At 59.7% G+C, this 115,343-nt stretch carries 100 protein-coding genes and 1 pseudogene (1 of these 101 cut by a window edge); 42 read left to right on the forward strand and 59 right to left on the reverse strand.

Annotated elements, in window-relative coordinates; all coding sequences use genetic code 11:
• The 8 genes in view from RHP74_RS30305 to RHP74_RS30340 are tightly spaced (at most 57 nt apart) and all read left to right on the forward strand, a layout consistent with a single transcriptional unit that may run on beyond the window.
• Window positions 1–417, forward strand: the 3' portion of a protein-coding gene (locus tag RHP74_RS30305) for a hypothetical protein (RefSeq protein WP_083375472.1). 600 nt of this gene lie to the left of the window's left edge; 417 of the gene's 1,017 nt are visible here — the last part of the coding sequence; its start codon lies beyond the left edge, outside the window; the stop codon is at window positions 415–417.
• Window positions 417–2,408: a vWA domain-containing protein gene (locus RHP74_RS30310; protein ID WP_311096875.1), complete on the forward strand. Its 1,992-nt coding sequence runs from the start codon at window positions 417–419 to the stop codon at window positions 2,406–2,408. Before RHP74_RS30305 ends, RHP74_RS30310 begins: the two co-directional genes overlap by 1 nt.
• A gap of 10 nt (window positions 2,409–2,418) precedes the next feature.
• The gene (locus tag RHP74_RS30315) at window positions 2,419–3,120 is read left to right on the forward strand and encodes an ABC transporter ATP-binding protein (protein ID WP_010465137.1); all 702 of its coding nucleotides are present in this window, start codon (window positions 2,419–2,421) and stop codon (window positions 3,118–3,120) included.
• A complete protein-coding gene (locus tag RHP74_RS30320; protein WP_145306572.1) occupies window positions 3,104–4,327 on the forward strand; it encodes an ABC transporter permease in 1,224 nt (407 codons plus the stop codon). Before RHP74_RS30315 ends, RHP74_RS30320 begins: the two co-directional genes overlap by 17 nt.
• A complete protein-coding gene (locus RHP74_RS30325; RefSeq protein WP_311096876.1) occupies window positions 4,317–5,861 on the forward strand; it encodes an SUMF1/EgtB/PvdO family nonheme iron enzyme in 1,545 nt (514 codons plus the stop codon). Before RHP74_RS30320 ends, RHP74_RS30325 begins: the two co-directional genes overlap by 11 nt.
• Before the next feature lie 45 nt (window positions 5,862–5,906).
• A complete protein-coding gene (locus RHP74_RS30330) occupies window positions 5,907–6,638 on the forward strand; it encodes a hypothetical protein (protein WP_010465143.1) in 732 nt (243 codons plus the stop codon).
• Window positions 6,639–6,642: 4 nt separating this feature from the next.
• On the forward strand, window positions 6,643–7,149 hold the full coding sequence (locus RHP74_RS30335) for a hypothetical protein (RefSeq protein WP_154502212.1): 507 nt from the start codon (window positions 6,643–6,645) through the stop codon (window positions 7,147–7,149).
• 57 nt (window positions 7,150–7,206) lie between these two features.
• Window positions 7,207–8,616 carry a VWA domain-containing protein gene (locus RHP74_RS30340; RefSeq protein WP_077748588.1) on the forward strand — a complete coding sequence of 470 codons (1,410 nt, stop codon included), beginning with the start codon at window positions 7,207–7,209 and terminating at the stop codon, window positions 8,614–8,616.
• A gap of 139 nt (window positions 8,617–8,755) precedes the next feature.
• On the opposite strand, the gene RHP74_RS30345 is transcribed toward RHP74_RS30340, so the two are convergent.
• Window positions 8,756–10,732, reverse strand: coding sequence for a methyl-accepting chemotaxis protein (locus RHP74_RS30345; protein WP_311096877.1), 1,977 nt, complete (start codon window positions 10,730–10,732; stop codon window positions 8,756–8,758).
• A 184-nt stretch (window positions 10,733–10,916) separates the two neighbouring features.
• Window positions 10,917–11,837 carry a LysR substrate-binding domain-containing protein gene (locus tag RHP74_RS30350; protein ID WP_010465151.1) on the reverse strand — a complete coding sequence of 307 codons (921 nt, stop codon included), beginning with the start codon at window positions 11,835–11,837 and terminating at the stop codon, window positions 10,917–10,919.
• A gap of 159 nt (window positions 11,838–11,996) precedes the next feature.
• Between RHP74_RS30350 and RHP74_RS30355 the strand changes: the two genes are divergently transcribed.
• Window positions 11,997–13,391 carry a NorM family multidrug efflux MATE transporter gene (locus RHP74_RS30355; protein WP_304816819.1) on the forward strand — a complete coding sequence of 465 codons (1,395 nt, stop codon included), beginning with the start codon at window positions 11,997–11,999 and terminating at the stop codon, window positions 13,389–13,391.
• A gap of 108 nt (window positions 13,392–13,499) precedes the next feature.
• Here the strand turns inward: RHP74_RS30355 and RHP74_RS30360 are convergent, their stop codons facing one another.
• Entirely contained in the window at window positions 13,500–15,173 is a 1,674-nt protein-coding gene (locus RHP74_RS30360; RefSeq protein ID WP_010465155.1) for a bifunctional diguanylate cyclase/phosphodiesterase, read from the reverse strand.
• 262 nt (window positions 15,174–15,435) lie between these two features.
• On the opposite strand from RHP74_RS30360, the gene rep reads away from it, so the two are divergent.
• Together rep and RHP74_RS30370 are read left to right on the forward strand one after the other, a co-directional pair.
• Window positions 15,436–17,445, forward strand: a complete 2,010-nt coding sequence (gene rep, locus RHP74_RS30365; protein ID WP_010465157.1) for a DNA helicase Rep — start codon at window positions 15,436–15,438, stop codon at window positions 17,443–17,445.
• Window positions 17,446–17,529: 84 nt separating this feature from the next.
• Entirely contained in the window at window positions 17,530–18,102 is a 573-nt protein-coding gene (locus RHP74_RS30370; RefSeq protein ID WP_109626693.1) for a xanthine phosphoribosyltransferase, read from the forward strand.
• 127 nt (window positions 18,103–18,229) lie between these two features.
• Here RHP74_RS30370 and RHP74_RS30375 read toward each other — a convergent pair whose 3' ends face one another.
• The 6 genes from RHP74_RS30375 to dadA form a co-directional block, all read right to left on the reverse strand.
• Entirely contained in the window at window positions 18,230–20,152 is a 1,923-nt protein-coding gene (locus RHP74_RS30375) for an acetyl-CoA hydrolase/transferase C-terminal domain-containing protein (RefSeq protein WP_311096878.1), read from the reverse strand.
• 138 nt (window positions 20,153–20,290) lie between these two features.
• The gene (locus RHP74_RS30380; RefSeq protein ID WP_311096879.1) at window positions 20,291–20,701 is read right to left on the reverse strand and encodes a c-type cytochrome; all 411 of its coding nucleotides are present in this window, start codon (window positions 20,699–20,701) and stop codon (window positions 20,291–20,293) included.
• Window positions 20,702–20,883: 182 nt separating this feature from the next.
• Entirely contained in the window at window positions 20,884–21,432 is a 549-nt protein-coding gene (locus RHP74_RS30385) for a cupin domain-containing protein (protein ID WP_007947433.1), read from the reverse strand.
• A gap of 126 nt (window positions 21,433–21,558) precedes the next feature.
• Complete coding sequence (alr, locus tag RHP74_RS30390) at window positions 21,559–22,632, reverse strand: alanine racemase (protein WP_311096880.1); 1,074 nt, start codon at window positions 22,630–22,632, stop codon at window positions 21,559–21,561.
• A gap of 104 nt (window positions 22,633–22,736) precedes the next feature.
• Complete coding sequence (locus tag RHP74_RS30395) at window positions 22,737–23,090, reverse strand: RidA family protein (protein ID WP_010465169.1); 354 nt, start codon at window positions 23,088–23,090, stop codon at window positions 22,737–22,739.
• The gene (dadA, locus tag RHP74_RS30400; RefSeq protein WP_010465171.1) at window positions 23,062–24,366 is read right to left on the reverse strand and encodes a D-amino acid dehydrogenase; all 1,305 of its coding nucleotides are present in this window, start codon (window positions 24,364–24,366) and stop codon (window positions 23,062–23,064) included. Before dadA ends, RHP74_RS30395 begins: the two co-directional genes overlap by 29 nt.
• A gap of 157 nt (window positions 24,367–24,523) precedes the next feature.
• Here dadA and RHP74_RS30405 point away from each other — a divergent pair, with 157 nt between their 5' ends.
• A complete protein-coding gene (locus tag RHP74_RS30405; RefSeq protein ID WP_010465173.1) occupies window positions 24,524–25,012 on the forward strand; it encodes an Lrp/AsnC ligand binding domain-containing protein in 489 nt (162 codons plus the stop codon).
• A gap of 129 nt (window positions 25,013–25,141) precedes the next feature.
• Here the strand turns inward: RHP74_RS30405 and RHP74_RS30410 are convergent, their stop codons facing one another.
• Complete coding sequence (locus RHP74_RS30410) at window positions 25,142–25,495, reverse strand: YkgJ family cysteine cluster protein (protein WP_007947437.1); 354 nt, start codon at window positions 25,493–25,495, stop codon at window positions 25,142–25,144.
• A gap of 147 nt (window positions 25,496–25,642) precedes the next feature.
• Here RHP74_RS30410 and RHP74_RS30415 point away from each other — a divergent pair, with 147 nt between their 5' ends.
• Window positions 25,643–26,935, forward strand: coding sequence for an FAD-binding oxidoreductase (locus RHP74_RS30415; protein ID WP_311096881.1), 1,293 nt, complete (start codon window positions 25,643–25,645; stop codon window positions 26,933–26,935).
• Between the two features lie 136 nt (window positions 26,936–27,071).
• On the opposite strand, the gene RHP74_RS30420 is transcribed toward RHP74_RS30415, so the two are convergent.
• Window positions 27,072–27,317 carry a DUF1127 domain-containing protein gene (locus RHP74_RS30420; RefSeq protein ID WP_010465178.1) on the reverse strand — a complete coding sequence of 82 codons (246 nt, stop codon included), beginning with the start codon at window positions 27,315–27,317 and terminating at the stop codon, window positions 27,072–27,074.
• 179 nt (window positions 27,318–27,496) lie between these two features.
• On the opposite strand from RHP74_RS30420, the gene RHP74_RS30425 reads away from it, so the two are divergent.
• Both RHP74_RS30425 and RHP74_RS30430 read left to right on the forward strand, forming a co-directional pair.
• Window positions 27,497–28,930, forward strand: coding sequence for a PLP-dependent aminotransferase family protein (locus RHP74_RS30425; protein WP_010465180.1), 1,434 nt, complete (start codon window positions 27,497–27,499; stop codon window positions 28,928–28,930).
• 60 nt (window positions 28,931–28,990) lie between these two features.
• Entirely contained in the window at window positions 28,991–30,559 is a 1,569-nt protein-coding gene (locus tag RHP74_RS30430) for a phospholipase D family protein (RefSeq protein ID WP_042932478.1), read from the forward strand.
• A 167-nt stretch (window positions 30,560–30,726) separates the two neighbouring features.
• On the opposite strand, the gene RHP74_RS30435 is transcribed toward RHP74_RS30430, so the two are convergent.
• Together RHP74_RS30435 and RHP74_RS30440 are read right to left on the reverse strand one after the other, a co-directional pair.
• A complete protein-coding gene (locus tag RHP74_RS30435; protein ID WP_010465183.1) occupies window positions 30,727–31,872 on the reverse strand; it encodes an MFS transporter in 1,146 nt (381 codons plus the stop codon).
• A 155-nt stretch (window positions 31,873–32,027) separates the two neighbouring features.
• Window positions 32,028–33,521 carry an aldehyde dehydrogenase gene (locus tag RHP74_RS30440; protein WP_077748583.1) on the reverse strand — a complete coding sequence of 498 codons (1,494 nt, stop codon included), beginning with the start codon at window positions 33,519–33,521 and terminating at the stop codon, window positions 32,028–32,030.
• Window positions 33,522–33,759: 238 nt separating this feature from the next.
• On the opposite strand from RHP74_RS30440, the gene RHP74_RS30445 reads away from it, so the two are divergent.
• Entirely contained in the window at window positions 33,760–34,122 is a 363-nt protein-coding gene (locus tag RHP74_RS30445; protein ID WP_010465187.1) for a cupin domain-containing protein, read from the forward strand.
• A 110-nt stretch (window positions 34,123–34,232) separates the two neighbouring features.
• On the opposite strand, the gene rpmG is transcribed toward RHP74_RS30445, so the two are convergent.
• Complete coding sequence (gene rpmG, locus RHP74_RS30450; protein ID WP_008150173.1) at window positions 34,233–34,388, reverse strand: 50S ribosomal protein L33; 156 nt, start codon at window positions 34,386–34,388, stop codon at window positions 34,233–34,235.
• Window positions 34,389–34,399: 11 nt separating this feature from the next.
• The gene (gene rpmB / locus RHP74_RS30455; protein WP_007894701.1) at window positions 34,400–34,633 is read right to left on the reverse strand and encodes a 50S ribosomal protein L28; all 234 of its coding nucleotides are present in this window, start codon (window positions 34,631–34,633) and stop codon (window positions 34,400–34,402) included.
• Between the two features lie 446 nt (window positions 34,634–35,079).
• On the opposite strand from rpmB, the gene RHP74_RS30460 reads away from it, so the two are divergent.
• Both RHP74_RS30460 and RHP74_RS30465 read left to right on the forward strand, forming a co-directional pair.
• The gene (locus RHP74_RS30460) at window positions 35,080–36,666 is read left to right on the forward strand and encodes an ABC transporter substrate-binding protein (protein ID WP_311096882.1); all 1,587 of its coding nucleotides are present in this window, start codon (window positions 35,080–35,082) and stop codon (window positions 36,664–36,666) included.
• Window positions 36,667–36,955: 289 nt separating this feature from the next.
• Entirely contained in the window at window positions 36,956–38,287 is a 1,332-nt protein-coding gene (locus RHP74_RS30465; RefSeq protein ID WP_304875483.1) for an IS110 family transposase, read from the forward strand.
• Between the two features lie 145 nt (window positions 38,288–38,432).
• Here RHP74_RS30465 and radC read toward each other — a convergent pair whose 3' ends face one another.
• Window positions 38,433–39,107 (reverse strand): RadC family protein, encoded by a 675-nt coding sequence (gene radC, locus RHP74_RS30470; RefSeq protein ID WP_311096883.1) that lies wholly within the window; start codon window positions 39,105–39,107, stop codon window positions 38,433–38,435.
• A gap of 136 nt (window positions 39,108–39,243) precedes the next feature.
• Here radC and coaBC point away from each other — a divergent pair, with 136 nt between their 5' ends.
• The 4 genes and pseudogenes from coaBC (at window position 39,244) to argB (ending at window position 43,550) form a co-directional block, all read left to right on the forward strand.
• Window positions 39,244–40,452, forward strand: a complete 1,209-nt coding sequence (gene coaBC, locus RHP74_RS30475) for a bifunctional phosphopantothenoylcysteine decarboxylase/phosphopantothenate--cysteine ligase CoaBC (RefSeq protein ID WP_010465198.1) — start codon at window positions 39,244–39,246, stop codon at window positions 40,450–40,452.
• A 5-nt stretch (window positions 40,453–40,457) separates the two neighbouring features.
• Window positions 40,458–40,913, forward strand: coding sequence for a dUTP diphosphatase (gene dut / locus RHP74_RS30480; protein WP_010465200.1), 456 nt, complete (start codon window positions 40,458–40,460; stop codon window positions 40,911–40,913).
• Between the two features lie 302 nt (window positions 40,914–41,215).
• Window positions 41,216–42,619 (forward strand): annotated as a pseudogene (locus RHP74_RS30485) (phosphomannomutase/phosphoglucomutase); the annotation flags it as partial.
• Window positions 42,620–42,644: 25 nt separating this feature from the next.
• Window positions 42,645–43,550 (forward strand): acetylglutamate kinase, encoded by a 906-nt coding sequence (gene argB, locus RHP74_RS30490; protein WP_010465204.1) that lies wholly within the window; start codon window positions 42,645–42,647, stop codon window positions 43,548–43,550.
• Between the two features lie 166 nt (window positions 43,551–43,716).
• Here argB and pyrE read toward each other — a convergent pair whose 3' ends face one another.
• Window positions 43,717–44,361, reverse strand: coding sequence for an orotate phosphoribosyltransferase (gene pyrE / locus RHP74_RS30495; protein ID WP_311096885.1), 645 nt, complete (start codon window positions 44,359–44,361; stop codon window positions 43,717–43,719).
• Between the two features lie 82 nt (window positions 44,362–44,443).
• On the opposite strand from pyrE, the gene RHP74_RS30500 reads away from it, so the two are divergent.
• Complete coding sequence (locus tag RHP74_RS30500) at window positions 44,444–45,223, forward strand: exodeoxyribonuclease III (RefSeq protein ID WP_007934608.1); 780 nt, start codon at window positions 44,444–44,446, stop codon at window positions 45,221–45,223.
• A 166-nt stretch (window positions 45,224–45,389) separates the two neighbouring features.
• On the opposite strand, the gene RHP74_RS30505 is transcribed toward RHP74_RS30500, so the two are convergent.
• Complete coding sequence (locus RHP74_RS30505; RefSeq protein WP_102594927.1) at window positions 45,390–45,758, reverse strand: DUF4870 domain-containing protein; 369 nt, start codon at window positions 45,756–45,758, stop codon at window positions 45,390–45,392.
• Window positions 45,759–45,785: 27 nt separating this feature from the next.
• Entirely contained in the window at window positions 45,786–46,508 is a 723-nt protein-coding gene (gene rph / locus RHP74_RS30510; protein WP_010465211.1) for a ribonuclease PH, read from the reverse strand.
• A gap of 280 nt (window positions 46,509–46,788) precedes the next feature.
• Here rph and RHP74_RS30515 point away from each other — a divergent pair, with 280 nt between their 5' ends.
• The 6 genes from RHP74_RS30515 to RHP74_RS30540 all read left to right on the forward strand — a co-directional run bounded on the left by RHP74_RS30515 (window position 46,789) and on the right by RHP74_RS30540 (window position 52,083).
• Window positions 46,789–47,652, forward strand: coding sequence for a YicC/YloC family endoribonuclease (locus RHP74_RS30515; protein WP_077748577.1), 864 nt, complete (start codon window positions 46,789–46,791; stop codon window positions 47,650–47,652).
• Window positions 47,653–47,664: 12 nt separating this feature from the next.
• On the forward strand, window positions 47,665–48,285 hold the full coding sequence (gene gmk / locus RHP74_RS30520) for a guanylate kinase (RefSeq protein WP_010465215.1): 621 nt from the start codon (window positions 47,665–47,667) through the stop codon (window positions 48,283–48,285).
• Between the two features lie 167 nt (window positions 48,286–48,452).
• The gene (rpoZ, locus tag RHP74_RS30525; protein ID WP_007894670.1) at window positions 48,453–48,716 is read left to right on the forward strand and encodes a DNA-directed RNA polymerase subunit omega; all 264 of its coding nucleotides are present in this window, start codon (window positions 48,453–48,455) and stop codon (window positions 48,714–48,716) included.
• 57 nt (window positions 48,717–48,773) lie between these two features.
• Window positions 48,774–50,879: a bifunctional GTP diphosphokinase/guanosine-3',5'-bis pyrophosphate 3'-pyrophosphohydrolase gene (gene spoT / locus RHP74_RS30530; protein WP_282411879.1), complete on the forward strand. Its 2,106-nt coding sequence runs from the start codon at window positions 48,774–48,776 to the stop codon at window positions 50,877–50,879.
• Between the two features lie 24 nt (window positions 50,880–50,903).
• Window positions 50,904–51,284, forward strand: a complete 381-nt coding sequence (locus RHP74_RS30535; RefSeq protein WP_003229509.1) for a RidA family protein — start codon at window positions 50,904–50,906, stop codon at window positions 51,282–51,284.
• A gap of 58 nt (window positions 51,285–51,342) precedes the next feature.
• Window positions 51,343–52,083, forward strand: a complete 741-nt coding sequence (locus RHP74_RS30540) for a hypothetical protein (RefSeq protein WP_010465226.1) — start codon at window positions 51,343–51,345, stop codon at window positions 52,081–52,083.
• A gap of 141 nt (window positions 52,084–52,224) precedes the next feature.
• On the opposite strand, the gene RHP74_RS30545 is transcribed toward RHP74_RS30540, so the two are convergent.
• Complete coding sequence (locus RHP74_RS30545; protein WP_311096894.1) at window positions 52,225–53,082, reverse strand: SDR family oxidoreductase; 858 nt, start codon at window positions 53,080–53,082, stop codon at window positions 52,225–52,227.
• Between the two features lie 189 nt (window positions 53,083–53,271).
• Here RHP74_RS30545 and exbB point away from each other — a divergent pair, with 189 nt between their 5' ends.
• The 6 genes from exbB to RHP74_RS30575 all read left to right on the forward strand — a co-directional run bounded on the left by exbB (window position 53,272) and on the right by RHP74_RS30575 (window position 60,207).
• The gene (gene exbB / locus RHP74_RS30550) at window positions 53,272–54,240 is read left to right on the forward strand and encodes a tonB-system energizer ExbB (protein ID WP_102594929.1); all 969 of its coding nucleotides are present in this window, start codon (window positions 53,272–53,274) and stop codon (window positions 54,238–54,240) included.
• Between the two features lie 6 nt (window positions 54,241–54,246).
• A complete protein-coding gene (exbD, locus tag RHP74_RS30555) occupies window positions 54,247–54,675 on the forward strand; it encodes a TonB system transport protein ExbD (RefSeq protein ID WP_010465232.1) in 429 nt (142 codons plus the stop codon).
• On the forward strand, window positions 54,672–55,427 hold the full coding sequence (locus RHP74_RS30560; protein ID WP_010465234.1) for an energy transducer TonB: 756 nt from the start codon (window positions 54,672–54,674) through the stop codon (window positions 55,425–55,427). Before exbD ends, RHP74_RS30560 begins: the two co-directional genes overlap by 4 nt.
• 286 nt (window positions 55,428–55,713) lie before the next feature.
• Complete coding sequence (locus RHP74_RS30565; protein WP_010465236.1) at window positions 55,714–56,643, forward strand: hydrogen peroxide-inducible genes activator; 930 nt, start codon at window positions 55,714–55,716, stop codon at window positions 56,641–56,643.
• Between the two features lie 9 nt (window positions 56,644–56,652).
• Window positions 56,653–58,728 (forward strand): ATP-dependent DNA helicase RecG, encoded by a 2,076-nt coding sequence (gene recG, locus RHP74_RS30570; RefSeq protein ID WP_010465238.1) that lies wholly within the window; start codon window positions 56,653–56,655, stop codon window positions 58,726–58,728.
• A gap of 78 nt (window positions 58,729–58,806) precedes the next feature.
• The gene (locus RHP74_RS30575) at window positions 58,807–60,207 is read left to right on the forward strand and encodes an aminoacyl-tRNA deacylase and HDOD domain-containing protein (protein WP_077748573.1); all 1,401 of its coding nucleotides are present in this window, start codon (window positions 58,807–58,809) and stop codon (window positions 60,205–60,207) included.
• Window positions 60,208–60,303: 96 nt separating this feature from the next.
• Here the strand turns inward: RHP74_RS30575 and RHP74_RS30580 are convergent, their stop codons facing one another.
• The 3 genes from RHP74_RS30580 to RHP74_RS30590 form a co-directional block, all read right to left on the reverse strand.
• Window positions 60,304–61,668 (reverse strand): hypothetical protein, encoded by a 1,365-nt coding sequence (locus tag RHP74_RS30580; RefSeq protein ID WP_304816990.1) that lies wholly within the window; start codon window positions 61,666–61,668, stop codon window positions 60,304–60,306.
• A gap of 262 nt (window positions 61,669–61,930) precedes the next feature.
• Complete coding sequence (locus RHP74_RS30585; protein ID WP_311096899.1) at window positions 61,931–63,283, reverse strand: delta-60 repeat domain-containing protein; 1,353 nt, start codon at window positions 63,281–63,283, stop codon at window positions 61,931–61,933.
• A gap of 150 nt (window positions 63,284–63,433) precedes the next feature.
• Complete coding sequence (locus RHP74_RS30590; protein WP_010465245.1) at window positions 63,434–63,820, reverse strand: hypothetical protein; 387 nt, start codon at window positions 63,818–63,820, stop codon at window positions 63,434–63,436.
• A gap of 502 nt (window positions 63,821–64,322) precedes the next feature.
• Between RHP74_RS30590 and RHP74_RS30595 the strand changes: the two genes are divergently transcribed.
• Window positions 64,323–64,706: a DUF6124 family protein gene (locus RHP74_RS30595; protein ID WP_311096901.1), complete on the forward strand. Its 384-nt coding sequence runs from the start codon at window positions 64,323–64,325 to the stop codon at window positions 64,704–64,706.
• A 172-nt stretch (window positions 64,707–64,878) separates the two neighbouring features.
• Entirely contained in the window at window positions 64,879–65,898 is a 1,020-nt protein-coding gene (locus RHP74_RS30600) for a lysozyme inhibitor LprI family protein (RefSeq protein WP_304816994.1), read from the forward strand.
• A 50-nt stretch (window positions 65,899–65,948) separates the two neighbouring features.
• Here the strand turns inward: RHP74_RS30600 and RHP74_RS30605 are convergent, their stop codons facing one another.
• From RHP74_RS30605 to RHP74_RS30735, 27 genes are all read right to left on the reverse strand, one after another.
• Window positions 65,949–66,692: a hypothetical protein gene (locus RHP74_RS30605; RefSeq protein ID WP_311096903.1), complete on the reverse strand. Its 744-nt coding sequence runs from the start codon at window positions 66,690–66,692 to the stop codon at window positions 65,949–65,951.
• A gap of 2 nt (window positions 66,693–66,694) precedes the next feature.
• Window positions 66,695–69,736 (reverse strand): hypothetical protein, encoded by a 3,042-nt coding sequence (locus RHP74_RS30610; RefSeq protein ID WP_311096906.1) that lies wholly within the window; start codon window positions 69,734–69,736, stop codon window positions 66,695–66,697.
• Window positions 69,733–70,764 carry a sel1 repeat family protein gene (locus tag RHP74_RS30615; protein WP_311096908.1) on the reverse strand — a complete coding sequence of 344 codons (1,032 nt, stop codon included), beginning with the start codon at window positions 70,762–70,764 and terminating at the stop codon, window positions 69,733–69,735. Before RHP74_RS30615 ends, RHP74_RS30610 begins: the two co-directional genes overlap by 4 nt.
• An 11-nt stretch (window positions 70,765–70,775) precedes the next feature.
• Window positions 70,776–72,812 carry a type VI secretion system tip protein VgrG gene (locus tag RHP74_RS30620; RefSeq protein ID WP_311096910.1) on the reverse strand — a complete coding sequence of 679 codons (2,037 nt, stop codon included), beginning with the start codon at window positions 72,810–72,812 and terminating at the stop codon, window positions 70,776–70,778.
• A 28-nt stretch (window positions 72,813–72,840) separates the two neighbouring features.
• Window positions 72,841–73,842 carry a serine/threonine-protein kinase gene (locus tag RHP74_RS30625; protein WP_311096912.1) on the reverse strand — a complete coding sequence of 334 codons (1,002 nt, stop codon included), beginning with the start codon at window positions 73,840–73,842 and terminating at the stop codon, window positions 72,841–72,843.
• A complete protein-coding gene (locus RHP74_RS30630; protein WP_311096914.1) occupies window positions 73,839–74,567 on the reverse strand; it encodes a serine/threonine-protein phosphatase in 729 nt (242 codons plus the stop codon). Before RHP74_RS30630 ends, RHP74_RS30625 begins: the two co-directional genes overlap by 4 nt.
• A complete protein-coding gene (gene tssM / locus RHP74_RS30635) occupies window positions 74,567–78,106 on the reverse strand; it encodes a type VI secretion system membrane subunit TssM (protein WP_311096916.1) in 3,540 nt (1,179 codons plus the stop codon). Before tssM ends, RHP74_RS30630 begins: the two co-directional genes overlap by 1 nt.
• Window positions 78,107–78,119: 13 nt before the next feature.
• Window positions 78,120–78,995, reverse strand: a complete 876-nt coding sequence (icmH, locus tag RHP74_RS30640; RefSeq protein ID WP_010465262.1) for a type IVB secretion system protein IcmH/DotU — start codon at window positions 78,993–78,995, stop codon at window positions 78,120–78,122.
• Window positions 78,996–79,000: 5 nt separating this feature from the next.
• On the reverse strand, window positions 79,001–80,332 hold the full coding sequence (gene tssK / locus RHP74_RS30645) for a type VI secretion system baseplate subunit TssK (RefSeq protein ID WP_077748563.1): 1,332 nt from the start codon (window positions 80,330–80,332) through the stop codon (window positions 79,001–79,003).
• A gap of 2 nt (window positions 80,333–80,334) precedes the next feature.
• Window positions 80,335–80,835, reverse strand: coding sequence for a type VI secretion system lipoprotein TssJ (tssJ, locus tag RHP74_RS30650; RefSeq protein ID WP_010465266.1), 501 nt, complete (start codon window positions 80,833–80,835; stop codon window positions 80,335–80,337).
• A 5-nt stretch (window positions 80,836–80,840) separates the two neighbouring features.
• Window positions 80,841–82,037: a type VI secretion system-associated FHA domain protein TagH gene (gene tagH, locus RHP74_RS30655; protein WP_077748562.1), complete on the reverse strand. Its 1,197-nt coding sequence runs from the start codon at window positions 82,035–82,037 to the stop codon at window positions 80,841–80,843.
• A 17-nt stretch (window positions 82,038–82,054) separates the two neighbouring features.
• Entirely contained in the window at window positions 82,055–82,195 is a 141-nt protein-coding gene (locus RHP74_RS30660; protein ID WP_007894589.1) for a hypothetical protein, read from the reverse strand.
• Window positions 82,196–82,465: 270 nt separating this feature from the next.
• Window positions 82,466–83,983, reverse strand: coding sequence for a sigma 54-interacting transcriptional regulator (locus RHP74_RS30665; protein WP_311096924.1), 1,518 nt, complete (start codon window positions 83,981–83,983; stop codon window positions 82,466–82,468).
• Window positions 83,984–83,993: 10 nt separating this feature from the next.
• Window positions 83,994–86,642, reverse strand: a complete 2,649-nt coding sequence (gene tssH, locus RHP74_RS30670) for a type VI secretion system ATPase TssH (RefSeq protein WP_311096925.1) — start codon at window positions 86,640–86,642, stop codon at window positions 83,994–83,996.
• A 13-nt stretch (window positions 86,643–86,655) separates the two neighbouring features.
• Window positions 86,656–87,663, reverse strand: a complete 1,008-nt coding sequence (gene tssG, locus RHP74_RS30675) for a type VI secretion system baseplate subunit TssG (protein ID WP_010465275.1) — start codon at window positions 87,661–87,663, stop codon at window positions 86,656–86,658.
• Window positions 87,627–89,414 carry a type VI secretion system baseplate subunit TssF gene (gene tssF / locus RHP74_RS30680; protein ID WP_145306534.1) on the reverse strand — a complete coding sequence of 596 codons (1,788 nt, stop codon included), beginning with the start codon at window positions 89,412–89,414 and terminating at the stop codon, window positions 87,627–87,629. The genes tssG and tssF overlap by 37 nt, the downstream gene beginning before the upstream one ends.
• A gap of 24 nt (window positions 89,415–89,438) precedes the next feature.
• Window positions 89,439–89,906 carry a hypothetical protein gene (locus RHP74_RS30685; RefSeq protein WP_042932470.1) on the reverse strand — a complete coding sequence of 156 codons (468 nt, stop codon included), beginning with the start codon at window positions 89,904–89,906 and terminating at the stop codon, window positions 89,439–89,441.
• Between the two features lie 363 nt (window positions 89,907–90,269).
• On the reverse strand, window positions 90,270–90,548 hold the full coding sequence (locus tag RHP74_RS30690; RefSeq protein WP_256664396.1) for a hypothetical protein: 279 nt from the start codon (window positions 90,546–90,548) through the stop codon (window positions 90,270–90,272).
• Window positions 90,549–90,574: 26 nt separating this feature from the next.
• Window positions 90,575–91,327: a hypothetical protein gene (locus tag RHP74_RS30695; protein WP_311096929.1), complete on the reverse strand. Its 753-nt coding sequence runs from the start codon at window positions 91,325–91,327 to the stop codon at window positions 90,575–90,577.
• Between the two features lie 5 nt (window positions 91,328–91,332).
• A complete protein-coding gene (locus tag RHP74_RS30700; protein WP_077748559.1) occupies window positions 91,333–91,839 on the reverse strand; it encodes a PAAR domain-containing protein in 507 nt (168 codons plus the stop codon).
• A 10-nt stretch (window positions 91,840–91,849) separates the two neighbouring features.
• Window positions 91,850–92,257, reverse strand: coding sequence for a type VI secretion system baseplate subunit TssE (gene tssE, locus RHP74_RS30705; protein WP_008150080.1), 408 nt, complete (start codon window positions 92,255–92,257; stop codon window positions 91,850–91,852).
• A 14-nt stretch (window positions 92,258–92,271) separates the two neighbouring features.
• Window positions 92,272–93,747, reverse strand: a complete 1,476-nt coding sequence (gene tssC, locus RHP74_RS30710) for a type VI secretion system contractile sheath large subunit (RefSeq protein WP_010465290.1) — start codon at window positions 93,745–93,747, stop codon at window positions 92,272–92,274.
• A gap of 29 nt (window positions 93,748–93,776) precedes the next feature.
• Entirely contained in the window at window positions 93,777–94,280 is a 504-nt protein-coding gene (gene tssB / locus RHP74_RS30715) for a type VI secretion system contractile sheath small subunit (RefSeq protein ID WP_010465292.1), read from the reverse strand.
• A 32-nt stretch (window positions 94,281–94,312) separates the two neighbouring features.
• Complete coding sequence (tssA, locus tag RHP74_RS30720) at window positions 94,313–95,869, reverse strand: type VI secretion system protein TssA (protein ID WP_102594561.1); 1,557 nt, start codon at window positions 95,867–95,869, stop codon at window positions 94,313–94,315.
• Between the two features lie 649 nt (window positions 95,870–96,518).
• The gene (locus tag RHP74_RS30725; protein ID WP_003213368.1) at window positions 96,519–96,794 is read right to left on the reverse strand and encodes an HU family DNA-binding protein; all 276 of its coding nucleotides are present in this window, start codon (window positions 96,792–96,794) and stop codon (window positions 96,519–96,521) included.
• Between the two features lie 192 nt (window positions 96,795–96,986).
• Window positions 96,987–98,135 (reverse strand): FAD-dependent oxidoreductase, encoded by a 1,149-nt coding sequence (locus RHP74_RS30730; protein WP_311096933.1) that lies wholly within the window; start codon window positions 98,133–98,135, stop codon window positions 96,987–96,989.
• A 22-nt stretch (window positions 98,136–98,157) separates the two neighbouring features.
• Window positions 98,158–98,325 (reverse strand): rubredoxin, encoded by a 168-nt coding sequence (locus RHP74_RS30735; protein ID WP_010465298.1) that lies wholly within the window; start codon window positions 98,323–98,325, stop codon window positions 98,158–98,160.
• 202 nt (window positions 98,326–98,527) lie between these two features.
• Here RHP74_RS30735 and RHP74_RS30740 point away from each other — a divergent pair, with 202 nt between their 5' ends.
• Both RHP74_RS30740 and ubiA read left to right on the forward strand, forming a co-directional pair.
• Window positions 98,528–99,091: a chorismate lyase gene (locus RHP74_RS30740; RefSeq protein WP_311096935.1), complete on the forward strand. Its 564-nt coding sequence runs from the start codon at window positions 98,528–98,530 to the stop codon at window positions 99,089–99,091.
• Entirely contained in the window at window positions 99,091–99,981 is an 891-nt protein-coding gene (ubiA, locus tag RHP74_RS30745; protein WP_010465303.1) for a 4-hydroxybenzoate octaprenyltransferase, read from the forward strand. The genes RHP74_RS30740 and ubiA overlap by 1 nt, the downstream gene beginning before the upstream one ends.
• 56 nt (window positions 99,982–100,037) lie before the next feature.
• Here ubiA and RHP74_RS30750 read toward each other — a convergent pair whose 3' ends face one another.
• Entirely contained in the window at window positions 100,038–100,424 is a 387-nt protein-coding gene (locus tag RHP74_RS30750; RefSeq protein ID WP_145306524.1) for a hypothetical protein, read from the reverse strand.
• Between the two features lie 152 nt (window positions 100,425–100,576).
• Here RHP74_RS30750 and phoB point away from each other — a divergent pair, with 152 nt between their 5' ends.
• The 3 genes from phoB to RHP74_RS30765 all read left to right on the forward strand — a co-directional run bounded on the left by phoB (window position 100,577) and on the right by RHP74_RS30765 (window position 104,098).
• Window positions 100,577–101,266 carry a phosphate regulon transcriptional regulator PhoB gene (gene phoB, locus RHP74_RS30755; RefSeq protein ID WP_008150066.1) on the forward strand — a complete coding sequence of 230 codons (690 nt, stop codon included), beginning with the start codon at window positions 100,577–100,579 and terminating at the stop codon, window positions 101,264–101,266.
• An 81-nt stretch (window positions 101,267–101,347) separates the two neighbouring features.
• Window positions 101,348–102,634 (forward strand): phosphate regulon sensor histidine kinase PhoR, encoded by a 1,287-nt coding sequence (phoR, locus tag RHP74_RS30760; RefSeq protein WP_231990966.1) that lies wholly within the window; start codon window positions 101,348–101,350, stop codon window positions 102,632–102,634.
• Window positions 102,635–102,757: 123 nt separating this feature from the next.
• Complete coding sequence (locus tag RHP74_RS30765) at window positions 102,758–104,098, forward strand: hemolysin family protein (protein WP_010465310.1); 1,341 nt, start codon at window positions 102,758–102,760, stop codon at window positions 104,096–104,098.
• Window positions 104,099–104,275: 177 nt separating this feature from the next.
• Here the strand turns inward: RHP74_RS30765 and RHP74_RS30770 are convergent, their stop codons facing one another.
• From RHP74_RS30770 to RHP74_RS30805, 8 genes are all read right to left on the reverse strand, one after another.
• Entirely contained in the window at window positions 104,276–105,172 is an 897-nt protein-coding gene (locus RHP74_RS30770) for a peptidoglycan DD-metalloendopeptidase family protein (RefSeq protein WP_077748554.1), read from the reverse strand.
• A gap of 205 nt (window positions 105,173–105,377) precedes the next feature.
• Window positions 105,378–106,328: a response regulator gene (locus RHP74_RS30775; RefSeq protein WP_010465313.1), complete on the reverse strand. Its 951-nt coding sequence runs from the start codon at window positions 106,326–106,328 to the stop codon at window positions 105,378–105,380.
• 167 nt (window positions 106,329–106,495) lie between these two features.
• Window positions 106,496–107,257 carry a phosphate signaling complex protein PhoU gene (gene phoU, locus RHP74_RS30780; protein WP_008150055.1) on the reverse strand — a complete coding sequence of 254 codons (762 nt, stop codon included), beginning with the start codon at window positions 107,255–107,257 and terminating at the stop codon, window positions 106,496–106,498.
• A 120-nt stretch (window positions 107,258–107,377) separates the two neighbouring features.
• A complete protein-coding gene (gene pstB / locus RHP74_RS30785; RefSeq protein WP_010465315.1) occupies window positions 107,378–108,211 on the reverse strand; it encodes a phosphate ABC transporter ATP-binding protein PstB in 834 nt (277 codons plus the stop codon).
• 95 nt (window positions 108,212–108,306) lie between these two features.
• Entirely contained in the window at window positions 108,307–109,977 is a 1,671-nt protein-coding gene (gene pstA, locus RHP74_RS30790; protein WP_077748552.1) for a phosphate ABC transporter permease PstA, read from the reverse strand.
• Window positions 109,978–109,992: 15 nt separating this feature from the next.
• Complete coding sequence (locus RHP74_RS30795; RefSeq protein WP_311100609.1) at window positions 109,993–112,026, reverse strand: ABC transporter permease subunit; 2,034 nt, start codon at window positions 112,024–112,026, stop codon at window positions 109,993–109,995.
• A gap of 485 nt (window positions 112,027–112,511) precedes the next feature.
• Window positions 112,512–113,510 (reverse strand): phosphate ABC transporter substrate-binding protein PstS family protein, encoded by a 999-nt coding sequence (locus RHP74_RS30800; RefSeq protein WP_145306516.1) that lies wholly within the window; start codon window positions 113,508–113,510, stop codon window positions 112,512–112,514.
• A 230-nt stretch (window positions 113,511–113,740) separates the two neighbouring features.
• The gene (locus tag RHP74_RS30805) at window positions 113,741–115,039 is read right to left on the reverse strand and encodes an MFS transporter (protein ID WP_010465323.1); all 1,299 of its coding nucleotides are present in this window, start codon (window positions 115,037–115,039) and stop codon (window positions 113,741–113,743) included.
• Window positions 115,040–115,343: the final 304 nt, after the last annotated feature.

Here is a 115,343-nt window from a genome sequence, read left to right on the forward strand (position 1 = left end):
TTCTGGTTCTACAAACGTACTCCGGTCCCCGCCCCGGCCATCGCTGCCGCCGTACCAGCCGGTGCCGATGCGCAAGCCTGCACCCTCGACAGCATGAACAGCCTGCCCGAGCTGACCTTCGTCCAGACCTGCATCAAGGCCGCGCCCGACAGTGCCAAGTTGCTGGAGATCATCAACGAAGCCAAGGCCGGCAAACACTGCGGTGTTGCCCAGCGTCTGTACGCTAACCGTGCCCAGGCCGGTGACGCGCTGATCGCCAATGCCTATGCCCGCGAGTACGACCCTAAATACCTGAAAGCCAGCGAGTGCTTCCCAGCCGCGGACAACGCCACCGCCGCCTACTGGTATGAAACGATCCTGACCCAGGACCCGAACAACGCCGAAGCCAAACAGCGTTTCGAGGAGTTGCAGAAGTGATGCGTTCTCCCCTGAGTCGTTTCCTGCTGAGCGGCGCCGCGCTGTTGGCACTGTGCATCAGCCCGTTGTCCCAGGCCGAAGACAAACCGCTGATCCAGGCCGGTAAAAAGACCTTGTTCCAGCGCGTACTGACCACCCCGGGCTGCAAACTCAGCCCGACGGCAGGCGGCGCGGCAGGCGATGCGCAACCAGTCTTCAGCCGCTTCTACGTTTATGAGCGTGCTCAAGCGGCCAACGCCGAGTGGCTCAAAGTCGGCCCCGACAGTTACGGCAAAACCATTGGCTGGTTGCCCGCCAGCTGCACCACCGACTGGAAAATGCAGCTGACACTGGCGTTCACCAACCCGGCCAACCGCGACCGGCTGCTGTTCTTCAAGGACCGCGCCATTGTCGAGGGCATCCTTGATGCACCGGACCCGGTGAGCAAAGTCGCCCCGCTGCGGGCCACGCTGAAAAAGGGCAAGCAAGCACCGGGCGTGCTCGCCGAAGAACCTGAATATTTCGTCGATCTGCAAAAGCAGTTCTACCTGCTACCGGTCCTCAGCGGCGAAGAAGTGATGACCGAGGGCGGTTTCCGCACGCGGCTGCTGAACGTCGCATCGGTCAGCAAGCCCGATGACCAGAACACCAAGGGTGGTGCGGCCAACAGCGCGGCCGGTGGCAAGGAAGCCGAGGACAAGGCGGCCAACCAACTGAAGGAATTCACTGCAGCGGTAGTGTTTGTCATCGACTCGACGATCTCGATGGACCCGTACATCGACCGCACCCGCGAGGCGATCCGCAAGGTCTATCAGCAGATCGAATCGCAGAACCTCGGCAAGCAGGTCAAGTTCGGCCTGGTGGCGTTCCGCTCCAACACCCAGGCGGTGCCAGGCCTGGAATACACCACCAAAATGTATGCCGACCCGACTCAGGTGAAGGACAGTTCCGACTTCCTCGCCAAGGTCGCCGACCTCAAACAAGCCAAAGTATCGAGCAGCAGTTTCGACGAAGACGCCTTTGCCGGTGTCATGGAGAGCATCGACAAGGTCGACTGGAGCCAGTTCGGTGCGCGCTACGTGGTGTTGATCACCGACGCGGGCGCCATCGAAGGCGACGACAAGCTGTCGAAAACCGGTTTGAGCGCCTCGCAGGTTCGCCTCGAAGCCGCCAACCCGGGCGTGGCGATTTACACCCTGCACCTGAAAACCCCGGCCGGAATCAAGGACCACGCCAAGGCCGAGGCGCAGTATCAGAATCTGTCGACCTACCCGGGCACCAACACCTCGCTGTATTACCCGGTGAACGCGGGCGACATTCAGGAGTTCGGGCGCAAGGTGGATTCGCTGGCCACCGCGATCACCTCGCAAGTGAAAGCCGCCTACATGGGCGAAGACGCCATCGGCAGCGCGGTGAACGCCAAGCAGGACCCGGCCGAGAAGAAAATGCTCGAAGACGCGGCGCTGATCGGCCACGCCATGCAACTTGCCTATCTGGGCGAGAAGACCAACAGCAAGGCACCGCCAGTGTTCAAGGCGTGGATCACTGACCGTGACCTGATCAAGCAGAACGTCCCGACCACGGATGTGCGGGTACTGCTGACCAAATCCCAGCTCAGCGACTTGAGCGACGTGATGAAGCAGATCCTCGATGCGGCCAACGAAGGCCTGATCTCGCCGACGGAAATGTTCGAGCGCCTGCGCTCGGTGGCCGCCACCATGGGCGCCGATCCCAATCAGCTCAAGCAGAACGGCAACACCAAACTGGCGGACATGGGCGTGCTCGGCGAGTACCTCGAAGACCTGCCGTATCAGAGCGAAGTACTGAACCTGGACGAAGAAACCTGGAAGAGCTGGGATGGCCTGGCGCAGGAGAAATTCATCCGCACGCTCAATACCAAACTGCGGCACTACCAGCGTTACAACGCTGACGTCGACCGTTGGGTGGCTTTAGCCAAGGACAGCGATGCACGGGACAACGTGTACCCCGTGCCACTGGAAATGATGCCTTAACGAGACGCCGATGCTCGATATCAAGAACCTGCTGGTGCGCCGAGGAGAAGGTGCGCTGGCTCATCATGTGCGCCTGCCGCACCTGCACGTCGGTGCCGGGGAAATACTCGCCATCACCGGCGAGAGCGGCAGCGGCAAAAGCACGTTGCTCGAAGCCATCGGCCTGTTGCTGGCACCGATAGAGCTCGAGCGTTTTCGGCTGGGCGCAACGCAGGATCAAGACATCGCACAATTGCTGGCCAGCGATGACCAGCCGGCCCTGGCGGCGGTGCGTTCGCGGCACTTGGGATTCATTTTGCAGAGCGGCGGTTTGCTGCCGTTTTTGAGCGTGCGCGACAACATCAGCCTGCCCCGTCGTTTGCTCGGCATGCCGGTCAAGAGCGCGCACATCGATCACGCGGTTGAGGTGCTGCGCCTGCAAGGCTTGCTGGATAAACACCCTCAAGCATTGTCGATCGGTGAACGCCAACGCGTGGCCTGCGTGCGGGCGATTGCCCATGAGCCGCTGCTGCTGTTGGCCGACGAGCCGACAGCGGCACTCGATCCGCACAGCGCCCGGCGCTTGTTTGAATTGTTGATGAGCCTGGTATCGAGCATGGGCCTGAGTGCGCTCGTTGTGTCCCATGACTGGGCCTTGCTGAAGGATTTCGGCTTGCCGCGACTCGGCGCTATCAGCCGTCAGGGAGAGACTCTGTTTGAACCGATGGACTGACCGCTTGCGCCTGCTCGCAACGCTGGCCCTGCAAGACCTCTGGCACGACCGCAAGGTGTCGTTGTGCATCGCCGCCTCGCTGGTGGCGGTGATCGCGCCGCTGTTGCTGCTGTTCGGCCTCAAGCACGGCGTGGTCAGCCAGTTGCAGGACGAACTGCTGCGCGACCCGCGCAACCTTGAAGTAAAGATGCTCAGCAACGGCAACTACGACAGCGCCTGGATCGAACGGGTGCGCCAGCGTCCCGAGACCGGATTTGCCCTCGGCCAGACCCGCTCGCTCAACACCCAGGCAGACTTGCTGATGGGCATGCAACGGTTTGTCGAAGGCGCGGAAATCATCGCCACCGAACCCGGCGACCCGCAGTTGAACCTGCCACACCTCAACCCGACCGGCGACCAAGTGATCCTCAGCGCCCGCGCCGCGCAACGCTTGCAGGCCAAGGTCGGCGACCGCGTGCAACTGCGCGTGTTGCGCCGACTGGAAGGCGTCAACGAGCGCGGCGAGATGACGCTGACTGTGCTGGCAGTGCTCGACGGCGCTCGTTTCGGCCGCGCAGCCGGGTTTGTTGCCCCTCCGTTGTTGCTGGACCTGGAGCGCTTTCGCGACGGTTATCAGGTCAGCGCATTCGGCATCGAAACCGGCAAGCCGTTGGGCGATCTGCAACCGCTGTATGCCCGCGCCCGCCTTTATGCCCGCGACATCGATCAAGTGGCGCCGCTGGAACGCTGGCTCAACGAACAACACATCGAAACTTCAAGCCGACTGGCCGACATCGACAACGTCAAAGCCATCAACCATGTGCTGGGGCTGATCTTCGGGGTTATCGCCCTCGCCGCGCTGATCGGCTGTGTAGCGTCGATGGTCGGGGCGTTCCTGGCCAACATCGACCGCAAGCGCAAAAGCCTCGCGGTGCTGCGCCTACTGGGTTTCAAACGCACGGCGGTCGCCGGTTTCGTGGTCTTGCAAGCGCTGGTGCTGAGCCTGGCCGGCTACCTCGGTGGATTGGGCTTTTACGCTGTCGGCAGCCATTTGTTCGACTACCTGCTCGGCAGCAGCCAGGCCACCGGCACTTTTGTTTGCCACATCACACTCTGGCACGGCCTCGCCGCCCTGCTCCTGACCTTTCTGGTCGCTGCACTGGTGGCCGTGATCGGCGCCGTGCGAGCGATCAACATCCAACCTGCGGAGAGTCTGCGTGAGCTATAAACGTTTTGGCTTGCTGTTGCCCCTGAGCCTCGGCTACCTGATCGACGCTTCGGCGGCGGGCTGGGAAGAGAAGTATTACAACCCGATGCCCGAGGCCAGCGACGTCGTGCTGCCGATGCCGTGCGAAGGCTCGATGGTGTTTCGCAAGGTGTTCATTCCGGTCGCCGGACCGCTTGACGACTACCCGATCAACATCGGTCAGGACGGCGCGGAATACGGCTACGTCGAACAGACCCGGCCGACCTTCATCGCCGGCAGTTTCACCGGCGCCAAGAATGACAAATCCCGCTACTACCTGATGGCCAAGTACGAGATGAGTCAGCTCCAATACGCCGCGCTGACCGAAGAAACCTGCCCCACCGCCGCCACCAAAATGCGCCTGCCGCAAGTGTCCGTGAGCTGGGTGCAAGCCGTCGAAGCGGCCGACAAATACAACCTGTGGCTGCGCAAAAACGCGGCCGGCAAATTGCCGAAAGAAGACGGCGCACTGGGCTTCCTGCGCCTGCCGACGGAAGTCGAGTGGGAGTTCGCGGCGCGCGGTGGCCTGGAAGTCGGCGCAGCGGAATTCCGCGATACGCGCTACCCGATGCCCGACGGTATCAACGCCTACGAGTGGTTCGCCGGGTCGCAATCATCCAACGGCAAACTGCAATTGTCCGGCCTGCAAAAGCCTAATCCATTGGGCTTGCACGACATGCTCGGCAACGTCGACGAGATGATGTTCGAGCCGTTCCGCCTGAACAAACTCGACCGCCAGCACGGACAGGCCGGTGGCTATGTGGTCCGTGGCGGCAACTACCTGACCGCCCAGGCCGACCTGCGCACCGGCTTGCGCAAGGAAGAGCCGTACTACAACGCCGAAGGCCAGGTGAAAAACAAAACCACCGGTATGCGACTGGTGCTGGTCTCGCCGACCCTGACGTCCCGCGAGCGTGTCGCCAGCATTGAAAGCAGCTGGAGGAAACTCGGCACCGGCAGCAAGGAAACCGAGTCGGCTGATAAAGGCACCGTTCAGTCACTGAACACCCTGGCCTCGGGCGTCGAAGACAAGGCGCTCAAGGAAAAGCTTCAGGCGCTGGAAAACCAATTGCGTGCCAGCAACCAGCAGCAGGAAGAAACCCGCGACCAGGCGATCCGCGCCAGCCTCAACCTCGGTGCGTTCCTGTGCACCAAGATGCTCGACGACGGCCAGTACGTGGACTTCTTGCAGAAGAACTACAAGCTGAACTGCGAATCCGCCGATAAAGACGCCAGTTGCGACATGCGCAAAGGCAAGCTCGACGAGCAGAAGGATCGCCTGCACAAACTCAGCCGTTACTACGCTAGCAGCCTGGTGGAATCGGCAACCTTGTATGGCCAGCCGCTGCTGGAAGCGCAGGTGCCGGTGATGGAAGAAATCATCACCCGCAACAAGCAGCTGCAAGAACTCAAACCCTATTTGCGCACCCACTGGGCCAATCAGAAGACCTTCCTGCAAAAGCAGAAGATCGACACTGATGCCTGGCTGACCAGTTGCAAAACCGTCACTCAATAACTTACTCAACAACAACAGCCAACACCGTCACCAAGGAGTTTCACCATGTCGCGCAGCCTCTGGACTCGCTTCAAGCTACAGATCGCTTTTGTCATCACTGGCAGCCTGTTGCTGACAGGTTGTGCCAACACCGGCAGCTCGATGCTCGGTGGCAGCGAGGGGGCCGACCCGCGTCTGACCCAAGGCAATGACGCAGAGTTTTTCAGCAAATCCGGTTACCAGGCCTGTGCGGTCGGCGCCGGTGTCGGCATCCTCGGTTGCGCACTGTCCAATAGCAGCAACAAGGCGGTCTGCGCCATCGCCGCCGGTATTACCGCGTGTGGCGTGGCCATGGGCGCGAACTATTACCTGGATCAACGTCGCAGCGAATACTCCGACACCACCACCCGCCTGGCGAAGATGAACAGCGACGTCGAGCAAGACACCCAGAACGTGATCGCCCGTACCGCGACCGCTCAGCAAGTCATCAATGATGACCAGGCGCAAATCGCCCAGATCAAAAAGGACATCGCCAACAAGAAAGTCGACAAGGCCAAGGCCCAAGTGCAAATCGCCGAGATCGATTCGAACATCGCGCGCCTGCGTAAAGACCTCGGCAACATGCGCACCAAGGTCACCGAGTACACCAAAGTGGCGGATGCCGAGCGTGCACAAGGCGCCGGTGCCGAGATCAAGCAGGTGGACATGAACATTTTGAAAATGAACCAGAAAGTCGCCGCCCTGCAAAAGGAAGTCGACGGTCTGTACAACCAGCGTTCCGCGATCACCCTGGGCTAAGCACATGACTCTACGACAGCTGGCGGTCCTCACCGCCGTCCTGGCCCTGAGCGGTTGCGCGACGAAGCCGGGCGAATGCGATGCGACCAATCGCGACAGCAGCATGCTGACCAAGATGAACTGCGACTACTCTGGTGGTTATAGCGACCAGGTCAAACAGAAGGAACTGGCCCTGACCGCGTCCCGCCAGGAAAACGCGATGTTCCGCCAAGTGTACGAGAACATTCAGGCCCAGCAGCTCAGCACCAAGACCGACCTGGCCAGCCAGCAGAAGTCCCAGGCAGCGCTGAACCAGTCGCTGGGCCAGTTGCTGACCTCGCTCAAGGCCCGGCATGGCAATGAAAGCCAGGTGCAGAAGCAGATTGCCGGGCTCGAGCAGCAGCTCAAGGCCTCCCAGGCAGCGCCCGTGACCAAGACCTCACCCGCGACGCTGGCTGCCAAGCAGGAACAACTGAAGGCCTTGCAGAAGAAAGTGAATCAGCTGCAATTCAGCCTCGGTTACGAAAAGTAACTTTTCACCCCGCAGGCCTGCCGATGGCGGCCTGCACCCTTTTCAGGAATCGTCGTCATGCAGCGGGTCATCAGGGATGCGCAAGCCACACCAGAGGGGATGAGTGCGCTGCAAGCCAAAGTCGCCCTCATCCAGAAACACTTTCCGCCGACCGTCGCCAGCCTCTTCGCCATCCCGCGAATGGGCAGCGGTGACGTGCTGGAATGGTGGACCGAACTGGGTGGCCAACCCACGCCCTATGCCGACCTCAACGAGGACGCGCAACGACGTTTGCTGGAAACCTATGAAGTGCGTCAGACGTCCCTTGGACAGTTGGCGGACGAACTGCAAAAACGCGGTCAGCCCACCGTAGCGGATGACCTGCGCAGCCTGCTCGGCACGCCCGAGCTGGATAAACTCTACAGCCTCAACGGCGAGCCGCTGGTGGTGCGCTGGAACCAGCGCCCGCCCAAACCGATCGTGCCGCCGGTTGTTCCAGTGGTGCCGGTAGTGCCGCCGTCGCGTCGCGGCTGGTGGATCGCGGCGGCCTTGCTGGCGCTGCTGTTGCTGCTTCTGGCGCTGTGGCTTTGGTGGTTCTTGCACCGTGAACCCGTTGTCGTGGTTCCACCTGTAGCGCCAGTGGTGACGCCGGTCGAGAAACCGGTTGAGCCTGTTCCCGAGCCTGTCGTGGAACCCGAGCCGGTTCCAGAACCGGAACCCGTGCCAGAACCTGTGCCGGTGCCGGTGCCGGAACCCAAGCCCGTCCCGCCACCAAAACCGGTCGTGGCCGCCCCGCCACCGGCCCCGACGCTGGACAACTTCGCCTGCCGCAAAAAAGCGCCCAACGCAGAGATCCCGCAATTTGTGGTGGTGCTCGACACTTCGGGTTCGATGGATTTGAACATCAAGTCTGTGAAAGCCGACGAGGACTGGTTCTTCGGCAACGAGCTCAACAAGTACCTGGATGTGAACCGCACCACGCAGATCTTCGCCAAACCGAGCCGCATGGACGTCGCCAAGGACTCGCTGGCCGGCATGATCAACGGGCTGGACCCGAAGATCGACACGCGCCTGATCACCTTCGCCGGCTGCGAAAGAACGCCGGACCAGGGCGTGTTCAAGTTCGGCGACCGTCAGCGGCTGATCAACGGGATTCGAGGCCTGGTGCCCAACGACGGCACACCGCTGGCCGACAGCCTGGCCCACGCGGCAAGCACCGTCGACGGGCGCAATAACGATGCCGTGATCGTGATGTTCGTCGACGGTGAGGACGGTTGCCAGAAAGACGTGTGCGCCGTGTCCCGCCAAATCGCCAGGGATCAACCGCGGCTGCGGGTCAACGTAGTGAAAATCGGTGCCGGCGGCCCGTCACGTTGCATCGCTGAAAACACCGGCGGCCGGGTTTACAGCAGCACCAATGCGGCGGAGCTGGGCAAGCAGTTGAAACTGGCGAGCAAGGAAGTGTCGAGCAATGCCAAGTGTGATTGATCGTCTGATCTGAACATTGAGGTGAGCCCTTCGCGGGCAAGCCTCGCTCCCACAGGTGATATGCCGTTCACACAAGAGTGGAACGCCACATGCCCCTGTAGGAGCGCGGCTTGCCCGCGAAGACTATTTCAGCGACGCCTCAACGAAACCGATCAACCTCTTGGCGCAAGTCCGCCGCCAGCTTCTCCAGCTCTTTGGCGGTCACGGCCAGGTTCGACACCACTTCGCGCTGCTCGCTGTTTGCCAGCGCAATGCTTTGCAGGTTGCTGCTGAGCAAGGTCGCGGTGCTGCTCTGCTCCTGGGTCGCGGTGGTGATCGCCGCAAATTGCTGGCCCGCCGAGCGGCTTTGCTCATCGATCCGCGCCAGGGCCGAGGCCACGTTGGCGTTGCGTGACAAACCTTCCTGCATCAGCACATTGCCTTGTTCCATGGTGCTGATCGCATTGCCGGTTTCCTGCTGGATGCTTTGAATCATCCCGGAAATTTCGTCAGTGGCCTGACGTGTACGCGAAGCCAGGTTACGCACCTCGTCGGCCACCACCGCAAAACCACGACCTTGCTCACCGGCGCGGGCCGCTTCGATGGCCGCGTTCAGCGCCAGCAGGTTGGTTTGATCGGCGATCGAGGTAATCACCCCGACGATGCCGCCGATTTCCTGGGAGCGCTGCCCCAAGGTATTGATCACGATGGCGGTGCTGTTCAACGCGCCAGCGATTTGCTCCAGCGACGAGGACGCCTCGTCCATCGAGGTACGACCGATCTGGGTTTGCTGTGCGTTTTCCTGCGCCAGACGCTGGGTGCTGCCCATGTTGTCGGCAATGTTCAGCGAGGTTGCGCTGAATTCTTCCACGGCACCGGCCATGCTGGTGATTTCGCCCGACTGCTGCTCCATCCCTTCATAGGCACCGCCGGACAGACCGGACAACGCCTGTGCACGGCTGTTGACCTCGACCGAGGCCTTGCGAATGTGCTCGACCATGGTCGACAAGGCCTGGCTCATCTGGTTGAAGGCACGGGCCAGCTGACCGATTTCGTCGTTGCTCGACACGCTCAGGCGCACGCTCAAATCACCGGCGCCCAGGGCTTCTGCCTGACGCACCAGATCACCCAGCGGCGCAAGTTTGCTGCGCAGCAGCCAGACCGCCGAGCCGACGGCGATCAACGTCGCCAGCAGACTGCCGATCGCCAGTTGAATGCCGACGCTCCAGGTCACGGCGCTGATTTCGGCTTTCGGCATGCTTGCCACCACCGACCATGGGCCGCCTTCAAACGGCACGGCCACGCTGTAGAAGTCTTCGGACTTGTCGCTCCAGAAATCACCCTTGCCCGGGGTTTCCGCCAGATCGACGATGGCCGGGACTGCTTGATCCAGCGCTTGCACACCCGCAATCGGCACCAACCACTTCTTCTGCTCATCGAGCAGCGCCAGCGAGCCGGTCTGGCCGATGCGGAAGCGTTTGAGGTTCTCAAACTGTGCGTTCTGCGCGTCGGTGTAATCGAATCCTACGAACAGCACGGCAATCACCTTACCGCTGCTGTCGCGTACAGGCGTGTACTGCGTCATGTAGGAACGGTCGAACAGCAAGGCGCGGCCGACATAACTCTGCCCCGCCATCAAGCGTGCATAGGCCGGGTGAGCGTGGTCCAGCAGGGTGCCGATGGCCCGGTTGCCGTCCTGCTTGGTCAAGGACGTGCTGACGCGGATGAAATCTTCACCGCTGCGCACAAACACCGTCGCAACGCCCGCGGTCATCTGCTTGAACTCGTCGACTTCCTTGAAGTTGTTGTTCAACACTTCGCTGCCCAGGTGCAGGCCCGGGGTCTGCGTACCCGCCACGGCCACCGGTTCGTCCGGGTGCACGCTCACGCCGGCGCTGAAGCGCTTCTCGAACAGACCGGCCAGACGCTGAGTGCTTTCACGCAACGTGCCGTGAAAGGTACTCAACTGATCGGCCAGCAACCGGGCTTCACTGGCCAGGTGCTCTTCGCGGGTGGCGAGGTTGGCGGAGTCCAGCGAACGCAGGGCGAACACGGTACTGCCAGTGATGACGATCGCCAGTATCACGGCAAGCGCAAGACCAAGCTGTGAGGCGATCCGAGCACGAGGTTGAGACATGACAGCTCCTGGCCAAGTGACCGGATCATCCTGATCACGATGCACACTCAGCAAAATTCTAATTAGAGGAATTACAGGGGACCTGCACGAAGGTCCCACCTGCAGATTTTCGGCGGCAAACCTGAATACTTGAGTAAATAGCCAGGATATGGCTCAAGGCCTCTATTGCTGGGGCTTCATCGATTCAGCTCAAGCGCTCGACATCCGGTAAATCCATGGCCCGGACCTCGCCTTGCAGAAAGTCGCTGAGGCGGCGCAAACGTTCACCTCCCGGGCGGGTTTTCGGCCAGACGAGGTAATAATGCTCACCGCTGGCGACAGCCGTCGGCCACGGCAAACTCAGACGACCCTGCGCGACATCTTCCGCCACCATCAGCAAATCCCCCATGGACACGCCATAGCCTCGGGCCGCCGCGATCATGCCCAACTCCAGCGTGTCGAAAACTTGCCCGCCCTTGAGCGAGACCTGATCCGACAGCCCCATGCGCTCCAGCCAACTGCGCCAGTCACGACGATCTGGCGTTGGGTGCAGCAGCTCTGCGCTGGCCAGGCGTGCGACGTCCCAGGGCTGGTCCTTCAGCAGGTTCGGCGCGCCGACCGGGATCAGTTCTTCCGGGAACAGCAACGTCGCCTCCCAGTCCGGAGGGAAACGCCCGTTACTGAGGATGACGGCGCAGTCGAAGGGTTCGTGGTTGAAGTCCACGGTGTCGATGTCCATCCAGGCACTGGTCAATTGCACTTCGTTGCCCGGTTGCAGGTGCCGGAAGCGACTCAGGCGCGCCAGCAGCCAACGCATGGTCAACGTCGACGGGGCTTTCATGCGCAAGATGTCGTCTTCGGCGCGCAAGGTATTGCAGGCGCGTTCGAGCGCGGTGAAACCTTCACGGATGCCAGGCAGGATCAACCGCGCCGACTCGGTCAGTTGCAGGTTGCGCCCGCTGCGGTGAAACAGCCGGCAGGCGAAATGATCTTCGAGGGTACGAATGTGTCGACTGACCGCACTTTGGGTGATCGACAATTCTTCAGCGGCGCGGGTAAACGAGCTATGCCGCGCCGCCGCTTCGAATGCGCGCAGGGCATACAAGGGAGGAAGACGACGGGACATTGGGAAAGCTCCTATAGCGCTGTTCCGCCACGTTAGCAGAAACTTGCCAGCATGAGTCTGACTCATGCCACCCATCCTTTTTATCCCTTTGTGAAAACCCCGCAGAGCGCCGAGAATCGGCTCTCTCCTGTTTACTCCGATAACCGAGGCGTGATGACCATGCAGCATCCAGCACGTACCGAACTCCGGGCCATCCTGCGGCTGGCGGGGCCGTTGATTGCCTCGCAGTTGGCGCACATGCTGATGGTCCTCACCGACACCTTGATGATGGCGCGCCTGAGTCCCGAAGCGCTGGCCGGTGGCGGCCTGGGCGCGGCAACGTATTCGTTCGTGTCGATCTTCTGCATCGGCGTGATCGCAGCGGTCGGCACCCTGGTGGCGATCCGTCAGGGCGCAGGCGATATCGTCGGTGCCGCGCGCCTGACCCAGGCCGGCTTGTGGCTGGCGTGGTTGATGGCGCTGGTGGCCGGCCTGCTGCTGTGGAATCTGAAACCGGTGCTGCTGCTGTTTGGCCAGACCGAAACCAACGTCCAGGCTGCCGGGCAGTTCCTGCTGATCCTGCCGTTCGCCCTGCCCGGCTACCTGAGCTTCATGGCCCTGCGCGGTTTCACCAGCGCCATCGGCCGGGCGACCCCGGTGATGGTCATCAGCCTCGGCGGCACCGTGGCCAACTTCTTGCTCAACTACGCGTTGATCACCGGGATGTTCGGCTTGCCGAAAATGGGCCTGGTGGGCATCGGGCTGGTCACGGCGATCGTCGCCAACCTGATGGCCTTGGCGCTGGCGCTGCACATCCGTCGGCATCCGGCTTACGATGCGTATCCGCTGCGCCAGGGTCTGTCGCGGCCTAACCGCCAGTACCTGAAAGAGCTGTGGCGTCTCGGCCTGCCCATCGGCGGCACCTACGCAGTGGAAGTCGGGTTGTTTGCATTCGCTGCGCTGTGCATGGGCACCATGGGCAGTACGCAACTGGCGGCGCACCAGATCGCCCTGCAGATTGTTTCGGTGGCGTTCATGATTCCGGCGGGGCTTTCTTACGCGATCACCATGCGCATCGGTCAGCACTATGGCGCCGGGCAATTACTGGATGCACGGTTGGCTGGACGGGTCGGCATTGCCTTCGGCGCGGCGGCGATGCTGGGTTTTGCCATGGTCTTCTGGTTCCTGCCGAATCAGTTGATCGGCTTGTTCCTGGACCACAACGACCCGGCCTTTCGAGACGTCTTCAACCTGGCTGTGAGCCTGCTGGCGGTGGCGGCATGGTTCGAGCTGTTCGACGGCACCCAAACCATCGCCATGGGCTGCATCCGCGGGCTCAAGGATGCCAAGACCACGTTCCTGGTCGGACTGGGTTGCTATTGGCTGATCGGTGCGCCGGCGGCGTGGTGGATGGCGTTCAACTTGAACTGGGGGCCGACAGGCGTCTGGTGGGGATTGGCGCTGGGCCTGGCGTGCGCGGCGGTGAGCCTGACGCTGGCGTTTGAGTGGAAGATGAAAGGGATGATTCGGCGCGAGCCGTCAGTACAGCGTTTCGAAGTCCCTCAGACAGACTGAGATCCCCTGTAGGAGCGAGGCTTGCCCGCGAAGGCGTCACATCAGTCGACATCTTTGTTAACTGACACGACGCCTTCGCGGGCAAGCCTCGCTCCTACAGGGGCGGGGTTAGCTCACGATTTCGAGGGCAGGCTGCTGGCTGCTGCCAAACGTCAGATACTCAACCAACTCCGCCAACGGCAGCGGCTTGCTGATCAGATACCCCTGCACCTGATCGCAACCAAACCCGCGCAACAACTCCAGCTGCTCCGCCGTCTCCACGCCTTCGGCCACCACTTCAAGGTTGAGGTTGTGCGCCAGGTTGATCATCGCGTGGACCAGTTTGCGATTCTCTTCCCGCTCTTCCATGCCGCCGACAAAGCTCTTGTCGACCTTGAGCAAGGCAATCGGCAGGCTGTTGAGGTGCACGAAGGACGAGAACCCGGTGCCGAAATCATCCAGTGAGAAGCGCACGCCCAGGCGCCCGAGGGCGTCCATGGTCTGTTTGACCAAGTCGCTGCGGCGCATGACCGCAGTTTCGGTCAGTTCGAATTCCAGCCATTGCGCCTCGACGCCGCGCTCGGCGATCAACCGGCTCAGGGTCGACAACAACTGGCTGTCCTGAAACTGCCGGAACGACAGGTTGATCGCCATGTGCAGCGCCGGCAAACCACGCTCGCGCAATGCCTGCATGTCCCGCAGGGCCCGGGAAATCACCCAGTAACCGAGCGGTACGATCAAACCGCTTTGCTCGGCCAGCGGCACGAACTCGCTGGGCGCCAGCAAACCGCGCTCGGCATGCCGCCAGCGCACCAGGGCTTCGAGGCCGACGATCTGGCCGTCCTCAAGGTTCAGGCGCGGCTGGTAATGCAACTCCAGTTCGTCACGGCGCAACGCCCTACGCAGCTCGCTTTCGAGGTCGGCCATGCTTCGGGCATTGCGGTTGATGCGTTCGTTGAAGATATGAAAGGTGCAGCCCTGAGTGCTCTTGGCTTGCTGCATGGCGATGTGCGCGTGCCACATCAGCGGGTCGGCGCCGGCCTGGGCCCGGGCGTGGGCGATGCCCAGGCTGGAACCGATCAACAGGCTTTCGCCGTCGACCCAGTAAGGTTCGGCCAGGGCTTCGGTGATGCGCTCGGCCATCCATTCGGCGCGCTGAGGCGCGCGGCGGGTGTCGATCAGCAAGGCGAATTCATCGCTGCCAAGGCGCGCCAGTTGATCGCCGGCCTCAAGCTGGCTTTTCAGCCGCGCAACCACTTGCAGGATCAACCGGTCGCCGGCCTGGTGGCCGAGGGCATCGTTGGCGTGACGGAAGTTGTCGAGATCAAGGTGACCGAGGGCCAGGCCACGGCCGTCGTTTTCCGCCAGACGCGCGGCCAGCAAGGTCTGGAAGCCCTGACGGTTGGCGATGCCAGTCAGCGGGTCTTGCTCGGCCAGGCGTTGCAGGGTGTTTTCCAGCAAGCCACGTTCGCGCACATGCCGCAGGCACCGGCGCAGCATGCCGGCATCGAGATGGTCGCGCACCAGCCAGTCGCTCACACCATCGGGCGACGTCAGGGGCTCGTGCTCGAGCAGCAACACTGTCGGCAAGCTGCATCGGCCTGGCAGAGGCTGAAGTGCTGGAATGGTCAACAACACCGCGTTGCGGTTGTCATCGAACAGACTGCTGACCGACTCCCAGCTCGGCGCGCTGATAAGCACGGCCGAGCTCCCCATCGGAGCCAGACACTCGCGCAACAACGCTGCCCACACCGGCTCTTCGGCCAGTAGCAGCAAACGCAAGGGTTCGACAGGCGTAGACAAGCTAGCTCCCTAGACTCTGCAAAGATGTAGGCGACGGGCATTATGCCGCGCCTGTAACCAATGACCAAATGACATCAGTTATCAAACGTGAGTTTGTGTCTGGAATACGAACATTAGCCGCTAATTCACCGCGCATCCTGCTTGAAAGTATCAAAACCGGCAAATAGAGATAGCGTGGTGCGTCACAAGTCGGAGAGAGCAGCACAATTCGCTGAGCCTGTTAAAATGCCGGCCCATTTCACAAACGACTCCCTGATTTCGTATGTCCCGACTCAATCCCCGGCAGCAAGAAGCCGTGAGCTACGTCGGCGGCCCTCTTTTGGTGCTCGCCGGCGCCGGCTCCGGCAAGACCAGCGTGATCACCCGCAAAATTGCGCATCTGATCCAGAACTGCGGCATCCGCGCCCAGTACATCGTCGCCATGACCTTCACCAACAAGGCCGCGCGCGAGATGAAGGAACGGGTCGGCACCCTGCTCAAGGGCGGCGAAGGCCGTGGTCTGACGGTGTGCACCTTCCACAACCTGGGCTTGAACATCATCCGCAAGGAACATGTTCGCCTGGGCTACAAGCCGGGCTTCTCGATCTTTGACGAAACCGACGTCAAAGCCTTGATGACCGACATCATGCAGAAGGAATACTCGGGCGACGACGGCGTCGACGAGATCAAGAACATGATCGGCTCGTGGAAAAACGACCTGATCCTGCCGCCCGAAGCCCTGGAAAACGCGCGCAATCCCAAGGAACAGACCGCCGCCATCGTCTACACCCACTATCAGCGTACGCTCAAGGCGTTCAACGCGGTGGACTTCGACGACTTGATCCTGCTGCCGGTGAAGCTGTTCCAGGAACACGCCGACATCCTCGAAAAATGGCAGAACAAAGTCCGCTACCTGCTGGTGGACGAATACCAGGACACCAACGCCAGCCAGTATTTGCTGGTGAAACTGCTGATCGGTACGCGTAACCAGTTCACCGTGGTCGGCGACGATGACCAGTCGATCTACGCCTGGCGCGGCGCCCGTCCGGAAAACCTGATGCTGCTCAAGGACGATTACCCGTCCCTGAAAGTCGTCATGCTCGAGCAAAACTACCGCTCCACCAGCCGCATCCTGCGCTGCGCCAACGTGCTGATCTCGAACAACCCGCACGAATTCGAAAAGCAGCTGTGGAGCGAGATGGGCCACGGCGACGAAATCCGCGTGATCCGCTGCCGCAACGAAGACGCCGAAGCCGAGCGCGTGGCCGTGGAACTGCTGACCCTGCACCTGCGCACGGACCGGCCTTACAGCGATTTCGCGATCCTGTATCGCGGTAACTACCAGGCCAAGCTGATCGAACTGAAGCTGCAGCACCACCAGATTCCGTATCGTTTGTCCGGCGGCAACAGCTTCTTCGGTCGCCAGGAAGTGAAAGACCTGATGGCCTACTTCCGCCTGATCGTGAACCCGGACGACGACAACGCCTTCCTGCGGGTGATCAACGTCCCGCGCCGGGAGATCGGTTCGACCACGCTGGAGAAGCTGGGCAACTACGCCACCGAGCGCAAAATCTCGATGTATGCCGCCACCGACGAAATCGGCCTGGGCGAGCACCTGGATGCGCGTTTCACCGATCGTCTGTCACGCTTTAAGCGCTTCATGGACAAGGTCCGCGAGCAATGCGCCGGCGAAGACCCGATCTCGGCGCTGCGCAGCATGGTCATGGACATCGACTACGAGAACTGGCTGCGCACTAACAGCTCCAGCGACAAGGCCGCCGATTACCGCATGGGTAACGTCTGGTTCCTGATCGAGGCGTTGAAAAACACCTTGGAGAAAGACGAAGAAGGCGAGATGACCGTCGAAGACGCCATCGGCAAACTCGTCCTGCGCGACATGCTGGAACGTCAGCAGGAAGAGGAAGACGGCGCTGAAGGTGTGCAGATGATGACCTTGCACGCTTCCAAGGGCCTGGAATTCCCTTACGTGTTCATCATGGGCATGGAAGAGGAAATCCTCCCGCACCGCTCCAGCATCGAAGCCGACACCATCGAAGAAGAACGCCGCCTGGCCTACGTTGGGATTACTCGCGCGCGTCAGACCCTGGCCTTCACTTTCGCCGCCAAGCGCAAGCAATACGGCGAGATCATCGACTGCGCGCCGAGCCGCTTCCTGGATGAGCTGCCGCCGGACGACCTGGCGTGGGAAGGCAACGACGACACACCTGTTGAAGTCAAAGCCGTTCGCGGCAATACCGCATTGGCGGATATACGGGCGATGTTAAAGCGCTAGAATTGAGCACTTTTTAACCGAACACTTTTTAACCAGGCATTTTTGACAAGCTAGGCGCACATGGCGCCAGTAGAGGAACGCTTCATGGAAGCACTGCACCAGAAAATCCGCGAACAAGGCATCGTGCTTTCCGATCAGGTCTTGAAGGTCGATGCCTTTTTGAACCACCAGATCGACCCGGCCCTGATGAAGCTGATCGGCGATGAATTCGCTGCGCTGTTCAAGGACTCGGGCATCACCAAGATCGTCACGATCGAAGCTTCGGGCATCGCCCCGGCGATCATGACCGGCCTGAACCTCGGCGTGCCGGTGATTTTTGCCCGCAAGCATCAGTCACTGACCCTGACTGAAAACCTTCTGTCGGCGACCGTTTACTCGTTCACCAAGCAGACCGAAAGCACCGTGGCCATCTCCCCGCGCCACCTGACCAGCAGCGACCGCGTGCTGATCATCGATGACTTCCTGGCCAACGGCAAGGCGTCCCAGGCGCTGATCTCGATCATCAAACAGGCCGGCGCCACCGTGGCGGGTTTGGGGATCGTGATCGAGAAGTCGTTCCAGGGTGGGCGTGCGGAACTGGATGCCCAAGGTTATCGGGTTGAGTCGCTGGCTCGGGTGCAGTCGCTGAAAGATGGCGTGGTTACCTTCATCGAATAAAGCCACACCGCATATCCCTTGTGGGAGCGAGCCGGCTCGCGAAAGCGCTGGATCAGTCAACGATGATGTCGACTGATACTCAGCATTCGCGAGCAGGCTCGCTCCCACAGTGGTTTTGGAGTGGCTGTTATGGCGCGGTGGCCTTGAGGCCGGCGAGTAGCAGCCGCTGAAACAGGTCCTCTTTCAGCCCTTCCGGGTTGGTCAGCTGCATCCGCTCCAGATGCTCGGGAAACGCCGCAGGCTCCGGCGCGTCCAGCGCAGCCTTGCCCAACTCCAGAATCTCCGAGAGCTTGAACTTGCTCTTCAACCAGTTCAGCGACCGCAACAAATCCCTCTCCACCGCAGTGAAATCACACCCCAGCGGATACTCCGGAAACAAATTCGGATGCAACGCCTGAATCGCCTGCAAACGCTCCGGGCTGTTGTCGGCAAAACGCGGATCGATGCGGAAATTCTTCGGCAATTTGCCAACGTTCTGCGCCTGCTCGATCAACCCCGGCTGGAAGCGAGAGTCGCTGATATTCAGCAATGCCTCGATCACCGCCGCATCGGTCTTGCCGCGCAGATCGGCGATGCCGTACTCGGTGACCACGATGTCCCGCAGATGCCGTGGGATCGTGCAGTGGCCGTATTCCCAGACGATGTTCGAACTGACCTCACCGCCCGCCTCGCGCCAGCTGCGCAACAGCAGCACGGACCGCGCGCCCTCCAGCGCATGGCCCTGAGCAACAAAGTTGTATTGCCCGCCAACGCCGCTCAGCACTCGCCCGCTTTCGAGCTGATCGGCCACGCCCGCGCCGAGCAGGGTCATGGTGAACACGGTGTTGATGAAGCGCGCGTCCAGGCGCTGCAAGCGTTTGAGTTCTTCCTGACCGTAGAGCTCGTTGATGTAGCTGATGCGGGTCATGTTGAATTCGAGTCGCTTGCTTTGCGGAAGCTCGCGCAGGCGCTCGTAGAAACTGCGCGGCCCGAGGAAGAACCCGCCATGCACCGAGATGCCATCGGTTTGCGCGGCTTCGTCGAGAGTGCCGGCATTGGCTTGTTGCTGGGTCGGCACGTCCGGGTAGACCTTGCGCCGTACGATTCCGGCATCGGCCAGTACCAGCAAGCCGTTCACGAACATTTCGCTGCAACCGTAAAGGCCCTTCACGAACGGATCGATGCCGCCTTCGCGGTCGATCAACTGCGCCCACTGGCTGAGATTGATATCCGCCAGCAACGCCTTGTAACCGGCATTGTCGGCCTGACGCGCCAGCAACGCTGCGGTCAGGGCATCGCCCATGGCACCGATGCCGATCTGCAAGGTGCCGCCATCGCGCACCAGCGTACTGGCGTGCAAGCCGATGAAGTGATCCTGGAAACCCACGGGCATGTTCGGCGTGGAGAACAGTGTGGTGTTGTCCTTCTCGTCGATCAGCAGGTCGAAGGTGTCGATACCTATTTCGGCGTCACCGGGCATGTAGGGCAAATCGTTGTGCACCTGGCCCACCAGCAGGATCGTCTCTCCCGCCGCCCGGCGTTTGGCGATCATCGGAAACAGGTCGAGGGTGATGTCAGGGTTGCAGCTCAGGCTCAGACGATCCGGGTGTTCGGCGTGGCTGGCCACCAGTTGCGCCACGAGGTTCAAACCGGCGGCGTTGATGTCCCGCGCGGCGTGGCTGTAGTTGCTGCTGACGTAATCCTGCTGGGCCGATTCGCTATGCAGCAGGCTGCCGGGCTGCATAAAGAATTGATGGACGTGAATGTTGGCCGGCAGGCTGTCCTTGTGCAGTCCGGCGAGAAAATCCAGCTCCGGATAATCGCCAAACACCCGCTCGATGAAGGGTTCGAGAAAGCGCTTTTGCAAACCGTCGCCCAAGGCCGGGCGGCCCAGGCACAGGGCAGTGTAGATCGTCAGCTGCCGGTCGGGCAGTTGCGCGACGCGCTGGAACAACGCGTTGACGAAGTGGTTGGGTTTGCCCAGGCCCAGAGGCAGGCCCATGTGGATATGCGCTGGCAACCGCGCCAATACGTCATCGACCGCCTGCTCGATAGAACACAGCTGCACCATCTGATCCTCCCTTACATTCCGTGAATTGGGGTTGGACCGAGCTTGCCGGGCCTTTACTGCAAAGAATAGTCCCCAAGGAAAATCGCAGGCACAAAAAAGCCGCTCGTAAGCGGCTTTTTCGCTGAAGATGCTGGCGTGTTACAGGCCGGACATTTCTTTGATGGCGCCCTTCAGCTCGTCGTCGGAGCAGTCGGCGCAGGTGCCTTTAGGCGGCATCGCATTGATACCGGTAATGGCTTTGGCCAGGATGCCGTCTAGGCCGCCCTGGTGATCGGCGCGCTCTTTCCAGGCAGCCTTGTCGCCGATTTTCGGCGCACCCAGCAGGCCGGTTCCGTGGCAAGCATTGCAATGTTTTGCAATCACTTCTTTAGGCGTCTTGGCACCGCCACCGCCAGTAGCAGCAGCAACTTCCATCCCCTTGCACTCTTGACCCTGGACGCAAACCTGGCCGACTGGCTCAAGGCGTTTAGCAATATCGTCGTTGGTCGCTGCTTGTACGCTGACTGCCCATAGGGCCAATACGGTTGCTGGTACGGCCAGCATTTTCATAATTAGATTCACGCGTTCACCCTCAATGGTGGCTAGTCACGCCTACGGCCACGGTTCGCAGGCGGGCGCAAGTATAACGGTAACCCCGTCACACTGAAACAACCCCAAAGTCGAAGGGGTCTTGTTGCGCAATGGAAAAACGGTTCGGGTGCCTCCGCCATGCTGGCAGGACGCCTCTTCTCTTAGAAATTCGCGGGCGTGGCTGCGCTGATTAGTCGCGCCGGCGCATCGAACGGATTACGGAAACGGTGTGGCTTGGTACTTTCAAAGTAGTAGCTATCCCCCGCTTCGAGCACAAAAGTTTCGAGCCCTACCACCAGTTCCAGTCGGCCTTCCACCAAAATGCCGGTTTCCTCGCCCTCATGGGTGAGCATCTCGTCACCGGTGTCGGCGCCAGGCGGGTAGATTTCATTGAGGAAGGCGATAGCCCGGCTCGGATGCGCCCGACCGACCAGTTTCATGGTCACTGCACCATCGGAAATATCGATCAGCTCGTTGGCCTTGTAGACGATCTGCGTCGGTTTTTCCTGCAGGATTTCTTCGGAAAAGAACTCGACCATGGACATGGGAATCCCGCCCAGTACCTTCCTCAGCGAACTGATCGAGGGGCTGACGCTGTTCTTCTCGATCATGGAAATCGTGCTGTTGGTGACGCCCGCGCGCTTGGCGAGCTCACGCTGGGAAAGACCTTTGAGCTTACGGATGGATTGCAGTCGTTCACCGACGTCCAAGCTTGCGCCTCCAAGATTCAGGTTGTAGAAGTATTGAGCGTTATCATGGCGACAGCGTTCAGTATTTACAACACTTTGGCCTGAATCCTGTTCAGCGAAGCGACTTCCGGTACGGACTGCTGACCGCTAACCCTCGGAATAGAGCTTTGGCACCCGGCGCAGGTTGCAGAAGATCTGATAGGGAATCGTGTCAGCGGCGGCGGCCACGTCGCTGGCGAGGATGTTTTTACCCCACAACTCAACGGTCGAACCCAGGCCGGCCTGCGGCACATCGGTCAGATCGATGCAGAGCATGTCCATCGACACCCGGCCAATCAACTGGCTGCGCTGCCCGGCGACCAACACTGGCGTGCCGGTCGGTGCCTGACGCGGGTAACCATCGGCATAACCCATGGCCACCACCCCGACGCGCATGGGCTTGGGGGTGATGAATTTGGCGCCATAACCGATCGGCTCGCCGGCCGGCAGTTCACGCACGCAGATCACTTTCGATTCCAGGGTCATCACCGGCTGCAAACGGGAGGCCACGGCATTGGCTTCTTCAAACGGCGTGGCGCCGTAGAGCATGATCCCCGGGCGAACCCAATCGCTCGGAATCTGCGGCCAACCGAGTACCGCCGGCGAGTTGCGCAAGCTGATCTCGGCCGACAAACCTTTACGTGCCGCTTCAAACACAGCGACCTGCTCGGCGCTGGCCTGCTCGTGCAGCTCATCGGCGCGGGCGAAGTGGCTCATCAAGACAATCTTCGCCACCTTGCCGCTGGCCAGCAGCCGTTGATACGCCGCGTGATAATCCTTTGGATGCAAGCCAACCCGGTGCATACCGGAATCGAGCTTGAGCCAGACCGTGATGGGTTTGCTCAACGCGGCGTTCTCGATGGCTTCGAGCTGCCACAACGAATGCACCACGCACCAGAAATCATGCTCGACGATCAGCGACAGCTCATCGGCTTCGAAAAAACCTTCCAGCAACAACACCGGCGCCCGAATGCCAGCCGCGCGCAGCTCCAACGCTTCTTCGATACAAGCCACGGCAAATCCGTCCGCCTCGGCTTCCAGCGCCTGGGCGCAACGCACCGCGCCATGGCCGTAGGCATCCGCCTTGATCACGGCGAGGGCCTTGGCCCCCGTGGTTTCACGGGCGATCCGGTAGTTGTAACGCAGGGCTTGAAGGTCGATCAGGGCACGGGCTGGACGCATGGCGGCAGACTTCTAGGCGGTCATGGGAATAAAAACCGGCGCTGGCTGACGGCGTGAACCGCCAACAGCACCGGAAGAGGGATCTTTCTAACGTCCTGACAGGCTTACGGCAGAGCGGCGACGACCGACAGCTCGATCAGGATTTGCGGTTCGCACAGCTTCGACTCAACGGTCGCACGGGCCGGGGCGACGCCTTTTGGCAGCCACTTGTCCCACACCGCGTTCATGCCTTCGAAATGCGCGTCGATATCTTTCAGGTAAATCGTGACCGAGAGCAAACGGCTCTTGTCGGTGCCTGCCAGATCGAGCAAACGCTCGATATTGGCGAGGGTTTCACGGGTCTGCTGTTCAATCCCGGCATTCATGTCGTCGCCGACCTGCCCTGCCAGATAGACGGTGCCGCTGTGGACAACGATCTGGCTCATGCGCTCATTGGTGAGCTGGCGCTGGATTGACATGTTTTGCGGACTCCTGAAGTTTTGTGCCGTAACGGGAAATATCGAGGCCTTCGGCGCTGATCTGCGGCGTTTTCTTCGCCATCAGGTCAGCCAGCAAACGGCCGGAGCCGCACGCCATGGTCCAGCCGAGCGTGCCGTGACCGGTGTTCAGGAACAGGTTGCTGAACGGGGTGGCACCAACGATGGGCGTGCCGTCCGGAGTGGTCGGACGCAGACCGGTCCAGAAACTCGCCTGGGCCAGATCGCCGCCCTGAGGATAAAGGTCGTTGACGATCATCTCCAGGGTTTCGCGCCGACGCGGGTTCAGCGATAGGTCAAAACCGGCTATTTCAGCCATGCCGCCGACGCGGATGCGGTTGTCGAAACGGGTGATCGCGACCTTGTAGGTCTCGTCGAGAATGGTCGAGGTCGGAGCCATCGCCGGGTTGGTGATCGGCACGGTCAGGGAGTAACCCTTGAGCGGATACACCGGGGCCTTGATGCCCAGTGGCTTGAGCAGTTGCGGCGAGTAGCTGCCGAGTGCCAGCACGTAGCGATCCGCGGTTTCCAGCTTGCCGTCGATCCATACGCCGTTGATGCGATCACCGGCGAAGTCGAGCTTCTGAATGTCCTGGCCGAAACGGAATTCCACGCCCAATTTGACGGCCATTTCGGCCAGGCGAGTGGTGAACATCTGGCAGTCGCCAGTCTGGTCGTTCGGCAGGCGCAAGGCACCGGCGAGGATATCAGTGACGCTGGCCAGGGCCGGCTCAACGCGGGCAATGCCAGCGCGGTCGAGCAGTTCGAACGGCACGCCGGACTCTTTCAGAACAGCGATGTCTTTCGCCGCGCCGTCCAGTTGAGCCTGGGTGCGGAACAGTTGGGTCGTCCCGAGGCTGCGGCCTTCATAGGCTATGCCGGTTTCAGCGCGCAGTTCGTCGAGGCAGTCACGGCTGTACTCGGACAGACGCACCATGCGTTCCTTGTTCACCGCATAACGGCTGGCGGTGCAGTTGCGCAGCATCTGCGCCATCCACAGGTATTGGTCGATGTCGGCGGTGGCCTTGATCGCCAGCGGTGCGTGGCGCTGCAACAGCCACTTGATGGCCTTGAGCGGCACGCCCGGCGCGGCCCACGGCGAGGCATAACCCGGCGATACCTGCCCGGCGTTGGCGAAACTGGTCTCCATGGCAGCGGCCGGCTGACGGTCCACCACCACCACTTCGAACCCGGCACGCGCCAGATAATAAGCACTGGTGGTACCGATGACGCCGCTACCCAAGACCATAACGCGCATTTTCATATCCCTCATCGCGGCTTGCCGCTGACGTTCGTAGTTGTAGAGCATTGATGTGCGCAGTGTAAAAAAGATTAGGCAGTGCTTTTCACTATATAACTGCCTATATTTGGCGAGAATTCTCGGCAAAAACCCTTTTCACGGAGGCGCATCCCCTATGCGTACCAACACTCAGACCAAACGTGAGCTGGACAAGATCGACCGCAACATCCTGCGGATCCTGCAAGCGGACGGACGCATCTCCTTCACCGAGCTTGGGGAAAAGGTCGGGCTCTCGACCACTCCGTGTACCGAGCGGGTCCGGCGCCTGGAGCGCGAAGGGATCATCATGGGCTACAACGCCCGGCTCAATCCGCAGCACCTCAAGGGTAGTCTTCTGGTGTTCGTCGAGATCAGCCTCGACTACAAATCCGGCGACACTTTCGAAGAGTTCCGACGTGCGGTGCTGAAACTGCCCCATGTGCTGGAGTGCCATTTGGTGTCGGGGGATTTCGACTACCTGGTGAAGGCGCGGATTTCCGAGATGGCTTCCTACCGCAAGCTGCTGGGCGACATCCTGCTCAAGCTGCCGCATGTGCGCGAATCCAAGAGCTATATCGTGATGGAAGAGGTGAAAGAGAGTTTGTGCCTGCCGATTCCGGATTGAGACTTTGTGGTGTCTGTTGCCGATCGTTCCCACGCTCTGCGTGGGAATGCAGCCCGGGACGCTCTGCGTCCATCCAGAGCCGAACGCGGAGCGTCCGTTGAGGCATTCCCACGCGGAGCGTGGGAACGATCAGACGAGGACCTGCCGGGTCGACGCCATGTACTCATGAATCTGCTTCTCCACCCGCGGATGAATCAGCTCCACGGGCCCCCGCCCATTCGGGCACGGCAAGGTCTTGGTGGTCCCAAACAATCGGCAGATCAGCGGCCGCTCGTCATACACCGTGCAGCCATTGGGGCCCAGGTGCACGCAGTTGAGCTCATCCATCGCCGCATCCTGCTCGGCCCGGGTCTTGCGCGGCAGGCGGGACATTTCTTCCGGCGAGGTGGTCACCGGTCCACAGCAGTCATGGCAGCCGGGCACACACTCGAACGAGGGAATCTGCTGGCGAAGCGTGCGGATTTTCTGGCTGTTGCAGCTCATCGAAGCGGTGACCCAAAGCGGAATAGACCGGGATTCTGACGCAAAAGCCGCGATCCAGACAGCACGAACCGACCAATGTTGCCCGCGCCGGAACGTCCGGCTTATGCTCCGTCAAATTTTATAGACACACGAATCAGGGACGCTCACATGAATGCCCGTGCCCAGCACACTGCCTCTTACTACGCCGCCAGCAGCCTGCCGCAGCCCGATCATCCGGTGCTGCAAGGCGATCTGGTGGCGGACGTGTGCGTGGTCGGCGGCGGGTTTTCCGGGCTGAACACGGCGCTTGAGCTGGCCGAACGCGGCCTCAGCGTGATCTTGCTGGAAGCGCACAAGATTGGCTGGGGTGCCAGCGGACGCAATGGCGGGCAATTGATTCGCGGCGTCGGTCATGGCCTCGATCAGTTCACCGACGTGATCGGTGCGCAAGGCGTGCGCCAGATGAAACTCATGGGCCTGGAAGCGGTGGAAATCGTCCGCCAGCGTGTCGAGCGTTTCCAGATTCCGTGCGACCTGACCTGGGGTTACTGCGACCTGGCAAACAAACCCCGCGACCTCGAGGGTTTCGCCGAAGATGCCGAAGAGCTGCGCAGCCTCGGCTACCGCTATGAAACCCGGCTGCTGCAAGCCAATGAAATGCACTCGGTGGTGGGTTCGGACCGCTACGTCGGCGGCTTGATCGACATGGGTTCGGGCCATCTTCACCCGCTTAACCTGGCACTGGGCGAAGCGGCCGCCGCGCAGCAGCTGGGCGCAAAGCTGTTCGAACACTCGGCGGTGACCCGCATCGATTACGGCCCCGAAGTAAAGGTCCATACCGCCCAAGGCTCGGTTCGCGCCAAGACGCTGGTGCTGGGCTGCAACGCCTACCTCAACCAACTCAACCCGCAGCTCAGCGGTAAGGTGCTGCCCGCGGGCAGCTACATCATTGCCACCGAGCCGTTGAGTGAAGAGCTGGCGCACTCGCTCCTGCCGCAGAACATGGCGGTCTGCGATCAACGGGTGGCGCTGGATTACTACCGGCTTTCGGCGGATCGACGCCTGCTGTTTGGCGGTGCCTGCCATTATTCGGGCCGCGACCCGAAGGACATTGGCGCGTACATGCGGCCGAAGATGCTGGAAGTCTTCCCGCAACTGGGCGGGGTGAAGATCGACTATCAATGGGGCGGGATGATCGGCATCGGCGCCAACCGACTGCCGCAGATTGGCCAGCTCAAGGATCAGCCGAATGTGTATTACGCCCAGGCGTATTCCGGACATGGGGTGAATGCCACGCACCTGGCGGGCAAGTTGTTGGCCGAGGCGATCAGCGGGCAGCAAGGGGGCGGGTTTGATCTGTTCGCTCGCGTCCCGCATATCACCTTCCCCGGCGGGAAGCATTTACGCTCGCCGCTGTTGGCGCTGGGGATGTTGTGGCATCGGCTTAAAGAGTTGGTCTGAGGAAGTTGTAGCGCTCTTGCGGACGCCTTCGCGGGCAAGCCTCGCTCCTACAGGTTATGCGTCGGTCGGAAGATCGACACTAACCCTGTAGGAGCGAGGCTTGCCCGCGAAGAGGCCCGCCAGAACACCGCAAAACTCAGATCCGCCAGAAAGGCTTAAGCCCCTCCTCCCGCGCCTGCTCCCGACTCAACCCCACATCCCTGAGTTGCTCGGGCGTGAGCGTCAGCAACGCCTTGCGCGTGTGCAGACGATGCCAGAACAGACCCCAGCGACTCAGGCCGGACGGCGCATTGCGCATGACTGCCTCGCGCGCACCGTTTTTCTGCCCTGCCGCCAGTTCCTGACTGTGTAACGTCAGCCGCACATCGCTCAAGCCGTTCATTTTGATTGCTCCTGTTTACTTGGGTAGCCAGAGCTTTCATGATGCGCGGACGGCAAAAAGCATTACAGATTCAACGAGACTGTATTAACCCCATACAGATTCTTCGATTCAGCGTCTGAATCCGATAATTTAGCCCCATCTGTACTGGTTAACCGAATCACCCGCATCGAGACTGCGCCATGACCCTTTACGTCAACCTCGCCGAATTGCTCGGCACCCGTATCGAACAGGGCTTCTATCGCCCCGGTGACCGGCTGCCGTCGGTGCGGGCGTTGAGTGTCGAGCACGGGGTCAGCCTGAGCACGGTGCAGCAGGCCTATCGCGTGCTGGAAGACAGCGGGCTGGCGACACCCAAACCCAAGTCCGGCTACTTCGTACCGGTGGGCCGCGAATTGCCGGAGCTGCCGGCCATCGGCCGTCCGGCCCAGCGTCCGGTGGATATTTCGCAGTGGGATCAGGTGCTGGAATTGATCCGCGCCGTCCCGCGCAAGGACGTCGTGCAACTGGGCCGCGGCATGCCGGACATCACCACGCCGACCATGAAACCGTTGCTGCGCAACCTGGCGCGCATCAGCCGTCGCCAGGACATGCCCGGTCTGTATTACGACAACATCTACGGCACCCTCGAACTGCGCGAGCAGATCGCACGCCTGATGCTCGATTCCGGGTGCCAATTGACCGCCCACGACCTGGTGGTGACCACCGGCTGCCATGAAGCGCTGTCCACCAGCATTCGTGCGATTTGCGAGCCGGGGGACATTGTGGCGGTGGACTCGCCCAGCTTTCACGGCGCCATGCAGACCCTCAAGGGCCTGGGCATGAAAGCCCTGGAAATCCCCACCGACCCGATCACCGGGATCAGCCTCGATGCGCTCGAACTGGCGTTGGAGCAATGGCCGATCAAGGCCATACAGTTGACGCCCAACTGCAACAACCCGCTGGGCTACATCATGCCGGAATCGCGCAAACGCGCCTTGCTGACGCTCGCACAGCGCTTCGACGTAGCGATTATCGAAGACGATGTGTATGGCGAACTCTCCTACAGCTACCCGCGCCCACGCACGATCAAATCCTTCGACGAAGACGGCCGCGTGTTGCTGTGCAGTTCCTTTTCCAAAACACTGGCACCCGGGCTGCGCATTGGCTGGGTCGCGCCCGGACGCTATCTGGAACGGGTGCTGCACATGAAATACATCAGCACCGGCTCTACCGCGCCGCAACCGCAGATTGCGATTGCCGAATTTCTCAAGGCCGGGCATTTCGAACCGCATTTGCGGCGGATGCGCACGCAATACCAACGCAGTCGCGACCTGATGATCGACTGGGTCACGCGCTATTTCCCCGCCGGCACCCGCGCCAGTCGCCCGCAAGGCAGCTTCATGTTGTGGGTTGAACTGCCGGACGGCTTTGACACCCTGAAACTGAATCGCGCCCTGCATGATCAAGGCGTACAGATTGCCGTCGGCAGCATCTTTTCCGCCTCGGGCAAGTACCGCAACTGCCTGCGGATGAACTACGCTGCCAAGCCAACACCGCTGATCGAAGAAGCCGTGCGCAAGGTCGGCGCCGCAGCGATCAAACTGCTGGCAGAAACGGACCACATCACCGACTGACCTTTCTCAGGAATCCAGCGTCCATATACCGACCTTTGCCGCCAATCGGAACGTTCCTACGTGAGAGTCAGACAGCCCCTACTTGCTCTTCTGCTACTCGCCTCGTTTCTGGGCGGTTGCGCCAGCTTCGACGTTCAACGCGAACCGAGCCAAGCTTTACCCGCCAGCGATTCGGCGTTCGGCCGCTCGATCCAGGCCCAGGCCGCGCCCCACGAGGGCAGGTCCGGCTTTCGCTTGCTGTCCAACAGCAGCGAAGCCTTCATGGCCCGTGCCGAGCTGATCCGCAATGCCCAAAGCAGCCTCGACTTGCAGTACTACATCGTGCATGACGGCATCAGCACGCGGATGCTGGCGGACGAATTACTCAAGGCTGCGGATCGCGGCGTGCGGGTGAGAATCCTGCTCGATGACACCACCAGCGACGGCCTGGACTGGATCATCGCGACCCTCGCTGCGCACCCGCAGATCCAGATCCGCCTGTTCAACCCGCTGCACCTGGGCCGCGCCACGGGCGTGACGCGCACCATGGGCCGCTTGTTCAACCTGTCGCTGCAACATCGGCGCATGCACAACAAGTTGTGGCTGGCGGACAACAGTGCGGCCATCGTCGGCGGCCGTAACCTGGGAGACGAATACTTCGATGCCGAGCCCAACCTGAATTTCACCGACATCGACATGCTCGGCGTCGGACCGGTGGCGGAACAGCTTGGCCACAGCTTCGACCAGTACTGGAACAGCGCGCTGAGCAAACCGATCGACGAGTTCCTGTCGAGCAGACCGACGCAGAAGGACCTGCAAAATACCCGCACGCGCCTGGAAGAATCCCTGGAAGAGACCCGCAAGCAGAATCATGCGCTGTATCAGCAGTTGATGACTTACACCACAAAGCCACGCATGGACATCTGGCGCCGGGAGCTGATCTGGGCCTGGAACCAAGCGCTGTGGGATGCACCGAGCAAGGTCTTGTCGGACGGCGAGCCTGACCCCCATTTGTTGCTGACCACGCAACTGGCGCCGGAGCTTACGGGCGTCAGCAAAGAACTGATCATGATCTCGGCTTACTTCGTACCGGGGCAGCCGGGGTTGGTCTACCTCACCGGCCGGGCCGACGCCGGGGTGTCGGTGAGTTTGTTGACCAACTCGCTTGAAGCCACGGACGTGCCGGCCGTGCACGGCGGTTACGCGCCTTATCGCCGGGCGCTGCTGGAACATGGCGTGAAGCTGTACGAACTGCGCCGCCAGCCCGGCGAAGGCGGCGGCAGCGGGCCGCATATTTTCTACAGCAAGTCCTTCCGGGGTTCCGATTCCAGCCTGCACAGCAAGGCGATGATCTTCGACCAGCAGAAATCCTTCATCGGCTCATTCAACTTCGATCCACGCTCGGTGCTGTGGAACACCGAAGTCGGCGTGCTGGTGGACAGCCCCGAACTCGCCGCGCATGTGCGTAGAGCGGCCATGGAGGGTATGGCGCCGCCCTTGAGCTATCAGGTGAAACTGGAGAATGACCGGATCGTCTGGGTGACGGAGGATGACGGCAAAATGCACACGCTGACCAAGGAGCCAGGGAGTCTATGGCGCCGCTTCAATTCCTGGTTCAGCACGGCGGTCGGCCTTGAGCGGATGTTGTAGCGTTGCTTCCATCAATCAAATGTGGCGAGGGAGCTTGCTCCCGCTGGGTCGCGAAGCGGCCCTAAACCAGAAGCCCCCGTTCATTCAGACTGAACGAGGGCTCCGATCGGCGACTGCTGCGCAGTCGAGCGGGAGCAAGCTCCCTCGCCACACGCTTGTGCAGGGTTTCAGGCCGGTTCGGCAACTCCACCGAACGCGCCTTGGCGTGACAGTAAGATCACCAACCCGAACGCCCCCGCGGCCATGAACAGCGGCAACGCATGCCCGCTGATCCACTGGCTGCCGGCACCGGCCGCCAAAGGCCCGATCAGGCAACCGATGCCCCACAGCTGCGCAATGTGCGCGTTGGCTCGCACCAGTGCATCGTCGCGATAGCGTTCGCCGATCAGGATCAGCGACAAGGTGAACAATCCACCGGCACTGGCGCCAAACAGCACCCACAACGGCCAGATCAACAACGTATCGATGAGCAACGGGATCGCCAGACTCGAAAGTAGCAACACCACCGCGCAACCGGTGAACAAAGTGCGGCGTGACAAGCGATCCGCCAGCGCGCCGATCGGCAATTGCAGCAGGGCATCACCCACCACCACGGTGCTGACCATCGCCAAGGCGATTTCCGTGGTGAAACCCTGACGCAGGCAATACACCGGCAACAAGGTCAGGATCATCGCTTCAAACGCCGCGAACAGCGACACCGCCCAGGCAATCGCCGGCAAGCCACGGCAGAAGCCCCACAAGTCGCCAAACGTCACGCTGGCAGCCTCACTGGACGGTGCGCCGCTGCGGCCCAGCAACAGGAGCGGCGCCGCTATGAGCAAGCCGACGCCGACCCAGAAGCCGTAATCGTGTTCGGTGCCCAGAACGCCCAGCAGCAACGGCCCGGCCAGCTGACTCAGCGCGTAGCTGCTGCCGTACAGCGCCACCAATCGTCCGCGCCATTGTTCGATCACCAGTTGGTTGATCCAGCTTTCGCCGAGGATGAAGACCAGGGTCAGGATCACCCCGATCATCAGGCGCATCACCAGCCAGACCGGATAGCTCGGCAACAGCGCCAGCAAGCCGATGGACACTGCCCCGGCCCACAGGCACAGACGCATGAGGTTGGCCGTGCCCAGACGCGAGGCCAGATGGCTGGAAATCTTCGCCCCCAGCAGCACGCCAATGGCCGGCATTGCTGCCATCACACCAATGGCGAACGAGCCGTAGCCCCAGCTTTCCAGGCGAAACGACACCAGCGGCATGCTGACCCCCAGGGCCAGGCCAACACTCAAGACAGACGCCAACACGGCGAAATAAGTCGCCCAACGCATGTTCCACGCTCCTGTGGATATTTTTGGCACCGCACAAAACAATGTGGGAGCGAGCATGCTCGCGATAACGGAACAACATTCAACACTGGATGTTGACTGTCACACCGCCATCGCGAGCAGGCTCGCCCCCACAGGGGATCTTCGTTGCGTGGTGCTTACAACTTGATCCAGGTCGCCTTCAGCTCGGTGTATTTGTCGAACGCGTGCAGCGACTTGTCGCGGCCATTGCCCGATTGCTTGAAGCCGCCAAACGGTGCGGTCATGTCGCCGCCGTCGTATTGGTTGACCCACACGCTACCGGCACGCAGCGCACGAGCGGTCAGGTGCGCCTTGGAAATGTCCTTGGTCCACACCGCAGCAGCCAGGCCGTAAGGCGTGTCGTTGGCAATCGCGATGGCTTCCTCGGCGGTGTCGAACGCGATCACCGACAACACCGGGCCAAAGATTTCTTCCTGAGCGATTTTCATCGCATTGTTTACGCCGTCGAAAATCGTCGGTTCAACGTAAGTGCCACCGCTTTCCTGAAGCGTGCGCTTGCCGCCAGCCACCAGTTTGGCGCCGTCGGCGTGGCCGGATTCGATGTAGGACAGCACGGTATTCATCTGCTGGGTGTCCACCAGCGCGCCGACGTTGGTCGCCGGGTCCAGTGGGTTGCCCGGCTTCCAGGTTTTCAGTGCTTCGATCACCAGCGGCAGGAAGGTGTCCTTGATCGAGCGTTCGACCAGCAGACGCGAACCAGCAGTGCAGACTTCGCCCTGGTTGAAGGCAATGGCACCGGCCGCCGCTTCAGCTGCGGCTTGCAGGTCCGGGGCATCGGCAAACACGATGTTCGGGCTCTTGCCGCCCGCTTCGAGCCAGACGCGCTTCATGTTCGATTCGCCGGAGTAGATCAGCAATTGCTTGGCGATCTTGGTCGAACCGGTGAACACCAGCGTATCGACGTCGTTGTGCAGGGCCAAGGCCTTGCCGACTGTGTGACCGTAACCTGGCAAAACGTTAAGCACGCCTTTCGGAATACCGGCTTCGACGGCCAGCGCAGCAATGCGAATGGCGGTCAGCGGGGATTTTTCCGATGGCTTGAGGATCACCGAGTTACCGGTGGACAGCGCCGGCCCGAGTTTCCAGCAGGCCATCATCAACGGGAAGTTCCACGGCACGATGGCGCCAACCACGCCGACCGGTTCGCGAGTCACCAGACCCAGCTGATCGTGCGGGGTGGCGGCGACTTCGTCGTAGATCTTGTCGATGGCTTCACCGCTCCAGCTCAGGGCTTGCGCCGCGCCGGGAACGTCGATGTACAGGGAATCGCTGATCGGCTTGCCCATGTCCAGGGTTTCAAGCAGCGCCAGCTCTTCGGCGTGCTGTTTGAGCAGGCCGGCGAAACGGATCATGGTGGCTTTGCGCTTGGTCGGTGCCAGGCGCGACCAGACGCCGGAATTGAAGGTGGCGCGGGCATTTTCAACGGCGCGCTGGGCGTCGGCGGCGTCACAGCTGGCAATCTTGCCCAGCAGACGGCCATCGACCGGGCTGATGCACTCGAAGGTCTCGCTGGAGACGGCATCGGTGTATTCGCCATTGATGTAGGCACGGCCTTCGATCTTCAGATCGCGAGCCCGTTGTTCCCAATCGGCACGAGTCAGGGTGGTCATACGAGTGTCCTCCTCTTGTTGAATACGAGCGCCCAACGATCGTCGCGGACGCTGTCAGGAATTCTGCCCAGCCAGCCTGATTTTTCGGCCCAAGGCAACCGCCACCCTAAACCAGCGACAGGTGAAGTTTCAATATATTTGACATAAGGCCGGCAAACGGCCTTGCGATGTTCATTTTAATAAACATAGACTTTGGGCTTTCCAACCAACCGCGCCGCAATCACGGGGGATAACAACAATGAGCATCCAGGACATCGTCGACTTCAGCCAGGCCACCACCCAACCCGATCGCTATCGGCCGGACCCGGCAAAAGTCCTCAAGGGCGACCCCGAGCAAGCGGTCTACAACCACTACAACAGCCCTTGCGGCCAGTTGAATGCGGGCGTGTGGGAAGGCGCTGTTGGCCAGTGGCATGTGAACTTCACCGAGCATGAGTACTGCGAAATCATTCAGGGCGTTTCAGTGCTGCGCGACAACGACGGCAACAGCAAGACCGTGCGTGCGGGTGATCGCTTCGTGATCCCGGCCGGGTTCAGGGGCACCTGGGAAGTGCTGGAGCCGTGCCGCAAGATTTATGTGGCGTTTGAACAGAAGGCCTGAGGATTTGTATTAGCCGGGCCGGCCTCTTCGCAGGCAACCCGTAACCTGCAGGCAACAAAAAAGGCCCGTATCTCGCGATACGGGCCTTTTTTGTAAGAGGGAAAAATCAATTACTTGATTTTGCCTTCTTTGTACATCACGTGCTTGCGAACGCGCGGATCGAACATGCGCTTTTCGAGCTTGTCCGGAGTAGTACGCTTGTTCTTGTCGGTAGTGTAGAAGTGACCAGTACCGGCGCTAGAAATCATTCGAATCAATTCACGCATGATTAGCTCCCTTAGATCTTGCCAGCTTTGCGGATTTCGGCCAGCACGACAGTGATGCCACGCTTGTCGATAATACGCATGCCTTTGGCAGATACGCGCAGACGCACGAAACGTTTCTCTTCTTCAACCCAGAAGCGGTGATGCTGCAGGTTCGGCAGGAAACGACGACGGGTTTTGTTGTTTGCGTGGGAAATGTTATTCCCAGTCACCGGACCCTTACCGGTAACTTGACATACTCTCGACATGCCTCAGCCCTCTAAAACCACATGCCCAACCCGGCATGGGTTGGCCGCTTAATCTCTCAGTCATTTGGCGCCAGGCGCCGCGTTTCTTTAGAGGTCTTACCGGCTACACCTACAGTGAAGGAACCGGGCCCCTAGAAAAGAGCGCTGCTTTATACCAGAAAGACTGGGGTGCAACAACATTCCGTGTGCACGGACATGATAAAAACCCCGTTTTTCTGGCTCCGAGCGCCTTGGATAAAGGCTATCGTCGATAAAGACCGCTCGTCGCAGAAAATCGGCCAACCGGCCTGTTCAGGGTTTTCCTCGGCCGGCATTCACCGAAAACGATCGCATATAGTCCTCTTAAAATGAAAAAGGGGATAGTCATTTGCAAAAGAGCCCACTAGGGTAAGACGTTTCCAGACTGCACTTGCAGATGGGCCTTCGATCTGTAAAGGAATCCGACCATGCGCCTCGCTGCCCTACCGCTGTTGTTCGCCCCGCTCCTGCTGAGCCCGCTGGCCCATGCCGCCGCCCTGAGCGTCTGCACCGAGGCGAGTCCGGAAGGGTTCGACGTGGTGCAATACAACTCGCTGACCACCACCAACGCTTCGGCCGACGTGTTGATGAACCGTCTGGTGGACTTCGACACGGCCAGTGGCAAAGTGGTCGCCGGCCTCGCGGACAGCTGGGAAGTCACCCCCGACGGCCTGACCTACGTGTTCAAGCTGCATCCGCAGGTGAAATTCCACCGCACCGAATACTTCAGCCCGACGCGCGACCTGACCGCCGAAGACGTGAAATTCAGCTTCGACCGCATGCTCGACCCGGCCAACCCTTGGCACAAAGTGGCACAGAGCGGCTTCCCGCACGCGCAATCGATGCAGCTACCGGCGCTGATCAAGAAGATCGACGCGCTCGACCCGCTGACTGTGCGCTTCACCCTTGATCACCCGGACTCAACCTTCCTCGCGACCCTGAGTATGGGCTTCGCCTCGATCTATTCCGCGGAATACGCCGACAAACTGCTGAAGGCCGGCACGCCCGAGAAGCTCAACAGCCAGCCGATCGGCAGCGGCCCATTCGTGTTCACCCGCTTCCAAAAAGATGCCTCGATTCGCTACAAGGCCAACCCGGATTACTTTCGTGGCAAGCCTTCGGTGGACCCGCTGATCTTCGCCATCACCCCGGACGCCAATGTGCGCTTGCAGAAATTGCGTCGCAACGAGTGCCAGATCGCCCTGTCGCCCAAGCCTCTGGACGTACAGGCCGCGCTGAAAGAACCGACACTGAAAGTGGAAAAGACTGACGCCTTCATGACTGCGTTCGTCGGCATCAACAGCCAGCATCCGCCGCTGGACAAACCTGAAGTGCGCCAGGCGATCAACCTCGCCTTCGACAAGGCCAACTACGTCAAAGCCGTGTTCGAAGACACTGCCGAGCCTGCCAACGGCCCGTACCCGCCGAACACCTGGAGCTACGCCAAAGGCCTGCCCGGTTATCCGCATGACGTCGAGAAGGCCAAGACATTGATGGCCAAGGCCGGACTCAAGGACGGCTTCCAGACCACCATCTGGACCCGACCTTCCGGCAGTCTGCTGAACCCGAACCCGAGCCTGAGCGCTCAAATGCTGCAATCGGACCTCGCGGAAATCGGCATCCAGGCCGAAATACGGGTGATCGAATGGGGCGAGCTGATTCGCCGCGCCAAAGCCGGCGAGCACGACCTGCTGTTCATGGGTTGGGCTGGCGACAACGGTGACCCGGACAACTTCCTCACGCCGCAGTTTTCCTGCGCCGCGGTCAAATCCGGCACTAACTTCGCCCGCTACTGCAACCAGGACCTGGACAAGCTGATCAGCGCCGGCAAGACCACCGGCGAGCAAGGTGTGCGTACCAAGCTTTACGAACAGGCCCAGGCGCAGATCCAGCAGCAGGCGCTTTGGCTGCCGTTGGCCCACCCGACGGCATTCGCGTTGACGCGCAAGAACGTCGAGGGTTACTCGGTCAGCCCGTTTGGTCGCCAGGATTACTCCAAGGTCAACCTCAAGTAACGCTCGGAAACGCTGCGCGAATGCTTCTCTGTGGCGAGGGAGGCCCCGCGCCGTCTTCGACGCCGCGCTGTCGCGCAGCAAACAGGTTCATCGTAAAGTTTGAAGAACGCGCGCGGGGCAAAGGCCGTAACCAGCACTGGTGTGACAGCACCCGAGAGGGAGAGTGGCCTGCACGGTATCGGCGTGGAGTCGCTGACGGCATGGCGTAAGCCATGACCTCGTATAAGAGAGTGAATCCGTTCGCCACCGTGTACCCCGCGCGCGTTGTTCAATCCTGCGAGGAATTGTCATGGCGCGCAAGAACCAAAAGCGTTTTGAGATTATCCATCATCACTGTGCCGGCATTGATGTCGGCCTTCGCGAACACTGGGTCGCCGTGGATTCAGGGCGATGTGATTCACCTGTTCGTCAATTCTCCACCTTCACCGACGACTTGATTGCTTTGGCCGACTGGCTCCAGTCACTGAACATCAACGTGGTGGCCATGGAGGCGACGGGGGTCTACTGGATCCCCCTTTTCGAAGTGCTGGATGCACGCGGATTCGAGGTTTACCTCGTCAACTCGCGCGCCACCCGGCAGACCTCAGGTCGCAAGTCCGATGTGCTCGACTGCCAGTGGATTTGGCAGCTCATGACCCATGGTCTGCTCAGCGGTGCGTTTCGCCCTTCGGATGAAATCTGCTCAATGCGCTCTCTGGTCCGTCAGCGAGCCAATAAAGTCTGCGATCAAGCCAAGTCCATCAATCGCATGCAAAAAGCCTTGAGCCAGATGAACATCCAGCTGGCCCAAGTCATCAGCGATATCACCGGGGTGACGGGCCTGAAGATTTTGCGGGCTATTGTCGGCGGCGAGCGTAACCCTGAACAACTCGCAACGATGAAAGACGGGCGCATCAAGGCAGATCAGGCGACCATTGCCCGCAGTTTGCATGGCAACTGGCGAGCCGAGCACTTGCATGCTCTGAGTCAGGAATTGGCCTGCCATGACTTTCTGGAAACCCAGATCGCCGAGTGTGACCGGGCCATCGCCCAGGCACTTGAGCGACTACCTGTTCTTGAGCATGAACCAGTGGCACCCGGCAAGCCGCTGCGCAGCCCGCACCGCTCGACCGACCAACAGCAAGCGTTGCACCGGGCATTGAACAAGGTAATGGGTGTGGACCTGACGGCTATTCCCACCATCGGGATTGATACGGCGCTGGTATTAGCCAGTGAATTGGGGCCGGATTTGTCACGTTTTCCCACCTCTCAGCACTTTTGTTCCTGGCTGGGCGTGGCACCGCCTACGCGGATATCAGGAGGTAAACCGCTTCCAGGGAAAGCACCGAAAATCATTAATCGAGCAGCTCAAGCGCTTAAGCAAGCGGCTTCCAATGGGCGACAGGACAAGAGTTTCATCGGCGCCAGCCACCGCGCCCGCCTGACGCGGATGGACACCCGTTGCGCGATCAAAGCCACCGCACACCAATTGGCGCGGCTGATTTACGCCATGCTGACCAAGGGGCAGCCCTATGTTGAGAAGGGAATTGAAGAGTTTGAAGAAAAAAGCCGCAGCCGACAGCTGCGCGCTCTGGAGCGAAAAGCGCGCAAGCTAGGCATGCAACTGGTCAAAGCAGCATGATTTTTCAAGAGCAAAAACAATGGGTTATTTTTTGTTTGATAAGAGCTTGCTCCCGCCGGGCTGCGCAGCGGCCCTGAAGATCCTGTGAGCGCTGCGCACTCAAGCGGGAGCAAGCTCCCTCGCCACAGACGCCCGTCCCCAAGCCCTACATCCACCCATACTCGGCCATTGAAAGCGGCTCGCCGTCACCAATGATGAAATGGTCAAGCACCCGCACATCAATCAGCTCCAGCGCCTCTTGCAGGCGCTTGGTAAGCGTGCGGTCGGCCTGGCTGGGGTTGGTGTTGCCCGAGGGATGGTTGTGGCAGAGGATCAACGCGGCGGCGTTGTGCGCCAGGGCGCGCTTGACCACCTGCCGTGGATGAACGCTCGTGTTGTCGATCGAGCCGCGAAATAACGCTTCGAAGGCTAGCACCTGATGCTTCGAATCCAGAAACAGGCAGCCAAACACTTCGTGAGGCTCGTGCCGAAGCATCGACTTCAGGTAATCACGAACGGCCTGGGGATTTTCCAGCGCCGGCTTCTGACGCGCGCGCTCGGACAAATGTCGCCGCCCCATTTCCAGAATCGCCTGCAACTGAGCGAATTTCGCCGGACCGAGCCCTAATTGCTTGCTGAATGTTGCTTGATCGGCTTCCAACAGCGAACGCAGACTGCCAAATTGGCTCAACAAGTGTCGCGCCAGATCCACCGCACTTTTACCGGCCACCCCGGTGCGTAAAAAAATCGCCAGCAGTTCGGCATCCGAAAGGCTCGCCGAGCCCAACTCCAGTAATCTCTCCCGCGGCCGCTCCGCCGCCGGCCAATCACGAATACTCATAGCACCTTCCCTGTCTGTGGGCGCCGCTGTTCCATAGCGGTCGCTGTGATATCGTAGCCCATCTTTTTTGCTGGCGATTTCATCCCTGGGGAGGGGGTCTCGCCATGCTGTCATCAACGAAATAAAAGGCAGACCTATGCAGCGGCTGTATCGGAAACGCATCGTTCTGGGCGTCGGCGGCGGTATTGCTGCCTACAAGAGCGCCGACCTGGTTCGCCGCCTGATCGACCAGGGTGCCGAAGTGCGCGTGGTCATGACCCGTGGCGGCAGCGAGTTCATCACTCCGCTGACCATGCAGGCCTTGTCCGGGCACCCGGTTCATCTCGACTTGCTGGACCCCGCGGCAGAAGCTGCCATGGGCCACATCGAGCTGGCCAAGTGGGCCGATATGGTGCTGATCGCCCCTGCTACGGCGGACCTGATTGCCCGTCTGGCCCAAGGCATTGCTGACGATCTGCTGACCACGCTGGTGCTGGCCACCGATGCGGTGGTCGCCATCGCCCCGGCGATGAACCAGGCCATGTGGCGCGACCCGGCAACCCAGGCCAACCTGCAAACCCTCGAAAGCCGCGACATCAAAGCCTTCGGGCCGGCCTCCGGTAGCCAGGCGTGCGGCGACGTCGGCCTGGGCCGCATGCTCGAAGCCGTCGAACTCGCCCAATGCGCGGCGGACTGCTTCAAGCGCCAGGCATTGACCGGCAAACACGTGCTGATCACCGCCGGCCCGACTCAGGAAAACATCGATCCGGTGCGCTACATCACCAACCACAGCTCCGGAAAAATGGGCTTTGCCCTGGCCGAAGCCGCGGTGGAAGCCGGCGCCCGCGTCACGCTGATCACCGGCCCGGTGCACCTGCCGACTCCGGATCGTGTCACCCGCATCGACGTGGTCAGCGCTCGCGACATGCTCGCCGCCTGCGAAGCCGCGATCCCTTGCGACCTGTTTATCGCCTCGGCAGCGGTCGCGGACTACCGTCCTGAAGTCGTCGCCCCACAGAAACTCAAGAAAGACCCTACGAACGGCGACGGCTTGTTGCTACAGATGGTGCGCAACCCGGACATCCTGGCCACCATCGCCACCCGCCCCGACCGTCCGTTCAGTGTCGGCTTCGCTGCCGAAACCGAACACCTGCTCGATTACGCTGCCCGCAAGCTGAAAGACAAGAACCTCGATTTGATCGTCGCCAACGACGTCGCCAACCCGAGCATTGGCTTCAACAGCGAAGAAAACGCCTGCAGCGTGATCGATCGAGAACTGCACGCCACACTTTTCGCCCAGACCAGCAAGAGCAAAATTGCTCGCCAGCTGATCACTTTTATCGCCGAACGTCTGAACCAGGTTTAATTTACATGCACGCTTTGCAAGCCAAGATCCTCGACCCCCGCATCGGTACCGAATTCCCGCTGCCGCAGTACGCCACGCCTGGCTCCGCCGGCCTCGACCTGCGCGCCATGCTGGAAAAAGACACCGTCATCAAGCCGGGCGAAACCCTGCTGATCCCGACCGGCCTGTCCGTCTACATTGGCGATCCGGGTTTGGCCGCGCTGATTCTGCCGCGCTCCGGCCTGGGCCATAAACATGGCATCGTGCTGGGCAATCTGGTCGGTTTGATCGACTCCGATTACCAGGGCCCGCTGATGGTTTCGTGCTGGAACCGTGGCCAGACCGACTTCAACATGGTGGTCGGTGAGCGCCTGGCTCAATTGGTTCTGGTGCCGGTGGTTCAAGCGCACTTCGAGATGGTCGAAGAGTTTGTTGAAACCGAGCGTGGTGCCGGTGGTTTCGGGCATTCCGGCAGCCATTGATCCGATAAAGCATCCTGTGGCGAGGGAGCTTGCTCCCGCTGGGCTGCGAAGCGGCCCCAAGATTTTGTGAGTGCCGCGCACCCAAGCGCAAGCAAGCCTCCTCGCCAAAATTCGCACAACGTTCATCTGGAAGGTTTACCGCCCAAAATCAAGGCATTGACCGATCATTACCCCGCAAACGCAGGTGGCATGGCCTTTTCGCACCACGAACTCTCAGTGGAAAACGCCGTCATACCCTTCAGCTTGAGCCCGCCGACGAGATTTTCGCGGACAGGTCCAGTCACTTTCGAGATGGAGCATTCCCACAGATGAGCACCCCAGCCACAGTCGCACCCAAGTTCCCGGACAGCATCTTCCGCGCCTACGACATTCGCGGCACGGTCCCGGAATTCCTGAACGCTGAGACCGCTTACTGGCTCGGCCGCGCCATCGGTGCCCAGAGCCTGGCCCAGGGCGAACCGAACGTTTCCGTTGGCCGCGACGGCCGCCTGTCCGGCCCTGAACTGGTCGAACAACTGATCAAGGGCCTGGCCGACAGCGGTTGCCACGTCAGCGACGTGGGCCTGGTGCCAACCCCGGCGCTGTACTACGCCGCCAACGTACTGGCCGGCAAATCCGGCGTCATGCTCACCGGCAGCCACAACCCGTCGAACTACAACGGGTTCAAGATCGTGATCGCGGGCGACACCCTGGCCAACGAACAGATCCAGGCACTGCACGACCGCCTCAAGACCAACAACTTGAGCAGCGGCAAGGGCAGCGTCACCCAGGTCGAGATCCTCGACCGCTACAACACCGAAATCGTCCAGGACATCAAACTGGCTCGTCGCCTGAAAGTCGTGGTCGACTGCGGCAATGGCGCGGCCGGCGTGATCGCTCCGCAATTGATCGAAGCGTTGAACTGCGAAGTCATCCCGCTGTTCTGCGAGGTCGACGGTAACTTCCCGAACCACCATCCGGACCCGGGCAAGCCTGAAAACCTCGTTGACCTGATCGCCAAGGTCAAGGAAACCAACGCCGATATCGGCCTGGCTTTCGACGGCGATGGCGACCGCGTCGGTGTGGTGACCAACACCGGCAGTATCGTCTACCCGGACCGCCTGCTGATGCTGTTCGCCCGCGACGTACTGGCGCGCAACGCGGACGCGGAGATCATCTTCGACGTCAAATGCACCCGCCGCCTGACACCGCTGATCAAGGAATACGGCGGCCGTCCGCTCATGTGGAAGACCGGTCACTCGTTGATCAAAAAGAAAATGAAACAAACCGGCGCCCTGTTGGCCGGCGAGATGAGCGGGCATATCTTCTTCAAGGAGCGCTGGTTCGGTTTTGACGACGGCATTTACAGCGCCGCGCGTCTGCTGGAGATCCTCAGCAAGGAAAAATCCACCGCGGAAGAGCTGTTTGCGACCTTCCCGAACGATATTTCTACGCCGGAAATCAATATCCATGTGACCGAAGAGAGCAAATTCAGCATCATTGATGCATTGCACGACGCGAAGTGGGGCGAAGGCGCCGACCTGACCACCATTGACGGCGTGCGAGTCGACTACGCCAAAGGCTGGGGCCTGGTGCGCGCGTCCAACACCACACCGGTGCTGGTGCTGCGCTTCGAGGCCGATGACGAGGCTGAATTGCAGCGCATCAAGGACGTGTTCAAAGTCCAGCTGAAGCGTGTAGCACCTGATCTCCAATTACCGTTTTGATCTTCTGAAGCACCCGGAGCCCTGAATGACCCTCGAACGCGAAGCCGCCGCCAACACCGCCAAGGTCCTGTCCGAAGCGTTGCCTTACATTCGCCGCTATGTCGGCAAGACGCTGGTGATCAAATACGGCGGCAACGCGATGGAAAGCGAGGAGCTGAAAACCGGCTTCGCCCGCGACATCGTGTTGATGAAAGCCGTCGGTATCAACCCGGTGGTGGTTCACGGCGGCGGCCCGCAAATCGGCGACCTGCTCAAGCGCCTGTCGATCGAGAGCCACTTCATCGATGGCATGCGCGTGACTGACGCGCAGACCATGGACGTGGTGGAAATGGTCCTCGGCGGCCAGGTCAACAAGGACATCGTCAACCTGATCAACCGTCATGGCGGCAGCGCCATCGGCCTGACCGGTAAAGACGCCGAGCTGATTCGTGCGAAGAAGCTCACCGTGACCCGCCAGACGCCGGAGATGACCCAGCCGGAAATCATCGACATCGGCCAGGTAGGCGAAGTGGTCGGGATCAACACCGACTTGCTGAACCTGCTGGTCAAAGGTGATTTCATCCCGGTCATCGCGCCAATCGGCGTCGGTGCCAACGGCGAGTCGTACAACATCAACGCTGACTTGGTGGCCGGCAAAGTCGCCGAAGCGCTGAAAGCTGAAAAGCTGATGCTGCTGACCAACATCGCCGGCTTGATGGACAAGTCGGGCACGGTCCTCACCGGCCTGACCACGCAGCAAGTCGACGAGCTGATCGCCGACGGCACGATCTACGGCGGCATGCTGCCGAAGATCCGTTGCGCGCTGGAAGCGGTTCAGGGCGGCGTGGGCAGCTCGCTGATCATTGATGGCCGGGTGCCGAATGCGATTCTGCTTGAGATCTTCACCGATACCGGTGTGGGTACGTTGATCAGCAATCGCAAGCGTCACTAAGCAGCACAAACAAAAAGACCCCGCTCAGCTTGGCTGAGCGGGGTCTTTTTTTGCCTGCGCACTCCCTTGTAGGAGCGAGGCTTGCCCGCGAAAGCGATCTGACAGTCCCATCATTGCTGAATGTGACGACGCCTTCGCGGGCAAGCCTCGCTCCTACAGGTCAGCGTTAGACGCCGTACTGGGCGCGGTACGCTTCTACGGCTGGCAGGTGCTGCTTGAGCAGCGGATCATCCGCCAGGAACTCCAGCACCTGGTTCAGCGACACAATGCTGATCACCGGAATGCCGAAATCACGCTCCACTTCCTGGATCGCCGACAACTCGCCGTTGCCACGCTCCTGACGGTTCAGGGCGATGAGCACGCCCTTGGCCTTGGCGCCGTCCTGGGAAGCGATGATCTGCATCACTTCGCGGATCGCGGTGCCGGCGGTGATCACGTCGTCGATGATCAGCACGTCACCGGTCAACGGCGCGCCAACGAGACTGCCGCCTTCACCGTGGGCCTTGGCCTCTTTGCGGTTGAAGCACCACGGCAAATCACGGCCATGATGTTCGGCCAGCGCCACCGCAGTGGTCGCCGCCAGCGGGATGCCTTTGTACGCCGGGCCAAACAATACATCGAACGAAATACCGCTCTCGACGATGGCTGCCGCGTAGAAACGACCCAGCTGCGCAAGGGCCGAACCGGTATTGAACAGGCCGGCATTGAAGAAGTAAGGACTGGTGCGCCCGGACTTCAGGGTGAACTCGCCGAAGCGCAAAACGCCGCGATCGATGGCAAAACGAATGAAATCGCGCTGATACGCTTGCATGAAAAAAACCCCAAATACCACGGATTTAGCTAATTAGGTTGACGCCGTGTATCATACACGCACGCGATTTTTGGGGCCATTTATGCGGATCATCAGTGTGAACGTCAATGGTATTCAGGCTGCAGTGGAGCGAGGGTTGCTCAGTTGGCTGCAAGCACAGAATGCCGACGTCATCTGCCTGCAGGACACCCGCGCCTCCGCCTTTGAACTGGACGATCCAGCCTTCCAACTGGATGGCTACTTCCTTTATGCCTGCGAAGCCGAAGTTCCCGCCCAGGGTGGCGTGGCTTTGTATTCGCGGTTGCAACCGAAGGCAGTCATCAGCGGTCTCGGTTTCGAGACAGCCGACCGCTACGGGCGCTACCTGCAAGCCGATTTCGACAAGGTCAGCATCGCGACCTTGCTGCTCCCTTCGGGGCAGAACGGCGATGAAGACTTGAACCAGAAGTTCAAGCTAATGGACGATTTCGCCCGTTATCTGGATAAACAGCGACGCAAACGTCGCGAGTACATTTATTGTGGCTCGCTGTATGTGGCGCAACAGAAGCTGGATATCAAGAACTGGCGCGACAGCCAGCAATCCCCGGGCTTCCTGGCACCTGAACGTGCCTGGATGGACGAGATTGTCGGCAACATGGGCTATGTTGATGCCCTGCGTGAAGTCAGCCGTGAAGGCGACCAGTACAGCTGGTGGCCGGACAACGAACAGGCGGAAATGCTCAACCTCGGTTGGCGTTTCGACTACCAGTTGCTGACCCCTGGTCTGCGCCGTTTTGTTCGCAGCGCACGCCTGCCACGCCAGCCACGGTTCTCGCAACACGCACCACTGATCGTGGACTACGACTGGACGCTGACCATTTAAGCGTCTTTTCGCAGACGCAAAAAAGCCGACATCGCCGTCGGCTTTTTTGTGCGCGCCTCATTCCTGTAGGAGCGAGGCTTGCCCGCGAAGAACGATAACGCGTTGTTCCTGACAGACCGAGGCGCCCAATTCGCGGGCAAGCCTCGCTCCTACGGGACAGCGGTGGCTACTTGATCAACCGCCAGGTGAACGGATACCGATACGGCACCCCTTCATTGGCTTTCACACCACCGATGATCGTCAGTACCAACGCACCAATCGCCACCAGGCCGAACAGGAAGAACCCGATGATCACCACCATCAGCAGGAAGCAGATGGCAGAGGCAATGGCGACGGTGATCTGAAAGTTCAGCGCCTCCTTGCCCTGGGCATCGACAAACGGGTCCATCTCGCGCTTCATCTGCCAGAGGATCAGCGGGCCGATCAGCGTACCGAACGGAATCCAGATTCCCAGCAACGCGGACAAGTGACAAAACATCGCCCACTGCCGAACCTCTTTGCTCGGGATGGGAAGTAGCTGCTGCTCGTCACTCATGGTGTCCTCCTTGCGTGGAACATCCGATCAGTCGGCCAGTGCGGCCTTTTGCAGTTCGAAGATCTCGGTCATGCCTTTCTTCGCCAGTTCAAGCATAGCGTTCAGCTCTTCCGGCTGGAACGGCGCGCCTTCGGCAGTGCCCTGGACTTCGATGAAGCCGCCAGTGCTGGTCATCACCACGTTCAGGTCAGTCTCGGCAGCCGAGTCTTCCAGGTAGTCGAGGTCGAGCACAGGCTCGCCCTGGTACATGCCCACCGAAACGGCCGCGATCATTTGCTTGAGCGGGTCGCCGCCTTTCAGGCCGCCGCGCTTCTTGATCACTTTCAAGGCATCGACCAGCGCAACCATGGCGCCGGTGATGGATGCGGTGCGGGTGCCACCGTCGGCCTGGATCACGTCGCAGTCGACGTACAGGGTGACGTCGCCCAGCTTGGACATGTCCAGCGAAGCACGCAGGGAGCGACCGATCAGACGCTGGATTTCCAGGGTGCGGCCGCCTTGCTTGCCACGGCTCGCTTCACGCTGGTTACGCTCGCCAGTGGCGCGCGGCAGCATGCCGTATTCCGCGGTCAACCAGCCTTGGCCCTGGCCCTTGAGGAAACGCGGTACGCCGTTCTCGACGCTGACCGTGCAGATGACTTTGGTATCACCGAATTCGACCAGTACAGATCCCTCGGCGTGTTTGGTGTAGTTGCGGGTAATGCGGATCGAGCGGAGCTGATCGGCAGCGCGACCACTTGGACGTTTCATAGGGAATACCTGTACGGAGGACGGAAAACTGCCGAGCATTATAGAGCCGCGCGCCAAGACTGGGCACTTCTAAAAAATCCGTCCGACGATTGAAGGCGCTGACTAGAGCTTAGAACAGCGCTTTACCGACGGCCTGCAGCCCTTTGTCACACCGTGTGTTTGGGCGCATCCGCCCCACTGCGCTACAATCCTGCGCCTTTGCTGCCTGTCGGCTTTAATTCACAGATATCGGGTCTCGCGAAACCTCTGGTAACGCAAACCTGAATTGCGAGGTACCTCCATGGTGCACAGCATGACCGCCTTCGCCCGCGTTGAAAAAGCCGGCGCCCAAGGCACCCTGAGCTGGGAATTGCGCTCGGTCAACAGCCGCTACCTGGAACCCCATTTGCGCTTGCCGGAGTCGTTTCGCGACCTCGAAGGTGCGGTCCGCGAAGCGCTACGCCAGGGGATATCCCGGGGCAAGCTCGAATGCACTCTGCGCTTCACCGAAGAAAACACCGACAAACCCCTGCAAGTGGACCGCGAGCGCGCCGCGCAATTGGTCGCTGCCGCCGAGACCATCGCCGGGCTGATCAAGAATCCCGCCGCATTGAATCCGCTGGAAGTCCTGGCCTGGCCTGGCGTTCTGGTGGGCGACGCCGCTGACCCGCAAGCCTTGAATGCCGAAGCACTGGCGCTGTTCAATGAAGGTCTGAAAGAACTCAAGGCCGGCCGCGAGCGCGAAGGCGCGGAGCTGGCCCGGTTGATCAATGATCGCCTCACCTCCATCGAAGAAGATGTGGTGACCCTGCGCGAACTGGTCCCGCAGATGCTCGCCACCCAACGCCAGAAAGTCCTCGACCGCTTTGCCGACATGAAAGCCGAGATGGACCCGCAGCGACTCGAGCAGGAAATGGTCATGCTCGCGCAAAAGAGCGACGTCGCCGAAGAACTGGATCGCTTGAGCACTCACATCATTGAAGTTCGCCGGGTACTCAAGTCCGGCGGCGCTGCCGGTCGGCGCCTGGACTTCCTGATGCAGGAGCTCAACCGCGAAGCCAACACACTGGGCTCCAAAGCCTTCGACCCGCGCAGCACCCAAGCGGCGGTCAACCTCAAAGTGTTGATCGAGCAGATGCGCGAACAAGTGCAGAATATTGAGTAAGGCAACCCCGACATGACCCACAGCACCGGCACCCTGTACATCATTTCCGCCCCTTCGGGCGCGGGCAAGAGCAGCCTGGTCAAGGCCCTGACCGACGCTGACCAGGAGATCCGCGTCTCGGTCTCCCACACCACCCGCGCCATGCGCCCCGGTGAAGTGAATGGCGTGAACTATCACTTCGTCGAACGCGGCGAGTTCGTGAAGATGATCGAGCACGGGGATTTCCTCGAGCGCGCCGAAGTGTTCGGCAACCTCTACGGCACTTCGCAAAGCCACCTGCAACAGACCCTGGACGAAGGCCACGACCTGATTCTGGAAATCGACTGGCAGGGTGCCGAGCAAGTGCGCAAGTTGATGCCGCAGGCCCGCTCGATCTTCATTCTGCCGCCCTCTCTCCAGGCCTTGCATCAGCGCCTGAACAATCGCGGCCAGGACAGTGACGAGGTCATTGAAGGCCGGATGCGCGAAGCCGTCAGCGAAATGAGCCACTACGTCGACTACGACTACCTGATCATCAATGACGATTTCGCCCATGCGCTGAAGGATTTGCAGGCGATTTTCCGTGCCAATCAGCTGCATCAGAAGCGTCAGCAGCAGCGCAACGGAAAACTTTTGGCTGAATTGCTCGGCTAAACAGCCCTTCCCAAAACCGCTGCAAGGGCTTTACATTGGCACTTGCAGCGCGTTGAAGGGCTTGGTCAAAAAATCAGCGCTTCCCTAATCGCTGGTGATTTTTTAAACTGTTCAGTCCGCTCGCCCACCCGGGCAGCGCGCATATTGCATTCGCTCCGAGGAATACCATGGCCCGCGTAACCGTTGAAGACTGCCTGAACCACGTGGAAAACCGTTTTGAACTGGTCATGCTGTCCACCAAGCGTGCCCGTCAACTGGCCACCGGCGGCAAAGAGCCACTGGTACAGTGGGAAAACGACAAGCCTACCGTTGTAGCCTTGCGTGAAATCGCCGAAGGCCTGATGAGCTACGAGTTCATCGCCAATGCTGAAATCGTCGAAGACGAACCGCTGTTCGCAGCGTTCGAGGACGAGTCCAACGAGGCCGTCTAAGCCTATGCCTGGTCGACGTAGCACGGCGCGGGGTCACAGCGAACGGCAGGAGTCATCATGCCGAGCATAGACGCCCTCGCCGATCGCTTATCGACCTACCTCGGCAAGGACCAGGTCAACCTGGTCCGCCGAGCGTACTTCTACGCCGAACAAGCCCACGACGGCCAACGCCGCCGCAGCGGTGAGGCGTACGTCACGCATCCTCTTGCGGTGGCGAATATTCTTGCCGACATGCACATGGACCATCAGAGCCTGATGGCGGCGATGCTGCATGACGTGATCGAAGACACCGGTATTGCCAAGGAAGCGCTGCAAGCGCAGTTCGGCGAAACCGTGGCCGAACTGGTAGACGGGGTCAGCAAACTGACCCAGATGAACTTCGAGACCAAGGCCGAAGCACAAGCCGAAAACTTCCAGAAAATGGCCATGGCCATGGCGCGCGACATTCGCGTGATCCTGGTCAAGCTCGCCGACCGCCTGCACAACATGCGCACGCTGGAAGTCCTGTCCGGTGAAAAGCGTCGGCGGATCGCCAAGGAAACCCTGGAAATCTATGCGCCCATCGCCAACCGGCTGGGCATGCACGCCATCCGCATAGAGTTCGAAGACCTCGGTTTCAAGGCCATGCACCCGATGCGTTCCGCACGGATCAACCAGGCCGTCAAACGCGCCCGGGGCAACCGCAAGGAAATCGTCAACAAGATCGAAGAGTCCCTCAGCCACTGCCTGGCCATCGATGGCATCCAGGGCGAGGTCAGCGGTCGTCAGAAACACCTCTACGGCATCTACAAGAAAATGCGCGGCAAGCGTCGGGCCTTCAACGAGATCATGGACGTCTATGCGTTCCGGATCATCGTCGACAAGGTCGACACCTGCTACCGCGTGCTAGGTGCTGTGCATAATTTGTACAAACCGTTGCCGGGACGCTTCAAGGATTACATCGCGATTCCCAAGGCCAACGGCTACCAGTCGCTGCACACCACGCTGTTCGGCATGCACGGTGTTCCGATCGAGATCCAGATCCGCACCCGTGAAATGGAAGAGATGGCCAACAACGGCATCGCCGCCCATTGGCTGTACAAATCCAGCGGCGACGAGCAGCCAAAAGGCACTCACGCCCGCGCCCGCCAGTGGGTCAAAGGCGTGCTGGAAATGCAGCAACGGGCCGGCAACTCGCTGGAATTCATCGAGAGCGTGAAGATCGACCTGTTCCCGGACGAGGTCTACGTCTTCACGCCCAAAGGCCGGATCATGGAGCTGCCCAAAGGCTCCACGGCGGTCGACTTCGCTTACGCGGTGCACACCGACGTGGGCAACAGCTGCATCGCCTGCCGGATCAATCGTCGTCTCGCACCGCTGTCCGAACCGCTGCAAAGCGGCTCCACGGTCGAGATCGTCAGTGCTCCCGGTGCCCGGCCGAACCCGGCGTGGCTCAACTTCGTGGTCACGGGCAAGGCACGGACCCACATCCGCCATGCACTGAAACTGCAACGCCGCTCCGAATCCATCAGCCTCGGCGAACGCCTGCTGAACAAGGTGCTCAACGGCTTCGACAGCACCCTGGACAAGGTCCCGGCCGAGCGCGTCAAGGCGATGCTCACCGAATACCGCCTGGAACTGATCGAAGACCTGCTCGAAGACATCGGCCTGGGCAATCGCATGGCTTATGTGGTCGCCCGCCGCCTGCTGGGCGAAGGCGAACAACTGCCGAGCGCGGAAGGCCCGCTGGCGATTCGCGGCACCGAAGGCCTGGTGCTCAGCTACGCCAAGTGCTGCACACCAATCCCGGGCGACCCGATTGTTGGTCACTTGTCCGCCGGCAAAGGCATGGTCGTGCACCTGGACAACTGCCGCAACATCAGCGAAATCCGTCACAACCCGGAAAAATGCATCCAGCTCTCTTGGGCAAAAGATGTCACCGGCGAATTCAACGTCGAGCTGCGCGTCGAACTGGAACATCAGCGCGGCCTGATCGCCCTGCTGGCCAGCAGCGTCAACGCGGCCGACGGCAATATCGAGAAAATCAGCATGGACGAACGCGATGGTCGCATCAGCGTGGTCCAACTGGTGGTCAGCGTGCACGACCGCGTACACCTGGCCCGTGTGATCAAGAAACTGCGTGCATTGACCGGGGTGATCCGCATCACCCGCATGCGCGCCTAAGCCCACTATTACAAGGAGTCATTCATGACCAAGACTGTTATCACCAGCGACAAGGCCCCGGCTGCCATCGGTACTTACTCCCAGGCGATCAAGGCTGGCAACACCGTCTACATGTCGGGCCAGATTCCTCTGGACCCAAAAACCATGGAACTGGTTGAAGGCTTCGAAGCCCAGACCGTCCAGGTGTTCGAGAACCTCAAAGCCGTGGCCGAAGCCGCTGGCGGTTCGTTCAAGGACATCGTCAAACTGAACATCTTCCTCACCGACCTGAGCCACTTCGCCAAGGTCAACGAGATCATGGGCAAGTACTTTGACCAGCCATACCCTGCCCGCGCCGCCATCGGCGTAGCCGCCCTGCCAAAGGGTTCGCAGGTTGAAATGGATGCCATTCTGGTCATCGAGTAATACATCCGGCGCAGCCTTTTCAAGGTTGCGTCGACTTCGTTTCTGAAAGGATTCCACCATGCGCCATGCGCTAGCTCTCTCGCTGGTCGCCCTACTCTTGGGCGGTTGTGCCAGCAACCCTGCCGATCGTGACATCAGCGGCACCTGGATCAATCAGGTGGCGATCGACGCTGCGTCCAAAGGTGGCCCCCTGCGTGAAGCGCTCCAGGCTTATGGCCCGAACCTGGAATGGGACGTCAACACCAAGGCCGCTCAAGCCCGCTACACCAATGGTTTTGAAAACGTCGACGGCAAGCTGCTGGGCGAAGAGTCCGGCGCCTGGAAAGTCGACTTTTATGGCAGCTCCGCCAGCGAACTGAAGCGTGACGGCAAGCAACTGAGCCAGGCCGCCAGCGAAAACGAGCCGGAGCAGGTCTTCGACCGCGCGTTGATTCCGGTCCCGGATGGCGCACCGATTGGCGCGAGCTTCGAACGCGCGCTGTACACCGCCTACATGGGCGGCAGCTGGAAAATCGTCAACGGTCCGGGCGAAGGCAATACCGTGCAATTCCAGGCCGATGGCCAGGTTGCCGGACTGCCGGGTGCCGATCGATATGCCCTTTGCCTGGCGGGCGATTGCGCGTCGATGAGCGGCGGCAATGACAACATGTGGCTGCAAGTGAACGGCCAGGGCAATACCTGGATCTTTGCGCGCAAGGGCAAGGAACTGGAGATTCTGCAGGCAGTGAACACGGCTCAGGCGGATGAAATGCCTCAGTTCACGCCGGGTGATCGCAAGTGGTTGCTGGAAAAGCAGTAACCCGGCCCTGAAGCCAACGCAAAACCAATGTAGGAGCGAGGCTTGCCCGCGAAGGCGATGTAACAGCCAACATAAATGTTGGAAGTTATGACGCCGTCGCGGGTAAGCCTCGCTCCTACAGGTATTTTGGGCGCATGAAAGTCAGCAACGGCCTTCGAGAATAGCGGCGTAGCCCTCGCGATACGTTGGGTACTTTGGCGCCCAGCCCAAGGCCTTCGCCCTGGCATTGCTGCATTGCTTGCTGCCCGTGCGCCGTACGCTCGCGTCGTCAGCCCACTCGGTCACGCCCAGATATTCACGCAACCAGCCCACCACTTCGGCCAGCGGCGCTGGCGCGTCGTCGACACCGATGTAGACGTCATCCAACGCCACCCCGCGTCGATCCGCTTCAAGCAGAAACGCCATCAAGCCCGCCGCGTCATCGGCGTGGATGCGGTTGCCATACAGCGGCGGGTCAACCGCCACGCGATAGCCACGACGCACTTGAGTCAGCAGCCATTCGCGGCCCGGGCCGTAGATGCCAGTCAAGCGCACGATGCTTGCCGGGATGCCGCTCTGGAGCGCCACTTTCTCGGCCTCCAGCATCAATCGACCCGAGTAGCCTGATGCAAGGGTCGGCGAAGTCTCGTCGACCCACTCGCCCTCCTGCTGCCCATACACACTGCTGCTGGAAACAAACAGCAGGCGATTCGGTACCTGCCCGTAGTCGTCGAGCCACTCCAGCACATGTTTCAACCCCTCGACATACGCGGCGCGATAACCGGCTTCATCGTGATTGGTCGCGGCCGCACAATAAACGAGGTAATCCACGGCACCGATGGGCCACGTCTCAGGACAGTCCTTATCGAACAAGTCGCCGGCAACGCCAATGACTCCCTCGGGCAGGCGCGAGACGTCCCGCCTCAGGCCATGAACCTCCCACCCGGAAGCCATCAATTGCGTGGCCAAACGACCGCCGACATCACCACAGCCGGCGATCAACACAGAAGGCGCAGACATCAGAAAACTCCCATCAGAAAGGCAAAGACTAGCGCCGACAATGGACGAGCGGCTAGCAATGAAGGAAAAAAAGATACTCTATTACTTTTGTTAACAAGAATTACTTGCAATAATGCACGCCACTTTTGTTCTCGGCCTTACGAGGCCTGGAAGAGCATTTACCGTTTTTCTATTTCAGGTCCGGCCAGCATGACACGCAATCAATTCCCCGCTTCGCCAACCAAACGACCTCGCGCCTGGAGCGCAGTGGCCGCCCTGCTGCTCAGCCTGATGCTGGCACCGACCGCCGCTTTCGCTGACGTACAAGCTCCGGCCACTACGGCCGCCGCCGCTGCTCCAGCCCCGGCTGATCATGCCGCCCCCGCCGTTGCACCCGCCGCAACCGACCCGGCTCAGGCAGTAGATGCCGAAGACGTCCCTGAAGTTCTCGAAGCCGACAACACCCTGGGCATGGCCCACGACCTGTCGCCTTGGGGCATGTACCAGAACGCCGACATTATCGTGAAAATCGTGATGATCGGTCTGGCCATCGCCTCGATCATCACCTGGACCATCTGGATCGCCAAGGGCTTCGAGCTGATGGGCGCCAAGCGGCGTCTGCGCACTGAAATCGTCCACCTGAAAAAAGCCACCACCCTTAAAGAAGCCAGCGCCACCGCCACGAAGCAAGGCACCCTCGCCAACCTGCTGGTGCATGACGCCTTGGAAGAGATGCGATTGTCTGTCAACAGCCGCGAGAAAGAAGGCATCAAGGAACGTGTTGCCTTCCGTCTCGAGCGTCTGGTTGCAGCCTGCGGTCGCAACATGAGCAGCGGCACCGGCGTGCTCGCCACCATCGGTTCCACCGCGCCGTTCGTGGGCCTGTTCGGCACCGTGTGGGGCATCATGAACAGCTTCATCGGCATCGCCAAAACCCAGACCACCAACCTCGCCGTCGTCGCCCCCGGCATCGCCGAAGCCCTGCTGGCCACCGCGCTGGGTCTGGTTGCGGCGATTCCTGCTGTTGTGATCTACAACGTCTTCGCCCGTTCCATCGCTGGCTACAAGGCGCAAGTGTCCGATGCCTCGGCTGAAGTCCTGCTGCTGGTCAGCCGCGACCTCGATCACCTGCCGACCGCCGAGCGCTCCGCGCAACCCCACATGGTCAAAGTAGGGTAATCAGCCATGGGCTTGCATTTGAAAGAAGGCGCAGACGACGATCTGGCCGAGAACCATGAAATCAACGTCACGCCGTTCATCGACGTGATGCTGGTGCTGTTGATCATCTTCATGGTGGCCGCTCCGTTGGCCACCGTGGACATCAAGGTCGACCTGCCCGCCTCCAGCGCCAAACCGGCGCCGCGGCCAGAGAAGCCGGTGTTCCTCAGCGTCAAGGCTGACCAGCGCCTGTTCCTCGGTGAAGACGAAGTGAAGGCCGAAGCACTTGGCGCCACCCTCGACGCCAGGACCCAAGGCAAGAAAGACACGACGATCTTCTTCCAGGCCGATAAAGGCGTGGATTACGGCGACCTGATGAGCGTGATGGACAACCTGCGCTCCGCCGGTTACCTGAAGGTAGGTCTGGTCGGGCTCGAGACGGCAGTCAAGAAATGATCACGACGCGCCATAAGCTGACGCGTTACAGCGCGAGCCTGGCCGTGGTGCTGGGCGTCCATGCACTGGCTATTGCGCTGGCGCTGAACTGGACGTCGCGCCCACCCATCGAGCTGCCTCCGCAGGCGATGATGGTCGAGTTGGCGCCGGTTCCGGCCCCACCACCTCCGGCACCGCCGAAGGTGATAACGCCGCCACAGCCACCGGCCCCGGTGGAAGAACTGCCGATCCCGAAACTGGCTGAAGTGCCGAAGGCCGAGATCGTTGTGCCGAAGCCGGTCAAACCCAAGCCGAAGCCGAAGCCGCAACCACCCAAGCCTGTGGAGAAAAAGCCGGAGCCGCCGAAGGAGAAACCGTCCGAGGAGAAGCCTAGCGACGCGCAACCGACCCAGGCACCGACGGAGAAATCCGCGCAACCAGCACCGGGCCCATCGCCTGCACAACAGGCTGCCAAGGCCAGCTGGGAAGGCACTTTGCTCGCGCACTTGGGCAAGTACAAAAAGTACCCGGTGAGTGCACAGAATCGGGGCAAGCAAGGCACCAACCGTCTGCGCTTCATCGTTGATGGCGAAGGTAATGTGTTGTCGTACGAACTGGTGAGCCGTTCAGGCACCGCCGATCTGGACCGCGCTACCCTGGAAATGATCCGTCTCGCCCAACCGCTGCCCAAGCCACCGGCAGACATGCTGACCAATGGCACCATCGAAATCACGGCGCCGTTCCTCTACTCACTGGAAAAACGCCGCCGCTAAACGCAACACAAAACCATTGCAGGAGTGAGCCTGCTCGCGATCAGGCCACCACATTCAACCTTTTCGGTGAATGTAATACCGCTATCGCGAGCAGGCTCACTCCTACAGGGGTCTCCTCCAGCAGGAAAGTCCATGATCATGCAGAGAAGGCACCCAAAGGTGCCTTTTGTGTATCTGCCAGCGGCAAACCGGCATTACCCAGTGTCACTCTGCACACTCTCTCTGATAACGTGCGTCTATCGATTGCAGCCGTTATGCTTGGCGCGCAACTTCATGGACGCTTGCTATGACTCTCACAGAATTACGCTACATCGTTACCCTCGCCCAAGAGCAGCATTTCGGCCACGCGGCCGAGCGTTGCCACGTCAGTCAGCCGACCCTGTCGGTGGGCGTGAAAAAGCTTGAAGACGAACTCGGTGTGCTGATTTTCGAGCGCAGCAAGAGTGCCGTGCGCCTGACTCCGGTCGGTGAAGGCATCGTTGCCCAGGCGCAGAAAGTCCTGGAACAGGCCCAAGGCATTCGCGAACTGGCCCAGGCTGGCAAAAACCAGCTGACCGCTCCGCTGAAAGTCGGCGCGATCTACACCGTCGGCCCGTACCTGTTTCCGCACCTGATTCCACAACTGCACCGGGTCGCCCCGCAGATGCCGCTGTACATCGAAGAAAACTTCACTCACGTACTGCGCGACAAACTGCGCAACGGCGAGCTCGACGCAATCATCATCGCCCTGCCGTTCAACGAAGCCGACGTGCTGACCCTGCAGCTCTACGACGAGCCGTTCTACGTGCTGATGCCGGCCCAGCACCCGTGGACGCAAAAAGAATCCATCGACGCCAGCCTGCTCAACGACAAGAGCCTGCTGCTGCTCGGCGAAGGCCACTGCTTCCGCGATCAAGTGCTGGAAGCCTGCCCGACCCTGGCCAAAGGCAACGACGGTGCCAAGCACACCACGGTGGAATCCAGCTCGCTGGAAACCATCCGCCACATGGTCGCGTCCGGCCTGGGCATTTCGATCCTGCCGCTGTCGGCAGTCGACAGCCATCACTACGCCCCTGGCGTGATCGAAGTGCGCCCACTGACGCCTCCGGTGCCGTTCCGCACCGTGGCCATTGCGTGGCGCGCGAGCTTCCCGCGTCCGAAAGCCATCGAGATCCTCGCTGACTCCATTCGCCTGTGCTCGGTGGCCAAGCCGCAAGCACCGGTGGTTGCGGCCTAAGTCGCTGCCATGACCGAGTTGTCGCAAGTGTCGGTCACGGCACTCAAGGGTGTCGGCGAGGCCATGGCCGAGAAACTGGCCAAGGTCGGCCTGGAGAATCTCCAGGACGTGCTGTTCCACCTGCCGCTGCGTTATCAGGACCGCACTCGCGTGGTCCCGATCGGCCATTTGCGACCGGGCCAGGACGCCGTGATCGAAGGCACCGTCAGCGGCGCCGACGTGGTCATGGGCCGTCGCCGCAGCCTCGTCGTGCGTCTGCAGGACGGCACCGGCGGGCTCAGTCTGCGCTTCTACCATTTCAGCAACGCCCAGAAAGAAGGCCTCAAACGCGGCACGCGGATTCGCTGCTACGGCGAAGCCCGGCCCGGTGCGTCGGGGTTGGAAATCTACCACCCGGAATACCGCGCCATCACCGGCGACGAGCCACCGCCGGTGGATGAAACCCTGACCCCGGTCTACCCGCTCACCGAAGGCCTGACCCAGCAGCGCTTGCGCCAACTGTGCATGCAAACCCTGACCATGCTCGGCCCGACCAGCCTGCCCGACTGGCTGCCGACCGAACTGGCCCGGGACTATCAACTCGCGCCGCTGGCCGATGCAATCCGCTACCTGCATCACCCGCCCGCCGATGCCGATGTCGACGAACTTGCCCTCGGCCATCACTGGGCTCAGCACCGTTTGGCCTTTGAAGAACTGCTGACCCATCAGCTATCCCAGCAACGTCTGCGCGAAAGCATGCGCTCCCTGCGCGCGCCGGCGATGCCGAAAGCCACCAAACTGCCGGCGCAATACCTGGCCAATCTGGGCTTTACGCCAACCGGCGCACAGCAACGAGTCGGCAACGAAATCGCCTACGACCTGAGCCAGCACGAACCGATGCTTCGGCTGATTCAGGGCGACGTCGGCGCGGGTAAAACCGTGGTCGCGGCCCTCGCCGCGCTTCAGGCATTGGAGGCCGGTTATCAGGTCGCGTTGATGGCGCCCACCGAAATCCTCGCCGAGCAGCACTTCATCACCTTCAAGCGCTGGCTCGAACCGCTGGGCATTGAAGTCGCGTGGCTGGCCGGCAAGCTCAAGGGCAAAAACCGCGTGGCCGCGCTGGAGCAGATCGCCAATGGCGCACCCATGGTGGTCGGCACTCACGCGCTGTTCCAGGAGGAAGTGCAGTTCAAGAACCTTGCACTGGCAATCATCGACGAACAGCACCGCTTTGGCGTGCAGCAGCGCTTGGCATTGCGGCAGAAAGGCGTCGGCGGGCGGATGTGTCCGCATCAGCTGATCATGACCGCCACGCCGATTCCACGAACGCTGGCCATGAGCGCCTACGCCGACCTCGACACCTCGATCCTCGACGAACTGCCGCCCGGACGAACCCCGGTCAACACCGTGCTGGTCACCGATACCCGGCGTGTCGAAGTCATTGAGCGCGTGCGCGGCGCCTGCGCCGAAGGGCGTCAGGCCTATTGGGTGTGCACGCTGATTGAAGAATCCGAAGAGCTGACCTGCCAGGCCGCCGAAACCACTTACGAAGACCTCACCGCCGCGCTCGGCGAGCTGAAGGTCGGCCTGATCCACGGCCGCATGAAGCCCGCGGAAAAAGCCGCCGTCATGGCCGAATTCAAGGCCGGCAATCTGCAGCTGCTGGTTGCGACCACCGTGATCGAAGTCGGCGTCGATGTGCCGAACGCCAGCCTGATGATCATTGAAAACCCCGAGCGCCTCGGCCTCGCGCAGTTGCACCAATTGCGCGGCCGCGTCGGTCGAGGCAGCGCCGCCAGCCATTGCGTGCTGCTCTACCATCCGCCGCTGTCACAGATCGGCCGTCAGCGCCTGGGCATCATGCGTGAAACCAACGACGGTTTTGTCATCGCCGAAAAGGACCTCGAACTGCGCGGCCCCGGTGAAATGCTCGGTACGCGCCAGACCGGCCTGCTGCAATTCAAGGTCGCCGACCTGATGCGCGACGCCGATCTATTGCCCGCCGTGCGCGACGCCGCCCAGGCATTGCTGGAGCGCTGGCCGGATCACGTCAGCCCGCTGCTCGACCGCTGGCTGCGCCATGGGCAGCAATACGGCCAAGTGTGAGCACCGTCGCAGTTTGTGGACGATGCTTTTAAACAAGCTGGTTATACTCCTGCAATTGTTTGAATACGGATACAGACCATGACTGAAGCTGCCCTCGCCCCGGAACCCCTGCACGCTCCGTCTGTTATTCGGTTGCTGCTGGGCAAATTGGGCATTGCCTACGAAGAAGTCCTCGATCATCACGGCCTCAACGCCTCGCGCAAAGTGCAGGCGGTTCTGGTGGACGACGCCGTCGGCGCCTTGATGGTGCTGTTCCCGCAAAGCCAGTTGCTTGACCTCAATCGCCTTGCCGAATTGACCGGTCGCCGCCTCACCGCCGTGCCCACCGAACGCCTGGTGAAAATGCTCGGCAAGCACAACCTGAGCCTGCTGCCTGGCCTGCCGGCGCTGACCAGTTCGCCGTGCCTGTACGAAGAAAGCCTGCTGCGCGAACCGAAGTTGCTGATCAACTCGGGCGAGCCGGGCCTCCTGTTGGAAATCACCAGCGAAGATTTCAAAAGCATGCTGACCAAGGCCAGCGCCGCCAACTTCGGCGAGAACCTGACCAGCATCCGCCCCAACCTCGACCGCCCCGACGATGACCGCGAGGAAATCACCCAGGCCGTCCAGGCGTTTACCGCACGACGCATCCAGCAACGCCTGGAAGCCACCATCGAGATTCCGCCGCTGGCCGAGACCGCGCAGAAAATCATCAAGCTGCGTGTCGACCCCAACGCCACCATCGACGACATCACCGGCGTGGTCGAAACCGACCCGGCGCTGGCCGCCCAAGTCGTCAGCTGGGCCGCGTCGCCGTACTACGCCTCGCCGGGCAAAATTCGTTCAGTGGAAGACGCGATCGTGCGCGTCCTGGGTTTCGACCTGGTGATCAACCTGGCGCTGGGCCTGGCCCTGGGCAAAACCCTGAGCCTGCCCAAAGACCACCCGCAACACACCACGCCGTACTGGCAGCAATCGATCTACACCGCCGCCGTCATCGAAGGCCTGACCCGCGCCATGCCCCGCGCCCAGCGCCCGGAAGCCGGCCTGACCTACCTCGCCGGCCTGCTGCACAACTTCGGCTACCTGCTGCTGGCCCACGTGTTCCCGCCGCACTTCTCGCTGATCTGCCGTCACCTGGAAGTTAACCCGCACCTGTGCCACAGCTACGTCGAGCAACACCTGCTCGGCATCAGCCGCGAACAAATTGGTTCGTGGCTGATGCGCTACTGGGACATGCCCGACGAACTGGCCACTGCGTTGCGCTTCCAGCACGACCCAAGCTACGACGGTGCCTACGCTGAATACCCGAACCTCGTCTGCCTGGCCGTACGCCTGCTGCGCAGCCGCGGCATCGGCTCCGGTCCGGACGAAGACATCCCCGACGCATTGCTGGAACGCGTAGGCCTGACTCGCGACAAAGCCAACGACGTCGTCAGCAAAGTGCTTGAGGCCGAAGTGCTGCTGCGCGAACTCGCTTCGCAATTCAGCCAAGCCTAAAAGCATCGCGGGCAAGCCCACTCCCACAGGATTCACGCAATCCCTGTAGGAGCGAGGCTTGCCCGCGAAGAATCCAACTCGGTCTATCTGAGCTTCTCAAACCAAGTAGCGCGCAACAAACCCGCCAAAACGCTTATGCCACGGGGTGGAGTCGCGCCAGAGGTGGCCACACAGTACGATTCGGCCATCCGCCATGATCGCCATGTCCTGTACGGATTCATAAACATACTCAAGGTCGAAAACGACCCAGCCCCGAAGATTAAACGTCGGATCCAGGGTGCCGTCAGAGAGATACCGCGCAGTCACCCCTACCAATTGCTCCCAAACAGAGCCATCACCGCGGTTGCCGGCGACTACAATCGCTCCGTTTGCCTGCCAGGAACATCGATTCCAAGCCAGACCTTCAGGCAGCATGTCCGAATATAACGGCATTCCCCTGTTAAAGACCCGATTGAAAGATCCGCTGGAGTTCAGGACGACGATCATCCCGTATCGCAAACTGCCACGCCGCACATCACCAACCGCAACGATCCCCCCATCACTTTCTCTAACAGAGATTGCATTCATAAAAAACAATCGATAAGCGGGATCAGAAATGGTTACCGGAACACCTTCATTAAAGCTGGCATCCACCTGACCCTCGGCGTCGAACCGCATGACATACCCGCCTCTGGAGTTATCCGAATCATTGGCGTAGTAACCAGAGACCAATACTTTTCCATCTACCTGCACGGCAATAGCGTCGACCTGATTCCGATTATGCGCCACGCCTGGAAGCTCAACGATTGCGGAGCCAACACCATTAAAAGTTTTATCGGTAGTGCCGTCTGAATTAAGTCTTAGTACAAGCCCTTTCGAAATACCGGGGCCAGGCGAAATGCTAGCAGCAAAGAAGATTTTACCGTTTGACTGTGCAACTGCGGAGTAGCCGGAATTGCCCGCCCGCTGAGGTTCCACTTCGGCCCCCTTCTCGCCATCCCGATGCAAAATATCCGCCTTCACCCTCAACTGCTCGGGATTGCCAATTTCGTTGTAAGGAATGAAACGCCCACCACGAGCACCGAACGACTCTTCCAGAGTGCCATCCTGGCGCTGCCGTACAAACGCCAATCCGTCAGAATTTTTTGAGGTGTATTGGCCGTAAGTCACCCATCCCCCATCAGATAAAGGAATGAGCCCGAATATGGGATACACATAGGTATCCTCGAAGATCACGCGCACCACGCCGTTTTGTTCAACGCCAAATGTAGTGTCAAGCGCTCCATTCTCATTTAGACGCGCTACTGTAAACGAGCGCTCTCCCACGTATGGTTCGACGGCAATAAGCAACTTGCCCTCAGGTAGTGCGAGAATGGCCGACGAAATGGCCCCGGTAGTGCCAATCGGCACAGTTATTGAACCTTGATCACCAAACTCCGGGTCTAGACTCCCCGCGCTTTTCTTTACTTGTCGCTGATTCATGATTTTGCCCTACCAATATTTGAGTGAAGGTCCTTAATGGACTTCTCACATCAGTAGAGCAGTCAGTGGCACCCTCAAACACCTGTCATAAATAACAGTATTGCTGTCTTTGAGAGACACTCTTATGACGCACGGAGCCAATGTTTCGCAATTCAGCCAAGCCTAAAAGCATCGCGGGCAAGCCCACTCCCACAGGATTCACGCAATCCCTGTAGGAGCGAGGCTTGCCCGCGAAGAATCCAACTCGGTCTATCTGAGTGAATCAAGCCAGATAGCGCAACATCCATCCGCCCTTAAAGCTCGGCAAAGGTTCACCGTCTCCCCACAAGCTTCCGCAAATAACAATGCGTCCATCAGCCATTAATGCCATGTCCAATGCGTGCTCAAACCCTTTCTCACCGTCAAAAACAGCAAAGCCTTTACCGGCATTGAATGTCATGTCCAATGAGCCGTCAGAAAGATAACGCGCCGTCACCACTGCCATCTCCTCAGAGACGAAGCCTTGCCCGGTGCTTCCGGTGACACTGATTGATCCATTGGCGTGCAACGCACAGCGCACCCAATCCTGCCCCTGCGGCACCAACTCAGAAAAAAGGGCCCGTCCGTTGTTAAAAGGAAGATTGTAGGACCCACTCTTGTTTAAAACGACGATCACCCCGTTTTGAACGTCCTTCCCTCGCGAATTCCCCACCGCAACAATCCTGCCGTCACTTTCTCTAACCGTGATGGCGCTCAACATCATCCAGCGAGGACTCGGAATGGTCACCGCAAGGCCGCCATTAAACGTGCGGTCTACTTGTCCCAGTGAGTTGAAGCAAGTTACGAAGGCTCCCATGGATTCGTCCTGTTTCACGTACATGCCAGTCACCAATATCTGGCCGTCCGCCTGAACCGCAACACCTTCGGCACCGCTCCATTCATGCTCGACACCTGGGAGTTCGACAATCGCGAAGCCAGTCCCGGCAAACGTCAGATCGGGCGAGCCGTCTGAATTACGCCGCAGCACAATTCCCTTCGGTTTTCCGGAAGTGTTGATAACGGAACTGACCAGCACGATCTTGCCATCCGACTGCTCAACCACGGAGACTCCGCTGTTGCCAGAGACCCGGGAGCGTCCTGCCGACGTCTTTTCGCCATGGCAGCCAGCAACCTCCAGCGTCACCCCGCTGTCCTGGGGACTACCCAAATCATCATAAGGAATGAAGAGTTTTCCATCGCCATTCAAGGACGTATCCAGTCGGCCATCCTGAAACTGCCGCACGATGAGCAAACCGCCACCGCTGAACGATATGTATTGGCCAACGATCAGCCACCCACCATTAGCCAGAGGCGTGAGCCCGAATACATAGATGTCACTATCTTCGAAAGGCACTTCAACAAAGCCACGCTGCGCAGAGCCAAATGAGCGATCCAGCGTCCCGTCTTCATTCAGCCGCGCAACTATGACCGGAACGTTGAACGCTGTAGGCCTCATGGCAACAAGCGTTTTGTTGTCATCCAATGGGAGAACCGCATCGGGGAATCCGTACACTTCAGAGAGCGGAAAGTCCAAAACACCAGAACCGTTAAATGTCGGATCGAGGCTTCCTGAGTTGGCTGGTTTCAGCTGGATCATGATCTTGCTCCATCAAGGTGAGTGGAATCCGCTATGGACCTCCCTCCCCGAGTAGAGCATTCACAGTCACCCTATCGCGCCTGTAAAAACTGACAGTTCTATTGTCCTCGTGAGCCTAACTGATGACAGCGCGAGCCAGCACTGGATTTATCAACGAACAGCAGCAGGCTTCTTCTTCGGCTTCAAATACTTGGTCAACCCCTGAAACCAGATCACCAACGCCGGATTGCCCTTGATCTGAATCGACTTGTCCTGAATCCCCGTCATAAACGCCAACTGCTTGTTCTTCGCCTGCATCGTGGCAAAGCCATACGCCGCGTCTTTAAAGGCAATCGCAAACGCCGGCTCGGCATACATGCCCGACTTGCTGGTAATGCGCTGATCCTTCACAAAGAAATGCCGCGCCACTTTCCCGTCCAGGGTCTGTAGCTGGAACACCAATTCCTTGTCACCCAACTGCTGCTGAAACGCAGGATTAGTCCGACTGGCCTTACCCATCAACAAACCCAGCATCCACAGAAGAAAACGAAATTTCATGCGCACAGCCTCAAGAGAAAAGTGAACGGCCGGCGCAGTGTAGCGGCTTCAAGCGAGAACGCCACTGTTGTGCAGCGATAGAAGAAGATGCCGTGCTTTTTGACGCTGATGACTACCAAGTCATTGAGGAAACGAGAGTGTTTAAAAGCGTGAAGATTTTGATCTTTCTACGCTCGACTCCATCGGATATTTCCTTCAACACGTGGTGCTGTTCGTGAACTAGGCAGCCTTTGGCTTCGCCGATAGTCTTTGTTCGTTACCGCAAAATCGGTGACACGGACGTGCAAGTCCGGTACATATCGCCGCACGGTCGCCAAACCGAACATCAAGCGTCTTTCTGCTCGATGTAAATGCTTCATGGCGGCTGTGCGTGGGAGGTCCCTTTGGGGTCTGCCGGGGTCCGATATGCCCGGTCTTGCACACCTGCGCACGGCTGCCACCCTTATTCGAATGCAAGCGAAGAGGAGACAGCTACATCTAAAACACATATCGGAAATTATTAATGATCAAGCCAACACCGAATCCACCAGCAAACGAAGCCACCTCCCCCTACGAATCCCTCGATTCGAAGAAACTCCACGAAGCCGCCGAACGCGCGCTGAACCACCATTTCGCCCCACCACCCGGCGATAAACCCAAGCCTCGTAAAGGCAACCTCTTCGCCGTTTCCCCCGACATCGACACCGAAGCCCTCCTGGCCAACGCCTCGGAAGACCTGCTGTCCATCAGCGCCATCGCCGCCAACCTGGCCGACGACGTGGACGGAGCACGTCGCTCCTTTGCTTTGGCGCTTAGCAGATTGGCGGATGGGGTCCGGTTGTTGGTGGAGCGAGCGCTGGATCACATTGATTCGCCGAATCCGGCGGAGCATCGGGCGAAGGTGTAGCAAAAATATGAAGGGGACTTTACGTCCCCTTCTTCATTCAAATGCATCAATAATATTTGTACTCCGAGATGAAGTGTTGATACTACCGATCACTTCCAAAGGTACAAAACACACTGAAAATCACCATACATCTACGCATACTAGTGCCGCACTTTCAGAATGGACTCTCCAGATGCCCTTTGCCTTACCGCGCTCTACCATTATCCACGCCATGATGCTGGCCAGTATGGCCTTTACCACAGTTGCTGCCGCCAACAGTTTCGACTGCGCCAATGCCGCTACACCTACAGAAAAAGCAATCTGTACTGACCCATACACGCTTGGACTGGATAGTAAATTGGGGCAGGCATGGAAAACGGCAAAGGCGACAGTGAAGGACACGGTGACACTGAAGGCTGATCAACGCGAATGGATTGAACACCGCGACCACTGCGCTACCGACTTTCATTGCTTGCGACACAGTTATTTGACGCGGATTGTAGCGCTCCAACACGCAGGCAAACCTTTCAACTGGAAAGGGACTTGGCGACGTATCCCTGATGGGCGATTCGACAGCGCCGAATGGAAGATAAGCGGGCGCGCGCCAAAATTCGATTTCACAGTAAAAGCGGCTAATAAAATGGGCTCAGGAACGTTGACTGATACGTTCAACCTGGAAGGCTCCCAAGGTATTTATCGCAGCGAAGATTGCACGTTACTGATGACACCAAGCACCGGCCTCCTTTACGTCATCCAAGTGGGTGAATGCCGAGGAACTGACGCATCCTTCGGTGGACGTTATGTCGCATCCGAACAGCCACTAAGTATGAACTATGACCTGCTGTCCCTGGGACTAGTCCGCACGCAAGAAGAAGACGACGCAGCTCGGCAATTGCTTAAGGATGACTATCAAACCATTCTGGATGCCAGTGACTCGTTTTACTACGTAGACGAGTCAGCCGCAGACAACCTGGGGGCTCAAGTCGCCAAAATTCGAGTATTGGGGCTTCCGCCTCCCAACGCTGCACTACTCATGCGTGGGCGCGACGCTCAACTTTGGGTCGCGGTGCTGGTCAGCGATCAGAAGCAGAACTACCGTGTGCGCTACTACACTAACGTGCAGGGCTGGAAAGGACGTTTGCCAGGTCCGATTGAACGCTGGTATGCCGAACAATTCGATTGGCGCAAGGCGCCGCTGGACTACATGCCGTAGGCGCCAAAGGAAAGGGGACGTATTGTCCCCTTTTCCATCTAATGGAAAGGTTACTTTAACAACGCTTTCAAACCCTCATAATCATAGCGTGTAAAAGATTCCTCAATACCTTTTGCCGCCACTTCTAAATACCTAGGAGACTTCAAATCACTAACCTTATAGACAGAAAATATCGTGCCAGAGCTAAACTGATGCCGGATGCTGCCTTGCGTAACAGCAACTGACGGAGATTTGGAAACCAAATCGTCCTTAGATTTATAGGTTCTCACCAAATGGATGTCCTTGTACTGAGCCTCATCCACATTCAAAGCTACCGCTGGAGTCCTGCTCAAAGACTCTATTGAAATTTTTCCAGTATCCTTCTTCCACTCGTCAGAAAACTCGTAGATCGACTCCTCATAATCCTCGACGAGCGGTCTGTTAATATCACAAACAGCTTTGTTGATGAGAACACCGTTTCTGTCATTACGAATATTTGCATAAATACAATCGACAACGACATTGTCTCCTTTCCTGCTCAGCGTAAAGTACGCTTCAAACGGAGTGCTCGATGCCAGGTTCTCAAAGTGCAAAGCTTTAGTGCCATTGAAGTTAACAAAGTCTCTCGTAACTTCTCCTTTATCGCCAATGACACCTTCAACAATTTTGCTTCCGCCTGACCAGCTAACTTTCAGGCTCTGAGTCGTTTCATCTACTTCATAAACATCGCCCGCAGGGACTGTGGCTTTTTCAGCAGCAGACACGGTAAACGAGAGGCCGATGAACAACAACGTAAACAGGTTTTTCTTTTTCATTATTATCGAGTCTCCGGCGCTACGGATGTAGCTCTCAAAATTGCTTCAAATTTAGTGGCATAACTCGCGATCAGAACCTTCTGATCAGAACCGTTGATAACTTTACGAGCGCCTTGATAATCCTTGGTGGTGTTATTTACATAGGCGCCCAATTTTTGATTGGTAAAAATGCCCTCTTTCATGCCCCAAATCATAATAGGAACTGAATTTTTAAACCCAGCGGCCTCTTCAGGACTTCCAACAAAATCTATCCCGAAATAATCTTTGGCTTTTTGATAGTTGTTTTTCCATGTCAAGTGCACCAAGCCACGCCCGCGGTATTTAAAACCATCACCTTGGACGGTGTTTCCGTTACCTATCGCTCTTTCCCTATGCGCAGCACTAGCTGCAAGAACAGGATCATACTTGTCGAAATAACTAACCGAACCGATCTCCGGGGCAGCACTAAAATATTCGGCGATAGTGTAATTATATGCCTCATGCCTAGCCGTTGCGAACATATATGACAATTCATATATCGTCAGCATTTCTCTATTTTTATCAACGTATATATTTATATTTTTTATAATTTCCCTGAGATTGTCTTTCGATTTTGCTGAAAGTGCGGGAGATTCAGCTTGGAAAGACGCGTGCTGTTCGGCATACATTGCAACGAATCGCTCTACATCGATGTATACGGATTGACTCATGAAATTATCAATCAACGCTATCGGATGAAAATGCCAAATCAAGCTAGAGCTGATAGCCGACTTTCCCGTGAGCTCATCCCAAAAAACATACTTGCTAATGCGCTCTTTTTCATGCCTCAACGTCTTCGGGGAGGTATCCAATAACTGATCTAGCTTACTCCACTTTGCAGAGTCCGCTTTGTCCTTCCATTCGGTCGGATGATGAGCGATCAGCTTCGACCACCGTGAACGCGTTTCAGCATTTTTTAACGCATTCGCGAGCTCAGCTGAATCGACTTGACCATCATAGTTTGTGTCAATTTTGGCGAACAAATCTTTGAAGAACTGCGGCATATCTTCGGGATCAAGGAAACCATCCGCGGTAGCGTTTGTTTCTTCAACAATCTGGAACCCCAGTTTTTCCCAGTCGTGCTGCGTGATGATTTTTGCGCCCGCTTTTTTTACCAGTCCGCTGACCGGTTGACCGTCGTCAGTGACGCTAACGTTGTACCAGTCTTCCGTGCCGACCTTGATCACCGGGGCCTTGACGAGGTCGACTGTGTGGTCAAGTTTGAGCGGTGTCGTGCCGGTTGCTGGGGCTACTTTCTTAAGCTCCGTTCCGGTCGGCAATTGAAGGTACTGCTTACCTGTTTTAAGGCCAGCGAGGTTTTTGAGGAAATCTATCACTTCCGCCTCGGCGGTGAATATTTCGACGTGAACCTGAAATTTACTGTCCGACGTGCCTTGCTCGCTGGTGAGATTTTCCGTCTGCCCCAAGTAGCCGATCGGGTCACCCGCCTTGATGCCGGTGCTGGTGGCAACAACACTATCGAATTCGCTGGGCGCGACGGTCTCCCAACTCACGTATTTATTCGGCAGTACGTTCTCCACACAGGCCCAGAACGTCGGCGGCACAACACCATTCCCCCAAAGCGCACCACTCATTAATGTGCAAGCGGCCATGCGCAGCGTTTGATTGCCGACGGTAAGGTTCAACACCGCTTTACTATCGAACTCGATGACGCTGCCAACGTTCAGTTGCAAAGTCCCTTTGGGACTGCCGGCGGGCTGTCCATTAGTGGGGTTTGTAGGCGCGTCGTATAGCGGCAAGCGCTTCACCAACTTCGCTTTAACCTTGCCTTGCCAATAGTTCGGCCGAAGGCGCTCAGGCAGCAACTGTTCCTTCCAGATTTGAGTATTAGCGGTGTTTTTGTAGGGCTCTCCATTTTTCAGGTAAGCGAACCAGACCGCATCTCCAACGCCACGGGTTTTTGCCGAGCCTTTTTTCACGCTTCCGGAAAGAATTTTACCTTTGGCATAAGTCAGCTCGCCGCTGTCGGCCGTTTCGAGAATTTCCAGTTGAGTGCCATTAACCAGTTTTCCGTCGGCCTGCGAGACGACACCGGGCGTGGGCACTGTCGGATAGGCATTGAAGTCACCGACTTTCATGGTGACTTTCTTTGCGGGCGTTTCTTCAGGAGCTAGCGGGTAACGAGCATGAGGCAACAAGTGCATGTAAAGGCTGTAGAATTTCAGCTTGTTTTGCTTGCCCTTGTTCACTCCTTCTTCCGCGTTCGGCGCCGATTTGTATTCGTGACGCACCAGGCAGAAGGAGTTGGAGTACTTCAGTTTTTTCTCATTGTCGCCGAAAGTCGACTCTAGATAATCTTCGTTAAGACGATAAGCAACGACTTCGCCATCTGCCATGCAGCGAACGGGCTCATTCAGTACACATTGGGGGGCACTTGAATTGGTAATGTGGATGCCGCCATGCCAAAACTTGTTACTGCCCAACAGGTAGTGACCCGAGGTTTCACCTTCAAGTACTTTGTAGATCTCCTCGGCGTCAGTGAACTGCTTCCCGTCAGCCTTTCGGAAGGGGTATTGAAAATTCATCAGGGGGGCAGGTCCCGCTGGGGTAGGAGCCGCCGCTGGCGCCGGTTGCGCACCCGTTCTGTATATAGCTTTCGGACGCAAAAACTTTTCTGGCATCGGCCAGTAACCGCTCTGGTTGCCGTACTTAGCGGATTTCGGACCAGAAGAAGTTTGCGAGCCGAAAAAATTCCCCGCGTTACGTACTGAGTTGATGTCCTCGACTACCCCCGTATGCCCATGAAAGTTGATCCACAGTGCAATATCACCAGGCTCGACATTCGCGAGCGGAACGACGTCAAAATGGGTTACGTCAACATTCAGCTGTCCCGTTGTAAGGTATGGAATTGAATATCCCGCGTCCTTCAGCATTCGGTACAACAGACCTGAACAGTCGATTTCCTTTCGACCGTCGCCGTCGGCATCGGCGTAACCTTTCGCTGGACCGTATTCATATTGGGTATGCGGGTAGTTAGCCCGCTGTTCGAGTAGTCCGGTACTCATCGGATGCTCCCTGCTTTAAGACATTGAATTGAGTTATCTGCGACGACGCCTTGGGCCGCCAAGTGGTCAACACCTCGCGTACCGGACTCAGGATCCGTTTTCTGAACCTCCCGGTAACACGCCATTGCTCGGGGCAGGTCAGCAGGGACGACGGTGCCGGCTTCATACACCTCGCCCAGTTGGCTCAGTGCAGCTACTGAGCCCCGACTCGCGGCATTTTCCAACGTATCCATTGACTGTTGCGGGTTGATACAGACGTGCTTGTCGTCGTACTCACCCTCATCGCAGTAAAAATTTGCAAGTGTTACGCCTGCGTTGGGAATGCTTTTTGAAGCAGCAACCAAAAGATCCAAAATTTTGGCGTTATCCAAGCGTGGAGCTTGTCCAGAAAGACTAATTCCTGCAGCAGACAATGCAGCCTGCGGCGAACCTTGTTGCGCTCCGGCTAAATAGCTATCCAGCGCTGCGGCGTACAAATAAACACCGGATTCGGGCGAAGCATGATTAGCCAATCGGTCAAACCACACACCTTTTTTCAGCTCTCTCTCACCGGGCAATAATTTTTCCGTTCGAGCCACACCATCTAATACATTTTCAAGCGACCAATCTTCGACACGGTTCAGAACCCAGCAGTCGTCATGTTTGAAGACGAAAACTTTCAGAAATCCGCCCACTTGGTCACGGACAATCACTTTGTTAGGTAAATCGATATTTATGTTGAGATTCGATTCAGTGGCATTTTCTGGCACAAGTACGCTCAATTCAGCAGCGTCCAGCGCTTTGAGTTTACGTTTGACTACCTTCGGCTTATCGCCATCGAAAACCACTCGAATCTCTTGAACGGGAGAGGCGATAAAGGCCTTCTGTATCTCAGGCTGGGAGGCGAAAACTTTAACGAACTCTGCAAAGTTGTCGCTCGGACATTGAGCATCAATGGACGACGAGGCAAAGGCACCAGTGTGCATACCTAAGGTCAGCAATGCGATGGAGCACCACTTCACCAGCCTTACGTGTTTGTTTGTTGTCATCACGAATCTCATCACTCAGAAAACACAAAAGAAGCCTTCGGTTTAACCTTCTCAGGCGGCGCATTCCCCAACGCCTGATCCATCAAACTCCCCGCCTTATCCTTATCCGCAGCCCCCGGCAGCACCGGCGGCTTAATCCCAATCCCCGTCCCGCTCCCCGCCGAACCACCCGCATTAATCTTCACCACCGGCCCAACAACCGTCACCCCGCCAGCATCCAGCTTGATAAAGCTCCCTCCCCCCAAAATGGTGAGTTCGCTGCCAGCTTCAATAACAATCTTCGCCCCAGCCTTCAGATGAATCTCTTTCCCGACACTCGTCAGCTGCGCAGTCCCGAGCTTCACGTGCTGGTTCTGCCCAATCGTCAGGTGATCATCCAGCCGCGCTTCAACCTTGCGGTCGGCGATGGTGGTGCGGTGTTCTTCGGCTTTCAGCTCGGTGTAGGTGTTCTTCACCACCGTGTCGTGGCGTTCGTTGCCGACGCGAATCTTCTGGTCGTGCTCAATGTTTTCATCCCAATCCCGCTGGGCATGGATGAAGATCTGCTCCGCGCCCTTCTTGTCCTCAATCCGCAGTTCATTGAACCCACCGCCCCCTGGGGAGCTGAGGGTTTTGAACACGGTGCGGGTTTTGTTCGCCGGCAATTCGTAGGGGACCTGGTTTTCCTTGTGGTACAGGCAACCGGTCACCAGCGGCTGATCGGGGTCGCCTTCAAGGAAGGTGACGAGCACTTCCATGCCGATGCGCGGGATGACGATGGCGCCGTAGCGATCCCCGGCCCAGCTCGAAGACACGCGCATCCAGCAACTGGTTTTGTCGTCGGCCTGGCCTTCGCGGTCCCAGTGGAATTGCACTTTGATGCGGCCGTACTGATCGCAGTGGATCTCTTCGCCCTTGGGCCCGGTGACCATGGCGGTCTGGCTGCCGAGGACGCGGGGTTTCGGGTGTTCCAGCGCGGGGCGGTAGAAGACGTTCCATGGGGTGGCGAGGAAGCGGTTGCGGTAGCCCTGGTGGAAGTCGTCTTTGTTGTCGGTGGTGTCGCTGGTCACGGACTCTTCGAGGACTTGCGGTTGTTTGCCTTCGTGGACGATTTCGGTGAGTAGCCAGAGGTCGTTCCACTCGGTGCGCGGGTGGTCGGACATTTCCAGGAAGTGGCCGCTGATCAGCCTGGTCTGGTCGCCGTGGCCTTCGGCTTGTTGGTAGTCGGCGCGGTGGCGTTCGAGGGCGCGTTGGCTGAGGAATTTGCCGCGCGCGCGGTCGAGGAAGCGGCCGGGGTAGTCGTAATCTTCCAGATCCGGCTCGGTGCTTTCGCCGTCGGGTTTGTAGGCGGCTTCGAGTTGCAGGCGTGGTTTTTCGAAATCGTAGTCGCGGCGCGTGACGCGGCCGGTGCGGGTTTCGAGGCGCAGTTTGAAGCCTTTGATGACGGGCTCGTCGGCGACCATGCCGCTGCCTTGCACATACGCGGTTGGCTGCCCGAGCTTCGGGAACACGGTCTGGTCGTCGCCGAACACCAGTAGATGACCTTTCTCGCTGTGCTGGAAGTGGTAGTGAATGCCTTCCTCTTCGCACAGGCGCTGGACGAAGTGCAGGTCGGTTTCATCGTATTGCACGCAGTAGTCGCGGTCCGGGCACGGCTGGCTGAGCTGGAAGCTGTACGCGTTGCCCTTGATGCCGTGCTCGTCGAGGATCAGCGCGATGATTTTCGGCGCGGACATCTGCTGGTAGATGCGCTGGTTGGTGCGGTGATGCAGGTATTGCAGTTGCGGCACCAGGGAGATTTTGTAGCGGGTCAGGCGCTTGCCGGCATCGCCCTGGGCGACGCGGTAGATCTGGCCATGGATGCCGGAACCCTGTGGATCGAACGCCAGGAACGCCTGTTTGTGCAGGAGTTTTTCCAGGTCCAGATCGGGGTTTTCGCTGACCAGTTCGAGGTCGAAGCGATACGGCTGGCTGATGCCTTCAGTGCCGGTGAACGACAGCACTTGCAGGTCGCCCACGTAGTCTTCAACAGTGAGGCTGAAGTGGGTTTCGTTAGCTGAGTTGAACATTGCTTGCTCCCTGTTCGGTAGTCATCCGTTACGCCCGCAGTCGCAAGCGTTGCAGCAAAGACGAAGTGGCGCCCAGGGCGTCACGCAGTTGGGCGGCGGTGATGGTGCGCTTGGCCGCATCGAAAGCCAGCGCCGTTCGCAGGGCTGGCCAGCAGTGTTTCGGTAGATTCCTTGGAGCGTGCAGCTCGCGTTCGAGGTGGCCGTCGCGGGCTTCGGTCGACGGCAAGCGGCGGAACGGGTGTTTGCCGCCCGCCAGTTCGTAGAGCACGCAGGCCACGCCGTAGACATCTGCACTGGCCGACAGCGGTTGGCCTTCAAGCAGTTCGGGGGCGGCGTAGCCCGGGGTCCAGGCGTTGAAGCGGTCGCGGCTCAGGTGTGGCAAGCCAGGCAGGATGCCCTCTTCAGCCTGGCCGAGGCCGAAGTCGAACAGGCGCACGCCTTCTTCGCTGAGCATCACGTTGCTCGGTTTCATGTCACCGTGTAGCACGCCGCGAGCGTGGGCGTAGGCCAGCGCGTCGAGCAGCGGCAGCGCGATGTCGCGCAGTTCTTTCCACGGCAGGCCCAAGGGGCGCTCGCAGAGCAGTTTGTCCAGGGTCAGCCCACGCATGAGTTCCATGGTGATGAAGGCGCGCTGGCAATCGGTGTCCACTTCAAAGCTGTGCAAGCGCAGCACGTTGTCGTGGCGCAGGCGCCGGATCAGGGCGAACTCGCTGTAGAGCAAGGCGCTGGCGTCCGGCGATTCGGCAAATTCTTCGCTGAGGATTTTCAGCGCGATATAAGGGTCGGGATCGCCGAACTGTTCGCTCAGCAAGTCCCGTGCGCGGTAAACCGCGCCCATGCCGCCGGCACCGAGCAGACGCTCGATGCGGTAACGGCCTGCGAGCACGTCGGGCATTTCGCCGATGCTGGCCTTGGTTGGCGCCAGCGCGGGCTCAGCTTTATGCGACTTGGCGAACGCGAAGTAAGTCAGGTTATTGGCTTCCTCGTCGGTCATCAGCAGGTCGTCGAGCGGCGGCATGAGTTGGGTCATTGTCGGATCACCACGGCAGTCAGGTTGTCCCGGGCCGAGCCACGCAAGGCGCCGTCGAACAGACGCTCCAGCGCAACGTGCGGCGCGGTCAGGCTCAGGGCGCTGCCCAAGGCATCGCTGCTGAGCCCTTGGTACAAACCGTCGCTGCACAACAGAAACGTATCGCCGGGGTAGACCTCGAGTTCGAGCACGTCCAGCGTCAGCACATCAGCCGCCCCGACCGCACGGGTCAGGGCATGGGCCGATGGATGCGCACGGGCGTCCTCGACGCTCATGTTTTGCTCGTCGATCAGTTGCTGTTGCAGCGAATGGTCCTTGGACAGCTGATACAAACGCTGGCCGCGCCACAGGTAGCAACGGCTGTCGCCGGCCCAGATACAGGCCGCTCGATTGCCTTCCACCAGCAGCGCCACCACGGTGCTGCCCATGATGCTGTCATGGCGCCCGGCGGTGACGGTCAACTCCTGACCCAAGCGGCGATTCAACCAGTGCAGGCACTGGCGAATACCTTTGAGTCGTTCGTCGAAGTCGTCCTGCACCGGCAATTCCGCCAGGCTGGCGACGATCAATTGGCTGGCGATGTCGCCACCCTGATGACCGCCCATGCCGTCCGCGACCACCCACAGCCCCTGCTGTGGACAGTCGAGGAAAGCATCTTCGTTGCGCGCCCGAACCTTGCCCGGATCGGTACGCGCAGCGCTGCGCCAGGGACTGGCAACCAGCATCAGAGCTGCACCGGCATACGGAAGGTGCGCAGCACGCCCATGTCGAACGGGTTCGGCGTGCGCTGGCTGCTGAGCAGGTAATTGGCGCGCAGGCCACCCACGTCAGCTTTCAGGACCATCACGTCGCGACCGTTCAGGTACTCGGTCTGCATCAGGTCGAACAGACGGAACAGCGACCACGGGCCGGTGTTCTTCTCGATGCCGATCGGGCGGCCAGCCATTTTGTCGAGGACCAGGCTGGTGCGACCGTCTTCAGCGTCGGTCGGCCATTTGAAGGACACCGGCACGATCGGGCCGTGACGGTATTCGATGGTCTTGTCGCCAAACTTGAACTCGGAACGGCTGACAGCCGGGTCGAGGGTGTACGGCTCCAGTTTGAACTGCACTTGCGGCTCGGCCGGGTTGACCGAGAAGAAGCTCTGGCGGATCACTTGGGCCGCGGCCATCTGGTCGAGGTAGACCTTGGAGATCGGCATGCTGTGACCGTCGATGGAACGCAGACGGTAATTGCCTGGATCGCCACTGACGAACGGACGCATGTAGGTCTCGAAGAAGCGATCGTTGATGCCCTGCGCCTTGAAGAACTCGCGGAAATCGCTGATCGCGACGTCGCTGGTGCTGTGGGCGCTGAACGGGTAACGCTTGTTGATCGCCTTGCCGTAGAAGCTGTACAGCTCGCTCTGATAACGCTGGTTCAGGTACTGGTAGGAATCGTTCAGCACCAGACGCCAGGTGTCTTCGGCCAGCACGTTGAACCACACGCTGACCGGACGCGGCAGACGGTTCGAGGCATTGCGCAAGTTGCTCAGCGCATCACGCTGGCCGCTCATGCGAGTCTTGGCCATTTCGAACGCGGCCTGATCCGGGGAACTGGCACGCGCCAGGCTCGCCAGTTGCAGTTGCAGGTCGTTGAGCGCCGTCAGTGCCGGGGTCAAATCAGCGGCCGGGCCGTTGTTGTCATCCAGCAGACGGTGCAACGGTTCGAAGCGGCGTTGCAGGGATTTCTTCGCGGTATCCGGCAGGTTTTTGATCGCCGCCATCTCCGAAGCCTGGTCCGCTGCGGCAGACGCCAGTTTGCCCAGCTTGCCCAATTTGCCTTTCTGATCGGCCAGTGCTCCAGCGGCTTCAGCCGCTTGCTCAGCCGGTTCGGCTTCTGCCGGGAACCGGGTGTTCTCGCGCACTTCCACCAGCAGTTGCAACACCGGGGAATTGGCCGAAGTCAGGCCCGCCAGTTGCTCGGCGCCCTCGCCCGCATCATTGATCGGTGGCAGGGCAACCTGGCCGACCGCTTCACTCCAGAAGTTGGCGTAGTCGCGGAAGTACAATTGCTCCAGTTCGACCATCAGGCGACGCAAGTCCATGCCGCTGATGCCCGCGCCTTCGCCCAGTACCCAGTTGTCACGCAGGATATCGGTGACCAGCGCGCTGCCCTGAACCGAGAAATACTGCTGATAACCCTGCTGGGTGTAGAACCCCGGGATCACGTAATCGGTGCCGACAAACAGCGAAGCCTGCGGACCGATGTGTTGGCTCAGACGGTATTCCGGCAGGTTGCGGGCCTGCTCGCGCAGCATCCGGTAAACCACGTTGGCCAGCGACTCGCTGCGCAATACCTGACGCGCTTGGGCCACCAGTTGATCGTTCAGCGGGTAGATAAACGGCTGCTTGAGCAGACGCTCGAAGTGCGTGTTCAAACCGTTCTGCACCGCGGTGTTGCCGGCGTAACGCTGGGACCAGTCAGTGGCGACCCAATCCTTGAGCCATGCCGCATCGCGACGATCCTTCATGTTCAGCATCAGGTACGCGCGCAGGCTGTTGAGCAAGCGTTCGCGGTCCTTCATGTTGGCGCGGATCTGCCCTTCCAGCAGCGTCGCAACCTTCGGCAGCAATTGCGCTTCGAGCTCACGCTCGTAGGCGTCCTTGACCACCGGGCTGACCTCTTCACCTTGGTACAGTCCGCCACGCTCGTGGTACGACACGTCACCTTTTTTCGGGAAGACCTGGGTCGCCGCATAGCTGGTGTCGAGGGTCTTGAGCACGGCCATGGAATCATCACGCGCGGTCAGGGCCGAGCGCTGCTGAGTCCAGTTGGTCGCCAGGTTGCGCAGGTTTTCCAGACGCTCGTAGTTGGCGGAGAAACCGCCGGCCCAGAGCATGCCGAACAGCGCCAGTGCCGCCAGTGCGCCCACGTAAAGGGCACGTTGCCCCCAATGGATGCGGCTGCGTTCGCGCTTGTCCAGACCCGCCAGATCGGCCTCGGGGAAAATCACCCGGCTGAGCAAATGGTGAATGAACCGCGAACGGCCACTGCGCAAGGTCGGCAGCATGCCGGCGCTCATGCCCAGACTGGCGCCGATGCCGGCGGTGGTCTGGTCCATCTCTTGGGTCAGGTGCGGAGCGCTGGTCAGGTAGAAACCGCGCAACTGGCTGACACGCTGGTAGCGGTTGCCGGTGAACGCCATGTCGACGAACAGGCACAGGCGCTCGCCGATCTGCCCCAGTTGATGCGGGAAGTCGAGGATGCGGCCACGGCGCTGGGTGTCGCGCTCCTGGTGCATGCGCATGATCACCTGGCTGTTCAGGCGACGCAGCAGCTCTTCGAACTCAGCGCGCAGGACGGCGACGTCGGTGCCGCTCTGCTCTTTGCGGAAGCTGGTGCCGAGCACCTGATCGCTTTCTTCACGGGTCAGTTGATCGAAGAACTCGTCGAAACCGAGCAGCTTGTCCGCCTTGCTCAGCACCAGATAAACCGGCACATCGACATGCAGTTTCTGATGCACGTCTTGCAGACGCGCACGCACCTGGCGAGCCAGGGTGTCGAGGTCCTGCTCGGTGTTGCCCAGCAGCAATTCAACCGGGATGGTCACCAGCACGCCGTTCAACGGACGGTTGCGGCGACGCTTGCGCAGCAGGTCGAGCAAGGTGCTCCAGGCACTGCCATCGACTTCGGCATCCGGCTGGGTCAGGTAACGCCCGGCGGTGTCGATCAGCACACCGTGGTCGGCAAAGTACCAGTCGCAATGACGGGTGCCGAGGGTGTCGCGGGTCAGCTTGCGGTCGATCTTGTTGATCGGAAACTCAAGGCCCGAGAAGTCCAGCAGGCTGGTCTTGCCACTGCCCTGCGGGCCGATCAGCAAGTACCACGGCAAGTCACTGCGCCAGCGTTCGCTGCGACCGCGATACAGGCTCGAGGTCTTCAGGGTTTTCAACGCATCCTTGAAGCGCACGCGAAGTTCTTTCTGCTCTTCGTCGATCAGCTCTTCACGGCGGATACGATCCTGGCCGTCTTCGGTGTCTTCGATAGCCTTTTTGCGTACGCCAGCGCGCCAGCTGACGAAGACCATGGTCAGGCCCCAGATCAGGAACAGCACACTGATGGTCAGCAGGCGGGAGGTCGAACCTTCCCAGAACTTGTAGTCATCAACGGCCAGCAGCGGCCCGACAAACCACACCAGCAGCGCGACAAACAGCACCACCAGCAAGGTCCAGACCCAGGTCTTGCGCAAGAATGCGCCGACTTTCTTGAAAAACTTTTTCATCACACGTCCCTGTTTACGGCTGCGACTGCGGCTGGACCGCGGCCGGATCTAGCTGCTGAAAAGGTTGCAGAACGGTTTCGCGTTGCTCGCCCAATACCCAGGCGAAACCCGAATACATCACCACCAGGCAGACCACGGTGAACAGCACCACCATCCACGCCGGCACGATGCGCACCAGGCTGCGGCGCTGATCGTTCAAGCCTTCCCAATGCGGCGACAACTCACGAGGCACGTCGCCGCGCAACTGACGGATCTGGCGATACAAGGCGTCGCGGATGCCTTCGAGCTCGAGCATGCCGCGGGCTTGCACCCGATATTTGCCTTCGAAACCGAGGGACAGGCACAGGTACATCAGCTCCAGCATCGGCAGGTGCTTGACCGGGTTTTTCGACAGGCGATCGAGCAGCTGGAAGAACTTCTCGCCACCGAAGGTTTCGTTGTGGAAGCTGCTGAGCAGGCTCATCTGCGACCACTCGCTTTCGTTGCCCCACGGCGTGGTCACGACGGCTTCGTCGACCACGGTGCAGAGCACGTAACGCGCGGCCATCACCTGGCTGCTTTCGGCGCCGTTGTGCAGGGCGCGCACTTCAAACAGTTTCAGCCCGGCGGTCAGTCGCTCGTTGAGCGCGTACATGTCTTCGCGGGTATCGCTGTGCTTGAGGCGCACCACTTCCGACAACAGATCGGACGCCGCGGCCACCAGCGAATTGAGGCTGATGTTGAAGGATTCCGCCGGGCGCAGGCGCGCGGCATAAATCATCCGTTCTTCAAGCTGTTCGAAGCGCGGCGGTGCAGCGAAGTCTGTCAGCGGACTCGAAGCAGGGCCGTGGCCCTGGCGGTCGAGCAGGACGGTTTTATCGTCCTGGTTATGTTCCATGTCCTTGATCATGTCGGTCAGTTCCTGATGGCCCAGAATTTCAGTTCAAGCTCGGCAAATTCGCCGGACACGTGGAACGCGAAGCCGCCGGAGCGCTCGAGTTGTGCCAGGTCTTCGGAACTGAGTTCGAGAATGAAATAGGTTTTGTTGGAGTGGAACGCGATCTGCCGTGGTGCCACCGGCAACGGTTTGACCTTGATCCCCGGCAGGTGCAGGTTGACCAGTTGGCGGATGCGCTCCACCGGGCCGACCTTGAGGTGCGCCGGCAAACGATGGCGCAACTCTTCAGAGTCGCAGTTGGCACTGGCGGCAAGCACGAACGAGGCCGAGCCCAGCAGTTTGTGGTCGTGCAACGGCGAGACAATGATCCCGTACTGACGCGCTTGCAGCACCAATTCGATGGCGTGCTGTTCGAGCACCATCGACAGCACCTGACGAATCGCTTCCATCAGTTTGCGGAAGCTCGCGCCCTGGTCGCTGTGCTGGTAACGGCTGTCCAGACGCGGGCGTTTGCTGTCGCTGGAGAAGGTTGCCAAGTCGCCGAGCATGGTCAGCAGCGTGCGGTACAACTCTTCCGGGTGAACCTGCTCCAGGCCGAGGTAGTGACGCAGCAGCAGTTCGGTGCGGTTGATCAGTTGCAGCATCATGAAGTCGCCGACTTCCGCGCCACCGACCTTGCCGTTGGAACGGATGCGCTCGGCGATGGTGTCGCCACGGTGACCGAGCATGCTGATCACTTCTTTCAGGCACGACAGCAAGTAGCTGGAGGCATGCGCCTGAATGTAGGTCGGCACGAAATCCGGGTCGAGGCTGATTACGCCGTCGGGCGTGGTGTCGAGCACGTCGCAGATTTTCAGCTTCACGTAAGCCTGGTCGCTCTGTTGCTCACCGAGCAAGAGTTTGAAGTCCGGGCGGCCACAGCTGACCTGGCTGGCTGAGTCATCGCCGGCGTTGGAGTCGGCCACTTCCGCTTCATACGCGGTATAGCGCGCCAGCACGTCGGATTGCTCCGGGCGGCGGGACTCGATGTGATTGCCGGTGACCAACGGGAGTGCCAGGTAGATCGGCGTGTTGCCAGTGTTCGGCGGCACGTCGAGGGCCAACGGCTCGGTGTTGCCGCCGAGCTCGAACAGACTGCCGTCCGGCAGAATCCCCGAGGCCTGGCTGATCACCAGTTTGCCCATGTTGAGGAACTGCAAATCGATTTCCAGATTGAGGAAGCCCCAGGTGTAGCTGCCCAGCAACTGGGTGCGGGTCTTCATCTGGTGCTCGTAATAACGGTCGTTATGCTGGAAGTGCTGCGGACGCAGCAGCATGCCTTCCTGCCAAATGACTTTATGGGAATTCATGTTCAGTCATCCGCCTTGGCGAGCGTTTCGTTGCTGTTGCGAATACCGGCCTGATCGAGGGTCAGGTCTGCGTCGGTGACTTCCACCGGGGTGATTTGCACCGTATAGCGCCATTTGGTTTCCGGCAGGTCGCGGTAGGCGGCGAGAATGCCGACGTAGCGGCTGCCCTCCTCCACGCTGAGCTTGAGTTCGACGGTTTCGCCCGGGCGCAGTTCGAGTTCTTCGCTGGCCACCAGGTCCGGGGCCAGAGATTCCTTGGCGCGCTCGTACAGGCTGAAGAAGTCAGCGTTCTCGAAGGTCACCGGGTGCTTGAGCTCGAACAGGCGCACGACGATCGGCGACGGACGCCCGTTGAGGTCCGGGTTCAGCTGATCGCTGGCGGTGAGCTTCAAGTTGAGCTTGGTGACGTGGGAATACGGCGACAGCGACGAGCAGCCAGCCAGCAGCACCAGGGCCGCGAACGCCGTCAGCGTCTTGAAAAAAGCGGTCGAGCAGCGAGACATGCGCATCATCCTTGGTGGTCGGTGTGAAGGGTGGAAATCAGGCGGATCTGTTCTTCGTAGGCCTGGGCGAAATCGCGAGCCAGCAGGCGCTCGCTCCAGTCATCGTCCTGGCGCAGGGCCTGGTGATAACGACCGTAGGCTCTCCAGCGGCTGCCGGACGTGGCCAGCAACGGCTTGTTGTCGCGCTCGAAACGCAGGGTCAGTTGCTGCGGCGAGAAGTGTTCCAGCGTGCCCCGAACGGCGGCGCGGCTGGCGGTCAGCAATGCCACCTGATGCGCCTGCAAATCACGGAACGCACGGGAGATCGCTTGCTCGGGCGGCATCTGGCCCGGCTTGTTCGGCTGCAACAAAATGCCCAGCGCTTCGCCGGCATCGACGGCGAATTTCAGCGGGTTCTTGTGAGTGCCTTGCACCGTGGTCTGGGCCAGGCGCAGTTCGTTTTTCAGTTCGCTGCGGGTGCGCAGGCTCTGCTGCAACCCGCCGACGCTCTGCTTGAGCAAGCGCGCAGCGTTCAGCGCCATGGCTTCGCGGGCGTCGTGGTCGAGGCCTTTGAGGTCCACACCCAGCGCCGCGCCGAAGTGCTCCCAGAAACCTTCGCTCTGACGCTCGACCGCTTTGGGCGGTGGAGCAGGGGCTGGCTCTGCCGGGGCGTTGATCAGCTCCGGGACCATCAGGCTTTCCATGTCGATGCGGGCGTAGTCGGCGCGCTGACGGGTGTCCTCAATGGTCGTGCTCGGGGAGATCAGTTCGTCGATTTCCGAATACACGCGCTCTTGCTGATCGAGAGCGTTCAGCGGGTCGAGGTCGAGGAACGCATCGTCCGGAATGATGCTGCCGGCCGCTTGCGGACGGCCGACTTCGACGTCGAAGGTCGCCGGATCGCGGACCAGTCGCGCACGGATCTCGAAATCACCCAGCACGTACACGCTGCCGTGCTCGATGCGCATCGCTTCGCCCTTGCGCAGGCGCGCGCCGCTCTCGCTGTCCTGGATACCGTTGCTGCTGGTATCGGTCAGGAAAAACGTGCCTTCGCGGTAGCTGATCAACGCGTGGTGGTTGGACAGATGACGCTTGCGGTCAGGGATGATCCAGTCGCAGTCCTCGCCCCGGCCAATCACGCCACCGGCCTGTTTGAAGGTCTTCTGGCACAAATCCGTGGGCACGAATTGCTTGGTGTTCAGCATTTCGAAAACCAGTTCCATGGTGATACTCCTTGCGGTCACTTGCCGCGATTGACCGCCTGCGGATCACCCAATGGGCGATAGGTGTTGTCGTTGTATTTGTAATTGCCGCTACAGCCGCCGAGGCCGCATAGAACGACGAGGGTCAGCAGGACGGCTTGCCAGTGACGAACAGGCATCAGAGGGTCTCCATGGGTAGACAAAGCACAAAGCGCCGACCCGGTTGGGCGGCGCTGTTAGAAGCGGATGAGGTTAGGCCGAGCGCTCTAGCCAGAGGCCTGGCGCGTCGCCTTTGTGGCGAGGGAGCTTGCTCCCGCTCGACTGCGCAGCAGTCGTAGATCAGCAGATGCGGTTTAACTGATGCACCGCGGCGCATGGGTTTGGGGCTGCTGCGCAGCCCAGCGGGAGCAAGCTCCCTCGCCACAGGTAATTGTTGGCCGCGAAATACGTTAACCATCGAAATCCCCCAGGTTGATATTCAGGCGCCCAAGGCGATAAAGCAGCGTGCGGCGTGGCAGGCCGAGTTCGCGGGCGGCGAGGGTCTGGTTGCCGTCGTTTTTGCGCAGGCAATCGAGCAACAGGCTGCGTTCGACCTGCTCCAGGCGTTCGCGCAGATTCAGGCTGTTGTCTTCGGGCATGGCCTCCATGCGCAGGGAGAAATGCTCGGCCAGCAACTCGCCGCCCTCGCACAGCAAAACGGCACGTTCGACCAGGCCTTTGAGTTCGCGCACGTTGCCGGGGAAGGCATAACCGGACAGGTGATCCAGCGCTGCATCGGACCAACGCACCGCATCGCGCTGCAAGAACGAGCACGCCTTGTCGGCGAAATGCCGGGCCAGGTCGAGGATGTCGCCTTCGCGCTGGCGCAGGGCCGGGAGCTCGATCGGGAATTGCGCGAGGCGGTAGTACAAGTCCTCGCGGAATTTGCCTTCGCTGACCAGCACCGACAAATCCCGGTGCGTCGCGGCAATGATGCGCACGTCGATCTTGTGGGTGTCGTTGGAACCCAGCGGACGAATCTCGCCTTCCTGCAAAACCCGCAACAGCTTGGCTTGCAGGGACAACGGCATGTCGCCGATTTCATCGAGCAGCAAGGTGCCGCCATTGGCCGCGTCGAACAGCCCGGCACGGTCGCGGTCCGCGCCGGTGAACGCGCCTTTGCGGTAGCCGAACAGTTCGCTTTCCAGCAGGTTCTCGGGGAACGCCGCGCAGTTCTGCACGATGAACGCCTGGGAACGGCGCGGGCCACAGTCGTGGATGGCGCGTGCGACCACTTCCTTGCCGGTACCGGTTTCGCCGCGCAGCAGCACGGTGTACGGGCTGTGCAGGACTTTGCTGATCAGCGAATACGTCTCGCGCATGGCCTTGCTCTTGCCGATCAAGCCGTAACCGCTGGCGCTCGGGACACTGACCTTCATCGGTCGTACGTCACCGCTCGGCTGACGCAAACGCTGGAGCAAATGCAGTTGACCCAGCACGAACGAACCCAGTTGCCCGAGGGAATCGGCGAAGCCTTGCAGGTCGATGTGCCGGCGACTGGCGCACAGCAGCAAGCCTTCGACGGCTTTCTGCTGATTGACCAGCGGCACGCACAACAGCGACTGCCAAGGCGTGGCCTGCGGCGGCAGGAAACTGGTTTCGTGCAGGCTGCCGCTCAACTCGCTGAGGCTCACAACGCGGTTCTGACACAGAGCGAATTGCAGCAATTGTTCACCGTTGTAATCCGCCGGCAGGCTCTCTGCCTCCCGTGGTTGCAGGATGCCGTTGAGGCACTCGGCGTTCATCCCCAGGCACGTGTGAGTCGCGTCCAGCAAGTACAGCTGCGTCAGCTCGCAACCACTGAGCTCGGCCAACCCGCGCACGAAGTCACCCAGCAGCGCAGCACCGTCCCCCGCGCGCGACAGGCTGGCGAACTGCGCCAGCAAGGCTTCGGCATAGATCAGCGGTTGCGGTACTTGAGTGAACATCACACCCACCTCAGGCGAACTCGCACGTCACGCTGGCGCCACCGTCGAGCGTCGCGTGGACACGCTTGAGGCTTTCACCGGTGGCCATCGCATCGAGCAAACGGTCGGCCACCAGCGGCAGCACGTGCAAGTCGAGCAAGTGGTCGATCAAACGCGCACCGCTGTCGCTTTGGGTGCAACGTTCGGCCAGGTGATCGACGAGGTCTTGCGAGTAGGTGAAATCCAGCTGGCGACGGTTCAGGCGCTCGCCCAGACGATCGAGTTTGATTTCGATCAGCTCGCGCAGCACCGGGCCACCGACCGGGTAGTAAGGCACCACGCGCATCCGCGCCAGCAGCGCCGGTTTGAAGTGTTTGCTGAGCACCGGGCGGATGGTTTCTTCAAGCACTTCGGCACTCGGCCGCGCACCGTTTTCACAGAGTTCGCTGATGCGGTCGCTGCCCAGGTTCGAGGTCATCAGGATCAACGTGTTGCGGAAGTCGATCTCGCGCCCTTCGCCGTCGTTGGCCACGCCTTTGTCGAAGATTTGGTAGAACAGGTTCAGCACGTCCGGGTCGGCCTTCTCGACTTCATCGAGCAACACGACCGAGTACGGTTTCTGGCGCACGGCTTCGGTGAGCATGCCGCCCTCGCCATAACCGACGTAGCCCGGCGGTGCGCCGATCAGGCGCGAGACCGTGTGTTTCTCCTGGAACTCGGACATGTTGATGGTGGTGATGAAACGATCACCGCCGTACAGCAAGTCGGCCAGGGCCAGCGCGGTTTCGGTCTTGCCGACGCCGCTCGGGCCGACCAGCAGGAACACGCCAACCGGGGCGTCTGGTTTGTTCAGGCCGGCAGCGGTGGCGCGCATCGAGCGGTCCAGCGCGTGAACGGCTTGTTCCTGACCACGAATGCGGGTGCGCAAATCGGTGGCGAAGCTCGCGACTTTGGCGTTGTGCTCGCGGGCCAGTTGCGCCAATGGCACGCCGGTCCAGGCGCTGATCACTTCGGCGACCAGACGCGGGCACACTTCGAAGCTCACCAGACGTTCTTTGACCTGAAGCTCGGTCAGGGCTTTGTGCGTTTCATTGAGTGCGGCTTCCAGGGTTTCAACGCTGTGCGCTTCGTCCACCGGCAGCGTTTCGATCACGGTGCCTTCGGCGTCTTCTTCAACCGTGACGGTTGGCTCGACGGCCGCCGCTTCACGGGCCTTGGCCAGTTGCTGACGCAGATCCAGCAAGCGTTCGGCCAGTTCTTTCTGTTCGGTCCACAGGGTTTCCAGTGCGACCATTTCCTCTTCGGCGGCGGCCAGGCGATCTTCCAACGCGTCCAGCGCTTCGTGATCGATCAGCAAACCGGCCTCGGCATCACGGCGCAGGGCCTGACGCTGACGGCCACCTTCAGCCAGTTCACCACGCAGGCGTTCGAGGCTTTCCGGGGCGGCGGCGAGGCTGATGCGCACACGGGCGCAAGCGGTGTCGAGGACGTCGACGGCTTTGTCCGGCAGCTGACGGCCCGCGAGGTAACGTGCCGACAATTCCGCCGCCGCCACCACCGCGTCATCGCGCAGGTAGATGCCGTGGCTCTTCTCGTACACCTGAGCAAGACCACGAAGGATGGTCACCGCTTCGCTGACGGTCGGTTCGTGCAGTTGCACCGGCTGGAAGCGACGGGCCAGGGCCGGGTCTTTTTCGAAGTATTTTTTGTACTCCGCCCAGGTGGTGGCGGCGATGGTGCGCAATTCGCCTCGGGCCAGGGCTGGCTTGAGCAGGTTGGCTGCGTCGGAACCGCCGGCATTGCCGCCCGCGCCGATCAGCGTGTGCGCTTCGTCGATGAACAGAATGATCGGTTTCGGCGAGGCTTTGACTTCGTCGATCACGCCTTTGAGGCGACGTTCAAATTCACCTTTGACGCTGGCGCCGGCCTGCAACAGGCCCATGTCCAGCGACAGCAACTCCACGCCTTTCAACACTTGCGGCACTTCACCAGCCGCGATGCGCGAGGCCAGGCCTTCGACGATGGCGGTTTTACCGACACCGGCTTCACCGACCACGATCGGGTTGTTTTTGCGGCGGCGGGCGAGGATGTCGACCATTTGGCGAATCGCGCCATCGCGGCAGAGCACCGGGTCGAGTTTGCCGTCGCGGGCTTGTTGAGTGAGGTTGTGCGTGAAGCGCTCCAGCAGCGATTCGCCCGGCACGGCAGGCTTGCCGGTGGCCGGTTGTTCTTTCTGCGACAGGGCGAATTCTTTCAGGCGCTCGATGTTCAGCTTGGCCAGCAACGACTGGTAGCGGCTGCCGGCGTAGCGCATCGGGTTACGCAGCAGCGCGAGGATCAACGCGGCTTGCTCGACCTGGCTCTGGCCCAGTTCAAGGTTGGCCACCAGCAACGCATCTTGCAGCCACTGCACCAGTTCCGGGGCGAACACCGGGTTGCGCGAAGCGCTGTGCTCGACCCGCGATTGCAACGCGGCGCTCAGTTCGCCGGCATCCACTTCGGCGTCTTGCAGCGCGCGTGCGAGCAGGCCTTGCGGGCGCTCCAGCAGGCCGAGCAGCAAGTCTTCGACGAGGATTTTGCTGCCGCCACGGGCGACGCAACGTTCGGCCGAACTTTCCAGGTCACGACGGGTTTCGGCGTCCAGCGCCTGGATAAGTTGTTGCAGGTCTACGTTGATCATGGGTCATCTGTCCTTAATGAATTTTGCTGCCCAGGGTAACCACGCCGTCCGCTTTTTCGCGGCCCAGCCAACTGGTCCATCCCAGGCGACAGGCGTTTTGCTCACCGATGCGCAGTTCGCGGATTTCTTCCTGGCGCAGCACCAGGCGAATGTCGTAATCGAGCGGGTCACGCAGGGTGAACCGCACCAGCGCGCACAGCGGCTGGTAGCCGAAACCGATCGGCAGGAATTCGTGGAAGCGCTGCCAGTCGAGCTCGCGGATGTGGATGCGGAATTTTCCGCTGCGGTCGCGCACGTGTTCGCCCAACACCAGGTCTTCGCCGAGCAGGCTGTTGGCGCGGCCCAAACGATTGCGCTGCTCATCGAGAATCTCCACACGACGCTCGATGCACTGCTCGATGGTCAGTTCAGCGTGCTTGAAGTAGTAACGCAGCACCGCTTCGATCAGCGCCGCCGAGTGCGCCCGCAAACTGAGCAGGCCGAGGTACGGCAGCAGACGCTTCCAGTTCAGTTCCTGGGCCTTGCGGATCTCTTCGCCGCCAAGGCCGATCAGCGCAAAAAGCTGGGAGGAAAACGGATCGAGTGCGCCGCTCTCGAAACTGGCGCGGTAGCGGTACTTGCGCCAGATCGGCAGCATCAGCCGTTGCAGGCGATGGTGGAACAGGTCGAGGAAGTTGCGGGTCGGGTTGCCGTCTTCGCTGTCGCCCAGGGCTTGTTCACCGTAGAACGCCGGCAACGGCGAACCTGAGCCGACCAGGCCGATCAGGTTGAAACGCAGGCGCGCGCGCATCTGCCCGTGCTCGTGGAAAAACTCCACGCGATCGACGTCACTGCCCGGGAAGCCCAGGCTCGGGTTGGCCTGGAATTCGAGCTGGTCGTACAGATCGTCCTGGCTCAGGTGCGGGTGGGCCTCGCGCAGCCGGTCAACCACCAGCAGCACGGCCTGAAACAGCGAGTACTCGCGTATTCCTCGGGTCAGCCCGCTTAAAGAAGCGGCTGAAGGCCCATACGTGGTGTCCATTGGTACACCTCTCCCTGTGTGCTTTTTACTCGCAGCTCGTGGTACGAATTGAGACTGGCGTAAAGCGCGAAAAACTCGTTAAGAACCGAGGCGAAAACGAACAGGTCGCCCTCGCCGATATACCCTTCCGGGTCGATGGTCAGTTCGGTGCGCAACCCGCGAACCGGTAACCCTCGGTGCAACCGGTCGACGTGTTTGTGCTTGATCGACTTGAGCCCGCCGAGCAGGCGTTTGCTGACTTTTTCAGCGTGTTGGTCGTAGTAGCGCGGCAGGTCGTAGGTTTCCAGAATCACCTTCAACGCGTTGACGTCGGCCAGCGACAGATAGTTGAGCGACATGTTGCTGATCAGCTTCCAGAGAAAGTCGCGGTTCAGCGGCGGCGCGTAACTGGGTGTGGCCGGGGTGATGTTGCGGAAGCTCAGGAACTCCGGCGTGTCTTCGCAGGCCATGCTGATGTCGCCGAGCTTGAGCTTTTTGGGCAGGTTCTGGTTGGTGCACATCAGCTCGATCGACAGGGTTTCGTGGGCTTCGGTGTGGCGGATACCGAAGCTCAAATAAGTGTCGAGGCCGTCGTGCAACAGCGACGAACGCTGGCGGATGCTGTAATGCGGACGGCTGTTGGGCACGTCGAAGCTCGGGTCGTGCTCGAACGATTCGAACGGCACGTATTCCTGATACCCGAGGCCACCGGGCTTCCATCCCGTGACCGTTTCCACCGAGAACACGCCGCAGTTTTGCAAATCGAATTCGGCGGGCAGCAGCAGGTATTCGTCTTGCTTGCCGTCGAGGCGAATCGGCAAGGCGTCGTGCTTGAACAGATTCACAATCGGCGTGCAGTAGAGCTTCACGTTGTCCAGCGTCGGACGCATGCGCATGATGCCGCTCTTGCGAATGTCGAAGCGCAATTCGAGGCCGCGCATTTGCTTGAGCGTGTCTTCCGGCAATGCCTTGAGCATGTCGAGACCGTTGACGTCGACGAACAGGAATTTGTCCTGGAAGGCGAAGTATTCCTGCAGATAGCGATAGCCGCGGAAGGTGTTCAGCGGGTACGGGATCAACGCTTCTTCTTCGGCAAACCCCACCGGCTGCACACGGTCGCCAGGCATCTTGAATGCCATCGGCAGGCCGTTGACGCCATTGATGGGTTTACCGGCGCCGTCCAGCGGAATCAGCTCGATGCCTTCCAGATTGCGCAGCAGGCTGAGGTAGAGCATCTGGCTGATGTAACGCTCGCCGGCGAAGTGCAGGCGCAGGCGGCTCAGCTCCAATTCACCGAGATGACCGTCAGCGCTCATCTCCAGACGCAGGCTCAACAGCGAGCCGTCGCCCTTCACCGAGTAATTCAGCGCAGCCAGATCCAGCGGCAAGACTTCGGTCGGGTAGCACGTGCGGAAACGGCAACGCACGTCGTCGATTGGCACACTCTCGACTGGCGTGTCGCGCTCGACCATCAACGCAGGACCCGAACGCTTCAACGGATCGAACTGCAAAATGCTGAACGCCGGCAACGGCCGCATGTAGTTCGGCCACAGCAAGTGCATCAGCGAATGGCTCAGCTCCGGCAACTCGTCATCGAGCTTCTGCCGCAGGCGACCGGTCAGGAAAGCGAAGCCCTCAAGCAACCGCTCCACGTCCGGATCCCGCCCGGCCTGGCCAAGGAAAGGCGCCAACGCCGGGCTACGCTCGGCGAATCGACGACCTAACTGGCGAAGTGCGGTGAGTTCGCTTTGGTAGTAGTGGTTAAAGGACACGGGGTACCTTCCTGGTGGTGGATCTCATGAAAAAACTGTCCTGTAGAGCGCGACTGTCAGACCGGAAACCACGTAGCCCGCAATGAGGAGGTACGGTAAAAAAGCCAGCCAGCCAAACATCATCGGGAACCCGGCAAGGCTCCCCAAAAGCACATGGGCCAACCCATAAATCACCCACGGGACAGCGTAAAAAGGGATGAAGGTCAGTGGTGCGCGCCACACGCTTTTCAAAATCTGCTGTTCGGTTTTTCCGTTCAGTGCTCGCATTGCCCACAGGGCAAATGCGATGTAGGCCGGGATTCCGAATGAGAGAACGTAGATCAACAGCATTTGTTGCCAGTCCAGAACCGCCGCGTATTCGTCGCCCTGCTCGACCAGTGTCAAAGCCAACATCACCAGGAGCGGAGACCAGAGCGCTACTCTGAAAAAATTTGGATTAGCGCAGCATTCGCTTTTTCGAATGTTCTGCGCCGAATCGTTAGTAAATTTCACTGAACACCCAGTGATTGAAACTGTAAAGAGCAACAACACCTACAATGGAGGAAACCAAGAACGAAAAGCCATCGTGCGAGCGTTTATATTTGAAGAAATTCATTAGCGCTCTTACAAAATAGTAAAAAGAAAACGCCATCATCGGAATATAAAAAAACATACAAAAAACAAATAAGCCTCCGTAGACATCAACCCCAGCTATTGACCACTTAGTTTTCGGATCAGTGCACGACATCAACAGAAAAACCGCGGAGGTCAAAAAATAAAAATAGTTGATCATTTTAAGAATTTTCGACACGACCAAATCTTTCGAATGCAGCAGCTCAAGCGCAATCTTTGGAATGGGGTTAGTTTCATAACTAATCACGACATCGGCCCACCTGAAAAAAACTTCGGAAGCACGAACAACACCAGCAAACCGATTATCCAAAGCACGAGCAAATAATAGTTACCGGGCATTCTGCAGGCCATCCACCCTTTAACCACTCCATAACCAATAGCGAACTGTAATAGCAAGAACGAGATAATTCCCAGCGGAACGGAAAGCAAATAACTATAAGGCTCCGCAAACCCGAACCGGATAACCGCATAAATTTCGAACAATGCAAACGGTGCGATCAAAGCGTTTGCGATGATGATCATTGCTCTGACTGTTTTTGCGCTACCCATCAACGCAAGCCCTGTGCATAGAGGAACTTTGCCAGCTCTAGTCGGCGCTGCTCACCTGAAGGACCGTCAATACCGTAGTAAAAATGTCCCACACCTTCTTTACGCTCGCTGGACTCGGTCATCTGCGAGCCGAGCAAAGGAGCATGCTCAGCCAAGTCAAAAAATGACATGCCTGCATGAATAGGGTCGCCATGCTCCTTCAAGTCAAGAATGACTACATGCTCGATCAGGGATTGCTGCCTAACTTCCCCAAGCATTTCTTCAGAAATTGGAGAACCTATCAGTACAAGATAATCAACGGCCTGCCCTTTATCTGCGTAATAAAGAGCAGATTGGGCGGCTACCAGCGATCCAAAGGAATAACCAATAAGATTAAATTGCCCTCCGGTTGGAAAAGATCGGCTAACGCCTAACGACTTCAGACTCCAGTCCGCCTTAACGCTATACGGTCCAGTGTCCGACATGCCGTTAATTTTCTTAAGCCTGTAACGGTGCTTATTGACGCCAGCAACAGCATCAGCATATTGACCCTCAGTATTACGCCCTACTACTGCGCCACTAATACCCACCATACGCAGTGACTTAATCTGGTCATCAATATACCCACCGGTCATCCCAGCACCACCGAGATAAACAGTCAGACCTTCTTCCAGAACGATATGTTTCGGTGTCCTGTCCGCAGTAGCAGTACTGCTGGTCGAAGCAACCTTTTTAAATATCCCTGTTGATGTTTCCAACACGTCTGTCGTCATTTGCATCAATCCTCTGATGCAACGTAGATATCGACTTTTTCCGCACTCGCGTGCCGCGTCACTCGATGAGTCAAACCTGTATCACTAGTAACGCCTTCTTCTTGAAGACCATTTTCTCGGACCAAGAGATATCGACGGTTTGCCATAGGCGCTCCGCTTTTGTCAGTCAGGACAAATTGCTCATCAAAACCAGGCAGAATCAAAGGCAACGGCGCCACAAACGGCACCGGCGAATGCGAATTCCCGATAATCACCGTCCCGGACCCAGCTGTAACCTTGTTGCCATGGGTCCCGACGGAATCCACCGTCGCAGCCGGTTTGCCGTTGATCAAAACCGTCGTCGCCAATCCGCCCGACATCGCACCACCACACGCCGAGGCATCGCCTTGGCGGGCGGCCGCGAGGCCGTCGAAGAAGACGTCGCCGGAACCGGCGGCGATCGGGTTGGTGCCGTGGCCGGGGAGCGGGCAAGCGGTGGGGTCGGTGACACGTGCTGCGGGTTTGCCGGACATACGAATCTCCTTAGTTGACCTTGACTTGACCGCTGCCATCCAGGCGCGCGGCGAAACTGACCTGACGCTTGAAACCATCAACTTCCAGCAGGCCTTCGATGCTGAAGGACAGGCGAAGCTGATCGTGATCACGCGGCAGGGAGATGACACGCACATTGCTCAAGCGTGGCTCGTAGGCTTCGATGAAATTTTCGATGGCCAGACGGGCCTGACTCAGGGAGTCGTGCAGGCTCAGACGCATGTCATTGAGATCGGGTAGCCCGTAATCGGACAGCGTTTGCACGCTGCCCGCACGGGTGCTGAGCATCTTGGCCAGATGGGCAGCCACGGACGCCATGGCGGAGACCTCGCGGCTCCAGCCGACGCGTTTGTCCGCGTCGCCACCCAGGCGTTCGAAAAGGCTGCCGTATCCAGTCATGACTCAGGCTCCTCTTACTCTTTGTCCAGCTTGCCAACCAGCGACAGGGTGAAATCGGCACCCATGTACTTGAAGTGCGGGCGCACGTTCAGGCTGACGCGGTACCAGCCAGGCTCGCCTTCGACATCGCTGACGATGATCTGGGCAGCGCGCAGTGGACGACGGCCACGGACTTCGGCGCTTGGGTTTTCCTGGTCGGCCACGTACTGGCGGATCCACTTGTTCAGTTCCAGCTCGAGATCGGTACGTTCTTTCCACGAACCGAGTTGCTCGCGCTGCAGCACTTTCAAGTAGTGAGCCAGGCGGTTGACGATCATCATGTACGGCAGTTGGGTGCCGAGCTTGTAGTTCAGCTCTGCGGCCTTGCCTTCTGCGCTGATGCCGAAGAACTTCGGCTTCTGCACCGAGCTCGCGGAGAAGAACGCCGCGTTGTCGGAGCCTTTGCGCATGGTCAGGGAAATGAAGCCTTCCTCGGCCAGTTCGTATTCACGACGGTCGCTAACCAGAACTTCCGTAGGAATCTTGGTTTCGATTTCGCCCATGCTTTCGAAATGGTGCAACGGCAGGTCTTCAACCGCGCCACCGCTCTGTGGGCCGATGATGTTCGGGCACCAGCGGAATTTGGCGAAGCTGTCGGTCAGCTTGGTGCCGAACGCGTAGGCGGTGTTGCCCCACAGGTAGTGCTCGTGGCTGTTGGCGACGGTTTCTTTGTACACGAACGATTTGACCGGGTTTTCTTCCGGGTCGTACGGGTTACGCAGCAGGAAACGCGGCACGGTCAGGCCAACGTAACGGGAATCTTCCGACTGGCGGAAGCTCTGCCATTTGGCGAACTGCGGGCCTTCGAAGTGATCTTTCAGATCCTTCAGGTCCGGCAGGCCGGTGAAGCTTTCCAGGCCGAAGAATTTTGGGCCGGCAGCCGCAATGAACGGCGCGTGCGACATGCAGGCAACGCTGGACACGTACTGCATCAGTTTCACGTCCGGCGAGCTTGGGGACATGAAGTAGTTGGCGATGATCGCGCCCACAGGCTGACCACCGAACTGACCGTATTCAGCGGTGTAGATGTGCTTGTACAGGCCCGATTGCATCACTTCCGGCGAATCGTCGAAATCGTCCAGCAGGTCTTCTTTGGAGACGTTGAGGATTTCAATCTTGATGTTTTCGCGGAAGTTGGTGCGGTCGACCAGCAACTGCAGGCCACGCCACGACGATTCCAGGGACTGGAAGTCAGGGTGGTGCAGGATTTCGTCCATCTGACGGCTGAGCTTGGCATCGATCTCGGCGATCATGCGGTCAACCATGGCTTTCTTGACCGGCTCACCGTTGTTCTGCGGCTTGAGCAGCTCTTCGATGAAGGCCGACACACCGCGCTTGGCGATGTCGTAGGCTTCGTCGTCCGGCGTCAGGCGGGTTTCGGCGATGATGCTGTCGAGAATGCTGTATTCGCCACTCTCTTTGTTCTTTTGCTGTGCTGCGCTAGTGCTCATGGTGTTGGCTTCCTTAGGCTGATGGAGACTCAGGCGTCCTGGGCTGCGGCGTTCAGGCCCAGCTCACCCAGTACGCGACCGCGGGATTCGTCGTCGGCGAGAACGCCTTCGATGGCTTTGCGGAACGCAGGCGCGTTACCCAGTGGGCCTTTGAGGGCCACCAGCGCGTCGCGCAGTTCCATCAGTTTTTTCAGCTCAGGCACTTGCTCGACCAGCGAGGCCGGGTTGAAGTCCTTCATCGAATTGACGCGCAGTTTCACGGCCAGTTCTTCAGTGTCACCTTCTTCCTGAAGACGGTTCGGTACGCTCAGTGTCAGGCTCAGCTCTTGCTTGGCCAGCACTTCGTCAAACGTCATCTTGTCGATGCTGATCGGCTTGCGATCTTCGACTTTGCGTTCGTCCTTGCGGTGGGTGTAGTCACCGATTGCCAGTAGTTTCAACGGCAGTTCGATCTCTTCCTGTGCACCACCGGTGGCAGGTTTGAAGGTGACGTTGATGCGTTCCTTGGGGGCTACCGAGCCTTCTTTGGCCATGGCTTTTCTCCTTGCGGTTGTGGCCCTGGGGCCTATTCGAGTACCACTTCGAGATCGAGGTGGCACAGCCTGCGATAAATCTCTTCCTTGCGTTCACGTACGGCATGGTTCTGCGGCAACAACTCGCAGCAGCTATGCAGTAAATGCAGCACTTCCAGCGCAAGATCGGGCTCCCAGGCGTTCAGGCCTGAGTCCTGTAATGTTTGGTCGAGTGTTTCGAGTTGGGTCTTGGCCAGTTCGTATTTCTTGGCCATGAAGCACAGCCGCGCGAGGGCGAACTGCCAGAAAAACCGGACGCGTCCGCCCTGGGCGCTTTGCAGCCCCTGCTTGAGGATCTGCACGGCGGCCTTGAGGCCGTCCTTGCGCAGGATCGGCAGGACTTCTTCGAGGGCCACTTCCCAGGCTGGCTGGCTGTCGGCGACTTCAACCTTGCGCGGCGCACTGGCGCTTTGCAGGTGCGGCATGACGTTGGCGCTGATCCAGGCGCGGGTGGCCGGATCGGCGAACGGCGCGCCGTCGTGGAAACGCAATTCGATGATGCCGGGCAGGCGCTGAATCAAAAGCGCGAAGTGGATTTCCACTTCGCGCATTGCCATCTCGGCGTTCAGGCCCTGGAGGCACTCCCAGACCATTCGCTGGCCATCGAACCAGAACGGCGCCTTCGCCAGGCTCGCCTCCAGTTCCACCAGCAAGTCTGCGTATTTGGCTTGATCGTAGCGGTCCTGATAGGCCTTGAGCTTGTCGGCGGGCAAGCCGCGCAACACGGTGATTTGCTCGGCGTTACGCTCGGGCACTGCGTCGATGGGCAGCCACAGCAGCGTGCGATTGAGGCGCAGGGCGCGCAGATCAGTGGCTTTCTGCTTGAGCCACCAGGCACACAACGGACGGGCACTTTCCTGCTGGGCGCGCAGGGCCTTGTGGGCTTCTTTTTCGTTGTCGATCGGTGCGCCGGGGGTGAACAGCTGCGTCGCGGCCTGTTTGACTTGGGCCACTGCGGCGCCAACCACGCCGGGTTCCGGCTGGTTGTCGGCGGCGCGTTGCACCATGTTTTTCAGACGGCGGGAGATCGGCAGCAGCAGCGGCGCATCGTCACCCAAATGCTCGGTGCAGGCGGCATCGAGGCCTTCCAGATGTTCGACCAGCCGCCGGAACATCGGCAACTGCTCTTTGATCGCGACGTTCTCGGTCAGCACCTGCTCAAGGCGCGGCACCAGCCAACTGATTGCGGCGGAGCGAGTGCGGGCCTTGTTCGGGTGAAGGTCAGCCCAGTGGTTCTCGCACAGGTGGTGCAGCAACCCGAGGCCAGCCAGCAAGCCCTGGAACGATTCGCGCTGGTACAAGGCCCACGTCAGCCAGGCGCCGACCCGCAAATCCTTGGACTGGGTGCGCAGCAGGTTTTCGCTGTTTTCGCGGATTTTCAGCCAGTCGATCTGACCGCTTTCGTGCATGGACGAGGCTTTCGCCAGCTCGCTTTCCAGTGCCTCATATTCGCTCGAAAAGCGAACGTCCTCGCCCGCGAAATTCTCTTTGGAAACAGAGGCTTTTGCGAGTTCGAGGTAATGAGCGGAAAGTTTGCTTGAGTAGGACATCCATGGCCTTTAATTAGGATTACGGTCGAACGCCAATTGCAGTTGCAGCGGCGCGGGACAGTATCAAAGAGCTGCGATGAGTCTCATCCAATTGAGTTCGTGCTCTTTCAAGTGCGCGCATCGTACTCACGATGATGGCCACTAGCAAGCATCCGATTAAACAACAAGACGAAGTGCGCTTTATTGCGTGTAAGAGGTTTCCCTATATGAGACAGGGGATTCCCCGATGCCGATTTAATATTCACGCTCTTACGGCAACCCCTGAAAGCACTGAGCCAGAGCGCCCCGAGAGGGATGCGCCGATTTGTTGGCAACATTTTCCCCTCATAGACGTAGAGCATGCCAACAATAAAAGACAATGAATGTAGGAATCGTCCGAAAGGTTGTGGTCATCATGGAAAAGAATGAGGCGCGACAACGGAGACGCAGAAAAGTGCCATCGCCATGATGGCACTTAATATATCGGGGGATATCAGTGAAGGACTTGAAACAGCGAACAAGTGAGCATTAGTTTTCCAGAGTGTATTAATCAGTCCATCCCGGCATATATACACATTGGAACAGCGCCTATAAAAAATGGGCATCCGAATTAATCGGTATGCCCATTTTTCAATACGGTTCTCCCCATTATTCAGGGAGTTCGCCGCAATTACGGATTAACGCTGTCTTTCAACGATTTGCCTGGCTTGAACGCGACAGTATTGCTGGCCTTGATTTTGACAGGTTCACCGGTTTGCGGGTTTTTGCCGGTGCGGGCACCGCGGTGGCGTTGCAGGAAGGTACCGAAGCCCACCAGCGTGACGCTGTCTTTGCGGTGCAGAGCGCCGGTGATTTCTTCGAGAACGGCGTTGAGAACGCGGTTGGCCTGCTCTTTGGTGAGATCTGCTTTTTCAGCGATTGCAGCGGCGAGTTCTGGTTTACGCATTAGTGAAGCCCCTTTGACGGTTTTTTGTTGTTATGTCCGTGCTGTTCTCGTTGGAACAGCGCCCAAAGCGCCGCAGGTGCTCTACTCTGCGGCAGACGGGAGTGAGAATGGCACGCACGGAAGAGCCGCGCCAGTCTCGGCGCGACCTTTGTAGGAGCAAAAGCGGGGTGATTCCGACAGAACGACCGGTATTTACGCCAGCAGTGCCGGAAGCTCTTTGTTCAGGGCCAGTTTTTCCATCACCGCCGCGCCTGTCAGGGCATAACCGAGCAGTTTTCCGCTGGCATCGCGGCATAAAGCTTTGATGTCCGCGCCCTGCCCTTCAACGGTCCAGACACCCTCGGCACCCCGTGGTGGTGGCGAAACCACCAACGGACAGACCGGGGTTTTCACGGTGATTGGCATCGGGCCATAACTCACGGCGGTGGGGTTGCCGGCGAGGGTTTGCGCCAGCGCTCTCGCACAGCTCATCAGGGGCATGACGTACAACAGATTCAGCCCATCGACCTCGGCGCAATCGCCCAGCGCGTAGATATTGGCGTGGGAGGTTTTCAGATGGCGATCGACCATCACGCCTCGGTTGACCTGCACACCGGCCGCAGCCGCCAGATCGATACGCGGACGCAGGCCGATGGCCGAGACCACCACGTCGCAAGCAATCACCTGACCATCAGACAGATGCGCTTCCACGCCGTCTGCGACGTGCTGCAAGCGGTTGAGCACCGGCCCCAGGTGGAAACGCGCCCCCAGGCTTTCCAGCCCGGCCTGCACCGCAGCAGCCGCCGCCGGGTGCAGCAGGGTCGGCATGACTTGCTCGCACGGTGCAACCAGTTGCACCTCGTAGCCGCCGAGGATCAGGTCATTGGCAAACTCGCAACCGATCAGGCCGACGCCTAGCAGCAACACCCGGTGTTTGCCTGCCGCTGCGGCGCGAAAGCGGGCGTAATCTTCCAGGTCGTTGATCGGGAACACCACATCCGCCGCATCGCCTTCGATGGGCACCCGCACGGTTTCCGCGCCCCAGGCCAGGATCAAGTCGCGATAAATGACCGCTTCCTCACCGATCCACAGGCGCCTGTGGCCCGGATCGATGCCGCTGATGCGTGTGTGGGTGCGCACTTCGGCCCTCAATTGCTCGGCCATGGCACCCGGCTCGGCCATGCTCAGGCCGTCAGCGTCTTTGTTTTTGCCAAAACCGGTGGAGAGCATCGGTTTGGAGTAGGAGCGTCCGTCATCGGCGGTAATCAGCAGCAACGGGGTTTCGCTATCGAGTTTGCGAAACTCCCGGGCCAGGTTGTAACCAGCCAGCCCGGTGCCGACGATCACGACAGGTGCGTTCATTCCTTACTCCTCTGGTGTTTTGTTAGTTGATTTCGATCATTTCGAAATCCATCTTGCCGACGCCGCAGTCCGGGCACAGCCAATCTTCCGGCACGTCCTGCCACAGCGTGCCCGCCGCAATGCCGTCGTCCGGCCAGCCCTCGGCCTCGTTATAGATCAGGCCGCAGACCACACATTGCCACTTTTTCATTCAGGTACTTCCTCAGGATTCAGGCTTATTGCCGGCGCGAACGGTCGATGGTTGGAGCGCTGCCGTCCGGCTCAGGGGCGTTTTGTACTGATCGGGCCCGGCAGATGCAAGCGCGTTCCGCGCAACGGCGGCCCCGATCAATCAAAATCGCTGGCTGACATGTTAAGCTCGCCGCCTCATTTGCTGCCAATAATGACTCACTGTGCCGCACTCAAAATTCCCCTCCGCTACCCCGCTGTGGCTCCCTCAAAGCCAACTGACGCCCCTCCCCGACACGTCTACCCTCGACTGGCTGTTCGACGAAGGCTCCCTGACCCGACGCCTGATCCGCTTGTCGAATGACGGCTTCAGCGTCACGCCGTTGTTTGAAGGCTGGCAAACGCTGCGCGCCGACGAATGTGCTGCGCTGGAGTTGGAGGAAGGCAGTGAAGGCTGGGTGCGCGAGGTGTATTTACGGGGGCACGGCGAAGCCTGGGTGTTTGCCCGTAGCGTGGCGGCGCGCAGCGCCTTGCAGGGCGACGGCTTGCACATGGATGAACTGGGTTGCCGCTCGTTGGGTGAGTTGCTGTTTTGCGATCAGGCGTTCCAGCGTCGCGCCATCGAGGTTTGTCACTATCCTCAGGAATGGCTGCCGCTGGCGTCCCGGGCCCCCGAACTGTGGGGCCGTCGTTCGCGGTTCGACCGTGGCGCCTTGAGCGTGCTGGTGGCTGAAATTTTCCTGCCGACCTTGTGGCTCGCCGCCCGCGCCCACCCGGAGAACTGCTGATGTACCAGAGCCTGCTCAAGTCCCTGAACCGCTTGAACCCTCGGGCCTGGGACTTCATTCAGCTGACGCGCATGGACAAGCCGATCGGCATCTATCTGCTGCTGTGGCCGACCCTGTGGGCGCTGTGGATTGCCGGCAAAGGCTCGCCCTCCCTGGCCAACATTGTGATTTTCGTCCTCGGCGTGGTCCTGACCCGTGCGGGCGGTTGCGTGATCAACGACTGGGCGGATCGCAAGGTCGACGGCCACGTGAAGCGCACCGAGCAGCGCCCTTTGGTCAGCGGCAAGATCAGCTCCAAAGAAGCCCTGGTGTTCTTCGCGGTGCTGATGGGCGTGAGTTTCCTGCTGGTGCTGTGCACCAATGCGGCCACGGTCTGGTTGTCGTTCGGCGGTTTGGCGCTGGCCTTCAGCTACCCGTTCATGAAGCGCTACACCTATTACCCGCAAGTGGTACTGGGCGCGGCGTTCTCTTGGGGCATGCCGATGGCGTTCACCGCCGAAACCGGCGAGCTGCCGGCAGCGGCATGGTTGCTGTGGATCGCCAACCTGCTGTGGACCGTGGGATACGACACTTACTACGCGATGACCGACCGCGACGACGACTTGAAGATTGGCGTGAAATCCACCGCCATTCTGTTTGGCGATGCGGATCGGGTGATCATTCTGACGTTGCAAGGCTTGGCGCTGGGGTGTCTGTTGCTGGCAGGATCGAAATTCGAGCTCGGGGGCTGGTTCCACTTGGGATTGCTGGCGGCGGCGGGCTGTTTCGCGTGGGAATTCTGGTACACCCGCGGCAAGGACCGGATGCGTTGCTTCAAGGCGTTTTTACACAACCACTGGGCCGGGTTGGCGATTTTTGTCGGGATTGTGCTGGATTACGCCACTCGCTGACCGCCCAAGCCGTTGCCGACGCTATGTGTCGGCAACGGCTACAGGCGTTGAGTCGTCTACTTTTGCGACTCGTGAACAACGTGCCAGACGTCTTTCATTTTGTCGCCCACCATGTCGCCAGGTTTTTTGTCCTTCACGAACGTGTAAAGAGGTTTACCGTCGTAGGCATATTGGCTCGTGCCGTCATCGCGCTTGATGACGCTCCACTTGCCAGCGGCCGTGGCACCCGCCGGAGCCATCATGGGTGGCCAGTTTTTGGCGCAATCGTCATTACACATCGACTTGCCGCCGCTGTCCTTGTCAAACGTGTACAAGGTCATGCCCTTGTGGTCGACCATCATCCCGTCCTTCATCATCGCCGGGTCGGCGGCGAAGGCCATGGTCGGCAGCGTTAGAGCTGCAGTCACTAACAATGCCTTCCAGGATTGAGCAATGTGATTCATGGAAACCTTCCTTTTGTGGTTGTCAGGATTCGGACTTAGAGCTTAGTTCAGGATCATGACCACCGCCGACCTGCTAAATTGCTGTCACACGACTGCAATAATTCCGTTATCTAATGCGGCGCAAGACAGTTAAATGACAAGAGGATTAAGGCATGGTTGGCAGGAGCATTCTGATCGTCGACGACGAAGCGCCCATTCGCGAAATGATCGCCGTTGCGTTGGAAATGGCCGGCTATGACTGCCTGGAGGCCGAGAACTCCCAACAGGCCCATGCCATCATCGTCGACCGCAAACCGGACCTGATCCTGCTCGACTGGATGCTGCCCGGCACGTCCGGTATCGAGCTGGCTCGCCGTCTCAAGCGCGATGAGCTGACCGGGGACATCCCGATCATCATGCTCACCGCCAAGGGCGAAGAGGACAACAAGATCCAGGGGCTGGAAGTCGGCGCTGACGATTACATCACCAAACCGTTTTCCCCCCGTGAGCTGGTGGCGCGCCTCAAAGCCGTGCTGCGCCGTGCCGGTCCTACCGATGGCGAGACACCGATCGAAGTCGGCGGCCTGCTGCTGGACCCGATCAGCCACCGTGTGACCATCGACGGCAAACCCGCCGAGATGGGCCCGACCGAATATCGTCTGCTGCAGTTTTTCATGACTCACCAGGAACGGGCCTACACCCGTGGCCAGTTGCTGGATCAGGTCTGGGGCGGCAACGTGTATGTCGAAGAGCGCACCGTCGACGTGCACATCCGCCGTCTGCGCAAAGCCCTCGGTGATGCCTATGAGAATCTGGTACAAACCGTGCGCGGCACCGGTTACCGCTTTTCTACCAAAGCCTGACCAAGAGCTTTCCCGCCCGACAAGCTGACAAGGACGCGTGTTCAATTGAACCAAAACTGGCATGGCACCCTGATCCGCCACATGCTGTTGCTGGTGACCGGGTGTCTGGTGATCGGCCTGATTACCGGCTACTACGGCTGGAGCCTCGCCGCGGGCCTGGGCCTTTACCTGGCCTGGACCCTCAAGCAATTGCTGCGGCTGCACGAATGGCTGCGGCTGCACAAACCCGACGAGGCACCACCCGACGGCTATGGCCTGTGGGGCGAAGTGTTCGACAGCATCTACCACTTGCAACGTCGCGACCAACGCGTGCGCGGACGCCTGCAAGCGGTGATCGATCGGGTACAGGAATCCACTGCCGCGCTGAAAGACGCCGTCATCATGCTCGACAGCGAGGGCAACCTTGAGTGGTGGAACCGCGCCGCCGAAACACTGCTTGGCCTGAAGACGCCGCAAGACAGCGGCCAGCCGGTCACCAACCTGGTGCGCCATCCGCGCTTCAAGGAATATTTCGAGCAGGACAGCTACGCCGAACCGCTGGAAATCCCTTCGCCGATCAACGATCGCCTGCGCATTCAGCTGTACATCACCCGCTACGGCAACAACGAACACTTGATGCTGGTGCGCGACGTGACGCGTATCCATCAGCTGGAACAGATGCGCAAAGACTTCATCGCCAACGTCTCCCATGAACTGCGCACACCGTTGACGGTCATCTGCGGTTACCTGGAAACCTTGCTGGATAACGCCGAGGAAGTGAACCCGCGCTGGACCCGTGCCTTGCAGCAAATGCAGCAGCAAGGCGGGCGCATGCAGACCTTGCTCAACGACTTGTTGTTGCTGGCCAAACTGGAAGCCACCGATTACCCCTCGGACAACCAGCCCGTGGCCATCGACGGCTTGCTGCAATCGATCACGAGCGACGCCCAGCAGTTGTCCGGCCAGAAAAACCAGCGCATCACCCTGGAAGCTGATCCAACGATCCTGCTCAAGGGCAGCGAAGCCGAGTTGCGCAGCGCGTTTTCCAACCTGGTGTTCAACGCAGTGAAATACACGCCGGCCGAAGGCAATATCCGCATTCGCTGGTGGGGCGATGAGCAAGGCGCGCACCTGAGCGTGCAGGATTCCGGGATCGGCATCGACAGCAAACACCTGCCGCGCCTGACTGAACGTTTCTACCGCGTCGACTCCAGCCGCAATTCCAACACCGGCGGCACCGGCCTCGGCCTGGCAATCGTCAAACACGTGCTGCTGCGCCACCGCGCACGGATGGAAATCAGCAGCGTGCCGGGCCACGGCAGCACCTTTACCTGCCATTTCGCGCCCGCTCAGGTCACAAAAACCCGGGTCATCAGCACCGCCGACTGATACCGGCCAGCACTCGCCACTAGGCAATCGCCCGGTCAGCCGCTACATTGGCTGACTTGTGCCTGCCCTTCAGGCACCGCATTGACCCCCTATTCGAATACACGGAACCCGCAAAACTCCATCATGGACCCTTCCCCAGGCTTGACCCTCGCGACACTCTTCGCCGATTTCGGCATGATTCTTTTTGCTCTGATCCTGGTTTTGCTCAACGGCTTTTTCGTTGCGGCGGAATTCGCCATGGTCAAATTGCGCTCGACCCGGGTCGAGGCCATCGCTGAGAAAAACGGCTGGCGCGGACACATCCTGCGCACCGTTCACAGTCAGCTCGATGCGTACCTCTCAGCGTGCCAATTAGGTATCACCCTCGCCTCCCTGGGCCTGGGCTGGGTCGGTGAACCGGCGTTCGCACACATTCTGGAACCGCTGCTTGAAGCCGTCGGCGTGCAGTCGCCCGAAGTGGTCAAAGGCGTATCGTTCTTCGCTGCGTTCTTCGTCATCTCGTACCTGCACATTGTGGTCGGTGAGCTGGCCCCGAAATCCTGGGCCATTCGCAAACCCGAGTTGCTGTCGCTCTGGACCGCAGTGCCGCTGTACCTGTTCTACTGGGCCATGTACCCGGCGATCTACCTGCTCAACGCCAGCGCCAACACCATCCTGCGGATCGCCGGCCAGGGTGAACCCGGCCCGCATCACGAACACCATTACAGCCGAGAAGAACTGAAACTGATCCTGCACTCCAGCCGTGGCCAGGACCCGAGCGACCAAGGCATGCGTGTGTTGGCTTCCGCCGTGGAAATGGGCGAGCTGGAGGTGGTCGACTGGGCTAACTCCCGTGAAGACCTGGTGACGCTGGAGTTCAACGCGCCGCTCAAGGAAATCCTGGCGATGTTCCGTCGCCACAAGTTCAGTCGCTATCCGGTGTACGACAGCGATCGCCAAGAGTTCGTCGGCTTGCTGCACATCAAGGATCTGCTGCTGGAACTGGCGGCCCTGGACCACATTCCCGAGTCATTCAACCTCGCCGAACTGACCCGGCCGCTGGAACGCGTATCGCGGCACATGCCGCTGTCGCAGTTGCTGGAGCAGTTCCGCAAGGGTGGCTCGCACTTCGCCCTGGTCGAAGAAGCCGATGGCAACATCATCGGCTACCTGACCATGGAAGACGTGCTTGAGGTGCTGGTCGGCGACATTCAGGACGAACACCGCAAGGCTGAGCGCGGCATTCTCGCGTACCAGCCGGGCAAGCTGCTGGTGCGCGGTGATACGCCGTTGTTCAAGGTCGAACGCCTGCTGGGCATCGACCTGGACCACATCGAAGCCGAAACCCTCGCCGGGCTGATCTATGAAACCCTGAAACGGGTGCCGGAAGAGGAAGAAGTGCTGGAAGTCGAAGGCTTGCGGATCATCATCAAGAAAATGAAAGGGCCGAAGATCATTCTGGCCAAGGTGTTGATGCTCGATTAAGCGCGACACCGGCGGCGAGCGAGCTCTTGTGGCGAGAGAGCTTGCTCCCGCTGGCCGATCCGCGCCCGGGCGTAGCAGTCGTAAACCGATGAATGCGGTGTGCGGTTGCAGGCGTTGGGGCCGCTTCGCAGCCCAGCGGGAGCAAGCTCCCTCGCCACAGTAATTGTGCTGATCCGGCTATTGCTTGCCCAACGCAAAGTTGGGCAACGCGCCCACTGGCTGATTGAACTGATACGGAATCGACACCAACCCAAGCCCCGTATTGCGCTGCACCACGAAGTGCAAATGCGGCCCGCTGCTGTTGCCGGTGTTGCCCGACAGGGCCAGCGCACTCCCCACCGCTACCCGTTGCCCCTCGCGAACGCCCACCGAACCTTGCTTGAGGTGCAGGTACACGCCCATCGTCCCGTCATCGTGCAGCACCCGCACGAAATTGCCTGAAGGATCGGTGCCACGTCCGGTCTGGGCATTTTCGGTTTTCACCACCACCCCGCCCCGCGCCGCAATGATCGGCGTGCCTTCGGGCATGGCGATGTCCATGGCGTAACGGTTTTTGGCGCCGAAATGGCTGTATTGGCCGTTGGCACCCTGACTCAAGCGAAACGGCCCACCACGCCAGGGCAGCGGATACCGATAGGCCATGGCAGCCCCTGAAGGGTCGCCCAGGGAATATTCGAACCTTGGGGTGTACGCCAGCGGCCTTCCGGCCTTAGTCGCCGTGAGCAGCGCCAGACGGATGTTGCTGCGGGCCGGCATCACCCGGCGGATCGGTCGGCTCGGCGCGCCGCTGACATTGCTCAGCCCGGCAAAACTCAGCTCGATCTCGACCGGCGCATACAGGTCGTTGCGCACGTACACGTTGTCCACGCCCTTCTGCTTCTTGATCTCCAGGTACACCTGGCGCTCAAGGTGCTCGACCATGCGATCACGAAAAACGAACACCTGGGAGCCTTTCGTGGGGCGGTCGCTGTAGGAGACCACGCCATTGGCGTCTTTGGACTTGTAGATCGTCATGGCCACAGCCGAGGTGGAGGCCATGAAGAGACCACAGAAAAACAGCAGGCGCGCGAGCATGGGCAAGAGTCTGTCGAGTAAGGCCTGGGAAGGAGCCTAGCAGCTGCAATGGACCCGGGTAGTCGGCAGATGTTTCAAAATGGGCAGCAAAGGGGATGTGCGGTGAGTTTGATGGCCCCTTCGCGGGCAAGCCTCGCTCTTACAGGTCGGTGTGATCTGTAGGAGCGAGGCTTGCCCGCGAAGACGGACTCTCAGGCGATGAAGATTACGCGCCAGGTACGAAATGCTTCTGCGCCGTGCCACGTGCGATCAATCGGGAGATGTAGTCGAGCTTCTGCGCATCCTGATCCACAAAGCGGAAGGTCAGTTGCAGCCAGTCGCTGTCAGGTTTCGGCTCAAAAGCGACAATGGCGTGCAAGTAGCCATTGAGGCGGGCGACTTCAGCGTTGTCGCCCTGCTCCAGGTCCAGCACGGCGCTGTCGAGGACTTGCGGCAGCGTGTCGGTGCGCTTTACCACCAGCAGCGCTTCCTTGATGCTCAAGGCTTTGATCACGCACTGCTGAATGCCGCTTGGCAAACGCAGCTGGCCTTGACCCCGACCGCTGGCGGGAGCGGAAGCAGCGCCCGGCGCCTTGACCGGCGGGCTATTGAGCAAACCGCGAGACGCAGCCGGGGCAGGGGTCGGCGCGGCGGCAGCAGGTTTGGCGAACGGGTTGACCGGCGCCGCTGCAGGTGCGACCACGGCCGCCTTGCCGCCGGTCAATGCGCTCAGGGAATCGTTGCCGAAAGCCGAGTTCATTTTGGTCGGCGCACCGTTCATCAAGGCGTCGAGCTTGCCGACCTTGTTCAGCGCTTGCTTGACCTTGGTCAGCAGTTGTTCGTTGGTGAAGGGCTTGCTGACGTAGCCGGAAACGCCGGCCTGAATCGCCTGGACCACGTTCTCTTTATCGCCACGGCTGGTCACCATCACGAAGGGCATGGTCTTGAGATTGTCCTGCTCGCGGCACCAGGTCAGCAGTTCCAGGCCAGACATTTCCGGCATTTCCCAGTCGCACAGCACCAGATCGAACGCTTCCTTGGCCAGCATGGCCTGAGCTTTTTTGCCGTTGATGGCATCTTCGGTCCGGATACCCGGGAAGTAGTTACGCAGGCACTTCTTTACCAGGTCACGAATGAACGCTGCATCGTCCACCACCAACACACTGATCTTGCTCATCCATCACCCCTCGAAAAAATCCCGGCAAGCATACCGTTTTGCTGATGGCACATTGCCAAAAACCTTCAGTCACGCCGGGACTTTTCGTTCGCGGGTGCTGCTTTTGAAGTCGAAAGCCACACACAAAAACGCCCGGCCAAAGGACCGGGCGTTTTTCTTGGGCAGTCTTACTTATCGTCAGCTTTGCCCGGAACATTAGCGGTTTCGCCACTTGTGCCTTCAACTTCTTCTTTCATGCGCTTGAGGCCCAGGTGACGCACGTCCGTGCCGCGCACCAGGTAAATCACCAGTTCCGAGATATTGCGCGCGTGGTCGCCGATCCGCTCCAGCGAACGCAGCACCCAGATAATGCTCAAGACCCGCGAGATAGAGCGCGGGTCTTCCATCATGTAGGTCGCCAGCTCACGCAGTGCGGTCTTGTATTCGCGGTCGATGATCTTGTCGTACTGGGCCACCGACAACGCCAGGTCGGCGTCGAAGCGGGCAAAGGCGTCCAGCGCGTCACGCACCATGTTGCGCACCTGGTCGCCGATGTGGCGAACCTCGACGTAGCCGCGCGGGGCCTCGCCTTCTTCGCACAACTGAATGGCGCGGCGGGCGATCTTGGTCGCTTCGTCACCGATGCGCTCCAGGTCGATCACCGATTTGGAGATGCTGATGATCAGACGCAAGTCGGATGCTGCCGGCTGACGACGGGCCAGAATGCGCAGGCATTCTTCGTCGATGTTGCGTTCCATCTGGTTGATCTGGTCGTCGATCTCGCGAACCTGCTGGGCCAGGCCGGAGTCGGCCTCGATCAGCGCGGTCACCGCGTCATTGACCTGCTTTTCCACCAGACCGCCCATGGCCAGGAGGTGGCTGCGAACTTCCTCCAGCTCAGCGTTGAACTGCGCGGAGATGTGATGGGTAAGGCCTTCTTTACTAATCATTCGGTTCGCTCCGCGAAAGTTGCCAGCTTCAAGCTGCAAGCTTCAAGCAGTTATGTATAAGTCCTGATATCGCACCGCTTCCTACTTGCCGCTTGAAACTTGCGGCTTGCAGCTGTACGGCTAGCCGTAGCGACCAGTGATGTAGTCTTCGGTCTGCTTCTTCGCCGGATTGGTGAACAGCGTATCGGTGTCGCCGAATTCCACCAGTTTGCCCATGTACATGAACGCCGTGTAGTCGGAAACCCGCGCGGCCTGTTGCATGTTGTGGGTCACGATGACAATGGTGAATTTCGATTTCAATTCGTAGATCAGTTCTTCGACTTTCAGCGTGGAGATCGGGTCGAGTGCCGAGCATGGTTCGTCGAGCAGCAGCACTTCCGGCTCTACAGCGATGGTGCGCGCGATGACCAGACGTTGCTGCTGACCACCGGACAGGCCGAGTGCCGATTCATGCAGACGGTCTTTGACTTCGTCCCACAGCGCCGCGCCTTTCAACGCCCACTCGACCGCTTCGTCGAGAACGCGCTTTTTGTTGATGCCCTGGATGCGCAGGCCGTACACCACGTTTTCGTAGATGGTTTTCGGGAACGGGTTCGGCTTCTGGAACACCATGCCGACGCGACGACGCAGTTCGGCCACGTCTTCGCCCTTACGGTAGATGTTGTGGCCGTACAGGTTGATTTCACCTTCTACGCGGCAACCGTCGACCAGGTCGTTCATGCGGTTGAAGGTACGCAGTAGCGTGGACTTGCCGCAGCCGGACGGGCCGATGAAGGCGGTCACACGCTGTTTCGGAATGTTCAGGCTGACGTCGTACAGCGCTTGTTTGTCGCCGTAGAACAGGTTCAGGCCCGGCACTTCGATGGCCACGGTTTCCTGTTCAAGGCTCAAGCTCTGTTTGTCGCGGCCCAAGGCAGACATGTTGATGCCGTGGGTATGTGCTTCGTGCTGCATGGGGTCTCACTCCGTTCGTAGCTGCAAGCTTCTAGCTGCAAGCTGCAAGTTTTGAGCAAAAGCGGCTTATAGCTTGCCGCTTGTGGCTAATGGCTTTAGCTGTCTAGAGCTTTGTATTTTTCGCGCAGATGGTTACGGATATAAACGGCCGACAGGTTCAACGTGGCAATCACCAGCACCAGCAGCAGCGCCGTGGCATACACCAGCGGCCGCGCGGCCTCGACGTTCGGGCTTTGGAAGCCGACGTCATAGATATGGAAGCCCAAGTGCATGATCTTCTGGTCCAGGTGGAGGTACGGGTAGTTGCCGTCCAGTGGCAGCGACGGCGCCAGTTTCACCACACCCACCAGCATCAGCGGCGCCACTTCACCGGCGGCGCGCGCCACGGCGAGGATCATGCCGGTCATCATTGCCGGGCTGGCCATTGGCAGCACGATCTTCCACAAGGTTTCAGCCTTGGTCGCGCCGAGGGCCAACGAGCCTTCACGCACGGTGCGAGGAATCCGCGCCAGGCCTTCTTCCGTGGCCACGATCACCACCGGCACCGCCAGCAGCGCCAGGGTCAGGGACGCCCAAAGCAAACCCGGTGTACCGAAGGTCGGCGCCGGCAACGCTTCCGGGAAGAACAACCGGTCAACCGAACCGCCAAGTACGTAGACGAAGAAGCCCAGGCCGAACACGCCGTAGACAATCGCCGGAACGCCCGCCAGGTTGTTCACCGCGATGCGGATAATCCGGGTCAACGCGTTCTGCTTGGCGTATTCACGCAGGTAAACCGCCGCCAACACGCCGAACGGCGTCACGATCATCGCCATGATCAAGGTCATCATGACGGTGCCGAAAATGGCCGGGAAGATCCCGCCCTCGGTGTTCGCTTCACGCGGGTCATCGCTGAGGAATTCCCAGACCTTGCTGACGTAGAAGCCGATCTTGGTGAAGGTGCCCATGGCGTTCGGCTGATAGGCGCGGACCACTTTGCCGATGCCGATCTCGATCTCTTTGCCGTTGGCATCGCGGGCGGTCAGGCTGTCGCGGTTGAACTGGGCGTGCAGGTCATTCAGGCGGGCTTCGATGTCCTGATAACGAGCATTGAGCTCAGCGCGCTCGGATTCCATGTCCGCTTGCGCGGCGGCGTCGAGCTGGCCGGCCAGTTCCAGTTTGCGACCGTGCAGACGCACACGTTCCAGACCGGCGTTGATCGCGCCAATGTCGGCTTTTTCCAGGGTCTTGAGCTGTGCTGCAAGCTTGTTCACGCGATCGACACGGGCCTGCAACTCGGGCCATGCGGCTTCGCCCTCAGCAATGACTTTGCCGTCCTGCTTGACGTTGACCAGGTAGCCGTAGAAGTTGCCCCACTCGCGACGCTCGACGGCCATCAGCTCCGGCGGCGTCTTCTGGTTGGTCAGCCACTCGCCGACGATCCAGGTGAAGTCGTTGCCGTTCAGGTCGCGGTTGCCGACCTTGATCAGCTCACGGGTCATGAACTCCGGGCCCTGATCGGGCACCGGCAGACCAGCGCTTTTCAAGCGCTCGCGCGGCACTTCTTCTTTCTGCACCACTTCGCCGATGACGAGGTGGTTGGCCTGGCCCGGCACGTCATAACTGGCGTGCACCAGGTCTGCCGGCCAGAAGTGGCCCAGACCGCGCACGGCAATCACCGCCAGCAAGCCAATGGTCATGATGACCGCGATGGACACCGCGCCACCGCTGATCCAGACGCCTGGGGCGCCGCTCTTGAACCATCCTTTCAGGGAGTTCTGTTTCACAGACTTCTACCTTTCTTAAAGCGACGAGTATTTCTTGCGCAGACGCTGACGAATCAGTTCCGCGAGGGTGTTCATGACGAAGGTGAACAACAGCAGCACCAGTGCCGAGAGGAACAGCACGCGATAGTGACTGCCGCCGACTTCCGACTCGGGCATTTCCACCGCGACGTTGGCGGCCAGCGTTCGCAGACCTTCGAACAGGTTCATTTCCATGACCGGGGTGTTACCGGTGGCCATCAGCACGATCATGGTTTCACCGACCGCACGGCCCATGCCGATCATCAGTGCCGAGAAAATGCCCGGGCTGGCGGTGAGGATCACCACACGGGTCATGGTCTGCCATGGCGTGGCACCGAGGGCCAGGGAACCGAGGGTCAGGCCGCGGGGCACACTGAACACGGCGTCTTCGGCGATGGAGTAAATGTTCGGGATGACCGCGAAGCCCATGGCCAGACCGACTACCAGAGCGTTGCGCTGGTCGTAGGTAATGCCCAGGTCGTGGGAGATCCACATGCGCATGTCGCCGCCGAAGAACCAGGTTTCCATGTACGGGCTCATGTACAGCGACAACCAGCCCACAAACAGAATCACCGGGATCAGGATCGCGCTTTCCCAGCCGTCCGGCACTTTCAGGCGGATCGACTCAGGCAGGCGGCTGAAGACGAAACCAGCGACCAGGATGCCGATTGGCAGGAGCATCAGCAGGCTGAAGATGCCCGGCAAATGCCCTTCCACATAAGGCGCGAGGAACAGGCCGGCGAAGAAGCCGAGGATCACCGTCGGCATCGCTTCCATCAGCTCGATCACCGGCTTGACCTTGCGACGCATGCCCGGGGCCATGAAATACGCGGTGTAGATCGCGGCAGCGACGGCCAGAGGAGCGGCCAGCAGCATGGCGTAGAACGCGGCTTTCAGGGTGCCGAAGGTCAGTGGCGACAGGCTCAGCTTGGGTTCGAAGTCGGTGTTGGCGGCGGTCGATTGCCAGACGTATTTAGGCTCGTCGTAGTTCTCGTACCAGACCTTGCTCCACAACGCGCTCCACGACACTTCCGGGTGCGGGTTGTCGAGCAGCAGCGGCTGAATCTTGCCGCCCGCTTCGACGATCACACGGTTGGCCCGTGGCGACAGGCCGAAGACGCCTTGGCCGTCGACCACCTGGTCCACCAGCAAGGTGCGGTGGGCGGTGCTGTGGAACACGCCAAGCTTGCCGGAGGCGTCGAGGGCCACGAAGCCTTTGCGACGTTCTTCAGCGGTGATTTCAACGATCGGCGTAGTGCCCATCTGGAAAGTGCGGATCTGCTTCAGGCGCAACTCGCCATCCGGGTCACGGGCCATGAACCACTGGGCCAGGCCGCCTTTGGAGTCGCCGAGAATCAGCGAGATACCGCCCACCAGTTGAGTACTGGCAGTGATTTCGGCGTCACCGTTTTCCAGCAATTTGTAGCGACCGTTGAGGCTCTTGTCGCGCAGGCTGAACACGTCGGCCTGGGCGCGACCGTTGATCACGTACAGCCATTGCTGACGCGGGTCGACAAAGATGTTCTTCACCGGCTCGGTCATCTGCGGCAGCTCGATACGCTTCTGCTCGTTGGTCACTTCGCCGGTCATCATGTTTTCTTCGCTGGTCAGCGAGAGCACATTGAGTTGTGAGCCGGTGGAACCGACCAGCATCAGGGTCGAATCCGTGGCGTTGAGGCTGACGTGCTCCAGTGCACCGCCCGCTTCGTTCAGCGCGATCGGCGTTTCGCCGTACGGGTATTCGATCGCCGGCGAGATGGTTTTCTTGCCATCTGGATAGCTGACTTTATAAGTGTGACGGAACACCAGCGCCTGACCGTTGGACAGACCTACTGCGACCAGCGGATGGCCGGGCTGGTCTTCGCCGATGGAGGTCACAGTGGTGCCGGCCGGGATCGACAGATCGACGCGTTTGAGTTCAGCGCCACTGTCGATGTCAAAAAACAGCGCCTGCCCTTTGTCAGAAACTCGCATGGCGACCTGGTTCTGCTCTTCCAGAGAGATCATCAACGGCTTGCCGGCGTCTTGCATCCAGGCGGGCGTGATGGATTCCTTGGCGGTCAGGTCGGCACCCTGAAACAGGGGGAAGACAACGTAGGCGAGGAAGAAGAAGATCAACGTGATCGCGCCGAGAACGGCAAGGCCGCCCACGAGGACGTACCAGCGGGTCAGGCGATCTTTGAGCGCGCGGATGCGGCGCTTGCGTTGCAATTCAGGCGTATTGAAATCAATTCGCTTGGGGGGATTTGTAGTCATGGTGGAATTGGCCAGATCATTCATGCGCACACCCTAGCGATCCTGTATGACAGAAAGATGACAATGCAGTGACGCAGCAAATCCGCCGCCAGCGGGAACTGGCAGTGGACCGGAAATTTGGGGGCCGGCGTACCGGCATTTGCAGGAGCGAAGCTTGCTCGCGAAGGCGTCATTACATTCAACGTCACGTTGACTGAACCACCGCTTTCGCGGGCAAGCCTCGCTCCTGCAGAGCCCGGGATTACCCCGGGCTCAGGGTTTTACTTTTTTGCTACGTTGCCGCCTTCTTGCAGACCCAGGTCAGCCAGTGCTTTTGCAGCAACCTTGGCTGGCAGTGGGATGTAACCGTCTTTCACTACAACTTCCTGACCCTGTTTGGACAGAACCAGTTTCACGAACTCAGCTTCCAGCGGAGCCAGAGGCTTGTTCGGGGCCTTGTTGACGTAAACGTAGAGGAAACGCGACAGCGGGTACTTGCCGTTCAGGGTGTTTTCTTCGGTGTCTTCGATGAACTCAGTGCTGCCTTTCTTGGCAAGAGCCACTGTCTTCACGCTAGCGGTCTTGTAGCCGATGCCCGAGTAACCCACGCCGTTCAGCGAGGAGCTGATCGACTGCACAACCGAAGCCGAACCTGGTTGTTCGTTGACGTTTGGCTTGTAGTCGCCTTTGCACAGGGCTTCTTCTTTGAAGTAGCCGTAGGTGCCGGATACCGAGTTACGACCGAACAGCTGAACCGGCTTGTTGGCCAGGTCGCCCGTCACGCCCAGATCACCCCAGGTTTTCACGTCGGTTTTAGCACCGCACAGACGAGTCGAGGAGAAGATCGCGTCGACTTGCTCCATGGTCATGTGCTGGATCGGGTTGTCTTTGTGTACGAAGACAGCCAGGGCGTCCACGGCAACCGGGATAGCGGTTGGCTTGTAGCCGTATTTGGTTTCGAACGCTTGCAGCTCGTTGTCCTTCATCTTGCGGCTCATCGGGCCCAGGTTAGCGGTGCCTTCAGTCAGCGCAGGTGGCGCGGTAGAAGAACCGGCAGCCTGAATCTGGATGTTGACGTTCGGGTATTCTTTTTTGTAGTTCTCAGCCCACAGGGTCATGAGGTTGGCCAGGGTATCGGAGCCGACGCTGGACAGGTTGCCCGACACACCAGTGGTCTTGGTGTAGCTCGGGATAGCAGGGTCAACAGCGGCAACCGCGTTGGCAGTCGCAACGCCAGCAGCGACAAAAGTCATTGCCGCCATCAAACGCTTCAGTTTCATGCCTTACTCCTAGCAGATAGGGTGTGTTAGTCGGGGCCAAGTATCAGCAGGCCGTGTGAACACTCTATGGCTGAAATATGACAATTGGATGAAAGGCCAGCATTCGAGTTTTTACCGGATAATTCATGCGCCCCAAATCGCTAGCAGGCTAGCCCCACATTGCAATGCAATTCAATGTGGGGCTAGCCTGCTAGCGATAGGGCCGGTACAGCTACAGACAGTTTCAGGGATCAGCGACCCTTCTTCCAAAGATACGCACCCACCAGAATCCCGACCCCGCAAATGATCGCCACGTAGTAGGCAGGCCCCATCGGGCTTTCCTTGAGCAGCAGCGTCACCACCATCGGCGTCAAACCACCGAAAATCGCATAGGCCAGGTTGTAGGAGAACGACAACCCGCTGAAGCGCACCACCGCTGGAAAGGCTTTGACCATCACGTAGGGCACTGCACCGATGGTCCCGACCAGGAAACCGGTCAAGGCGTACATCGGGAACAGCCAGTCCGGGTGGTTGAACAGGCTGTGATAGAACGTCCACGAGCTGATCAACAGCGCGGCGCTGCCAAACACAAACACTCGGCCAGCGCCGAAACGGTCAGCCAGGGCACCGGAAGCCACGCAACCTACACTCAGGAACACGATCGCCAGGCTGTTGGCCTGCAACGCGGTAGTTGGCGAGAAGTGGTAAACGGTCTGCAGCACGGTCGGCGTCATCAGAATGACCACGATGATGCCGGCGGACAGCAGCCAGGTCAGCAACATGGAAATCAGGATCGCACCGCGATGGTCACGCAGCACCGCGCGCAGCGGCACTTCTTCGGCCAGGGCCTTGCGCAGTTGCAGTTCGGCAAACACCGGGGTCTCGTGCAACCAGCGGCGCAGGTAGACCGAGAACAGACCGAACACGCCACCCAGCAGGAACGGGATCCGCCAGGCGTAATCGGACACTTCCAGCGGGGTGTAAATGCTGTTGATCGCCGTGGCGACCAATGAACCCAGGAGGATGCCAGCCGTCAGACCGCTCGTCAGGGTGCCGCAGGCATAACCGATATGTCGCTGCGGCACGTGTTCGGAAACGAATACCCACGCGCCCGGCACTTCACCACCAATCGCCGCGCCTTGAATCACCCGCATCAACAGCAACAGGATCGGCGCCCACATGCCGATCTGCGCATAAGTCGGCAGCAGACCCATGATCAGGGTCGGCACCGCCATCATGAAAATGCTCAGGGTGAACATCTTTTTGCGGCCAAGCAGGTCGCCGAAATGGGCCATCACAATGCCGCCCAACGGACGAGCGAGGTAGCCGGCGGCGAAAATGCCGAACGTCTGCATCAGGCGCAGCCACTCGGGCATGTCCGCCGGGAAGAACAGTTTGCCCACCACCGTGGCGAAGAACACGAAGATGATGAAGTCGTAAAACTCCAGTGCGCCGCCCAGGGCAGACAGCGATAACGTCTTGTAGTCGCTACGGGTTAACGGGCGTGCGGGCTGGGTCGGCTGCGCGATGCTAGAGGGCGCTGTGGTCATGGCAAGGGCTTCTCTTATAGTCGGATCTGCAACCCCAACAACGCTGGCGAGGGCTTGGGCAGGTCCGGCACGATAGCAAATTGTTCGAAAAAGCACATAGAGGTGCGTATTTGACGGTCAAAATGAGAACCGGACGGTCGTCTCGGAGTCTACCGATCGATATACTCGCTGCGTTGCAGCATTTGTAAGGGGTTGCTGTGCGAAAACGCGCTGGATGACTGGCAAGGTCATTGCGTGGCTCAGTCGGTTTCGCAGAGTTTCCCTTTAGGCGCCTTTCGAAAAACGTGACGAACGTAGTATGTTC

This window comes from Pseudomonas sp. SG20052 (genome assembly GCF_031766055.1).
GTDB classification, from domain to species: Bacteria; Pseudomonadota; Gammaproteobacteria; order Pseudomonadales; family Pseudomonadaceae; genus Aquipseudomonas; species Aquipseudomonas mandelii.

What these genes read in the sequence shown, in the direction of transcription:
- RHP74_RS30310 (WP_311096875.1), top strand. Translation starts at nt 417, where the DNA reads ATGCGTTCTCCCCTGAGTCGTTTCCTGCTGAGCGGCGCCGCGCTGTTG.
- RHP74_RS30315 (WP_010465137.1), top strand. Translation starts at nt 2,419, where the DNA reads ATGCTCGATATCAAGAACCTGCTGGTGCGCCGAGGAGAAGGTGCGCTG.
- RHP74_RS30330 (WP_010465143.1), top strand. Translation starts at nt 5,907, where the DNA reads ATGTCGCGCAGCCTCTGGACTCGCTTCAAGCTACAGATCGCTTTTGTC.
- RHP74_RS30335 (WP_154502212.1), top strand. Translation starts at nt 6,643, where the DNA reads ATGACTCTACGACAGCTGGCGGTCCTCACCGCCGTCCTGGCCCTGAGC.
- RHP74_RS30340 (WP_077748588.1), top strand. Translation starts at nt 7,207, where the DNA reads ATGCAGCGGGTCATCAGGGATGCGCAAGCCACACCAGAGGGGATGAGT.
- RHP74_RS30345 (WP_311096877.1), bottom strand. Translation starts at nt 10,732, where the DNA reads ATGTCTCAACCTCGTGCTCGGATCGCCTCACAGCTTGGTCTTGCGCTT.
- RHP74_RS30350 (WP_010465151.1), bottom strand. Translation starts at nt 11,837, where the DNA reads ATGTCCCGTCGTCTTCCTCCCTTGTATGCCCTGCGCGCATTCGAAGCG.
- RHP74_RS30355 (WP_304816819.1), top strand. Translation starts at nt 11,997, where the DNA reads ATGCAGCATCCAGCACGTACCGAACTCCGGGCCATCCTGCGGCTGGCG.
- rep (WP_010465157.1), top strand. Translation starts at nt 15,436, where the DNA reads ATGTCCCGACTCAATCCCCGGCAGCAAGAAGCCGTGAGCTACGTCGGC.
- RHP74_RS30370 (WP_109626693.1), top strand. Translation starts at nt 17,530, where the DNA reads ATGGAAGCACTGCACCAGAAAATCCGCGAACAAGGCATCGTGCTTTCC.
- RHP74_RS30375 (WP_311096878.1), bottom strand. Translation starts at nt 20,152, where the DNA reads ATGGTGCAGCTGTGTTCTATCGAGCAGGCGGTCGATGACGTATTGGCG.
- RHP74_RS30380 (WP_311096879.1), bottom strand. Translation starts at nt 20,701, where the DNA reads ATGAAAATGCTGGCCGTACCAGCAACCGTATTGGCCCTATGGGCAGTC.
- alr (WP_311096880.1), bottom strand. Translation starts at nt 22,632, where the DNA reads ATGCGTCCAGCCCGTGCCCTGATCGACCTTCAAGCCCTGCGTTACAAC.
- RHP74_RS30395 (WP_010465169.1), bottom strand. Translation starts at nt 23,090, where the DNA reads ATGTCAATCCAGCGCCAGCTCACCAATGAGCGCATGAGCCAGATCGTT.
- dadA (WP_010465171.1), bottom strand. Translation starts at nt 24,366, where the DNA reads ATGCGCGTTATGGTCTTGGGTAGCGGCGTCATCGGTACCACCAGTGCT.
- RHP74_RS30405 (WP_010465173.1), top strand. Translation starts at nt 24,524, where the DNA reads ATGCGTACCAACACTCAGACCAAACGTGAGCTGGACAAGATCGACCGC.
- RHP74_RS30410 (WP_007947437.1), bottom strand. Translation starts at nt 25,495, where the DNA reads ATGAGCTGCAACAGCCAGAAAATCCGCACGCTTCGCCAGCAGATTCCC.
- RHP74_RS30415 (WP_311096881.1), top strand. Translation starts at nt 25,643, where the DNA reads ATGAATGCCCGTGCCCAGCACACTGCCTCTTACTACGCCGCCAGCAGC.
- RHP74_RS30420 (WP_010465178.1), bottom strand. Translation starts at nt 27,317, where the DNA reads ATGAACGGCTTGAGCGATGTGCGGCTGACGTTACACAGTCAGGAACTG.
- RHP74_RS30425 (WP_010465180.1), top strand. Translation starts at nt 27,497, where the DNA reads ATGACCCTTTACGTCAACCTCGCCGAATTGCTCGGCACCCGTATCGAA.
- RHP74_RS30435 (WP_010465183.1), bottom strand. Translation starts at nt 31,872, where the DNA reads ATGCGTTGGGCGACTTATTTCGCCGTGTTGGCGTCTGTCTTGAGTGTT.
- RHP74_RS30440 (WP_077748583.1), bottom strand. Translation starts at nt 33,521, where the DNA reads ATGACCACCCTGACTCGTGCCGATTGGGAACAACGGGCTCGCGATCTG.
- RHP74_RS30445 (WP_010465187.1), top strand. Translation starts at nt 33,760, where the DNA reads ATGAGCATCCAGGACATCGTCGACTTCAGCCAGGCCACCACCCAACCC.
- rpmG (WP_008150173.1), bottom strand. Translation starts at nt 34,388, where the DNA reads ATGCGTGAATTGATTCGAATGATTTCTAGCGCCGGTACTGGTCACTTC.
- rpmB (WP_007894701.1), bottom strand. Translation starts at nt 34,633, where the DNA reads ATGTCGAGAGTATGTCAAGTTACCGGTAAGGGTCCGGTGACTGGGAAT.
- RHP74_RS30460 (WP_311096882.1), top strand. Translation starts at nt 35,080, where the DNA reads ATGCGCCTCGCTGCCCTACCGCTGTTGTTCGCCCCGCTCCTGCTGAGC.
- RHP74_RS30465 (WP_304875483.1), top strand. Translation starts at nt 36,956, where the DNA reads ATGGCGCGCAAGAACCAAAAGCGTTTTGAGATTATCCATCATCACTGT.
- radC (WP_311096883.1), bottom strand. Translation starts at nt 39,107, where the DNA reads ATGAGTATTCGTGATTGGCCGGCGGCGGAGCGGCCGCGGGAGAGATTA.
- coaBC (WP_010465198.1), top strand. Translation starts at nt 39,244, where the DNA reads ATGCAGCGGCTGTATCGGAAACGCATCGTTCTGGGCGTCGGCGGCGGT.
- dut (WP_010465200.1), top strand. Translation starts at nt 40,458, where the DNA reads ATGCACGCTTTGCAAGCCAAGATCCTCGACCCCCGCATCGGTACCGAA.
- argB (WP_010465204.1), top strand. Translation starts at nt 42,645, where the DNA reads ATGACCCTCGAACGCGAAGCCGCCGCCAACACCGCCAAGGTCCTGTCC.
- pyrE (WP_311096885.1), bottom strand. Translation starts at nt 44,361, where the DNA reads ATGCAAGCGTATCAGCGCGATTTCATTCGTTTTGCCATCGATCGCGGC.
- RHP74_RS30500 (WP_007934608.1), top strand. Translation starts at nt 44,444, where the DNA reads ATGCGGATCATCAGTGTGAACGTCAATGGTATTCAGGCTGCAGTGGAG.
- RHP74_RS30505 (WP_102594927.1), bottom strand. Translation starts at nt 45,758, where the DNA reads ATGAGTGACGAGCAGCAGCTACTTCCCATCCCGAGCAAAGAGGTTCGG.
- rph (WP_010465211.1), bottom strand. Translation starts at nt 46,508, where the DNA reads ATGAAACGTCCAAGTGGTCGCGCTGCCGATCAGCTCCGCTCGATCCGC.
- RHP74_RS30515 (WP_077748577.1), top strand. Translation starts at nt 46,789, where the DNA reads ATGGTGCACAGCATGACCGCCTTCGCCCGCGTTGAAAAAGCCGGCGCC.
- gmk (WP_010465215.1), top strand. Translation starts at nt 47,665, where the DNA reads ATGACCCACAGCACCGGCACCCTGTACATCATTTCCGCCCCTTCGGGC.
- rpoZ (WP_007894670.1), top strand. Translation starts at nt 48,453, where the DNA reads ATGGCCCGCGTAACCGTTGAAGACTGCCTGAACCACGTGGAAAACCGT.
- spoT (WP_282411879.1), top strand. Translation starts at nt 48,774, where the DNA reads ATGCCGAGCATAGACGCCCTCGCCGATCGCTTATCGACCTACCTCGGC.
- RHP74_RS30535 (WP_003229509.1), top strand. Translation starts at nt 50,904, where the DNA reads ATGACCAAGACTGTTATCACCAGCGACAAGGCCCCGGCTGCCATCGGT.
- RHP74_RS30540 (WP_010465226.1), top strand. Translation starts at nt 51,343, where the DNA reads ATGCGCCATGCGCTAGCTCTCTCGCTGGTCGCCCTACTCTTGGGCGGT.
- RHP74_RS30545 (WP_311096894.1), bottom strand. Translation starts at nt 53,082, where the DNA reads ATGTCTGCGCCTTCTGTGTTGATCGCCGGCTGTGGTGATGTCGGCGGT.
- exbB (WP_102594929.1), top strand. Translation starts at nt 53,272, where the DNA reads ATGACACGCAATCAATTCCCCGCTTCGCCAACCAAACGACCTCGCGCC.
- exbD (WP_010465232.1), top strand. Translation starts at nt 54,247, where the DNA reads ATGGGCTTGCATTTGAAAGAAGGCGCAGACGACGATCTGGCCGAGAAC.
- RHP74_RS30560 (WP_010465234.1), top strand. Translation starts at nt 54,672, where the DNA reads ATGATCACGACGCGCCATAAGCTGACGCGTTACAGCGCGAGCCTGGCC.
- RHP74_RS30565 (WP_010465236.1), top strand. Translation starts at nt 55,714, where the DNA reads ATGACTCTCACAGAATTACGCTACATCGTTACCCTCGCCCAAGAGCAG.
- recG (WP_010465238.1), top strand. Translation starts at nt 56,653, where the DNA reads ATGACCGAGTTGTCGCAAGTGTCGGTCACGGCACTCAAGGGTGTCGGC.
- RHP74_RS30575 (WP_077748573.1), top strand. Translation starts at nt 58,807, where the DNA reads ATGACTGAAGCTGCCCTCGCCCCGGAACCCCTGCACGCTCCGTCTGTT.
- RHP74_RS30580 (WP_304816990.1), bottom strand. Translation starts at nt 61,668, where the DNA reads ATGAATCAGCGACAAGTAAAGAAAAGCGCGGGGAGTCTAGACCCGGAG.
- RHP74_RS30585 (WP_311096899.1), bottom strand. Translation starts at nt 63,283, where the DNA reads ATGATCCAGCTGAAACCAGCCAACTCAGGAAGCCTCGATCCGACATTT.
- RHP74_RS30590 (WP_010465245.1), bottom strand. Translation starts at nt 63,820, where the DNA reads ATGAAATTTCGTTTTCTTCTGTGGATGCTGGGTTTGTTGATGGGTAAG.
- RHP74_RS30595 (WP_311096901.1), top strand. Translation starts at nt 64,323, where the DNA reads ATGATCAAGCCAACACCGAATCCACCAGCAAACGAAGCCACCTCCCCC.
- RHP74_RS30600 (WP_304816994.1), top strand. Translation starts at nt 64,879, where the DNA reads ATGCCCTTTGCCTTACCGCGCTCTACCATTATCCACGCCATGATGCTG.
- RHP74_RS30605 (WP_311096903.1), bottom strand. Translation starts at nt 66,692, where the DNA reads ATGAAAAAGAAAAACCTGTTTACGTTGTTGTTCATCGGCCTCTCGTTT.
- RHP74_RS30610 (WP_311096906.1), bottom strand. Translation starts at nt 69,736, where the DNA reads ATGAGTACCGGACTACTCGAACAGCGGGCTAACTACCCGCATACCCAA.
- RHP74_RS30615 (WP_311096908.1), bottom strand. Translation starts at nt 70,764, where the DNA reads ATGACAACAAACAAACACGTAAGGCTGGTGAAGTGGTGCTCCATCGCA.
- RHP74_RS30620 (WP_311096910.1), bottom strand. Translation starts at nt 72,812, where the DNA reads ATGTTCAACTCAGCTAACGAAACCCACTTCAGCCTCACTGTTGAAGAC.
- RHP74_RS30625 (WP_311096912.1), bottom strand. Translation starts at nt 73,842, where the DNA reads ATGACCCAACTCATGCCGCCGCTCGACGACCTGCTGATGACCGACGAG.
- RHP74_RS30630 (WP_311096914.1), bottom strand. Translation starts at nt 74,567, where the DNA reads ATGCTGGTTGCCAGTCCCTGGCGCAGCGCTGCGCGTACCGATCCGGGC.
- tssM (WP_311096916.1), bottom strand. Translation starts at nt 78,106, where the DNA reads ATGAAAAAGTTTTTCAAGAAAGTCGGCGCATTCTTGCGCAAGACCTGG.
- icmH (WP_010465262.1), bottom strand. Translation starts at nt 78,995, where the DNA reads ATGATCAAGGACATGGAACATAACCAGGACGATAAAACCGTCCTGCTC.
- tssK (WP_077748563.1), bottom strand. Translation starts at nt 80,332, where the DNA reads ATGAATTCCCATAAAGTCATTTGGCAGGAAGGCATGCTGCTGCGTCCG.
- tssJ (WP_010465266.1), bottom strand. Translation starts at nt 80,835, where the DNA reads ATGTCTCGCTGCTCGACCGCTTTTTTCAAGACGCTGACGGCGTTCGCG.
- tagH (WP_077748562.1), bottom strand. Translation starts at nt 82,037, where the DNA reads ATGGAACTGGTTTTCGAAATGCTGAACACCAAGCAATTCGTGCCCACG.
- RHP74_RS30660 (WP_007894589.1), bottom strand. Translation starts at nt 82,195, where the DNA reads ATGCCTGTTCGTCACTGGCAAGCCGTCCTGCTGACCCTCGTCGTTCTA.
- RHP74_RS30665 (WP_311096924.1), bottom strand. Translation starts at nt 83,983, where the DNA reads ATGTTCACTCAAGTACCGCAACCGCTGATCTATGCCGAAGCCTTGCTG.
- tssH (WP_311096925.1), bottom strand. Translation starts at nt 86,642, where the DNA reads ATGATCAACGTAGACCTGCAACAACTTATCCAGGCGCTGGACGCCGAA.
- tssG (WP_010465275.1), bottom strand. Translation starts at nt 87,663, where the DNA reads ATGGACACCACGTATGGGCCTTCAGCCGCTTCTTTAAGCGGGCTGACC.
- RHP74_RS30690 (WP_256664396.1), bottom strand. Translation starts at nt 90,548, where the DNA reads ATGATCATCATCGCAAACGCTTTGATCGCACCGTTTGCATTGTTCGAA.
- RHP74_RS30695 (WP_311096929.1), bottom strand. Translation starts at nt 91,327, where the DNA reads ATGACGACAGACGTGTTGGAAACATCAACAGGGATATTTAAAAAGGTT.
- RHP74_RS30700 (WP_077748559.1), bottom strand. Translation starts at nt 91,839, where the DNA reads ATGTCCGGCAAACCCGCAGCACGTGTCACCGACCCCACCGCTTGCCCG.
- tssE (WP_008150080.1), bottom strand. Translation starts at nt 92,257, where the DNA reads ATGACTGGATACGGCAGCCTTTTCGAACGCCTGGGTGGCGACGCGGAC.
- tssC (WP_010465290.1), bottom strand. Translation starts at nt 93,747, where the DNA reads ATGAGCACTAGCGCAGCACAGCAAAAGAACAAAGAGAGTGGCGAATAC.
- tssB (WP_010465292.1), bottom strand. Translation starts at nt 94,280, where the DNA reads ATGGCCAAAGAAGGCTCGGTAGCCCCCAAGGAACGCATCAACGTCACC.
- tssA (WP_102594561.1), bottom strand. Translation starts at nt 95,869, where the DNA reads ATGTCCTACTCAAGCAAACTTTCCGCTCATTACCTCGAACTCGCAAAA.
- RHP74_RS30725 (WP_003213368.1), bottom strand. Translation starts at nt 96,794, where the DNA reads ATGCGTAAACCAGAACTCGCCGCTGCAATCGCTGAAAAAGCAGATCTC.
- RHP74_RS30730 (WP_311096933.1), bottom strand. Translation starts at nt 98,135, where the DNA reads ATGAACGCACCTGTCGTGATCGTCGGCACCGGGCTGGCTGGTTACAAC.
- RHP74_RS30735 (WP_010465298.1), bottom strand. Translation starts at nt 98,325, where the DNA reads ATGAAAAAGTGGCAATGTGTGGTCTGCGGCCTGATCTATAACGAGGCC.
- ubiA (WP_010465303.1), top strand. Translation starts at nt 99,091, where the DNA reads ATGTACCAGAGCCTGCTCAAGTCCCTGAACCGCTTGAACCCTCGGGCC.
- RHP74_RS30750 (WP_145306524.1), bottom strand. Translation starts at nt 100,424, where the DNA reads ATGAATCACATTGCTCAATCCTGGAAGGCATTGTTAGTGACTGCAGCT.
- phoB (WP_008150066.1), top strand. Translation starts at nt 100,577, where the DNA reads ATGGTTGGCAGGAGCATTCTGATCGTCGACGACGAAGCGCCCATTCGC.
- phoR (WP_231990966.1), top strand. Translation starts at nt 101,348, where the DNA reads ATGCTGTTGCTGGTGACCGGGTGTCTGGTGATCGGCCTGATTACCGGC.
- RHP74_RS30765 (WP_010465310.1), top strand. Translation starts at nt 102,758, where the DNA reads ATGGACCCTTCCCCAGGCTTGACCCTCGCGACACTCTTCGCCGATTTC.
- RHP74_RS30770 (WP_077748554.1), bottom strand. Translation starts at nt 105,172, where the DNA reads ATGCTCGCGCGCCTGCTGTTTTTCTGTGGTCTCTTCATGGCCTCCACC.
- RHP74_RS30775 (WP_010465313.1), bottom strand. Translation starts at nt 106,328, where the DNA reads ATGAGCAAGATCAGTGTGTTGGTGGTGGACGATGCAGCGTTCATTCGT.
- phoU (WP_008150055.1), bottom strand. Translation starts at nt 107,257, where the DNA reads ATGATTAGTAAAGAAGGCCTTACCCATCACATCTCCGCGCAGTTCAAC.
- pstB (WP_010465315.1), bottom strand. Translation starts at nt 108,211, where the DNA reads ATGCAGCACGAAGCACATACCCACGGCATCAACATGTCTGCCTTGGGC.
- RHP74_RS30795 (WP_311100609.1), bottom strand. Translation starts at nt 112,026, where the DNA reads ATGCAAGACGCCGGCAAGCCGTTGATGATCTCTCTGGAAGAGCAGAAC.
- RHP74_RS30800 (WP_145306516.1), bottom strand. Translation starts at nt 113,510, where the DNA reads ATGAAACTGAAGCGTTTGATGGCGGCAATGACTTTTGTCGCTGCTGGC.
- RHP74_RS30805 (WP_010465323.1), bottom strand. Translation starts at nt 115,039, where the DNA reads ATGACCACAGCGCCCTCTAGCATCGCGCAGCCGACCCAGCCCGCACGC.